The following is a 112933-nucleotide window of genomic DNA, read 5'->3' on the forward strand; positions in this document are numbered from 1 at the left end:
CTGGAACTGCGGGCCGGGCAGTCGGCCGCAGATGGCATTCGACAATTGGTGGGGGAGATCGACGGCGAGTTCGCGATCGTTCGACGCTTGTGCGAGCAGGAGCTGCAGCGCTTTCATTGTTGAGAAACAGCTTTTTATCTGCGGATTGATAAAACTGGCCCGGCCTTTGCAGTAAAGTCTTCCAACTGTACCTATGATCCCCGTGCAGCGGAGACTGTCCCATGGCTGTTACCCCTAATTCGCTTCTTCAGGCCACTGCCCAGGCCAGCGCTAAGTCCAAGACTCAAGCGGCACCTGTCAGCCCCCTGGCGAGCATTGCCGAGCCTGGGGACAAGGCTTCCAGCTTCGCGCAGCTCTACGCCAAGGAATCCCAGAACCAGCCGCAGGCCAAGCCTCCAAGCTTTGCCGACAACTCGCCCAAGCCGGTGCGCGACAAGGGAGCTGACAGTAGCCCGAAGAAGGATGTCAGCAAGGACTCTTCTGCCGCGCCGCAGCCAGCCGTTGCCGATAGCGGCAAATCCTTGCCTGCCGACAAGCCGGCCAGCAGCGACAGCAGCGACAGCAAAACAGCGCCCACTGATGCTGCCAAGCCGGCTGATACCGCACAAACCGACACCCCGCCCCCCAGCGATCCGATGCTGGATCCAAGCCTGGTACAGGTCGCGCCGCCACAGCCTGTGGTGCCGGCTGAACCGGCCCCGGCGACACCTGCGCCGCCTCAGGTCGAGGCGGCTCCCGTCGCCCCTGCGCCGGCCCTCGTTGCCGCAGTGGTGGCGCCACCCGTCGAGCCGGCCAAGCCTGAATTCGATCCCGAGGCTGATCCTCTGGATGCCTTGCCTGCGGTGCGCCTGGCCATGGAGCAGGGCGGCCATGTGTCGGCGTCCAGCCAGAGCCAGCCGAAGGCCACGCCAGGCAATGCCGGCAATGAAGGGCAGCTGGCCTCGGTGCAGAACTTCGCCAATGGCATGGCCGGCATGCTCGAGCAGCAGGCGGGCAAGAGCGGCACCGAGCAGGGCGGCGAAAAGGCCTTTAGCGGGTTGATCGCCGATGGCTTGAAGGACCTCAAGGGGGCTTCCAGTGATACCCGGGTGGATGATTTCGCCAATCGCCTGGCGGCCTTGACCCAGGCCGCGACGCCCAAGACGGCCAACGCGGTGCCGGTCAACCAGCCGCTGGCCATGCACCAGAATGGCTGGACCGAAGAGGTGGTCAACCGGGTGATGTACCTGTCCAGCACCAGCCTCAAGTCGGCAGACATCCAGTTGCAGCCGGCCGAGCTGGGGCGCCTGGACATTCGCGTGCACATGATTCCGGACCAGCAGACCCAGGTCACCTTCATGAGTGCCCATGCTGGCGTTCGCGAAGCCCTGGAAGGGCAGATGCACCGTATGCGCGACATGTTCAACCAGCAGGGCCTGGGGCAGGTGGACGTCAACGTCTCCGATCAGTCCCGTGGCTGGCAGGGCCAGGAGCAGGCGCAGCAGGAGCAGAATCGCCGCAGCGGTTCCAGCACCAGCGGCGGGCGCCTGGACAATGGCGATGATGAGTCGTCCCCGGCCGTGGCAGAAGTGCAGGCTCCGGTACAGACCGTGATCGGCAGCAGCGCCGTCGACTACTACGCCTGACCTGTGGCGGGGGCCGCTACCGGCCCCTGCATTGATCCTCGCGGTGTATCTGCAACAGCTTGCACCCCAGGTTTCCCTTCGCAGCGTTGCCCTTCGCTGTTGATCCCTGCCTTTCTGACAAATCTGGCATAACACTTGCTCTTGCCTTGCCGTGCGACTGTGAACCCCCGATTAGTGACGGATTATTGGCATGGCGAAGAGCGAAGCAGCAGAAAAACCCACCGCAGGGAAAAGCAAACTCAAGCTTATCCTCTTGATTGTCCTGGCGTTGTTGCTGGCCATCGGCCTGTCGGTCGGCGCCACCTGGTACTTCATGCACAGTGCTCAGAGCAAGCCGGCCCCGGCTGCAGAGACCGCCAGCAACGTCAAGCCTGCGGCGATCTACGAGCCCATGGCCCCAGCCTTTGTTGCCAACTTCACGCAGAACGGCCGGCAGCGCTACATGCAGGTGAGCATTACCCTGCTGGCGCGTAATCAGGCCGACCTGGATGCGCTGAAAGTGCACATGCCAGTGATCCGCAACAACCTGGTCATGCTCTTCTCCGGGCAGAGTTTCGACACCCTGGCCACTCCGGTCGGCCAGGAAATGCTCCGCCAGAAGGCCACCGCCAGCGTTCAGGAAGTGGCGCAGAAAGAGGTGGGCAAAGTGGTGGTCGAGCAGTTGCTCTTTACTAACTTCGTACTGCAGTAGGAACACGACATGGCCGTGCAGGACCTGCTGTCCCAGGATGAGATCGATGCGCTGTTGCATGGCGTCGACGACGGTCTGGTGCAGACCGAACACGCTGCCGAGCCCGGCAGTGTCAAAAGCTACGACCTGACCAGCCAGGATCGCATCGTCCGTGGACGCATGCCGACCCTGGAAATGATCAACGAGCGTTTCGCCCGCTATACCCGTATCAGCATGTTCAACATGCTGCGCCGTTCGGCTGACGTGGCAGTGGGTGGCGTGCAGGTAATGAAGTTCGGCGAGTATGTGCACTCGCTGTACGTACCCACCAGTCTGAACCTGGTGAAGATCAAGCCGCTGCGCGGCACCGCGCTGTTCATTCTTGACGCCAAGCTGGTGTTCAAGCTGGTGGACAACTTCTTCGGCGGCGATGGCCGCCACGCGAAGATCGAAGGGCGCGAATTCACCCCGACCGAACTGCGGGTGGTGCGCATGGTGCTGGAGCAGGCCTTCGTCGATCTCAAGGAGGCGTGGCAGGCGATCATGCCGGTCAACTTCGAGTACATAAACTCGGAAGTGAACCCGGCCATGGCCAACATCGTCGGTCCCAGCGAAGCCATCGTGGTGTCGACCTTCCACATCGAGCTCGATGGCGGTGGCGGCGATCTGCACGTGACCATGCCGTATTCGATGATCGAGCCGATCCGCGAAATGCTCGACGCCGGCTTCCAGTCCGACCTGGACGACCAGGATGAACGCTGGAGCAAGGCTCTGCGCGAGGACGTGCTGGATGTGGCCGTGCCGCTAAGCGCCACTGTCGCCCGTCGTCAGTTGCGCCTGCGGGACATCCTGCACATGCAGCCTGGCGATGTAATCCCGGTGGAACTGCCCGAAGACATGATCATGCGCGCCAATGGCGTGCCGTCGTTCAAGGTCAAGCTGGGTTCCCACAAGGGCAATCTGGCGCTGCAAGTGATCGAGCCGATCGAGCGCCGTTGAGCGGCGCTCCAACCTGTTTGCTGTTCAATGAATTTTTGCCCGTCGAGGACCCATGATGGCTGACGAAATTAACTCCCAGGACGACCAGGCGCTGGCCGACGAGTGGGCTGCTGCGCTGGAAGAAACCGGTGATGCCGGTCAGGCGGATATCGATGCCCTGCTGGCGGCGGACGCCGGCGCTGCGTCAAGTTCCGGGCGCTTGCAGATGGAAGAGTTCGGCAGCGTGCCGAAGAACCATGAGCCGGTCACATTGGACGGCCCTAACCTGGACGTGATTCTGGATATCCCGGTATCGATCTCCATGGAAGTGGGCAGCACCGATATCAACATTCGCAACCTGCTGCAGCTCAACCAGGGCTCGGTGATCGAGCTCGATCGCCTGGCCGGCGAGCCGCTGGACGTGCTGGTCAACGGCACCCTGATCGCCCATGGCGAGGTGGTTGTGGTCAACGAAAAGTTCGGCATTCGCCTGACTGACGTGATCAGCCCCAGCGAACGCATCAAGAAGCTGCGCTAAGTGAACAAGCTGCTTGGCATTGCATTCGCGCTGCCCCTGAGCGCCCTGGCCGCGGAGCCGGCGGCCACCGCCGCGGTGGCGGCGGCTGCGCCCGTGACCGGCAGTGTCAGCGGCCAGTTGACCCAGCTGGTACTGGGCCTGCTGCTGGTGATCGGCGTGATCTTCTTCCTGGCCTGGCTGTTGCGCCGGGTGCAGCAGGCCGGTCCTGCCGGCAAGGGGCAGGTGATCGAACTGATCGGCTCCCGGGCTCTGGGCCCGCGCGATCGCCTGGTGCTGGTGCAGGTTGGCAACGAGCAGATCCTGCTGGGCCTGACCCCGGGCACCATCACCCCGTTGCATGTACTCAAGGAGCCGGTGCAGGTGCCCAGTGCCGAGCAGGCGACGCCCGAGTTCGCCCAGCGCCTGATGGAGCTGTTGGGCAAGGATCAGAAGGATAAGAAGTAATGCCGTTGCGCATCATCTTGACGTTGGCACTGATGCTGGCGGCGCCGCTGGCGTTGGCGGCGGACCCGTTGTCGATCCCGGCGATCACCCTTGGCACCAATGCCAGCGGCCAGCAGGAGTATTCGGTCAGCCTGCAGATCCTGCTGATCATGACGGCGCTGAGCTTCATTCCAGCGTTCGTCATGCTGATGACCAGCTTCACCCGGATCATCATCGTCTTCTCGATCCTGCGTCAGGCCCTGGGCCTGCAGCAGACCCCGTCGAACCAGATCCTCACCGGCATGGCGCTGTTTCTTACCATGTTCATCATGGCGCCGGTGTTCGACCGGGTGAACCAGGACGCCTTGCAGCCTTACCTGGCGGAAAAACTCACCGCCCAGGACGCCGTGGCCAAGGCTCAGGTGCCGATCAAGGACTTCATGCTGGCGCAGACCCGCAGCAGCGACCTGGAGCTGTTCATGCGCCTGTCCAAGCGCACCGACATCGCCAGCCCTGACCAGGCGCCGCTGACCATCCTGGTCCCGGCCTTCGTCACCTCCGAGCTCAAGACTGCGTTCCAGATCGGCTTCATGATCTTCATTCCGTTCCTGATCATCGACCTGGTGGTGGCCAGTGTGCTGATGGCCATGGGCATGATGATGCTCTCGCCCCTGATCATTTCCCTGCCGTTCAAGATCATGCTGTTCGTCCTCGTGGACGGTTGGGCGTTGATCATCGGTACCCTGGCGGGCAGTTTCGGTGGTGTTTAAAACCTTGTTTGCGGGTGATCGATAATGACTCCGGAAGTCGCGGTAGACCTGTTTCGCGAAGCGCTCTGGCTGACCACCATGATGGTGGCGGTGCTGGTGGTGCCCAGCTTGTTGGTGGGCCTGATGGTGGCCATGTTCCAGGCTGCCACCCAGATCAACGAACAGACCCTGAGCTTCCTGCCGCGCCTGCTGGTGATGCTGGTGACCCTGATTGTCGCCGGGCCCTGGCTGGTGCAAACCTTCATGGAATACATCCGTCAGTTGTACGGCAGTATTCCGCAGTTGATCGGCTGAGCCCATGTCCCTGCTGGCGTTGACCGACACCCAGATCAGTACCTGGGTGGCGAGCTTCATGTTGCCGCTGTTCCGGGTCACCTCGCTGCTGATGGTGATGCCGGTCTTCGGGACCACCCTGGTGCCGCGGCGGGTACGCTTGTACTTTGCCCTGGCGATCACCGTGGTGATAGCGCCGGGGCTGCCGCCCATGCCCGAAGTGCACGCCCTGGATCTCAGCGGCCTGTTGCTGGTCGCCGAACAGATCCTGATCGGCGCGGTACTGGGGTTTTCCCTGCAGCTGTTCTTCCAGGCTTTCGTGGTTGCCGGACAGATCGTGGCGATCCAGATGGGCATGGGGTTCGCTTCCATGGTCGACCCCACCAACGGTGTGTCGGTGGCGGTGATCGGGCAGTTCTTCACCATGCTGGTGACCCTGTTGTTCCTGGCCATGAACGGCCACCTGGTGGTGTTCGAGGTGCTTACCGAGAGCTTTACCACCCTGCCGGTGGGTGGCGGCCTGATGGTCAACCACTACTGGGAGCTGGCAGGCAAGCTCGGTTGGGTGCTGGGGGCGGCGCTGCTGCTGGTATTGCCGGCGATCACCGCGCTGCTGGTGGTGAACATCGCCTTTGGCGTCATGACTCGCGCGGCGCCGCAATTGAACATCTTCTCCATCGGCTTTCCCCTGACCCTGGTGCTGGGCATGGGCATTGTCTGGATCAGCCTGGCCGACATTCTCAACCAGTATCAACCGCTGGCCTCCGAGGCCCTGCAGTTCTTGCGCGAACTGGCGAGGGCACGCTGAGCCATGGCAGAGAGCGAGAGCGGTCAGGACAAGACAGAAGAGCCCACGGAGAAACGCAAAAAGGACTCCCGGGAAAAGGGCGAGATTGCCCGCTCCAAGGAGCTCAATACCCTGGCCATCATGCTGGCGGGGGCGGGTGGTCTGCTGGTCTATGGTGGTGGCCTGGCCCTGGATCTGCTGGAAATCATGCGCCTGAACTTCTCCCTGCCCCGTGAAGTGCTGCTCAGCCCCGGGGCCATGGGCCTGTACCTGCTGCATTCGGGCAAGATCGCCATCCTGGCGGTGCAGCCGGTACTGCTGACCCTGCTGCTGGCGGCGGTCATCGGCCCCATTTCCCTGGGCGGCTGGTTGTTCGCCGGAAAGAGCCTGGCGCCCAAGTTCAGCCGGATGAACCCGGCCAACGGCCTCAAGCGGATGTTTTCCCCCACGGCGTTGATCGAGCTGCTCAAGGCCCTGGCCAAGTTTGCCCTGGTGCTGTTCGTGGCGCTCTCGGTGCTCTCGGCAGATATCGACGACCTCTTGCGTATCGCCCATGAGCCCCTGGAGAAGGCGATCATCCACAGCATCCAGGTGGTGGGCTGGAGCACCTTGTGGATGGCCTGCGGGCTGATCCTGATTGCCGCAGTGGATGTGCCGGTGCAGCTGTACCAGGCTCACAAGAAGTTGCTGATGACCAAGCAGGAAGTGCGCGACGAGCACAAGGACCAGGAGGGGCGGCCTGAGGTCAAGCAGCGGATTCGCCAGTTGCAGCGCGAGATGTCCCAGCGGCGGATGATGGCGGCGATCCCGGAGGCCGATGTGGTCATCACCAACCCGACCCACTACGCCGTGGCGCTCAAATACGATGCCGAGAAGGGCGGGGCGCCGGTGCTGCTGGCCAAGGGCAGCGACTTCCTGGCCTTGCAGATTCGCGAGATCGCCGTGGCCCACGAAGTCATGCTGCTGGAGTCGCCGGCCCTGGCGCGTTCGATCTTCTATTCCACCGAGCTTGAGGAAGAGATTCCTGCCGGGCTTTACCTGGCGGTGGCCCAGGTACTGGCCTACGTCTATCAGATCCGCCAGCACCGCGCGGGCAAGGGCAAGCGCCCGGATCCGCTCAAGGATCTGCCGATTCCGCCGGATCTGCAGCGCGATACTTCTGGCAAGCAGGCCCCGCCCGGGCCCGTCACGCCGGTATAAGCCTGGCCATAGCGGCGCTAAAAAACACTTCTCGCCAGAAAAGTGGCTTATTGCCATTATTTTTTTTGCTTGTGCATGCCCGGGCTTGCCGATGCGGCTGATAGAGGCTGCGTCCCTCTGCTTCCGGGGTCAGGGCAAAGTTGGAAGGTTTCTTGCAGTAGCAGCCCCGTGCCGCTTCAGGCGTCAAAAGTTTGCTTTACGGAACGGGGTAAATCGGTGGATCGCTCTCAGTTAATCAACACGGCTCGCAGCAACCTGGCTGACCTCGGTCGAGGCAATCTGGGTGTGCCGGTGCTGCTGTTGGTCATGCTGGCCATGATGATGTTGCCGGTCCCGGCGTTCCTGCTGGACGTGTTCTTCACGTTCAACATCGCTTTGTCGATCGTGGTTCTGCTGGTGTGCGTGTACGCCCTGCGGCCGCTGGACTTTGCCGTGTTCCCCACCATTCTGCTGGTGGCCACGCTGCTGCGCCTGGCGCTCAACGTGGCCTCGACCCGGGTGGTGATGCTCCATGGCCAGGAGGGCCACGCCGCTGCCGGTAAGGTGATCCAGGCCTTCGGTGAGGTGGTGATCGGCGGCAACTACGTGGTCGGTATCGTGGTCTTTGCGATCCTCATGATCATCAACTTCGTGGTGGTGACCAAGGGTGCCGGCCGTATTTCCGAGGTGAGCGCGCGCTTCACCCTGGACGCCATGCCCGGCAAGCAGATGGCCATCGATGCTGACTTGAACGCCGGCCTGATCGACCAGAACCAGGCCAAGCTGCGCCGTCTCGAAGTGGCCCAGGAGGCCGAGTTCTACGGTTCCATGGACGGTGCCAGCAAATTCGTGCGCGGTGACGCCATCGCCGGTTTGCTGATCCTGTTCATCAACCTGATCGGCGGCATGGCCGTCGGTATCTTCCAGCACAACATGAGCTTTGGCGATGCGGGCCGGGTATACGCCTTGCTGACCATTGGTGACGGTTTGGTGGCGCAATTGCCATCACTGTTGCTGTCCACTGCGGCGGCGATCATGGTGACCCGGGCTTCGGGTTCCGAAGACATGGGCAAGCAGATCAACCGCCAGATGTTCGCTTCGCCCAAGGCGCTGGCGGTGGCAGCCGGCCTGATGGCCGTGATGGGGCTGGTGCCGGGCATGCCGCACGTCTCCTTCCTCAGCCTGGCGGCCGTGGCCGGTGGCGCCGCTTACCTGGTCTGGAAAAAACAGAACCAGGTCAAGGTCAAGGCTCTGGAAGAGGTCCAGCGTCAACAGGACCTGCTGCCTTCCCCGGCCCGTGCCCTGGAAACCAAGGAGTTGGGTTGGGACGACGTGACGCCGATCGACATGATCGGCCTGGAAGTCGGTTACCGCCTGATTCCCCTGGTGGATCGCAACCAGGGCGGGCAATTGCTGGCGCGGATCAAGGGGGTGCGCAAGAAGCTCTCCCAGGACCTGGGCTTTCTCATGCCCACGGTGCATATCCGCGACAACCTGGACCTGGCGCCGAGCGCCTACCGCCTGACCCTGATGGGGGTGATCCTGGCCGAAGCGGAGATCTATCCGGATCGCGAGCTGGCGATCAACCCGGGGCAGGTCTATGGCACGCTCAACGGCATCTCCGCTCGGGACCCGGCCTTTGGTCTGGAAGCGGTGTGGATCGAAATCAGCCAGCGGCCGCAGGCGCAGTCCCTGGGCTACACCGTGGTGGACGCCAGTACCGTGGTCGCCACCCACTTGAACCAGATTCTGTACAAGCACTCCAGCGAACTGATCGGCCACGAAGAGGTCCAGCAGTTGCTGCAAGTGTTGTCCAAGAGTTCGCCGAAGCTGGCCGAGGAATTGGTACCGGGCGTGCTGTCGCTGTCGCAGTTGCTCAAGGTCCTGCAAGCGCTGCTGGCCGAGCAGGTGCCGGTACGCGACATCCGCAGCATTGCCGAAGCCATCGCCAACAATGCCGCCAAGAGTCAAGATACTGCCGCTTTGGTTGCCGCGGTACGCGTCGGATTGTCTCGTGCCATCGTTCAAAGCATTGTAGGCACTGAGTCTGAGCTGCCTGTGATCACCTTGGAGCCAAGGTTGGAACAAATTTTGCTCAGCAGTCTGCAGAAGGCAGGACAAGGCCAGGAAGAAGGCGTTCTGCTGGAGCCAAGCATGGCAGAGAAGCTGCAGCGTTCGCTGATCGATGCGGCGCAGCGTCAAGAGATGCAAGGTCAACCGGTGATTCTGTTGGTAGCGGGGCCGGTCCGCGCCATGCTCTCGCGGTTCGGCCGTCTCGCCGTCCCGGGTTTGCATGTGCTGGCGTACCAGGAAATTCCGGACAACAAGCAAGTGACCATCGTTGCGACAGTAGGGCCCAACGGCTGAGGTAGTGGGTTATGCAAGTTAAGCGTTTTTTCGCCGCCGATATGCGTCAGGCCATGAAACTGGTTCGTGATGAGTTGGGCGCTGAAGCCGCCATCATCGGCAACCGGCGGATCGCCGGCGGTGTCGAGCTGACGGCTGCGCTGGATTACAAGTTGTCGGCCTTGTCGCCACGGGTTCCGAACATGGAACTCGAGGACGAGCTGCGCAAGACCCAGTCGCGGATTGTCACCGCCCAGGCCGAACTGAGCCTGCGGGGCGAGGGCGACAGTGCCTCGATCACCAATCGCCAGCTGTTCGCCGGCCTGCCGTTGACCGCGGCCGAGCCCCTGATCGAGCCGACCCTGACCGAGCGTCCGCGCCCGGCGCCGGCTCCTGCAGCGCCACCTGCCGATACGCGGGCGCTGGACTCGATGCGTTTCGAGCTCAACGGTCTGCGCGAACTGCTGGAAGTGCAGCTCGGCTCCCTGGCCTGGAGCCAATTGCAGGGCAGTCGTCCGGAGCAGGCCAATCTCTGGCGTCGCCTGCAGCGCATCGGCCTGTCGGGCCCGCTGGCCCGCGACCTGCTGGCACTGATTACCGAAATCAACGAACCCCGTCAGGCCTGGCGCATGTTGCTGGCGCACCTGGCGCGAATGATCCAGACCCCGGAAGTCGAGCCTCTGGAAGAGGGCGGTGTGATCGCCATGGTCGGCCCGGCCGGCATGGGCAAGACCACCACCCTGGCCAAGCTGGCGGCGCGCTACGTGCTCAAGTACGGGGCGCAGAACATTGCCCTGGTGAGCATGGACAGCTACCGCATCGGCGCCCAGGAGCAGCTCAAGACCCTGGGGCGCATCCTGAATGTGTCGGTGACCCATGTGGACCCGGGCCAGTCCCTGGCCCAGGCACTGGATCCGCTGCTGCGCAAGCGCGTGGTGCTGATCGATACCGCCGGCCTGCAGGCCAGCGATCCGGCGTTGCGCATGCAACTGGAGAGCCTGGCCGGTCGTGGCATTCGTGCGAAGAACTATCTGGTACTGGCTACCACCAGCCAGAAACAGGTGCTGACCGCCGCCTACCACAGCTACAAACGCTGCGGCCTGGCCGGTTGCATCCTGACTAAACTTGATGAAACAGCCAGTCTTGGCGAAGTGTTGAGCCTGGCTATCAGTCATGAACTGCCGGTTGCCTATCTCACTGATGGTCCGCGGATTCCTGACGATCTGCACCTGCCTCGCCGGCATCAGCTGGTGAGTCGCGCGGTAAGCGTACAGATGCAGGAAGAACCCAGCGAGGAAGCCATGGCCGACATGTTCGCTGACCTTTACCACAGCCCGTCCAAACGGGTTGGCTGAGGTAATCATGAATAGATTGCAGTGTATCTACATCGATGGTCTGCCATGCATTGTTCCAATGGTGAACGCGCAGCCAGTTATGTGGCCCCGTCTAAGTAAGACAAGGTAAAGAAAGAACATGGGCAGCATGCATCCCGTACAGGTGATTGCGGTGACCGGCGGCAAAGGTGGCGTCGGCAAGACTAATGTGTCAGTGAACTTGTCCCTGGCTCTGGCTGAGCTCGGCCGGCGGGTCTTGCTGCTGGATGCCGACCTGGGACTGGCCAATGTCGATGTCCTGCTGGGCCTGACTCCCAAACATACCCTGGCCGACGTCATCGAGGGTCGTTGCGAACTGCGCGATGTGCTGCTCCAGGGCCCTGGAGGCATCCGCATCGTACCGGCCGCCTCGGGCACCCAGAGCATGGTGCACCTGAGCCCCGCGCAGCACGCTGGCCTGATCCAGGCCTTCAGCGATATCGGCGACAATCTCGATGTGCTGGTGATCGACACCGCTGCGGGTATTGGTGACTCGGTAGTCAGCTTTGTCCGCGCGGCCCAGGAAGTACTGCTGGTGGTGTGCGACGAGCCGACCTCGATCACGGACGCCTACGCGCTGATCAAGCTGCTCAACCGCGACTACGGCATGAACCGTTTCCGGGTCCTGGCCAACATGGCTCAGAGCCCTCAGGAAGGTCGCAACCTGTTTGCAAAATTGACCAAGGTCACGGATCGCTTCCTGGACGTGGCCTTACAATACGTCGGCGCAGTTCCCTACGACGAAAGCGTACGCAAGGCCGTGCAAAAGCAGCGTGCGGTCTATGAAGCCTTTCCTCGTTCGAAGTGTGCATTGGCGTTCAAGGCCATCGCGCAAAAAGTCGATACCTGGCCGTTGCCGGCGAACCCACGCGGGCATCTGGAGTTTTTTGTCGAGCGGCTAGTGCATCAAACAGCGGGACCGGTGCTATGACTGCCAGTGGCTACAACCTCTACAAGAAGTCGGCGCGTGACAGCCAGTACGAATTGATCGAGCGCTACGCGCCTCTGGTCAAGCGTATTGCCTATCACCTGCTGGCGCGGTTGCCGGCCAGTGTTCAGGTAGAAGACCTGATTCAGGCCGGGATGATCGGTTTGCTTGAAGTGTCGACCAAATACGACGCGAGCAAGGGGGCGAGTTTCGAAACCTACGCGGGTATCCGTATCCGTGGGGCGATGCTCGACGAGGTTCGTAAAGGCGACTGGGCACCGCGTTCGGTGCACCGTAATACGCGCATGGTCAGTGATGCGATTCGCGCAATTGAAGCTAAAACCGGTCGTGACGCTAAAGATCATGAAGTTGCGGCCGAACTTCAATTGAGTCTCGACGATTATTACGGGATTTTGAACGACACCTTGGGCAGCCGCCTGTTCAGTTTCGACGACCTGTTGCAGGACGGCGAGCATGAAGGGCTGCATGAGGATGGCGCCAGTGCTCATCTCGAGCCGTCACGGGACCTGGAGGATGAACGCTTCCAGGCCGCGTTGGCGGATGCGATTGCCAATTTGCCGGAGCGCGAGCGACTGGTGTTGGCGCTGTACTACGACGAAGAGCTGAACCTCAAGGAAATCGGTGAGGTCCTGGGGGTCAGCGAATCGCGGGTCAGCCAGTTACACAGCCAGTGCGCAGCCCGTTTGCGGGGGCGTTTGGGGGAGTGGCGAGCGCGCTGACAGGCAGTGTGGGGACACTGCGTTCAGGACCGGTGAAGCAAGCGCTGCACCGGTCTTGCAGTATGTGCTCCATGCAGTCGTTGTGTGTTATGCCGGATTGATTGAATGGCGCGTTCAGGTGCTGGATGCGTTTAAGACTGCTTGGAGGTCGAATTGGACAAGAACATGAAAATCCTCATCGTTGATGACTTTTCAACGATGCGGCGGATCATTAAGAACCTGTTGCGTGATCTGGGATTCACCAACACGGTCGAGGCCGACGATGGCACTACCGCCATTCCGGTACTCAACAGCGGGAGCATCGACTTTCTGGTAACGGACTGGAACATGCCGGGCATGACCGGTATCGACCTGCTGCGCCACGTGCGCGCCGATGAAAAACTCAAGCACCTGCCGGTATTGATGGTGACTGCTGAAGCCAAGCGCGAGCAGATCATCGAAGCTGCCCAGGCCGGCGTAAACGGCTATGTCGTCAAACCATTCACGGCTCAGGCGTTGAAAGAGAAGATCGAAAAAATCTTCGAACGCATCGGTTGAGACGCGTAGCCATTCCGCCACGGGGGAGCTATGGAGCATAACGAATCTTCACTGGGCGACTTTGAGTCGACCCTGAAAAAACATGCGCTGGAACTGGTCGAGAGCCTTGAAAAGGGCAAGTTCGGCGAAGCGGTGCAATTGATCCATGAGCTCAATCAGACCCGTGACCGCGGCCTGTACCAGGAAGTGGGCAAGCTCACCCGCGAGCTGCATAGCGCGATCGTCAATTTCCAGATTGACCCGCACATGCCGCAAGCCGAGGAAGTTTCACAGATCACGGATGCCACTGAGCGCCTGTCCTATGTGGTCCGGCTGACGGAAGCCGCAGCCAACCGCACCATGGACCTGGTGGAGAGCAGCACCCCGCTGGTCAACGGCCTGAGCACTGAAGCCCAGGCCTTGAGCGCAGACTGGGGGCGCTTCATGCGGCGCGAGGTCGGCGCTGAAGAGTTTCGCGAACTGGCGCGCCGGGTCGACAGTTTCCTGACGCGCAGCGAGCAGGAAACCCGCACCGTTTCGGGCCACCTCAACGACATTCTGCTGGCGCAGGATTACCAGGACCTGACCGGTCAGGTGATCAAGCGTGTGACCCAGTTGGTCACGGAAGTCGAAAGCAATCTGCTCAAACTCGTCTTGATGGCCAGCCAGGTCGATCGTTTCGCCGGTATCGAACATGACCGTGAATCGATCCTCGCTGAAAAAGATCCGCAAAAACATCTCGCCAAGGGTGAAGGTCCGCAGATTCATGCCGATAAACGGGAAGACGTTATGTCCGGTCAGGACGATGTAGACGATTTGCTTTCCAGCCTTGGATTCTAGGAGCACCCATTAATGAGCTTCGGCGCCGATGAAGAGATCCTTCAGGATTTCCTGGTTGAGGCCGGCGAGATTCTAGAGCAACTGTCCGAACAACTGGTCGAGCTGGAAAGCCGGCCGGATGATGCGGATTTGCTCAATGCAATTTTTCGCGGTTTTCACACTGTTAAAGGGGGCGCCGGCTTCCTCCAGCTCAATGAGCTGGTGGAGTGCTGCCACATCGCCGAGAACGTCTTCGACATCCTGCGCAAGGGTGAGCGGCGAGTCGACTCGGAACTGATGGACGTGGTGCTTGAAGCTCTGGACGCGGTGAACGGCATGTTCAGCCAGGTCCGTGAGCGCACCGAAATCACCGCTGCCACACCGGAGTTGCTGGCGGCCCTGGCGCGCCTGGCCGAACCTGCCGGTGCCGAGCCTGCAGCACCTGCTGTGGAAGAGGTGGTTGAGCCGGTTGCCGAGCCTGTGGCTGAAGAAAGCCCGGCAGGGGACATCACCGATAACGAATTCGAGCTGTTGCTCGACTCGCTGAATGCCGCCAAGGCCGAAGCCGAAGCAGCGCCTGCCGCCGCACCTGCGGCCCAGGGCGAGCCGGCCAGCGATGAAATCACCGACGCCGAGTTCGAATCCCTGCTCGATCAGTTGCACGGCAAGGGCCAGTTCGCCCCGGATGCCGTGGCACCGGCCGCGGCCAGTGCCACCAGTGGTGCGGCTGGCGCAGGTGATGAGATCACCGACGATGAATTCGAAGCATTGCTGGACCAGTTGCATGGCAAGGGCAACTTCGCCGTGGAGGCCCTGGATTCGGCCGTGGCGGCGGCGCCTGCCGCTCCTGCCGCAGCCGCACCAAGCGCAGCCGCAGCCGGCAGCGACCTGATCACCGATCACGAATTCGAATCCCTGCTGGATGAGTTGCACGGCAAGGGCAAATTCTCCGAAACCCCGGGTGCGGCCAAGCCAGCCGCGGCCACTGCGGCTCCGGCTGCGGCGGCCACTGCTGCCGTCGCCAAGCCGGCGGCGAAGAAGCCCGAGCCCAAGGCCGAGGCGCCGAAAGCTGCCGCTGCTCCTGCTGCGGCCCCGGCCCCGGCCCCGGCTCGCGCCGCCGCTGCGGCCCCGCCGGCGGAAAAGCCTGCCAGCGAAGCGGAAACCACGGTGCGTGTCGATACCGCGCGCCTGGACGAAATCATGAACATGGTGGGCGAGCTGGTGCTGGTGCGTAACCGCCTGGTGCGCCTGGGCCTCAACAGCGGCGACGAAGCCATGTCCAAGGCCGTGTCGAACCTCGACGTGGTGACTGCCGACCTGCAGACCGCGGTGATGAAGACCCGCATGCAGCCGATCAAGAAGGTCTTCGGGCGCTTCCCGCGCCTGGTTCGCGACCTGGCCCGGCAGCTCAAGAAAGAGATCAACCTGGAGCTGGTGGGGGAAGAAACCGACCTCGACAAGAACCTGGTAGAAGCCCTGGCCGACCCGCTGGTGCACTTGGTGCGCAACGCGGTGGACCACGGCATCGAATCGCCGGAAGAGCGCGAAGCCTCGGGCAAGTCCCGTGGCGGCAAGGTGGTACTGGCGGCGGAACAGGAAGGCGACCACATCCTGCTGTCGATCTCCGATGACGGCAAGGGCATGGACCCGAACGTGTTGCGCGCCATCGCCGTCAAGCGCGGCGTGATGGACAAGGATGCCGCCGACCGCCTGAGCGATACCGAGTGCTACAACCTGATCTTTGCCCCGGGCTTCTCCACCAAGACCGAGATTTCCGATGTGTCCGGTCGCGGTGTGGGCATGGACGTGGTGAAGACCAAGATTTCCCAGCTCAATGGTTCGATCAACATCTATTCGACCAAGGGCCAGGGCTCGAAGATCGTCATCAAGGTGCCGTTGACCCTGGCGATCATGCCGACACTGATGGTCATGCTCGGCAACCAGGCATTCGCTTTCCCGCTGGTCAACGTCAACGAGATCTTCCACCTCGACCTGTCGCGCACCAACGTGGTGGACGGCCAGGAAGTGGTGATCGTGCGCGACAAGGCGTTGCCCCTGTTCTACCTCAAACGCTGGCTGGTCAGTTCCGCCGCTCATGAAGAGCAGCGCGAGGGCCACGTAGTGATCCTTTCGGTGGGTACCCAGCGGATCGGCTTTGTCGTCGATCAACTGGTGGGCCAGGAAGAAGTGGTCATCAAGCCCTTGGGCAAAATGCTTCAGGGAACCCCGGGCATGTCCGGCGCCACCATTACCGGTGACGGCCGCATTGCTCTGATCCTCGATGTTCCGAGCATGCTCAAGCGTTACGCCGCACGGCGTATTTGATTCGGCGGGGAGGGGCGGTTGGCCTCGCCCCACCTAACGGAGTGTTTATGGCAGTCAAAGTCCTGGTGGTGGACGATTCGGGTTTTTTCCGCCGCCGCGTCTCGGAAATTCTTTCAGCGGATTCGAATATCCAGGTCGTCGGCACGGCGACCAATGGTAAAGAGGCGATCGATCAGGCCCTGGCGCTCAAGCCGGACGTGATCACCATGGACTACGAGATGCCGATGATGGATGGCATCACCGCAGTGCGGCACATCATGCAGCGCTGCCCGACGCCGGTCCTGATGTTCTCCTCCCTGACCCACGAAGGCGCCCGAGTGACTCTCGATGCGCTGGATGCCGGGGCGGTGGACTTTCTGCCGAAGAACTTCGAGGACATCTCGCGCAATCCCGAGAAGGTCAAGCAGTTGCTGTGCGAGAAGGTCCACAGTATTTCGCGCAGCAATCGGCGCTTCAGCAGCTACAGTGCTCCGGCACCGCAGCCGGCGAGTGCTCCGGCACCTGCTCCTTCGAGCTTCGCCAGTTCGCGCTCGCCAGCTCCCGCACCGGCTCCGGCCCGCGCAGCGGCGCCGGCGGCCAGTGCGAATTCGCCGGCACCCAAGCGCAAGGCCTACAAGCTGGTGGCCATTGGTACGTCCACAGGCGGCCCGGTGGCGCTGCAGCGGGTCCTGACCCAGCTGCCGGCCAACTTCCCGGCACCTATCGTGCTAATCCAGCATATGCCGGCGGCCTTCACCAAGGCCTTTGCCGAGCGTCTGGACAAGCTCTGCCGCATCAGCGTCAAGGAAGCCGAGGATGGCGACATCCTGCGTCCGGGCCTGGCGCTGCTGGCGCCTGGCGGCAAGCAGATGATGGTCGACGGTCGTGGTGCGGTGAAGATTCTCCCGGGCGATGAGCGCTTGAACTACAAGCCGTGCGTGGATATCACCTTCGGCTCTGCGGCCAAGTCCTACAGCGACAAAGTTCTGGCGGTGGTGCTCACCGGCATGGGCGCCGACGGTCGCGAAGGCGCGCGTCTGCTCAAGCAGGGCGGCAGTGCGGTATGGGCCCAGGACGAGGCCAGCTGTGTGATCTATGGCATGCCAATGGCCATCGTCAAGGCCAACCTGGCGGATGCGGTGTACAGCCTGGACGACATCGGCCGGCACCTGGTCGAGGCCTGTCTCTGATGGATGTGCTCAGCCTTATCGGGATCATCATGGCGTTTGTCGCCATCATCGGTGGCAACTACCTGGAGGGGGGGCACCTGTCGGCCCTGGCCAACGGTCCGGCGGCACTGATCGTGCTCGGCGGGACCATCGGCGCGGCACTGCTGCAGTCGCCGCTGAGCGCCTTCAAACGGGCCATGCAGATCCTTGCCTGGATCCTGTTCCCGCCCCGGGTCGATCTGCCGGGCGGCATCGACCGGGTGGTCAACTGGAGCCTCACCGCGCGCAAGGAAGGCCTGCTGGGCCTGGAAGGCGTGGCGGATGCCGAGCCTGACAGTTATGCGCGCAAGGGCTTGCAGTTGCTGGTGGACGGTGCCGAACCCGAAGCCATCCGCAGCATTCTCGAAGTGGATTTCTATACCCAGGAAAGTCGTGATATCGAGGCCGCCAAGGTGTTCGAGAGCATGGGCGGCTATGCGCCGACCATCGGCATCATCGGCGCGGTAATGGGGCTGATCCACGTGATGGGCAACCTGGCCGATCCATCCCAGCTGGGTAGCGGCATCGCCGTGGCCTTCGTCGCCACTATCTATGGGGTGGCCAGTGCCAACCTGGTGCTGCTGCCGATCGCCGCCAAGCTGAAATCCGTTGCCTTGCGCCAGTCGCGTTACCGGGAAATGCTCCTCGAAGGCATCCTGTCGATCGCCGAAGGCGAAAACCCCCGCTCCATCGAGCTGAAGCTGCAAGGCTTCATGGACTGATTATGGCCCGTCGTCGCCAGCAAGAAGAACACGTCAACCATGAGCGCTGGTTGGTTTCCTACGCCGACTTCATTACCTTGCTGTTCGCGTTTTTCGTGGTCATGTACTCGATTTCCTCGATCAACGAGGGCAAGTACAAGGTCATTTCCGAAGCCTTGATCGGGGTCTTCACCGACTCCGATCGTAGCCTCAAGCCGATTCCCATCGGTGACGAGCGTCCCAAGACCGTGACCCCGGCCAAACCCCTGGTCAAGGACAGCGACCAGACCGACGCCGGCATCGCCGGGGCCAGCGACCCGCTGAAAAGCATCGCCGATGACATCAGCGCAGCCTTCGGCGACCTGATCAGCTCCAACCAGATGACCGTGCGCGGCAATGAACTGTGGGTGGAGATCGAACTCAACTCCAGCCTGCTGTTCGGCAGTGGCGATGCCATGCCCAGCGACCAGGCGTTCACCATCATCGACAAGGTGGCGAAGATCCTCAAACCCTTCGACAATCCGATCCATGTCGAGGGCTTCACCGACAACCTGCCGATCCAGACCGCGCAATACCCGACCAACTGGGAACTGTCCTCGGCCCGTTCGGCGAGCATCGTGCGCATGCTGGCGATGCAGGGGGTGAACCCGGCGCGCATGGCCTCGGTGGGCTACGGTGAGTTCCAGCCAGTGGCCAACAACGCCACCGCCGAAGGCCGGGCGCGCAATCGCCGGGTGGTGCTGGTGGTGTCGCGCAACCTGGATGTGCGCCGCAGCCTGACCGGTACCGGCACCGCCCATGCAACACCGGATGCGGCACTCAAGCGTGCTGGCACACAAACTGCACCAACCCCGGTCAAAACGCCGGTACAGGGAAGCGCCGTCAATTCTCCGTCACCTGCTTTATAACTTAGCGCTATGTCTCGCCCCGCTGTGGCCGGGCGGGAGGAACCAACCGAATGAGAGTCTGGGCAGTTGCCAATCAAAAGGGTGGTGTCGGTAAAACCACCAGTTCCATCGCTTTAGCCGGCTTGCTGGCCGAGGCGGGCAAGCGTGTGGTCGTGGTCGATCTCGACCCCCACGGCTCCATGACCAGCTACTTCGGCTATGACCCGGACAGCCTGGAGCACAGCAGCTACGACCTGTTCCTGCACAAGGGCAATGTGCCCCAGGACCTGCCGGGCCAGTTGTTGCTGGGTACCAGCCACGAGCGTATTTCGCTGTTGCCGTCCAGCACCGCGCTGGCCACCCTGGAGCGCCAGTCGCCGGGGCAGAGCGGCCTGGGCCTGGTAATCGCCAAGAGCCTGGCGCAGCTGTGGCAGGATTTCGACTATGCGGTGATCGACAGCCCCCCGTTGCTCGGGGTGCTGATGGTCAATGCCCTGGCGGCCAGCCAGCAGTTGGTGATCCCGGTGCAGACCGAGCACCTGGCGGTCAAGGGCCTGGAGCGCATGGTCAATACCCTGGCCATGGTCAATCGCTCGCGCAAGCAACCCTTGCCGTTCACTATCGTGCCGACCCTGTTCGACCGCCGTACCCAGGCCTCCCTGGGCACCCTGCGGGTACTGCGGGACAAGTTTCCCGAGGAGATCTGGCAAGGCTACATTCCGGTGGATACCCGCCTGCGCGACGCCAGCCGGGCCGGGGTCACCCCTTCGCAATTCGATGGCAAGAGCCGCGGCGTACTGGCCTACAAGGCCTTGCTCAAGCACTTGCTGGCCCAGCAGCTCGTGGCGCAGGTGGCTTGACGTGAAGCGTTATTCAAGTCGCCACGCCGCCCGGCCGATAACCCCTACAGGTCACTGTATCGGGGTTTTAGCGTGGGCATCCTCATGAACCGTCCTCTGGATGTAAAGAGCCGGCCGCAGTTGGCGCTGCAGTCGTACCTGGACGCTTTGCTGCAGGACGCCACCGACGAGGAGTTGCTGCCAGAGCCGCCGATCCCGGTGCCCGCCCCGGTAGTGGTCGAAGCCTCCAGTGAAGTGCTGGATGAATTCCAGGCCGCGGTACTGGAAGAGCAGGCCCGTGACGCCGAGCTCCAGCAGCACTCGGCGCCTGCGGTTGCTGCGCCAGAGCCCGTTGCCACCCCGGTGCTGGAAGCGCCGGAGCCCATGCCAAGCACTCTCTCGCCCGTGGTGCCGATGCTCCAGGCCCTGGTGCCGCCCGTGGTGGAAGTGCACTTGCCGCCGAGCAATACGCCGCCTCCGGTCACCGGCAGCGATCGTCCCGCCTGGGCGGCAGAGCCGTTCGAGTGCCTGTTGTTCGATGTCGCGGGCCTGACCCTGGCGGTGCCCCTGGTATGCCTGGGCTCGATCTATTCCCTGGCCGGGCAGGAGCTGACGCCGCTGTTCGGCCAGCCGGAATGGTTCCTCGGTATCCTGCCGAGCCAGGCTGGCAACCTGAAGGTGCTGGATACCGCACGCTGGGTCATGCCGGATCGCTACCGCGACGATTTCCGCCAGGGCCTGCAGTACGTGATCTCGGTCCAGGGCTATGAGTGGGGGCTGGCGGTGCACCAGGTCAGCCGCTCGCTGCGCCTGGACCCCAATGAAATCAAGTGGCGCAGTCACCGTGGCCAACGCCCGTGGCTGGCCGGCACGGTGATTGAACATATGTGCGCCTTGCTCGATGTTGCCGAACTGGCGGAATTGATCGCCACCGGTGGCGCCAAGCAGATGGCGATCAGTCAAGCGGCCCACAAGCCGAAGTAAACCAACAACAGGCCGCGTCCGTCGGGCGTGGCCACACAGAACACACGCCGTTTTCAACGGTTATTTGAGGGGTCAGGGTATGAATAAGTCGTCGTCTGCACAGGGTTCCGAAGATCCGATCCTGCAATGGGTCACCTTCAAGCTGGATAACGAGTCCTACGGCATCAACGTGATGCGGGTCCAGGAAGTGCTGCGCTACACCGAGATCGCTCCGGTGCCGGGCGCACCCAGCTACGTGCTGGGGATCATCAACCTGCGCGGCAACGTGGTGACCGTGATCGATACCCGCCAGCGCTTCGGCCTGGTGCCGACCGAAGTCAACGACAACACCCGGATCGTCATCATCGAAGCCGACAAGCAAGTGGTCGGGATCATGGTGGACAGCGTCGCCGAAGTGGTTTACCTGCGCCAGTCGGAAGTCGAGACCGCGCCGAACGTCGGCAACGAAGAGTCGGCCAAGTTCATCCAGGGCGTGTGCAACAAGAACGGCGAACTGCTGATTCTGGTTGAGCTGGACAAGATGATGAGCGAAGAGGAATGGTCGGAACTGGAGAGTATCTGATTGATCCTCGAGGTAGCGGTAATTGTCCTGGCGATCCTCTGGGTGGCCACTCTGGCTCTGTTCCTGTCCTACACCCGCAACCAGCGGCAGATTGCTGCCCAGCAGGCTGAGGGTGACGCCGTGCGCGACCAGCGGATCAAGGAGCTGGCCAAGCGCGTCGACCATTACCAGAGCGGTACGGTGCGCATGGGCGAGGACCTGCACGAGTTGCGCGCTGTGGTAGCGCCTTTGCCGGACAAGCTGGCCCAGCTGGAGCAGCGTGACCCTTCCAGCCTGTCGTTCGCCCAGGCCGCGCGCCTGGTGGGCATGGGCGCCAGCGTCGACGAGCTGACCCAGTCCTGCGGCCTCACCCAGGCTGAAGCGGAGCTGGTCAGCAAGCTGCACAAAGGCTGATGTAACCGCGAACGCCCGCTGCAAAAAGGCCCCTGGGGCCCTCATGCGGCCGGGCTGTATCAGTAATCGTCGCCGCGTTCGGTGATGTCCTTCTCCAGTTCCGCCCGTTGCGGATCATGCCCCGCCGGGAACTTGCCCTTGAGGTTCCAGGCGAAGGCGATGATCTCGGCGATGGTCCGGTACAGCTCCGGCGGAATGCTCTCGCCCAGTTCCAGTCGCGCCAGCAGCTTCACCAGCTCGGGGTTCTCGTAGATCGGGACTTCATAGTCTCGGGCAATCTTCAGGATGGCTTCGGCCAGTTCGTCATCGCCCTTGGCGGTGAGGGTCGGAGCTTGCTGGCCATCGTATTTGAGGGCGATGGCCTGGCGTGGTGGCGGAGAGTGCTTCATGCGGTTTCGTCCACCCAGCGTTGTTCCAATCGGGTTTGCGGGCCCTGGGGCGGAGTGCCGAGGTGGCAATCCAGGTCGCCGACATTCAGTCCCGAGGCCAGCAGGCGTTCGCGCAGGTTGCCCAGGTGGCTTTCAATCAGGCTCGCCGTATAGGGGCGCTCGGCCCAGAGCTGGCTGGACAGCCGGCCCTGGATCAGCTGTGCCTGGACTTGCAGCGGGCCCAGAGGCTCCAGGTCGAAGGCCAGGTCGACCCGCCACAGGGCCTGCTTGGGCTCACGTTCCTCGCGTTTGTGTTCCGGCTCCGGTTCCGGCGCCTCTTCGCGCTGCAGCTTGACCTGCAAGGGCACGATGTCCTGCAGGTTGCGCATGGGGATTTCCAACTGCCAGGTACTCAACAGCCTGCCATCGTCGGTCAGGCCGCTTTGCTCCAGGCTCGACAGTTGATGGCTCTGCAAACGCGATACGGCCGCGGCGGCCAGGCGCAGCAGTTGTTCCAGGTCACCTTCGCCTTCCAGGCTCTGCAGCAACCGTTCCGGCAATGGAAAGCCGGTGGGCGAAGCCTTGGCGCTGACCTGGCCGAGGGTACCCAGGGCGCTGCGCACGAAGCTGGGCAGCGACTGGGCCAGGGTGTTGGCGGCCAGGATGGCGTTGAAGCTGGTGGAGGAGGGCAGGCCCGGGGTCAGCTGGGCGATCAGGCGCAACAGGTCGGCCTTCATGTCCGGCACCTGCCCCGGGTTGGCCCCGGCCAGCAGCCGGGCTTCCAGGAACAGGCCGCTGCCCAGCAAGGCCTGGGCCACGCCGCGCGGGTTGCTCAGTTGCTGCACGTCGGGCAGGCCGGCCAGCAGACGCTCGACGGCGGCGCGCAGGTCAGTGGAGGTGGTCGAGGGGTCACTGTCGGCGGGCAGGTTCTGCAGGGCGTTGATCAAGCTACTGAGGGAACCCTGGCGGCTTTGCTGGCTGGCCAGTTGGGCGGCGATGGCCAATTGCTCCTGACGGCTGCTCAGGGGGACGAAATTCAGGGTCTGGGCATCCGAGACCAGGGCGCTGAGCAGGCTGCCGATGCGCAGCGGCTGCGGGCTTTCGATGCTCAGGGTGGCGCCGCTCTGTGCGGTGTTGAGCAGGCTCACCAGGGAGCGATAGATCGCCGGCTGGCTGGTGCCCTGGGGCAGCATCTGGGTGGTCAGCACCTTGGCCTGGATCAGGGTGCCGGGAGGCAGTTGGCTGGTGTCCAGGCGGGTCAGGGCGGCGACACTGGAGGCGATGGCCTGTTGCACGGTGATCGCCAGGTTGCCCGCCGAGGGTTGGGTGACCGCCAGGCTGGTGCCCTGGGGCAGGGGTTGATTGCTGGTGGCCTGCAAAGTGGTTTGCCGGCCGTTGTCCAGGGTCACTTTGAGCAGCAACTGGAACGTCTGGTCGGTCTGCTTGAGCGACAGCACTTCGGCCTTGGCGCTCTGGCCGGCGGCAATCAGGCCTTCCAGGGGCGGCACCAGCTTCAGCAGTTCCCCGCTGATCGCCTGGGGGCGCGAGGCGCCGGGCGCGGGCACCTGGGGCGCAGGCAGGATGTTCATTTCGCCTGTCATTCGGACACAACCTGTGGAAATTAGCCCTCATAAGCGTAGGGCTTCGCATGTATAATGCCGCCCGTCTTTGGGGGAGTGGTGAAAACATTGCAATTGTTTGACGCAGCTCTCTAGAACAGGCCGCCAATGCATTTATCCTGCATCTCTTTAACGGCCGCTCCGTTGCCGACTTGAACCTGTAAAGGCCCGCTATCCCTTGACCAGCCCTCTTCTCGAAGCCGTAGCACTCGCCTGTGAGCGCGATTGGCGGATGCTATTTGAACACCTCGAGTTGCGTCTGACGGGCGGCGACATGGTGCAGATCAGCGGCCCCAACGGCAGCGGCAAGACCAGCCTGCTGCGCCTGCTGGCCGGGTTGATGCAGCCCACCAGCGGCCAGGTGCTGCTCAATGGCCAGCCATTGCACGCCCAGCGCGCGGAACTGGCCCGCAACCTGTTGTGGATCGGCCATGCCGCCGGCATCAAGGAGCTGTTGAGCCCCGAGGAGAACCTCAGCTGGCTCTGTGCCCTGCACCAGCCTGCCCGGCGCGAGGCGATCTGGCAGGCCCTGGCGGCGGTCGGCCTGCGCGGTTTCGAGGATGTGCCGTGCCATACCCTTTCCGCCGGCCAGCAGCGCCGCGTGGCCTTGGCGCGCCTGTACCTGGACAGCCCGCCGTTGTGGATACTCGACGAACCCTTCACCGCCCTCGACAAGCAAGGCGTGGCCCAGCTCGAAGAACACCTGGCGGGCCATTGCGAGCGCGGCGGCATGGTGGTCCTGACCACCCACCACAGCCTGGCCCGCATGCCTTCCGGCTACCGTGACATTGACCTGGGACGGTGGGCCGCATGAGTGTGTTTGCCCTGTTGGTGGCCCGTGAAGCGCGCCTGTTGTGCCGGCGCCCGGCGGAACTGGCCAACCCCTTGGTATTTTTCGCAATCGTTGTCGCACTGTTCCCCCTGGCCGTGGGACCTGAGACACAATTGTTGCAAACCTTGTCTCCGGGGCTGGTCTGGGTAGCGGCCCTATTGTCCGTCCTGCTCTCGCTGGACGGGCTTTTTCGCAGTGATTTCGAGGATGGATCCCTGGAGCAGTGGGTCCTTTCGCCGCACCCCCTGGCTCTTCTGGTTCTGGCCAAGGTACTGGCACACTGGGTGTTTTCCGGGTTGGCACTGGTCTTGCTCGCGCCCTTGCTGGCGGTGATGCTGGGGCTGCCTGCCGCCTGTCTGCCGGTGCTGCTGATGTCCCTGCTGCTGGGGACCCCGGTGCTCAGCCTGCTGGGCGCAGTAGGCGCGGCATTGACGGTAGGGCTCAAGCGTGGCGGCCTGCTGCTGGCGCTGCTGATCCTGCCGTTGTACATCCCGGTACTGATTCTCGGCAGTGGCGCCCTGCAGGCGGCATTGCAGGGCATGCCGGCAACCGGTTACCTGCTCTGGCTTGGGAGCCTGACCGCCCTGGCAGTAACCTTGACACCCTTTGCAATAGCGGCTGGCCTGAAGATCAGCGTCGGCGAATAATAATGAGGTCTGATCATTTTTTGATCACTTCTTTCTGAGAAAAGACCCAGGCTTTTCGACCACGAAAAGCACCCGTGATGGAAATAGTGAATGAACTGGACTTGGTTTCATAAGCTCGGCTCGCCTAAATGGTTTTACGGCATCAGTGGCAAGCTGCTGCCCTGGCTGAGTGTTGCCGCCGTGTTGCTGATCGGCATCGGCGTGGTCTGGGGCCTGGCCTTTGCGCCACCGGATTACCAGCAAGGCAACAGTTTCCGCATCATCTACATCCATGTGCCGATGGCGATGCTGGCCCAGTCCTGCTACGTCATGCTGGCCGTGTGCGGTGTGGTCGGGCTGGTGTGGAAAATGAAACTGGCCGATGTCGCCCTGCAATGCGCGGCGCCCATCGGGCACTCGATCACTTTCCTGGCCCTGGTGACCGGGGCTATCTGGGGCAAGCCGACCTGGGGTTCCTGGTGGGTCTGGGATGCCCGACTAACGTCGATGCTGATCCTGCTGTTTCTGTACGCAGGTCTGATTGCGCTCAATGCCGCCATCAGCAATCGTGACAGCGCCGCCAAGGCCTGTGCGGTGCTGGCGATTGTCGGGGTGGTGAATATCCCGATCATCAAATACTCGGTGGAATGGTGGAACACCCTCCACCAGGGCGCGACCTTCACCCTGACCGAAAAGCCTGCCATGCCGGTGGAAATGTGGCTGCCGCTGCTGCTGACCTCGTTGGGTTTCTACTGTTTCTTTGGTGTGCTGCTGTTGCTGCGCATGCGCCTTGAGGTGCTCAAGCGTGAAGCCCGGACCAGCTGGGTCAAGGCCGAAGTCCAACGCAGCCTGGAGGCCGCCCGATGAGCTTTGCATCCTTCAGCGATTTTCTCGCCATGGGCCATCACGGCCTCTACGTCTGGTCGGCCTATGGCATTTGCCTGGTGGTCCTGGCTCGTGAGCTGGTGGCGCCGATCCTGGCGCGCAAGCGCTATCTGCAACAAGAGGCGCGTCGTCTGCGCCGGGAGAACGGTAAGTGAATCCGCTGCGTAAAAAGCGTCTTTTGATCATCCTGGCGATTCTGGTCGGTGTCGGCATTGCCGTTGGCCTGGCCCTCAGCGCGCTGAAGGAAAACATCAACCTGTTCTACACCCCGACCCAGATCGCCAATGGCGAAGCCCCGCTGGACACGCGGATCCGCGCCGGCGGCATGGTCCAGGCCGGTTCCCTGCAGCGTTCCGCCGACTCCCTGGACGTGAAATTCGTGGTCACCGACTTCAACAAGTCGGTGACCATCACCTACCGCGGCATCCTTCCGGACCTGTTCCGCGAAGGGCAGGGCATCGTTGCCCTGGGCAAGCTCAACGCCGATGGCGTGGTGGTGGCCGATGAAGTGCTGGCCAAGCACGACGAGAAGTACATGCCGCCGGAAGTCACCAAGGCCCTGAAAGACAGCGGCCAATCGGCACCGACACCAGCGAAAGAGGGTTAAGCCATGAGTTCCGCACTGTTCGTTCCCGAACTCGGTCACCTGGCGATGATCCTCGCCCTGTGCTTCGCCCTGGTCCAGGCCGTGGTGCCGCTGCTGGGGGCCTGGCGCGGTGATCGCCTGTGGATGAGCCTGGCCCAGCCGGCTGCCTGGGGCCAGTTCGCCTTCCTGGCGTTCGCCTTCGGCTGCCTGACCTACGCTTTCATGAGCGACGATTTCTCGGTGGCCTATGTCGCCAGCAACTCCAACAGCGCCTTGCCCTGGTACTACAAGTTCAGCGCCGTGTGGGGGGCTCACGAAGGCTCGCTGCTGCTCTGGGCACTGATCCTCGGTGGCTGGACCTTCGCCGTGTCGGTGTTCTCGCGCCAGTTGCCCCAGGTGATGCTGGCCCGGGTGCTGGCGGTGATGGGCATGATCAGCACCGGCTTCCTGCTGTTCCTGATCATGACCTCCAACCCGTTTTCGCGGATCCTGCCCCAGGTGCCGGCCGATGGTCGCGACCTCAACCCGCTGTTGCAGGACATTGGCCTGATCGTTCACCCGCCGATGCTCTATATGGGCTATGTGGGTTTTTCGGTGGCCTTCGCCTTCGCCATCGCCGCCTTGCTCGGCGGTCGCCTGGACGCCGCCTGGGCTCGCTGGTCGCGGCCCTGGACCATCGTGGCCTGGGCCTTCCTCGGCATCGGCATCACCCTGGGCTCCTGGTGGGCCTACTACGAACTGGGCTGGGGTGGCTGGTGGTTCTGGGACCCGGTGGAAAACGCCTCGTTCATGCCCTGGCTGGTGGGCACGGCGCTGATCCACTCCCTGGCGGTCACCGAAAAGCGCGGGGTGTTCAAGAGCTGGACCGTGCTGCTGGCGATTGCCGCCTTTTCCCTGAGCCTGCTGGGGACTTTCCTGGTGCGTTCCGGCGTCCTGACTTCGGTGCATGCCTTCGCCTCCGACCCTGAGCGCGGCGTGTTCATCCTGATTTTCCTGCTGTTCGTGGTGGGTGGTTCGCTGACCCTGTTCGCCCTGCGCGCGCCGGTGGTCAAGAGCCAGGTGGGCTTCAACCTCTGGTCGCGGGAAACCCTGCTGCTGGGCAACAACCTGGTGCTGGTGGTGGCGGCCTCGATGATTCTCCTCGGCACCCTGTACCCGCTGGTGCTGGACGCCCTGACCGGCGCCAAGCTGTCGGTGGGCCCGCCGTACTTCAACGCGCTGTTCATTCCGCTGATGGCCCTGCTGATGGTGGTGATGGCGGTGGGCGTGCTGGTGCGCTGGAAAGACACCCCGGTGAAATGGCTGGTGGGCATGCTCGGCCCGGTACTGCTGGGCAGCGTGGCCCTGGCCGTGGTTGCGGGCATCGCCTATGGCGACTTCAACTGGGCCGTGCTGGCGACCTTCCTGCTGGCGGCCTGGGTGCTGCTGGCCGGGGCTCGCGACATCGTCGACAAGACCCGGCACAAGGGCCTGATCAAGGGCCTGCCGAGCCTGACCCGCAGCTACTGGGGCATGCAGCTGGCGCACCTGGGCATCGCGGTCTGCGCCCTGGGCGTGGTGCTGTCGAGCCAGAACAGCGCCGAGCGCGATCTGCGCCTGGCGCCGGGCGAATCCATGGAACTGGCCGGCTATCACTTCATCTTCGAGGGCGCCAAGCACTTCGAAGGGCCGAACTTCACTTCCGACAAGGGCACCGTCCGCGTGGTGCGCAACGGCAAGGAAGTGGCGGTGCTGCATCCGGAGAAGCGCCTGTATACCGTGCAGAGTTCGATGATGACCGAGGCCGGGATCGATGCCGGCTTCACCCGCGACCTGTATGTGGCCCTTGGCGAGCCCCTGGGCGATGGCGCCTGGGCGGTGCGGGTACACGTCAAGCCGTTCGTGCGCTGGATCTGGTTCGGCGGCCTGCTCACCGGTTTCGGTGGCTTGCTGGCGGCCCTGGACCGGCGCTACCGGGTCAAGGTTAAAAGCCGCGTGCGCGAAGCGCTGGGCATGACAGGAGCTACGGCATGAGACGCTGGATGATGATGCTGCCCCTGGCGGTGTTCCTGGTGGTGGCGGTGTTCCTCTATCGCGGGTTGTACCTGGACCCGGCCGAACTGCCGTCGGCGATGATCGGCAAGCCGTTCCCGGAGTTCTCCCTGCCGTCGGTGCAGGGCGACAAGACCCTGACCCGCGCCGACCTGCTGGGCAAGCCGGCGCTGGTCAACGTCTGGGGCACCTGGTGCATTTCCTGCCGGGTCGAGCACCCGGTACTGAACAAGCTGGCCGAGAAGGGCGTGGTGATCTACGGCATCAACTACAAGGACGTCAACGCCGATGCCCTGAAGTGGCTGGCCGAATTCCACAATCCCTACCTGCTGGACGTGCGTGACGAGGAGGGCTCCCTGGGCCTGAACCTGGGCGTCTACGGCGCTCCGGAAACCTTTTTCATCGACGCCAAGGGCATCATCCGCGACAAGTACGTCGGGGTGATCGACGAAGTGGTGTGGCGCGAGCAACTGGCCGCCAAGTACCAGGCCCTGGTCGACGAGGCCAAGCCATGAAGCGCTGGTTAGCCGCCGCCATCCTGGGCCTGGGCATCGCCGGCATGGCCCATGCCGCCATCGACACCTACCAGTTCGCCAACGACACCGATCGCGAACGGTTCCACGAGCTGACCAAGGAACTGCGCTGCCCCAAGTGCCAGAACCAGGACATCGCCGATTCCAACGCGCCGATTGCTGCCGACCTGCGCAAAGAGATTTTCCGCATGCTCGGCGAGGGCAAGGACAACCAGCAGATCATCGACTTCATGGTCGATCGCTACGGTGACTTCGTGCGCTACCGGCCGGCCCTGACCGGCAAGACTGCCTTGCTCTGGTTCGGCCCCGCCGGGTTGCTGCTGGGCGGGCTGGTGATCATTGTCGTGATTGTCCGGCGTCGGCGCGTGCAGCGCAGCGACAGCCCGAACACGCTTTCCGTCGAAGAGCGTCAGCGCCTCGACCAACTGCTGGATAAAAACCACCCATGATTGATTTCTGGCTTGCGGCAGGCCTGCTGCTCCTGATTGCCCTGAGTTTCCTGTTGATCCCGGTATTGCGTGAGCGTCGCGCTCAGCGTGAAGAGGATCGTACCGCGCTGAACGTGGCGCTTTATGAAGAGCGCGTGGCCGAACTGCACAGCCAGCAGCAGGAAGGCGTGCTCAGTGCCGAACAGATGGACAGTGGCCGTGCCGAAGCCGCGCGCGAACTGCTGGCCGATACCGAAGGCAGCGCTAACGTGCGCACTTCGCGCCTGGGCAAGCCGCTGCCGTTGCTGGCCGCGCTGCTGGTGCCGGTACTGGGCCTGGGCCTGTACCTGCATTTTGGTGCCAGCGACAAGGTCGAGCTGACCCGGGAGTTCGCCCAGGCGCCACAGTCCATGGAGGAAATGACCCGGCGCCTGGAGCGTGCGGTAGCGGCCCAGCCGGATTCCGCCGAAGGCCTGTACTTCCTCGGCCGAACCTACATGGCCCAGGACCGGCCGGCGGACGCGGCGAAGATCTTCGAACGCACCGTGGCCCTGGCCGGGCGTCAGCCCGAGCTGCTGGGGCAATGGGCCCAGGCGCAGTACTTTGCCGACAACAAGCAATGGTCGGACAAGGTCCAGGGCCTGACCGACGAAGCCCTGAAAGCCGACCCCAATGAAGTCACCAGCCTCGGGCTGCTGGGGATCGCCGCCTTCGAAGGCGGGCGTTTCCAGGAAGCCATCGACTACTGGAAGCGCCTGCAGGCGCAACTGCCGCCGGACGACAACTCCCGCGCCGCGTTGCAGGGCGGTATCGACCGCGCCAGCGAGAAGCTGGTGGCCAGTGGCGGCAAGGTTGCCAGCGAACCTGCGGCCAAGGCTCAGGCCAAGGGCGCGGTGCTCAAGGTCAGGGTCGACCTGGCGGCCGAGCTCAAGGCCAAGGTCCAGCCGGGCGACAGCGTGTTCATCTTTGCTCGCGCCACCCAGGGGCCACCCGCGCCGCTGGCGGCCAAGCGCCTGACCGTGGCCGACTTGCCGGCCACCGTCGAGCTGGCGGATGCCGACGCGATGATGCCGCAGTTGAAACTGTCGAACTTCCCTGAAGTCCAACTGGTTGCGCGCGTGTCCCGCGCCGGCCAGCCGACGGCCGGCGAGTGGGTCGGGCGCAGCCAGCCTCTGGCCAGCAGCACCACCGCTGCCCAGCAGCTGACCATCGACAGTCCGGATCAATAATCAGAGAAGCCGCCATGACCGCCATCGCTCGTATCACCCTGTTATCACTGGTCCTGGGGTTGAGCGCATGTACGGTCCATCGGCCGGTGCCCACCAGCTCCGAGCCGATCCCGCCGGCTGGGCCGAGCACACGCCCGGCCCCGTCCACGGCGCCGGGTACGCCCAGCGCGCCGATCCCCGCCGCCAAGCCCCTGCCACGCACCTCCGCCAGCTTCGCGCCGCCACCGGGCGGGCACAGCCATTGGGATGCGCGGTTGGGGGTCTATGTGCTGGATGACCAGAGCAACACCTTCTACCGCCAGCGCACCTACTACCGCTGGAACAATGGCTGGAGCCGCTCCATCAGCCCTGACGGGCCCTGGGAAGACACCGATATCCATGGTGTGCCCGCCGGGCTTGGTCGCCAGTTCCAGTAACCCTGTCCGATAAGCGCAGAGGCGCAGGCCAGAGCCTGCGCCCGGGCTGGATTATTTAAGCCTCGGGATGCCTGGCCGATACAGCGGGGTGTTCCCGAGTATCAGCCGTTGAGCGCCCGATGAAGAATGACCTGAACAAACCCTATTTCACGCCGATGGTGTTCTGGCTTGCGCTGATCTGTGTGCTGTTGCTGGTGTATGGCTTTGGCCCGGCCGAGGTGCCGGAGCTGATCTACCTGTCGCTGGAGCCGGTGTGCCTGCTGCTGGCATTCGTCTTCATGTACTACTTCTTCTGCTGGAGCCTGATCTCGGTCTTTCGTTTGGGCGAGATCGGCTGGAAGCGCGTGGACTACGCCTGGCTGCTGCTGGCGTCCCTGGCCCTGATCAGCGCCACCCAGGCGGTGCGCGTGGACTGGTTCCAGACCGACTACCAATTGGCGCAGCAGGCCCAGGCCGGGCTGCAGCGGCGCGTGGCCACGGAGATCGAGGACATGCTGGGCGTGGAGCACTGCAAGGCGGCCATCGCTCGCTACGAGCCCCAGGATGCGGCCCAGGTCAGCAGCCTGTGCGAGCGTTTTGCAGCGCTGGAGCGCACCGCGGACGGGCGCCTTTCGGTCTTGGCAGAGGTCAAGGTACAGCAGGCGCTGGAGGATATCCGCGGCGAATACACGGCGGCTCCCATCCGCCAATGGCTGCAGGGCTTGAGTGAAAGCCTCAAGGAACTGGAGCAGCAGCGGGCCGAGGTGCGGCGCCTGTACGGGTTGGTAACGGTCAGCGCTACCGAGAGGCTCTACAGCTACTTCGTGCCCTTGCTGCTGGTGATCGCCCTGGCATTGCGCGCCTCCAAGGTCACCGGCGAAGTGCTGCTCAAGGCACCACGGCGGCGCAAGCTGTGGCTGATCATCAACCGCCGCGTGGTCATCGATGGCCTGGGTTTTGCCCGTGGCGCCCGGGCTCGGCTGGATGAAGCCCTGGGCAATTGGCGGGTAGCCCGTTGGGGTGTGGTGCACCTGGGCTGCGACTTCATCGGCGCGCCCGGCCCCCAGGACACCCCGGTCCCGGTCACCCCGGGCTTCTATGAAAGTGAATTCCAGCTGGCCAGCCTGGCCGACTTCGACAGCAGCGAGTTCGTCGAATGGGCCGCGACCCAGACCATCGACACTCTGTACCTGGTGGGGGAAACCGATGCCGGCCTGATCGGGCGCCTGCGGCTCTGGGGGGCGGCGGCCAATATCGAAGTCCTGGTGCGCGAACGCATCTGAGGCCCCGCCCCGGTGCAGCTTGCCTGCCCGGGCAACTCCGGGCAGGGGCAAGGGCGCCGCGCCTTTTCCTCAGGCCCGGGCCGGGCGGCGGTTGTCCCGCACCAGCAGGAAACGCATCAAGGCCAGCAGCGGGAAGGCGCTGCCCACCAGCACGATGCCCAGCCAGCCGCCATGCTCGTACACCGCACTGGCAATCGAGGAGCCAAAGGCCCCGCCGATGAAGATGCTGGTCATGTACAGCGCATTCAGGCGGCTGCGGCTGTGGGCGTCGAGGGCGTACACGGCGCGCTGGCCGAGCACCATGTTCATCTGCACGCAGAAATCCAGGACCACCCCGGTCACGGCCATGCCGATCACGCTGTAGGCCGGATGCACCAGGCTGGGGATGAAGCTCAGGGCCGCCAGCAGCATGGCCAGCAGTGAGGCGATGCGGGTATGGCCGGCATCTGCCAGGCGCCCGCTGATGGGCGCGGCGATGGCGCCGATGGCGCCCACCAGGGCAAAGATCGCGATCTGGCTTTGGCTCAGGCCATGCTGGCGCGCCAGCTCCAGCGGTGCGGCGGTCCAGAACAGGCTGAAGGTGGCGAACAGGCAACCCTGGTAGAAGGCGCGCTGGCGCAGTACCGGTTGCTGGCGCAGCAAGTTGCCCAGGGAATGCAGCAGTTGGCCATAGGTGGCGCTGTGGGCCGGCTGGCGCTTGGGAATGGTGAGCATCAGCACCAGGCTGATGGCCGCCATCAGCAGCGCCGCGGCGATGAACATCGCCCGCCAGCCGAAGTGGTCGGCCACCACGCTGGACACCGGCCGGGCCAGGAGAATCCCCAGCAGCAGGCCGCCCATGATCCCACCCACCACCCGGCCCCGGGTTTCCTCGGGGGCCAGGTGCGCGGCCAGGGGAATCAGGATCTGCACCGACACCGAACTGAAGCCGATCAACAGCGACACCAGGAGAAAGGCATTGGGCTGCTGGATAAAGGCCGCGCCCAGCAGGCTGGCAATCGCCACCAGGGTGGTGCAGATCATCAGCCGGCGGTTTTCCAGCAAATCGCCCAGGGGCACCAGGAAGAACAGGCCCAGGGCGTAGCCGATCTGGGTCAGCGACACGATCAGGCTGGCCAGGGCGCTGGACAGGCCGAGATCCGGGGCAATCAGCTCGATGATCGGTTGTGCGTAGTAGATGTTGGCGACTATGGCCCCGCAGCAGAAGGCGAACAGCAGCACCATGCCTCGGGTCATTGTCGCGCTGGCGGTGGGCAGAGCCTGGGTCGTGGAATTCATTGGCGATCTCTGGGGCAAGCGCAAGGAGCGAGGTCGGCAAGACCCCGTGGCAAAGCGATGGAGCGGGCCGGGTGGCAAAGGTCAGCGATCGAATGATGAAGGCCCGTTGAGTACCGGGGCGTGTCGCTGTCGAGGGGCGATGATACATTTACTTACATCCTGTTCGATAGCATGCTCATGCTCCCCCGGGGCCTTGCAGTCGACTGACGGGCTCTGTGCACCCATTGCCTTGAGGAATCCGTTCCATGAATCGGTCTTTGCCTGGTTTGTTGTGCAACCTTCAATGCCTGGCCCTGGCGTTCCTGCTGGGCAGCACCACGGCCCTGGCCCAGGATGCGCCGGGCATGCGCATTGGCGTACGCGGGGAAATCACCGGGGTCGGCGGCGACGTGGTGCGGGTGCACGTCAACAGTGGGGAGAATGTCAGCGTCGAGCTGACGCCCCAGACCCAGGTGCGTGCCGTGACCCTGGCCAATATCGAGGACATCAAGCCCGGCAGCTATATCGGCTCGGCGGCCATGCCCATGGCCGACGGCACCCTCAAGGCGCTGGAAGTGCATGTGTTTCCACCGCAGTTGGCCGGTACGGGTGATGGCCACCGGCCTTTCGACCTGGCCAAGGGCAGCAGCATGACCAACGGCAGCGTCGGCGACCTGGTGGTGAGCAACGGCCGCACCCTGACCGTCAACTACAAGGGCGGCCAGCAGAAGATCCTGGTGCCGGACGATGTGCCCATCGTCAACCTGACTCCCGGCGACCGCAGCCTGCTCAAGGTCGGGGTCAAGGTGGTGATGTTCGTTACCCAGAGCGATGACGGCAAACTCACCGCGCAGTCGATCTCCGCCGGCAAGGATGGGGTCGCGCCGCCGATGTAGGCCGCTGCTGCACGGGTTTGCCACCAGGCGGGTGGGGGCTTGCATTGCCAAATGTTGCTGCGCGCGGGTTGCAGTGGAAGTCGGCAAAGGCTTGGTTTACGGTTTCCGGTCGTTCAATGCGCCGGGAGTGCCTTATGGAAAAGTCGACGTTCAACCCAGCCAGTGTGTTCAATTCCCTGCAATACGGTTTCAGCCAGGCGGTGGAGGTGCGCGGTGGGCGGCGCCTGCTGCTTTCCGGCCAGGTGGGTGTGGATGAGCAGGAGCGCACCGTGGGCCCGGGCCTGCGGGAGCAGACCGAGCAGGCCTTCGACAATATCGCCCGGGTCCTGGCCGAGGCGGGTGGCCGGCTGGCGGATGTGGTGATGCTGCGGATCTACATCGCCGAAGCGGCCCGCAACCAGCAGGAGCACATCAGCGCCGTCTTGCTCGAACGCTTTGCCAGCCAGCCGCCGGCGTCTTCGTGGATCATCGTCAGCGGGCTGTCGCTGCCAGAGTGGCTGATCGAAGTCGAGGCGGAGGCGGTGCTGGAGGAGCGCCATCAGGCCGCCGAAGCGGCGCTGTTCACTCCGGCGCGAGCCCTCTGAGCGCCATGCCTGGGGCATAAAAAAAGCGACCCCGGAGGTCGCTTTTTTCATTCACCCGTTAGGGGTCACTTGGCGTTGGTGTAGATCTGGTCGAAGATCCCGCCGTCGTTGAAGTGGGTCTTCTGCACGCTGCGCCAGTCGCCGAAGGTCTTCTCCACCGAGAGGAAGTCGACTTTCGGGAAGCGATCGGTGTACTTGGCCAGCACTTTCGGGTCCCGTGGGCGCAGGTAGTTGTTGGCGGCGATTTCCTGGCCTTCCGGCGACCACAGGTACTTGAGGTACTCCTCGGCGGCGGCGCGGGTACCTTTCTTCTCTACCACCTTGTCCACCACCGATACCGGCGGCTCGGCTTCGGCGGACACGCTCGGGTAGATCACCTCGAACTGGTCGCGACCGAATTCGCGGGCGATCATCTCCGCCTCGTTCTCGAAGGTCACCAGCACGTCGCCGATCTGGTTGGTCATGAAGGTGGTGGTGGCGGCGCGGCCACCGGTGTCGAGCACCGGCGCCTGCTTGAACAGCTTGCCGACGAAGTCCTTGGCCTTGTTCTCATCGCCGCCGTTCTTGAGCACATAGCCCCAGGCCGAGAGGTAGGTGTAGCGGCCGTTACCCGAGGTCTTGGGGTTGGGCACTATCACCTGCACACCGTCCTTGAGCAGGTCCGGCCAGTCCTTCAGGGCCTTGGGGTTGCCCTTGCGGACGATGAACACGGTGGCCGAGGTGAACGGCGCGCTGTTGTTCGGCAGGCGGGTCACCCAGTTGTCCGGCACCAGCTTGCCGTTGTCCGCCAGGGCGTTGATGTCGGTGGCCATGTTCATGGTGATGACATCCGCCGGCAGGCCGTCGATGACCGAGCGCGCCTGTTTGCTGGAGCCGCCGAAGGACATCTGCAGGGTGATGTTCTCGTTGTGCTCGGCTTTCCAGTGTTTCTGGAAGGCGGCGTTGTAGTCCTTGTAGAAGTCGCGCATCACGTCGTAGGAAACGTTGAGCAGGGTCGGTGCGGCCTGGGCGACGCTGCCCAGGGCCAGGCCGGCGGCCAGTAGCGAGGCGCTGAAGAGTTTTTTCACTGCACATTCCTTTTGTTCGAGAGTGAAGGCAATTTGCCGCCGACTATAGCCGGGGCGCTATATCTCTTTAAAGATTAAAAAGTACTTTGCTTATTCCAGTTTCCTGAATAGCGCATTGCCGCAGCGGGAACAGAAGGCCGCGGCGGGTTCGTGGGTATTCTTGCGGCACACCGGGCAGTCGTGCTTGAGCTGCTCGCCGCGCATGGCGCTGGCCAGTTCCGCGGTGAAGATCCCGGTGGGCACGGCGATGATCGAGTAACCGGTGATCATCACCATGGACGAGATTACCTGGCCGATCACGGTCTTGGGCACGATGTCGCCGTAGCCCACCGTGGTCAGGGTGACGATGGCCCAGTAGATGCCCTTGGGAATGCTGGTGAAACCGTGCTCCGGGCCTTCGACCACGTACATCAGGGTGCCGAACACCGTGACCAGGGTGCAGACGCTGAGCAGGAACACCAGGATCTTCTGCTTGCTGCCGCGCAGGGCGTCCAGCAGGTAGTGGGCCTGCTTGAGGTAGGGCGCCAGCTTGAGCACGCGAAAGATCCGCAGCATGCGGATGATGCGGATGATCAGCAGGTATTGGGCGTCGCTGTAATACAGGGCGAGGATCCCCGGAACGATCGCCAGCAGGTCCACCAGGCCATAGAAGCTGAACGCATAGCGCAGCGGCCGGGGAGAGCAGTACAGGCGCAGCCCGTACTCGAAGGCGAAGATCAGGGTAAAACCCCATTCGATGTAGGCCAGGACGTTGGCGTAGTTGCGATGCACCTCGTCGATGCTGTCGAGGATCACGATCACCAGGCTGGCGAGGATGATCAGCAGCAGGGTGCTGTCAAAGCGCCTCCCCGCCACCGTATCGGTCTGGAAGATCATTACGTAGAGGCGCTGCCGCCAGTTGTCGCTGTTGCCCATGGAAATCGCCTGAATCGAAAGTCAGCGAAGCCTAGGGGGATTTGCCGGGGGAGCGCAAGGCGCGTCGCCCCGCACGTTGCGGCCCAGCACCCGGTCGACGGTGTGCACCAGCCAGCAGGCCAGGACAAAGGGTGCGGTCAGGGGCGCAAGACCCAGGGCGACCAGCCCCGGGCTGATCAGCAGTGCCAGCAGCATCCCCAGCAGCGGCCGCCAGGGGTGCCGGGCCTGCTGGCCCAGGGCCAGGGCGACCAGGGCGCAGTTGTAGCCGCCCAGGCCCTGCAGGGCCTGGGCATGCTCTTGCTGCAGCAGGGCAAAGAGCAGGCCGCAGGCGGAGCCGAACAGGGCCCAGGCTGCCGCGCGGCGGCTGGCCAGCAGCAGGCCGAGCAGAATCAGCAGGCCGGCCAGGGGCTGGCCGAGGAACATGATCTGTCCCAGGCCCTGGAACAGCCCACCCAGCAGGTTCGCCAGGGACAGCCCGGGCACGCCCTGGGTGGCCGCGGGCAGCGGCTCGATCAGGCTCAGCAGCAGCCAGCCGAGGCCGACGAAGGGCGCGGTGTAGGCCGGCAGGCTGGCGGGGTTGCGGGCACGTTTGAGCCATTGCTGGGTAATGATCGCGCTGAGGCCGCCGGCGGCGATGATCAGCGGCGGCAGCAATACCGACCAGGGCAGGTACAGGCCCAGCAGCAGGCCCAGCAATACGCCGTTGTAGCTGAACAGCCCGGCCTGGCGGTCGGCCTTGGCGTACCCCCGGCGTTGCGCGGTCAGCAGCCCGGCCAGGGCACCCAGCAGGGCAGCGCCGAGCAGTGCCGGGGCACTGACCAGGATCGCCAGCAGGCACAGCAGGCCGCACAGCGGATGGCGCTGGAGAAAGATCTGACTGAAGCCGTTAAGCAGGGCAGTGGCCCAGTCGGGGCAGAAGGCATTGAAAGACTGTGAAGGCATGATGCAAATCAGTGGGGCGGCCCCTGGGCGAGGGTTGCGCCGACCGCCCAGGCCTCCTCTGCGGGAGGCTCTGGCCGGTCAGCGGCGCCATGGGCTGCGGGTCAGAGAAGGGTTTCGACGCGCAACGAATTGGTGGTGCCCGGCTGGCCGAACGGCACACCGGTGGTGATCACCACGGTGTCGCCGCGCTTGGCCAGGCCCTGGGCCTGGGCGATTTCCAGGGCCGTGGCACACACCTCGTCGACCTGGCGCAGCCGGTCGTTGACCACCGAATGCACGCCCCAGGCCACTGTCAGGCGGCGAGCAGTGGCAAGGTTCGGCGTCAGGTTGAGGATCGGCACCGAAGGCCGCTCGCGGGCGGCGCGCAGGGTCGAACTGCCGGATTCGCTGTAGTTCACCAGCACTGCCACCGGCAGGATGCTGCACACCCGGCGGATCGCACAGCTGATGGCGTCCGAGACCGTGGCCTCGGCCTGGGGCCGGCTGACGTCCAGCTGGGCCTGGTAGTCCGGGCCGGTTTCCACCTGGCGGATGATCTTGCTCATCATCTGCACGGCCTCCAGAGGGTATTCGCCGGAAGCGGTTTCCGCCGACAGCATCACGGCGTCCGCACCCTCGGCCACTGCGTTGGCGACGTCGGTGACCTCGGCCCGGGTCGGCGCAGGGGAGAAACGCATGGATTCGAGCATTTGGGTGGCCACCACCACCGGCTTGCCCAGCTGGCGGCAGGTGCTGATGATGTTTTTCTGGATCTGCGGCACGCTTTCTGCGGGCACTTCCACCCCCAGGTCGCCCCTGGCCACCATGATCGCGTCGCTCAGCTCGGCGATTTCCCGCAGTTGGGTGACGGCCGAAGGCTTCTCGATCTTGGCCATCAGGTAGGCCTTGTCGCCGATCAGCGCACGGGCTTCACGGATGTCTTCCGGGCGCTGCACGAAGGACAGGGCCACCCAGTCCACCCCCAGTTCCAGGCCGAAGCTCAGGTCGCGACGGTCCTTGGCCGTCAGCGGGCTGAGGTCGAGCACCGCCTGGGGCACGTTGACGCCCTTGCGGTCCGACAGCTCACCGCCATTGAGCACGGTGGTCTCGATGGCGTCGGCGTGCTTGGCGATCACCCGCAGGCGCAGCTTGCCGTCGTCCAGCAGCAGGTCCATGCCCGGCTCCAGGGCGGCGATGATCTCCGGGTGCGGCAGGCTGACCCGCTGGGCGTTGCCCGGGGTCGCGTCGAGGTCCAGGCGCAGGGCCTGGCCGCGCACCAGTTGCACCTTGCCCTCGGCGAAGGTGCCGACCCGCAGCTTCGGCCCTTGCAGGTCCATGAGGATGCCCAGGGGGTAGTTCAGTTCGCGCTCTACCTGGCGGATCCACTCGTAGCGCTGGGCGTGGTCGGCATGGGCGCCGTGGCTGAAGTTGAGCCGGAAGATGTTCACCCCGGCTTGCACCAGCTCACGGATGTCCTTGATGCCGTCGATGGCCGGGCCCAGGGTGGCGAGGATTTTGACCTTCTTGTCAGGCGTCATGTTTGGGGTTCTCGAGAATCAGGATGGCGCGGAAGTCGTTGACGTTGGTGCGGGTCGGCTCGGTGACGATCAGGTCCCCCAGCGCCGCGAAGTAGCCATAGCCGTTGTTGTTGTCCAGCTCGTCGCTGGCGCTCAGGCCCAGGGCCGCGGCGCGGGCGTAGCTGTCCGGGGTCATGATGGCCCCGGCATTGTCCTCGGAACCGTCGATGCCGTCAGTGTCGCCGGCCAGGGCATAGATGCCCGGGTAGCCCTTGAGGCTGTCGGTGAGGCTCAGGAGGAACTCCGCGTTGCGCCCGCCACGGCCATTGCCGCGCACGGTGACCGTGGTTTCACCGCCGGAGAGGATCACGCAGGGCGCCGCCAGGGGCTGGCCGTGCAGGGCGACCTGGCGGGCGATGCCGGCGTGGACCTTGGCCACCTCCCGGGATTCGCCCTCCAGGTCGCCGAGGATCAGTGGGCTGAAGCCGGCCTGGCGAGCCTTCACGGCCGCCGCCTCAAGGGACTGCTGGGGCCGGGCGATCAGTTGGAAGTGGCTGCGCGCCAGGCACGGGTCACCGGGCTTGACGGTTTCCGACTCGGGGCTCTGCAGCCAACTGCGGACCGCGGCCGGTACGTCGATGCCATAGCGCTTGAGAATCGCCAGGGCCTCGGCCGAGGTGCTGGGGTCGGCCACGGTGGGGCCGGAGGCGATGACCGTGGCCAGGTCGCCGGGTACATCGGAAATCGCATAGGTGTAGACCGTGGCCGGCCAGCAGGCCTTGGCCAGGCGTCCACCCTTGATCGCCGAGAGGTGCTTGCGCACGCAGTTCATCTCGCCGATGGTGGCGCCGGATTTGAGCAGGGCCTTGTTGATGGCCTGCTTGTCCGCCAGGGTGATGCCGGCGGCTGGCAGGGCCAGCAGCGCCGAACCGCCACCGGACAGCAGAAAGATCACCCGATCCTGTTCCGACAGGTTGCTGACCAGTTCCAGCACGCGCTTGGCCACGGCCAGGCCGGCGGCGTCGGGCACCGGGTGGGCGGCTTCGACCACTTCGATCTTGGTGCAGGGGGCGCCGTGGCCGTAGCGGGTGACCACCAGCCCGGAGACTTCGCCCTGCCAGCTGCGCTCGACCACCTGGGCCATGGCCGCGGCGGCCTTGCCGGCGCCGATGACGATGACGCGGCCGCTGCGGTCGCTGGGGAGATGGGCTTGCAGAACCTGTTGCGGGTGGGCGGCGTCGATGGCTGTGGCGAACAGCTCACGGAGGAATTTTTGCGGATCGACCGACATGGCGGGCTCCCGGATTTCTTGTTATGGGGGGCTTGAAACGGGTGTAGCCGCCACCTCAGGCGGCGGCAAGGTCAGCAGGGCCTGTCCCTGGCCCGCCGTGAGGCGTTTCCTGCGAACCTTGGCGCAGCCTGCGGCAGCGGCTACGGATGCTGCTTATTTCTTCTCGCGGATCGAGAAGTTGGCCATGTGTTCCAGGCCCTTGATCAGGGCGGAGTGGTCCCAGTTGGCGCCACCGATGGCGGTGCAGGTGCTGAACACTTGCTGGGTGTTGGCGGTGTTGGGCAGGTTGATGCCCAGCTCGCGGGCACCGCTCAGGGCCAGGTTCAGGTCCTTCTGGTGCAGGTTGATGCGGAAGCCCGGGTCGAAGGTGCCCTTGATCATCCGCTCGCCGTGCACTTCGAGGATCTTCGAGGAAGCGAAGCCACCCATCAGTGCTTCACGCACCTTGGCCGGGTCGGCGCCGTTCTTCGAGGCGAACAGCAGGGCTTCGGCCACGGCCTGGATGTTCAGGGCGACGATGATCTGGTTGGCCACCTTGGCAGTCTGGCCGTCACCGTTGCCACCCACCAGGGTGATGTTCTTGCCCATGCTCTGGAACAGCGGCAGGGCACGTTCGAAGGCCTGGCTGTCGCCACCGACCATGATGCTCAGGGTGGCGGCCTTGGCCCCGACTTCACCGCCGGACACCGGGGCGTCCAGGTACTGGGCGCCGGTTTCGTTGATCTTGGCGGCGAAGGCCTTGGTAGCGGTGGGCGAGATCGAGCTCATGTCGATGACGATCTTGCCCTTGCCGATCCCGGCGGCCACGCCGTCGGCGCGCAGCAGCACGTCTTCGACCTGGGGAGTATCGGGGACCATGATGATGACGAACTCGGCTTCCTGGGCTACGTCCCGGGGCGAGGCCAGGGCGATGGCGCCGGCGGCGATCAGGTCGGCCGGAGCCTTGCCGTGGTGTTCCGAGAGCAGCAGGCTGTGACCGGCCTTCTGCAGGTTGGCGGCCATTGGGTGGCCCATGATGCCGGTGCCGATAAATCCGATTTTAGCCATGATAAAAATCCTCTATTCAACGGGACCTTGTGGGCGCTGGCTGGCCAGCGAAGGCGGTCTTGCGGGCCTCTTCGCCGGCAAGCCGGCTCCTACGCAGGTACAGGTTCAGATTGCGTTGTGGGTTTTCAGCCAGCCAAGGCCGGCTTCAGTGGTGGTCAGCGGCTTGTACTCGCAACCGACCCAGCCCTGGTAGCCGATGCGGTCCAGGTGCTCGAAGAGGAAGCGGTAGTTGATCTCGCCGGTGCCCGGCTCGTTGCGCCCGGGGTTGTCCGCCAGCTGGATGTGGTTGATCTGGCCCAGGTGGTTGGCCATGGTCCGCGCCAGGTCTCCCTCCATGATCTGCATGTGGTAGATGTCGTACTGCAGGTACAGGTTGTCGCTGCCCACCTGCTCGCGAATCGACAGTGCCTGGGCGGTATTGTTGAGGTAGAAGCCGGGAATGTCGCGGGTGTTGATGGCTTCCATCACCAGCTTGATGCCCACGGCCTGGAGCTTGTCGGCGGCGTACTTGAGGTTGGCGACCAAGGTCTTTTCCGCCAGGGCTTCATCGGCGCCCTGTGGGCGGATGCCTGCCAGGCAGTTGATCTGGGTATTGCCCAGGACCTGGGCGTAGGCAATGGCCAGGTCGACCCCGGCGCGGAACTCCTCGACCCGGTCGGGCAGGCAGGCGATACCGCGTTCACCCTTGGCCCAGTCGCCGGCCGGCAGGTTGAACAGCACCTGGCTCAGGCCGTGGGCGTCAAGTTGCGCCTTGATTTCGGCAGAGCTGAATTCGTAGGGGAACAGATATTCGACGCCGCTGAAGCCGGCATCGGCGGCCGCCTTGAAGCGGGCGAGGAAGTCCTGTTCGGTGAACAGCATGGACAGGTTGGCAGCAAATCGCGGCATGGTGGTCTCCTGTGGTTCGGTCAAGCCTGGGGCTGGCGCCAGGGGGCGGGCGGCCCGGGCGCCACCTCTGGCGGGAGGTGGCGCGCGGGGCCCGGCCGGTGCCAGCGGCCAGGGGTATCAGTCGAGCAGGGAAATCGCGGTAGGGGCGTCGTTGCCCACCAGCGCCAGGTCTTCGAACTCGTTGACCGCGTTGATTTCGGTGCCCATGGAAATGTTGGTCACGCGCTCCAGGATGATTTCCACCACCACCGGCACCTTGAAGGTCTGGAGCATTTCCTGGGCCTGGCGCAGGGCCGGCTGGATGTCCTTGGGTTCGAACACCCGCAGGGCCTTGCAACCCAGGCCTTCGGCAACGGCCACGTGGTCGACGCCATAGCCGTTGAGTTCCGGCGCGTTGAGGTTGTCGAAGGACAGCTGCACGCAGTAGTCCATGTCGAAACCGCGCTGGGCCTGGCGGATCAGCCCCAGGTAGGAGTTGTTCACCACCACGTGGATGTACGGCAGGTTGAACTGCGCGCCCACCGCCAGTTCTTCGATCATGAACTGGAAGTCGTAGTCGCCGGACAGCGCCACCACCTGGCGGTTCGGGTCGGCCTTGACCACGCCCAGGGCAGCGGGGATGGTCCAGCCCAGCGGGCCGGCCTGGCCGCAGTTGATCCAGTGGCGTGGCTTGTAGACGTGGAGGAACTGCGCGCCGGCAATCTGCGACAGGCCTATGGTGCTGACGTAGCAGGTGTCCTTGCCGAATACCTGGTTCATTTCTTCGTACACGCGCTGCGGCTTGACCGGCACGTTGTCGAAGTGGGTCTTGCGGTGCAGGCTGGCCTTGCGCTGCTGGCAATCATGCAGCCAGGCGCTGCGATCCTTGAGCTTGCCGGCGGTCTGCCATTCGCGGGCCACCTCCAGCAATACGGTCAGGGCGCTGCCGGCATCGGAAACGATGCCCAGGTCCGGGGTGAAGACACGGCCGATCTGGGTCGGTTCGATGTCCACGTGGATGAACTTGCGGCCTTCGGTGTAGACGTCCACCGAACCGGTGTGGCGGTTGGCCCAGCGGTTGCCGATGCCCAGCACGGTGTCGGACTTGAGCAGGGTGGCATTGCCGTAGCGATGGGAGGTCTGCAGGCCGACCATGCCCACCATCTGTGGGTGATCGTCAGGGATGGTGCCCCAGCCCATCAGGGTCGGGATCACCGGAATGCCGGTCAGTTCGGCGAACTCCACCAGCAACTCGCTGGCGTCGGCGTTGATCACGCCGCCACCGGCCACCAGCAATGGACGTTCGGCCTGGTCCAGCAGGGCCAGGACCTTCTCCGCCTGCAGGCGGGTCGCCGCCGGCTTGGCCAGGGGCAGGGGCTGGTAGGCGTCGATGTCGAATTCGATTTCCGCCATCTGCACGTCGAACGGCAGGTCGATCAGCACCGGGCCGGGACGGCCGGAGCGCATTTCATAAAAGGCTTTCTGGAAGGCGTAGGGCACCTGGCCCGGTTCCAGCACGGTGGTGGCCCATTTGGTCACCGGCTTGACGATGCTGGTGATGTCCACGGCCTGGAAGTCTTCCTTGTGCAGGCGGGCGCGGGGAGCCTGACCGGTGATGCAGAGGATCGGAATGGAGTCGGCCGAGGCGCTGTACAGGCCGGTGACCATGTCGGTGCCGGCGGGGCCCGAAGTACCGATGCACACGCCGATGTTTCCGGCCTTGGTGCGGGTGTAGCCCTCGGCCATGTGCGAGGCGCCTTCGACGTGGCGAGCGAGCACGTGATCGATGCCACCGACCTTCTGCAGCGCGGAATACAGCGGGTTGATGGCGGCACCCGGGATGCCAAAAGCGGTATCGACCCCTTCGCGGCGCATCACCAGAACGGCGGCTTCGATTGCTCTCATTTTGCTCATGGTTTTGTGCCTCTTGCGTTTTGTAATTGTATACAAGTGGTTTTGCGCAAAGTGTATTCACGGCGGATGGCGCAGGTCAATCCATTTTCTTGAGCGGCAGCGGCTTTCATCAAAGCCTCGATAAACCGGCGTCCTTTTGTCGCAGGGGCTGCCTTTCGCGAATTATTGTATACAAAAAATAAATTCATTGTGTTCTATTTGTTGTATCGGACTTCTCCTACAAGAAGCTTCCCCAGGCTCTCTCAATAACAAGATAAGGACGGCACCCATGAGCGCTTTAACCTTGAAAGTCGCAGTCAACCTGGCCAACCAGGCCATCAACGCGGGGCGCAAGATCAATGCGGCGCCGCTGACCATCGCGGTGCTGGATGCCGGCGGGCACCTGGTGACCCTGCAACGGGAGGACGGCGCCAGCCTGCTGCGCCCGCAGATCGCCATCGGCAAGGCCTGGGGGGCGGTGGCCCTGGGCAAGGGCTCGCGCCTGCTGGCCCTGGACGCGCAGCAGCGCCCGGCCTTCATCGGCGCATTGAACGGTCTGGGGCAGGGCAGCGTGGTGCCTGCGCCGGGCGGGGTGTTGATTCGGGATCAGGCGGGGGCAGTGATTGGGGCGATCGGCATCAGTGGCGATACCTCGGACATCGATGAGCAGTGCGCCATCAGCGCGATCGAAGCCCAGGGCCTGGCGGCGGACGCTGGCGTCAGCGCATAGCCCTCGACCTAGCGGGCCCGGCCTGTAGCCACTGCCGAGCCCGCGAGGCTGCGAAAAGCCGCGCAGGATCTTGATTGAAACTATTGCGCCCTTGCGGGCCGGGAAACAAACCAGAAAGTGCCGAAACGCTATCAGCGATCCAGTTCACAGCCCTTGAGCACCAACCGGATGATGGTCTGCGCCGCAGCTTCGTAGTCGTCTTCGTCGAGCTTGGTCTTGCCGGTGACCACCGAGATCTGCCAGTCGAAGTCGGCGTAGGTCTGGGTCGCGGCCCAGATGCTGAACATCAGGTGGTTGGGGTCGAGCGGGGCGATCAGGCCGCGATCGATCCAGGTCTGGATGCACTCGATGTTGTGCTTGGCCTGGGCGTTGAGCTGTTCCACCTGCTCCGGGCTCAGGTGCGGCGCGCCATGCATGATCTCGCTGGCAAAGACCTTGGAAGCGAAGGGCAGGTCGCGGGAGATGCGGATCTTCGAGCGGATGTAGCCGCTGAGCACTTCGCTGGGCACGCCATCGGCATTGAACGGGGTGGAGGCCTGGAGGATGGGTTCGATGATGCTTTCCAGCACCTCGCGATAGAGGTTTTCCTTGGACTTGAAGTAGTAGTAGACGTTGGGTTTGGGCAACCCGGCCTTCGCGGCGATGTCGCTGGTCTTGGTCGCCGCAAAGCCCTTGTCGGCAAACTCTTCACTGGCGGCCCGCAGGATCAGTTCTTTATTGCGCTCGCGGATGGTGCTCATAAACCAGGGGATTCCTTGCCTGTTCGGGCGGTTGCGCATGGTAGCACCGGCCTTGTACGAGGCTCAAGAATGCCGGCTCGGGCCCGGTTTTCCTGCACTTGGGCGGATTTGCCTGTCCCGTGGCTGAACGAAAATACGCATCGGCGGGCGCCCCAGAGGGCGGCTGCTAGAGTTCAGGGCAGTGCTTGGCTCGCCGGCCTGTGATCAGCCTGTGGTGGGGCGTTCATCGCGCTGCGCAACCGGGTCCGGACCCGCCTGAATCGGATGCTCGCTCGTGGACAAAGGCAGACGCGGCAAAGTTTCTCTGTGGCTCATCCTGTTGGCACTGGCAGCTCTGGCCCTGGGGCTGTGGTTCTACCTGTCCGGCCCGCGGCACCCGGTCAAGCCGGCACCCGTGGGGGAGCCGGTGGTGGCGGTGGCGGTGCAGTTGCAGGATGTGCCGGTCTACATCGACGCCCTGGGCACGGTGACGCCGACCCGCAGCGTGACGGTGATCACCCAGGTGGACGGGATTCTTTCCAGCGTCGAGTTCAAGGAAGGCCAGCCTGTGCGCAAGGGCCAGGTCATCGCGCGGATCAATGATCGCGCGCTCAAGGCGCAGCTGGCCCAGGCCCGGGGCGTGCTGGCCCATGATCAGGCGGTGCTGGACAACGCCCGGCGCGACCTGGCCCGCTACCGCGAACTGATCAAGGCCGGTTCGGTCAGCCAGCAGACCCTCGACACCCAGGTTTCCACGGTGCAGCAACAGGCCGGCGCCGTGGCTGCCGACCAGGGCAGCGTGCAGAACCTGGAAGTGCAGTTGAGCTACTGCACCATCATCTCGCCGGTGGACGGCGTGGCCGGGCTGCGCCTGGTGGACCCGGGCAACTACGTGACCACCGCCAGCACCACCGGGATCGTGGTGATCACCCAGATGGAGCCGGCCGAGGTGGTGTTCGCGGTGCCCGAGGATGACCTGGGGGCGATCAGCCAGGCCATGGCCAAGGGGCCAGTGCCGGTACTCGCCTATGACCGCAACAAGCACAACCTGCTGGCCAGCGGCAGCCTGCTGGCGCTGGACAACCAGGTCAACACCAGTACCGGGACCATCAACGTCAAGGCTCGCTTCGAGGGGTCGGGCAAGGCCCTGTTTCCCAATCAGTTCGTCAACGCCAGGCTCAGGGCCGACACCCTGACGCAGGTGCCGGTGGTGCCCACCCGGGCCATTCAGCATGGCAGCAAGGGCGACTTCGTGTTCGTCGTTGACGGCAGCACCAAGGCCAGCCTGCGCAACATCAAGAGCGGGCCGGCCAGCGGCGAGGTCACGGCGGTGCTGGACGCCGGGGTCAAGGCTGGCGAGCAGGTGATTACCGAGGGCGCGGACAAGCTGGACAACGGCTCGGCCATCAAAGTCGTGGCTCAATAGGCCGGCGCCGATGAACGTCTCGCGCCCCTTTATCGAACGGCCGGTGGCCACCACCTTGTTGATGGTGGCGGTGCTGTTGCTGGGCCTGCTGGGCTATCACCTGCTGTCGGTCTCGGCCCTGCCGGAAGTCGATTACCCCACCATCCAGGTCTACACCCAGTACCCGGGGGCCAGCCCGGAGGTGATCAGTTCGTCGATCACCGCACCCCTGGAGCGCCAGCTGGGGGAGATGCCGGGGCTCAAGTCCATGAGTTCCACCAGCTCCAACGGTGCTTCGGTGGTCACCTTGCAATTCGACCTGGCGCTGTCCCTGGATGTGGCCGAGCAGGAGGTGCAGGCGTCGATCAACGCCGCGGGCACCTTCCTGCCGAGCAACCTGCCTTACCCGCCGGTGTACAGCAAGGTCAACCCGGCGGACGCGCCGGTGCTGACCCTGTCCCTGACCTCCGACGTGCTGCCCCTGACCAAGGTCGAGGACCTGGCCGACACCCGCCTGGCGCAGAAGATCTCGCAGATCTCCGGGGTCGGCCTGGTGACTATCAGCGGCGGCCAGCGCCCGGCGGTGCGGGTCGAGGCCAATACCTCGGCGCTGAACAACCTGGGCCTGTCCCTGGATGACCTGCGCACGGCCCTGGGTACCGCCAACGTCAACCAGGCCAAGGGCAATATCGACGGGCGCTACCAGGCCTATTCCATCGGTGCCAACGACCAGTTGCAGTCGGCGCAGGAGTACCGCGACCTGGTGATCGCCTACAAGAACGGCGCGCCGATTCGCCTGGCGCAGATCGCCAGTTCCGTGCAGGGCCCGGAAAACCCGCATCAGGCCGCCTGGACCAACAGCACGCCATCCATCGTTCTGAACATCCAGCGCCAGCCCGGGGCCAACGTCATCGACGTGGTGGACCGGGTCCAGCAACTCTTGCCCAAGCTGCGGGCCAGCCTGCCGGGCACCCTCAAGGTCGAGGTGCTCACCGACCGGACCCAGACCATCCGCGCTTCGGTCACCGACGTGCAGTTCGAACTGGCGGTGGCGGTGCTGCTGGTGGTGCTGGTGATCTTCCTGTTCCTGCGCAACGTCGCGGCCACCCTGATTCCTGCGGTGACCGTGCCCCTGACCCTGGTGGGCACCCTGGCGGTGGCCTATGCGCTGGGCTTTTCCCTGAACAACCTGACCCTGATGGCCCTGACCATCGCCATCGGTTTCGTGGTGGACGATGCCATCGTCATGATCGAGAACATCACCCGCTACATCGAGGCGGGCGAGCCACCGTTGCAGGCAGCGCTCAAGGGCGCGGAGCAGATCGGCTTCACCATCATCTCGCTGTCGGTGGCGCTGATCGCGGTGATGATCCCGCTGCTGTTCATGGGCGATGTGGTGGGCCGGCTGTTTCGCGAGTTCGCCATGACCGTGGCGGTGACCATCGTGATCTCGGCGCTGATCTCCCTGACCCTGACGCCAATGATGTGCGCGCGCATGCTCAAGAGTCGCCACCAGGAGCGCCGCGCGGATTTCTTCGACCGTATCAACCGGCATTATGTGCGCGGCCTGGACTGGGTGCTGGCCCACCGCACCCTGACCCTGCTGTCGCTGATGCTCACGGCGGTGCTGACCCTGGCGACCCTGATGATCATGCCCAAGGGCTTTTTCCCCGAGCAGGACACCGGGCTGATCCAGGGCATCTCCCAGGCGGCGCCGAGTATTTCCTTCCAGCAGATGCAGGAACAGCAGCAACGCCTGGCGGCGCGTATTCTCAAGGATCCGGCGGTAGAGAGCCTGTCGTCCTTCGTCGGCATCGACCAGACCAACCCCACCCTCAACCAGGGCAACCTGCTGATCAACCTCAAGCCCCACGGGCAGCGCGACAGCAGCGCGGTGGTGATCCGCCGGCTGGCCGATGCCAACGCCGATGACGCCGGGATACGCCTGTACCTGCACGGGGTCCAGGACCTGACCCTGGATGCCACGGTGTCTACCACCAGCTACCGCCTGGGCCTGCAGGCCACCGACCCGGACCTGCTGGAGCTGTGGACCGGCAAGATGCTGGCGGCGCTGAAGCAGGATCCGATGTTCACCGATGTGCAGAGTCAGGCGATGCAGTTCGGCAACCAGATCCAGCTGAACTTCGACCGCGCCACCGCCTCGCGCCTGGGCATCACTCCCCAGGCCATCGACGATGTGCTCTACGACGCCTTTGGCCAGCGCCAGGTGTCGACCATCTATACCCAGCTCAACCAGTATCACGTGGTCATGGCCACCGACCGGCCACCGCGTAATCTGGCGGACCTGCTCACCGGGCTCTACGTGAACATCCCCGGCGGCGGGGTGGCGCCGCTGTCCAGCATGGCCACCCAGCAGGTGCAGCGGGCGCCGCTGACCATCAACCGCCTGGGGCAGTTTCCCTATGCCGATGTCTCGTTCAACCTCGCCCCCGGGCAGAGCCTGGGAGCGGCGGTGACCCGGCTGCAACAGATCGAGGCCCGGGTCGGCCTGCCGGCCTCGGTGCAGGCGTCGCTGGAAGGGGCGGCGGCGACCTTCGAGGCTTCGCTGTCGAACCAGGTGTTCCTGGTGCTGGCGGCGATCGTGGTGGTGTACCTGATGCTGGGGGTTCTCTACGAGAGTTTCGTGCACCCGGTGACCATTCTCTCGACCCTGCTCTCGGCGGCCCTGGGCGCCTTGCTGGCGCTGCTGATCACCGGGACCCAGTTCGACATCATCGGCCTGATCGGCATCGTGCTGCTGATCGGCATCGTCATGAAGAACGGCATCATGATGGTGGACTTCGCCCTTGAGCTGGCGCGCAAGGGCGGCCTGACGCCACTGGCGGCGATCCGCCAGGCGGCGGAGCTGCGTTTTCGGCCGATCCTGATGACCAGCATGGCCTCGCTGTTCGGCGCGGTGCCCCTGGCCCTGGGCACCGGCATCGGCTCGGAACTGCGCCACCCGCTGGGTATCGCGATCATCGGCGGCCTGTTGCTCAGCCAGTTGCTGACGCTGTTTTCCACCCCGGTGATCTTCCTCGCCATGCACGGCCTGGGCGAGCGGCTGGCAGGGCGCCGCAGTGGCAGGGAGGGCGACGGGGAAGGGCCGCAGGGGATCGGCGATGAACCTTAGCGCGCCGTTCATCCAGCGCCCCATCGCCACCACGTTGCTCGCCGCCGGGCTGGCGCTGTTCGGCGTCCTGGCCTTCAAACTGCTGCCGGTGGCGCCACTGCCGGAGGTGGACTTTCCCACCATCAGCGTGCGTGCCTCCCTGCCGGGGGCCGACCCGCACACCGTCGCCAGCTCGGTGGCCACGCCCCTGGAACGGCAGTTCGGGCAAATCGCCGGGGTTACCCAGATGACCTCGTCGAGCACCCTGGGGGCGACCCGGATCAACCTGCAATTGGACCTCAACCGTGACATCGACGGTGCCGCCCGGGACGTGCAGGCAGCGATCAACGCTGCGCGTACCAACCTGCCCAGTGACCTCTCCGGCAACCCCACTTACCGCAAGGTCAACCCGGCCGACTCGCCGATCCTGATCATCAGCCTGACCTCCGATAGCGCCTCGCCGGGGCAGATGTACGACGTGGCCTCGACCTTGCTGGAGCAGCGGCTGTTGCAGACCACCGGAGTCGGCGATGTGACTGTCGGCGGAGGCGCCCTGCCGGCGGTGCGGGTCGAGCTCAACCCGGACCGGCTCAATCACTACGGGGTCAGCCTGGAGCAGGTGCGCCAGGTGATCGCCGCAGCCAACGTCAACCTGCCCAAGGGCTCGATCATCCTCGGCCAGCAGAACCATGTGCTCGGCGCCAACGACCAGCTGTACCAGAGCGCCGACTACGCCGACCTGGTGGTCAAGCAGAACAACGGCAGCCTGGTGCGCATCGCCGACCTGGGCTACGTCCACGAGGACGTCGAGGACCTGCGCAACTTCGGTCTGTTCAACGGCAAGCCGGCGGTGCTGCTGGTGATCTTCAAGCAGCCGGGGGCCAACGTCATCGACACCGTGGATGCGGTGAAGGCCGAGCTGCCGTTTCTCCAGGAGTCGATCCCGGCCTCGATCCGCCTGAATATCCTGATGGACCGCACCACCACCATCCGTGCCTCGCTGCGGGACGTGGAACTGAGCCTGATCGCCTCGATCGTGCTGGTGACCCTGGTGACCTTCGCTTTCTTCCGCGACTGGCGCAGCACCCTGGTGCCGGCCATCGTCGTGCCGCTGTCGCTGTTGGGCACCTTTGGCGCCATGTATTTTCTGGGCTACAGCCTGAACAACCTGTCACTGATGGCCCTGACCATTTCCACCGGGTTCGTGGTGGATGACGCCATCGTCGTGGTGGAAAACATCATGCGCCACCTGGAGCGGGGCGAATCGCGGCTGCAGGCAGCGCTGGCCGGGGCCCGGGAAGTGGGCTTCACCGTGCTCAGCATCAGCGTGTCGCTGGTGGCGGTGTTCATTCCGCTGCTGTTGATGGGGGGCATCGTCGGCCGTCTGTTCCGCGAGTTCTCGGTGTCGCTGTCGGTGTCCATCGGCATCTCGATGCTGATCTCGCTGACGGTGACGCCGATGCTCTCCAGCGTGCTGCTGCGCACCCGGCAGAAGGCACCCGAAGGCGCCGAGACCGTGGATTCGCCGGTGCACCGCTTCTATGACCGGACCCTGGGCTGGGTCATCGGCCATTCACGGCTGATGGGCCTGGTGACGGTGCTGGTGATCCTGCTCGCCGGTGTGCTCTACGTGCTGGTGCCCAAGGGTTTCTTTCCCCAGGAGGACACCGGACGCTTGTCCGGCAGCATCCTGGCGGCCCAGAGCATTTCCTACGACGCCATGCAGAAGGATTTCATGGAGATCAACCGCAAGGTCATGCAGAACCCCAATATCGACACGGTCGGCGGCTTTGTCGGGGGTGGGGGCGGCGGTGGCGGGGCGATCAACAGTGCGCAACTGTTCATTGCCCTCAAGCCCCTGAACCAGCGCCACGACAGCGCCGACCAGGTGATCGCGCAGATCCGTCGGACCCTGGGCGACATGCCCGGTACCCGGCTGTACCTGCAATCGGTACAGGACATCACCGTGGGCGGACGCCAGAGCGGCGCGCAGTACCAATACACCCTGACCGCCGATGACCAGGCCGACCTCGATGAATGGGTGCCCAAGGTGGTAGCGGTGCTGCGCGGCTTGCCCCAGCTCAAGGATCTGAATACCGACCAGCAGGACAACAGCCTGCTGGCCAATGTCCAGGTCAACCGCGACACCGCGGCGCGCCTGGGCGTAAGCATGGCGGCCATCGACCAGACGCTGTACGACGCCTTCGGCCAGCGCCAGGTATCGACCCTGTACCGGGCAGCCAACCAATACCATGTGGTGATGGAGATCGCTCCGCAGTACTGGACCGATCCTTCGACCCTGAACTCGATCTACTTGCCCACCGGGGCGGTGGCCAGCGGCAAGGGCGGCGCGGCAAGCCCGGATCTGGCGGCCAAGGCGCAACAGACCTTGATTCCGCTGTCGTCGGTGGCCCAGCTGTCGGTGCAGCGCACGGCCATCGCCATCAGCCACCAGGGCACATTTCCGGCTGTGACCGCTTCGTTCAACCTGGCGCCGGGGGTGTCCATCGGCCAGGCCACGGCCCTGGTGGACCAGGCCGTGGCGCAGTTGCGCATGCCGGCCAGCGTGGTCGGGCAGTTTGCCGGCACGGCCCAGGTGTTCCAGTCCTCGGTAGCCAGCGAGCCCTTGCTGATCATTGCCGCACTGGTCTCGGTGTACCTCGTGCTGGGCATTCTCTACGAGAACCTGATGCACCCGCTGACCATCCTCTCGACCCTGCCTTCGGCCGGGGTCGGGGCACTGATCGCCTTGCTGCTGACCGGCACCGAGCTGTCGATCATCGCCCTGGTGGGGGTGATCCTGCTGATCGGTATCGTCAAGAAAAACGCCATCATGATGATCGACTTCGCCATCACCGAGGCCAGGGAGCAGGGGCTCAGTGCCCAGGACGCGATCCGCCGGGCCTGCTTGATCCGCTTCCGGCCGATCATGATGACCACCCTGGCGGCGATACTCGGCGCCTTGCCATTGGTGCTCGGCAGTGGTTACGGCTCGGAGCTGCGCCGCCCATTGGGGATCTCGATCATCGGCGGCCTGCTGCTCAGCCAGGTGCTGACGCTGTATACCACCCCCGTTATCTACCTGTGGCTCGACCGGGCGTCCCAACGCCTGCGCCGGGTGGTCAAGGAGGCATGACTATGCGTGGCCAACCTGTACCGGGGCGTCTGGCCGTGGCACTGCTGTGTGTGTTGCTTGGCGGCTGCATGGTCGGGCCGGACTACCAGAAGCCCGAGATGCCGTTGCCCATGGCCTTCAAGGAAGGCGGGCAGTGGCAGCGCGCCGTAGCCAACCCCCAGGGTGCCCTGGACAGCCAGTGGTGGCTGGCGTATCAGGACCCGGTGCTCAACGATCTGGTCCGGCGCTCGGCCAGCGCCAACCAGTCGATCGTCGCTGCCGAGGCGGCCTATCGCCAGGCACAGGCCCAGGTGGCGTCGAGCCGCTCGGGGCTGTTTCCCACGGTTAGCGCCGGGCTTTCCGGTTCGCGGGGTGTGGGCGGCACCAGCGCCGGTAGCGGTTCGAGTACCGGCACCAGCAGTTCCGGCGGCGTCGAGCAGAGTGTCAGCGCGACCCTGGGGGCCAGCTGGGAACCGGACCTGTGGGGCCAGGTGCGCCGCGGCATCGAGTCGAGCCAGGCCCTGGCCCAGTCTTCCGATGCGCTGCTGGCTGGGGTACGGCTGTCCATCAGCGCCAGTGTGGCGAGCAACTACCTGAGCCTGCGTCAGCTGGATATGGACATCCGCCTGCTCCAGGAGCAGCAGCGGATCACCCAGCGCCTGCAGGACATGACCCAGGCCGCCTACGTCCAGGGCACGGCCTCCAACGATCAGTTGCTGCTGATCCAGGATCAGTTGAGCAGTGTAGTGGCGGCCCTGCAGACGGCGCAGATCTCCCGCGAGCAGTTCGAGCATGCCCTGGCGGTGCTGCTGGGCGTGGCTCCGGCCCAGTTCAGCCTGGCGCCGCAGGCCGACTACCGCTTCAATGCGCCGCAGCCGCCGCTGAGCCTGCCTTCGACCCTGCTGCTGCGCCGCCCCGACGTGGTCTCGGCGGAGCGCACCGCGGCGGCGGCCAATGCGCGGATCGGCGTGGCCGAGGCGGCCTTCTTCCCGACCCTGGACCTGACCGCCGAAGTGGGCTTTCGCGGTAGCGCCCTGGGCGGGCTGTTCTCGGTACCGAACCGGATCTGGACCCTGGGCCCGGCGCTGGCCGGAACCCTGTTCGACGGCGGCGCCCGGGAAGCGGCGGTGCAGCAGGCCCGGGCCAGCTATGACCAGGACGTGGCCAACTACCGCGGCACGGTGCTTGGCGCCCTGCAGAACGTCGAGGACCAGTTGTCCTCGGTCAATCACCTGCAGCGCCAGGTGCAGACCTACCAGCAGATGTACCAGCGCAACCAGCAACTGTTCGGCAGCCAGCAAGCCCAACTGCGGGCCGGCACCGTCAGCGAGCAGAACGTGCTGACCCAGCAACTGGTGCTGCTGCAGGCCGAGCAGAGCCTGCGCGATTCCCAGGGCCAGCTGAGCCTGAGCAGCGTGGCCCTGTTCCAGAGCCTGGGCGGCGGCTGGCACGAGCCGGCCGCGAGCCTGCCCTGACACGCGGGATCTCGCGTGGCACAAGCCCGGCACGCTATGCTGCGCGCCTTATTTCCATGCAGGGAAGCCAGGTTCATGGCCGGAAGCAGTTTGCTGGTATTGATCGATGACATCGCCGCGGTACTCGATGACGTGGCCTTGATGACCAAGATGGCGGCGAAGAAGACCGCCGGTGTGCTGGGCGACGACCTCGCGCTCAATGCCCAGCAGGTCTCCGGGGTCCGCGCCGAGCGGGAAATTCCGGTGGTCTGGGCGGTGGCCAAGGGGTCGTTTCGCAACAAGCTGATCCTGGTGCCGGCGGCGCTGGCCATCAGCGCCCTGGCGCCGTGGCTGGTGACCCCGCTGCTGATGCTGGGTGGCGCCTACCTGTGTTTCGAGGGCTTCGAGAAGCTGGCGCACAAATACCTGCACCACGCCGAAGTGGCGGCCGAACATACCCAGACCCTGCAAGCCCTGGCCGACCCCCAGGTGGATCTGGTGGCTTTCGAGAAGGACAAGATCAAGGGTGCGGTGCGCACCGATTTCATCCTTTCCGCGGAAATCATCGCCATCACCCTGGGCACCGTGGCCGGGGCCTCCCTGACCCAGCAGGTGGTGGTGCTCTCGGGTATCGCCATTGTCATGACCGTCGGCGTCTACGGCCTGGTGGCCGGCATCGTCAAGCTCGATGACCTGGGGCTGTGGCTGGTGCACAAGCCCGCCGCCCTGGCCAAACGCATCGGTGGGGCGATCCTGCGGGCAGCGCCGCTGATGATGAAGAGCCTGTCGGTGATCGGTACGGCGGCGATGTTCATGGTCGGCGGCGGCATCCTGACCCACGGTGTGCCCGCCGTGCACCACCTGATAGAAGGGCTGGCCGAGCGCAGCGCCGGGGTCATAGGCCCGGTATCGGCGTTGATGCCGACCCTACTCAATGCCGTGGCCGGGATCATTGCCGGTGCCGTGGTGCTGCTGGCGGTCACCCTGGCGGGCAAGGCCTGGCGCGCACTGCGCGGCTGACGGGCGCTCAGCCCGCTGCCGGCACCGGGGTCGGCAGCGCGGCCGCTTGTTGCTGCCGGCACCAGCGGCGCCAGGTGAACTGCAGTTGCAGGATCGCCGCCCGGGCCATCTCCCGGGCTTGCAGGGGCAGGTCGCGGTCGCCATCCAGGGCCTTGAGCAGGGCCGCCGAGACCGCATCCAGCTGTTCGCTGCGGTTGGCGCTGGGGCCGCCGTGCCTGAGCAGCGTCGCCAGGTGCGCGAGATAATGCTCGCGTTCCGTGGCCAGGGTGCCCCGGGCCGGGTCCAGGCAACTGCGCAATTGCAGCAGCTCATCTCCCAGGTCCAGCCCCAGCAGGCCGTTGTCCCAGTGACTGCGGCGGTTCTCGGGCTGCATCTGCCAATACCGCGACACCCGGATCAGCCGATCGGCCATGCGCCCGCCGAACCAGCTTTCGGCCTGCTCCGGCGGGCGTGAGGTGAGCTGCGCCAGATCGAACAGCGAAGCCTTGAACATCCGTCGGTAGTGCTGCTCGCCCGGGTTGAGGCTGACCAGGCGCAGCACCACCACGGCGATGCCGACACCGATCAGGGTGGCCATGGCCTTGTTCAGGAACGCCCCGAGGTCGTAGCTCATCAGGTTGCTGGGGCCGACGTTGTTGACGAAAAAGATGCAGAACGCCGAGGCGACGGGCGCGAGCTTCGGTCGGCTCATGCACAGCGAAGCGCAGAACAGCGGCACTGCCAGCCCCAGGCACAGCAGGGGAAAACCGTCCCAGCCCGGCAGCAGGCCAAGGCCGACGAAGGCCGCCACGGGAATGGACAGGGCAATGCCCTTGAAGAAATTCAGGCAGGACGCGGCAGGGTTCTCACGCCCGGCGAACAGGCTCAGCACCACGCCACAGATGGAGACGGCCCCCAGCCCCGAGGGCCAGGCGGACAGCAGCCAGAAGCCGGCGACGGCGAGAAAGGCCAGGGCGCTGCGCAAGCCTCCCAGCACCCCTTGCTGGATATCCCGGTGCCAGGACAGGGCGCCGGGAGCGCCGGGCGGGACCCGGCCCTGTTCCACGGCGCTGACACTCAGGGCGCTCTGTTCCACCCGCTCCAGTACCTGGGCCAGTTGCACCAGGTACAGATGGCCTGCGGCGGACAGCGAAGGGTCCTGCAGTGCCTGTTGCAGGCGCTGGAGCAAGGGCGGCAGGGCGGCGTCATGTTCGGCCTGCAGGGCCTGGATGGTCTCGCCGAGCAAGGGTTGGAGTTGCTGCGCGGTGGCGGCGTCGAGCATCTGCCGTTGCCGCGCCACGCCGCGGGCGGACCGGAGCAAGCCCAGCAGGTCGCGGCTCAGCACCCGCAGCGCCTGGGAGCGACGGCGCCCCTGCGGGCCTTCGAACCAGGCGTGATCGCGTTGGGCATCCACGGTGACGATACGCCCCAGGGCTTCCAGCAGCCCCTTGCGCTGGTCTTCCCCCAGCAGCTCCGAGGCTGCGGCCTGGCGCCCGGCCAGCCAGGCGGCGCGGCCCTGGACCGCCAGCGCCTGTTCCACCCGGCGCGGCCAGAGCAGTTGGCTGGCCACGGCGGCGCAGATGATCCCCAGGCCGATTTCCGAACAGCGCGCCACTGCCTGGTCGAACACCTGCAAGGGCGCTGCGGTGGCGGGCAGGGCGATGATGGCAGTGGTGTAGCCCGCCAGTACGAAACCGTAGGCTGCGTGGTTGCGCAGCAGCGAGGCGCCGGTGGTGCAGAAGGCCAGCCACAGGGCCATGGCCAGCAGGAACAGCAGGGGCGCCTGGCCCAGGGTAGCGATCAGCAATATCGACACCACGGCCCCCACCAGGGTGCCCAGCAGGCGGTAGGCGCCCTTGGCCAGCACCATGCCGCTGCTGGACTGGCTGACGATGAACACCGTGGTCAGGGCCCATTGCGGTTGTTCGAAATCCAGGCGGAACGCCAGGTACAGGGCCAGGCCGCCGGCAATCAGGTTGCGCGCGGCGAACAGCAGGTCGGCAGGGGCAGGGGCGAAGAGGGCTTGCCAGATATCGGCGCGGAAAAAGGTCGGCAGTTTCATCTTTCAGACACATCGATAGCTAGCTAATGATTAGCATCGTATCGATTTTGCCAGGGTGTGCCAATCGGCTTTTCAACGAGCGGGGAGGAAGGGGCTTTGACGGGGAGCGGACGCCCCGCCGGATGGCGGGGCGAGGCAGGGTTACTCGGCGATCTGCAGCTTGCGCGACTCGGTGTAGACGTAGCGCACTTTCTCGTATTCGAACGGCGAGTTCAGCTGGCCATAGCGGAAGCTGGTCTGGTAGCGCTTGTCGACCCCGCGCAGGACCCAGATTTCCGGGTGGTTGCTGCTGGCTTCCGAAACATTGAGGAAGTTGATCGCCGATTCGGCGGTGTAGTCCACCGCCAGCCCGGCGGTATCACGCAGGTTCGACGGGCCGAGGATCGGCAGCACCAGGTACGCGCCGCCGGGTACGCCGTAGAAGCCCAGGGTCTGGCCGAAGTCTTCGCTCTGGCGCGGCAGGCCCATCTTGGTAGCCGGGTCCCACAGGCCGGCCACGCCGATGGTGGTGTTGAGCAGCAGGCGCGCGGTGGTTTCCATGGAGCGCTGGCCCTTGAACTGCAGCAGGCTGTTGAACAGGTTGGGCACATCGCCCAGGTTGTTGAAGAAGTTGCTGACCCCGGTGCGCAGGAAGCTCGGCGTCACGTAGCGGTACCCGTCCACCACCGGCAGGAACACCCATTGGTCGAAGCGGTAGTTGAAGTGGTAGACCCGGCGGTTCCACGACTCCAGCGGGTCATAGATGTTCAGGGCGTTCAAGGTCGAGCGCTCGAACTCGCGCTGGTCCAGCCCCGGGTTGAACTTGAGCTTCTTCAACGGCTCGGTGAAGCCATCGGGGTCGGGGGTGACGGGAATGTTGGCCTTGCTGTTGTCGGCTTGGGCATAGCCTGCGCAGAGCAACGCAGCGATAAGCAGGAGATGTTTAGCCACGGAAGAACTCCAGCATGGCGTCGCTGTTGACGCGGTAGTTGAGGTTGCCGCAGTGGCCGCCATGGGGGTAGACGGTCAGGCGGTCACCAAAGGTTTTACGCAGGAAACCCAGGTCGCCGGGGCCCAGGATCACGTCGTCGGCGTTGTGCATCACGGCGATCTTCGGGCTGGCCTTGAGGTAGTCCTGCAGGGCGTAGAGGCTGACCTGGTCGATCAGTTGCAGCAGGCTGCCACCATCGGTGCGGGCGCGCCACATGGGGATCACCTGCTCGGTCAGGTAGCAGTCGAAGTCGCATTGCAGGGCACGCTTGAGAAACGGCGTGAGGCTGGTGCCTTCGCGGATCGGGTATTTGGGCGGGGTGATCAGGCCACGGCGGTTGATCAGGTCCGAGGTGAAGGCAATGTCCGCCGCAGAGAAACGGAAGGAGGTGCCGATCAGCATCGCCATCTGCTCGTTGGTCAGGTGCTGCTTGGATTGCTGGAAGTCGTAGAGCAGGGCGTCGTTGAGGTCGATATAGCCCTTCTGCTGGAAGTAGCGGGTCAGCTTGCCCAGCACCAGTTCGTAGAAGGTAGTGCTGTTGTTGATGCCCTTGACCTCGGTCTGCACCAGCTTGTCGAGGTTGGTGATCGAGGTATAGAGATTGACCGGCGGGTTGAGCAGCAGGACCTTCTTGAAATTGAAGCTGCGCCGGGTTTCATCCAGCTTGCTGACGAAGGCCGCATCCAGCGCGCCAAGACTGTAGCCGGTGAGGTAGAACTCGGTGATCGGCAGCTTGGGATTCTGCGCCCGTACGGCCTGCATCACCCGGTACATGTCCTCGGCGTCTTCCTGGGTCACGCCCGGGGTGGCAAAGCGCGAAGCGGCGCTGATGAAGTCGAAGCTGGTGGGCGAGGACAGCTGCACCACGTGGTAGCCGGCTTTGTAGTAGAGCTTCTTCAGGTACTCGTTGAGGCTGCTGTCATAGCGCGCCCCGGTGCCGGCGATCAGGAAGATCAGCGGCGCGGCGTGGTCCTGGGTGGCAATGCGGTAGGTGAGTTTCTTCACCGCCCAGAAGTTGTCCGGGAGGATGAATTCCCGTTCCGGACGCAGCGTCAGGCTGTGGTCAGACTGGCGGATGTCATCGTTGGAGGGCAGTTCCGGGCGCAACTCCGGAGGCGTGGTGGCGATGGTGGCTTCGAAGGGGTTGGTCAACGGGTAGCCATAGGTGGCCGGGTCGACGTCGACCGCCAGCGCGGACGCACTCAGGATAAGGCCGCCAAACAGGGCAGCGAAGCGCAAGGAACGAAGCATGACTGTATCCCTAGAAGAAGGTACCGAATGAGGTTCGCAGGCTATGACCACCGCGCTGCTGCCGAAGTGCCATGGTTGGGCACAAATAACGCCTGCGACAGGCTTATTGGGAAGTGATAGTAGCCGGACGATACACTTTGCCGCCATTTGCATGACAGATATCTGCGCCTGGCGCTTGCCAAGCGTTCGCGGGGGATTATGCTGGGCGCCGTTTTGACTGTTCGGAGTGTTTCATGTCCCGCCGCCTTCCCCTGATTCTGCTGCTCGTGGTCCTGCCGCTGTGGCTGGCCGCCAGTTATGGCCTGCGCTACGGCTTCATGGAGGACGCGCGCTGGGTGGGTGCCTGTGTCGAGGCTGCCAGCCGCTGGGAGTGCGGGCTGCGCTCCAGCCTGGGTTGGATGATTCACTTCAAGGTGCTGGGCTGGAGCGCGGTGGCCGTGGCGCTCCTGGGTTTTGTCATGCCCGGGCGTGCCGGTTGGGGGCTGGGCGTACTGGCGTTGCTGATCGGCATCCCGGCCCTGGCCCTGTACAACACCACCCTGGCGGTATTTGCCGTGGTGATTGCCGGCTTGCGCCTGGTACGCGCCAGCAAGCCATAGCCGCAGCAGCGGCCATGGCCTATGGCCTCAGGCCCGGCGGGCCCGCAGGTTGCGCCAAAGCGCCGCTACCATCAGCAGGCTGACCAGGGCCCAGGCCCAGGCCTGCTGGTTGGCCAGACCTTCCTGATACAACTGCGGGGCAATGCCGGCACCGACGATAAAGGTCAGCAGGGCAATCTCCCGGCGCGGCACTCGCACCGGGCGGCACAGGTAGACCAGTGCCGGCAGTAGCAGGGCCGCGCTGGGGAAGCTGCGGTAGCGCGGATCGAACACCAGCTCCAGCATCATCACCGCCGCGGCGAAGCCTGCGGCCGTCAGCAGCCAGCCGGCCCGTTTCTCCAGTGCATTGAAGGCCCCCAGGCGCCAGCCCTGGCGAGGGCTCAGGGCCAGGGCGGCGTGGGCCAGCACCAGCAGGTTGAGCCCCAGCAGCAACGCGGCCCAGCACCATTCACCGGCGAAACGGCTGGTTGCCCGCGCCAGTTCTCCCCAGGTTCCGATGCTGCAAGCGGCCACTGCGCCCAACAGCGGCAGCAGCAGGGCGGCGCGGTGGTCGCGGGGCCGGCCGCCGAGCACCAGGGTGCCGAGCAGTATCAGGCCGCCGACGCCCAGCCACAGCGGCCAGTACGGCAGGTTGGACACCGGGCCGGCGAGGATGCCCTTGTCCTGGCGATCAGCATCGAACAGCCCCCAGTAGCCACCGACGGCACCTTCGCTGGCGCGCTTCCAGGGCTGGTCGAAGGCTTCGATCAGGTTGTAGTGCCAGCCATTGTGTTCCGCCAGGGCGACGAAGCCGCGGATGAACTTGGCCTCGTTGACCCGGCTGGGCAGCGCGGTTTCTCGCTGCCGGCCTTCACTGGGCCAGCCGGTCTCGCCAATCAGTACGTCCTTGGGGGCGAAGCGGTTGCCGAACACCTGGCGCACCTCGGCCACGTGGTTCAAGGCAGCGTCGATGTTCGACGGATCATCTTCCCAGTACGGCAGCAGGTGGATGGTGAGGAAATCCACCGCCGGGGCGATTTCCGGGTGCTTGAGCCAGAACTCCCAGACATCGGCGTAGGTCACCGGCTGCTTGACCCCGGCCTTGACCTTGAGGATCAGCCGCGCCAATTGCGCGCCGGTGACCTCCTTGCGCAGCAGTGCTTCGTTACCGACGATCACCGCACTGACCACGTCCGGGTTGGCGTTGGCCGAGGCGATCAGCAGGTCGACTTCCTTTTCGGTGTCCACCGGGTTGCTGTTGACCCAGGCGCCGATCATCAGCTTCAGGCCGTGCTTGCGCGCCAGGTCCGGCAGGGCTTCCAGGCCGGTCATGGAATAGGTACGGATGCATTCGAAACGGGTCGCCAGCAGGGCCAGGTCGGCGTCCATGCGCTGCGGGCGCAGCTTGAACGGCTGGTCGAAGGGCGACTGGTCCTTGTCGAACGGAGTGTAGGAAGCGCACTGCAGCTTGTGGCTGGCGCTGGCGACATCCGGCAGGTGCACCGGCCGGCCAAGGCCGTACCAATAACCGCAGAGGGCCAGCAGCCCGAGCAGGCAGGCGAACAGATAGGGCAGGGCGGGGAAACGAGGGGTGGCGGGCATGATCGGGCCGTCGTGGAACAAAGCCGGGCATCTTACCCGCATTTGTCCGCAGCTTGGTGGGCTGCATGATTTTGACATGCAAAGTTCGGGCGGACCCACTGCCCGGGTGAGGTCGGCCGTTGGTTACTGGCTATCTGATGTCGCTGCTGGCTGCCTTGAGGTCGTAGACAGAGCAGGTCGCGGAACAGGGCGGGTTGATGATCCAGGCATCAGTACTCCGCTGATGATCGAACGCGTTCGCGGTGAGGCGTGATGGGGGCGCTGAGCACCATAACCATACGTTGACGTGCCTGGCAGCCGCCCGGCACTGCACTTTTCGGGGAAGTAACGATGAAGATGCGACGACTCTTAGGCGCAGGTGCCGCACTGGTACTTGCCATCAGCTCCACTCTGGCCAGTGCCGACAGCAAGACCCTGAGCATCGGCTATGTCGACGGCTGGTCCGACAGCGTGGCGACGACCCATGTGGCGGCGGAAGTGATCAAGCAGAAGCTCGGTTATGACGTCAAGCTGCAGGCGGTGGCGACCGGGATCATGTGGCAGGGCGTAGCCACCGGCAAGCTCGACGCCATGCTTTCGGCCTGGCTGCCGGTGACCCATGGCGAGTACTGGGCCAAGAACAAGGACAAGGTGGTGGACTACGGCCCCAACTTCAAGGACGCCAAGATCGGCCTGATCGTGCCGGAGTACGTCAAGGCCAAGTCCATCGAGGACCTCAAGACCGATACCACGTTCAAGAACAAGATCGTCGGCATCGACGCCGGCTCGGGGGTGATGCTCAAGACCGACCAGGCGATCAAGGACTACGGCCTGGACTACAAGCTGCAGGCCAGTTCCGGGGCGGCAATGATCGCCGAGCTGACCCGCGCCGAAGAAAAACAGGATTCCATCGCCGTGACCGGCTGGGTGCCGCACTGGATGTTCGCCAAGTGGAAACTGCGCTTCCTCGAAGACCCGAAGGGCGTGTACGGCGCTGCTGAAACCGTCAACAGCATCGGCAGCAAGGGCCTGGAGAAGAAGGCGCCGGAAGTGGCGGCCTTCCTGAAGAAATTCCAGTGGGCCTCGAAAGATGAAATCGGTGAGGTCATGCTGGCCATTCAAGAGGGTGCAAAACCCGATGTGGCGGCCAAGGATTGGGTGAGCAAGCACCCGGAAAGGGTTGCCGAGTGGACTGCTAAATAAGCACAACGCGTCTAGATCAGGGGTCTTGAGGCCGCGCACTGGAAACAGTGGGCGGCCTTGTCATTTATTGAAGAAAAAACCGGCGCCAACGCTAATGTCGTTCTAATACTAAGGTCGTCTGGAACCTGCTCCATAGCCGCATAGAGTGGATTAGGTTCCACCTAAAATCTGTGCTGCGAGGATAAAAACAATGAACGACAGCATTTACCTCTCGATTCAAAACAGCCCGCGTTTCAAGGAGCTGGTCAGCAAACGAGAGCGGTTCGCCTGGATTCTCTCGGCGATCATGCTTGGGCTTTACTCGGCTTTCATCCTGTTGATCGCCTATGGTCCCCAGATCCTGGGCGCCAAACTCAGTCCTACCTCATCCATCACCTGGGGCATTCCCATCGGTGTCGGCTTGATTCTCTCGGCCTTCATCCTGACGGCCATCTATGTGCGACGCGCCAACGGCGAATTCGACGAGTTGAACAATGCGATCCTGAAGGAGGCTCAGCAATGATCCGACGTCTATTCGCAGCACTCGGTCTTGCCGCCTTCGCTCCCGCCCTCTGGGCTGCAGACGCCTTGACGGGCGAAGTCCACAAGCAACCACTCAACGTATCGGCGATCGTGATGTTCGTGGTCTTCGTCGGTGCCACCCTGTGCATCACCTACTGGGCCTCCAAGCGCAACAAGTCGGCTGCCGACTATTACGCGGCGGGCGGCAAGATCACCGGCTTCCAGAACGGCCTGGCGATCGCTGGCGACTACATGTCCGCGGCGTCCTTCCTGGGGATTTCCGCCCTGGTGTTCACTTCCGGCTATGACGGCCTGATCTACTCCATCGGCTTCCTGGTGGGCTGGCCGATCATTCTGTTCCTGATCGCCGAGCGCCTGCGCAACCTGGGCAAGTACACCTTTGCCGACGTGGCGTCCTACCGCCTCGGGCAGACCCAGATCCGCACCCTGTCGGCCTGTGGCTCGCTGGTGGTAGTGGCGTTCTACCTGATCGCGCAGATGGTGGGTGCCGGCAAGCTGATCCAGCTGCTGTTCGGCCTCGACTACCATGTGGCGGTGATCCTGGTGGGCATCCTGATGTGCCTGTACGTGCTGTTCGGCGGCATGCTGGCCACGACCTGGGTGCAGATCATCAAGGCGGTGCTGTTGCTCTCCGGCGCGTCCTTCATGGCACTGATGGTGATGAAGCACGTCAACTTCGACTTCAACACCCTGTTCTCCGAAGCGATCAAGGTTCACCCCAAGGGTGAAGCGATCATGAGCCCCGGCGGCCTGGTGAAAGACCCGATCTCGGCGTTCTCCTTAGGCCTCGCGCTGATGTTCGGTACCGCTGGCCTGCCCCACATCCTGATGCGCTTCTTTACCGTCAGCGATGCCAAGGAAGCTCGCAAGAGCGTGCTCTATGCCACTGGCTTCATCGGCTACTTCTACATCCTGACCTTCATCATCGGCTTCGGCGCGATCCTGCTGGTAAGCACCAACCCGGACTTCAAGGATGCCGCAGGCGCCTTGCTGGGCGGCAACAACATGGCGGCGGTGCACCTGGCCAACGCAGTGGGCGGCAGCGTGTTCCTCGGCTTCATTTCGGCCGTGGCCTTCGCCACCATCCTGGCGGTCGTTGCAGGCCTGACCCTGGCTGGCGCCTCGGCGGTGTCCCATGACCTGTATGCCAGCGTGATCAAGAAGGGCAAGGCCAACGAGAAGGATGAGATTCGCGTTTCCAAGATCACCACCGTGGCATTGGGCGTACTGGCCATCGGCCTGGGCATTCTCTTTGAAAGCCAGAACATCGCGTTCATGGTCGGCCTGGCGTTCTCCATTGCCGCCAGCTGCAACTTCCCGGTACTGCTGCTTTCCATGTACTGGAAGAAGCTCACCACCCGTGGCGCCATGATTGGCGGCTGGATGGGCCTGGTGAGTGCCGTGGCGCTGATGATCCTCGGCCCGACCATCTGGGTGCAGATCCTGCATCACGAGAAGGCGATCTTCCCGTACGAGTACCCGGCGCTGTTCTCGATGATCATCGCCTTCATCGGTATCTGGTTCTTCTCCATCACCGACAAGTCGACCGCGGCGGTCAACGAGCGGGCGCTGTTCTTCCCGCAGTTCGTGCGTTCGCAGACCGGCCTGGGTGCCAGTGGGGCGGTGTCGCACTAAGCGGGATGAATGTATCGGCTTCTATATAGAAGCTGCGTAATGGCGAAATGCCCCGATCGAGAGACCGGGGCATTTTTCTGTCCGCTCGCCCTACCCGGAGCCCCCCGACTGCAGGTGCAGGAGCATAGGAGCTGGCTTGCCAGCGCAAGCGTATGTGAGGAGCAGGGCTCTTCGCCGGCAGGCCGGATCCTGCGGGTTGGGGGGGGGGGGGGCGAGGGGAGGGCAGAAACAAATACGACCTCTGTTAGAGGCCGTATCCGGTGCAGCTAAGACGTTTGCGCAAGGCAGGTCTTATTTGCGGTCTTCCAGTTTGGTGATGTCACGCGACTCGTAGCCGGTGTACAGCTGGCGTGGACGGCCGATCTTGTACGGGCTGGAGAGCATTTCCTTCCAGTGCGAGATCCAGCCGACGGTCCGCGCCAGGGCGAAGATCACGGTGAACATGCTGGTTGGAATGCCGATCGCCTTGAGGATGATCCCCGAGTAGAAGTCGACGTTCGGGTACAGCGAGCGCTCGATGAAGTACGGGTCGGTCAGGGCGATCTCTTCCAGGCGCATGGCCAGTTCGAGTTGCGGATCGTTGTTGATGCCCAGTTCCTTGAGTACTTCGTCGCAGGTCTGCTTCATTACGGTGGCGCGCGGGTCGCGGTTCTTGTACACGCGGTGACCGAAGCCCATGAGCTTGAACGGATCGTTCTTGTCCTTGGCCTTGGCGATGAACTTGTCGATGTTCGAGACATCGCCAATTTCGTCGAGCATGGTCAGTACCGCTTCGTTGGCACCGCCGTGGGCCGGGCCCCAGAGTGCAGCGATACCGGCAGCGATACAGGCGAACGGGTTGGCACCCGAGGAGCCCGCCAGGCGCACGGTGGACGTCGAGGCGTTCTGTTCGTGGTCGGCATGGAGGATGAAGATCCGGTCCATTGCCTTGGCCAGTACCGGGCTGATCGGTTTGATCTCGCACGGGGTGTTGAACATCATGTGCAGGAAGTTTTCCGCGTACGACAGGTCGTTGCGCGGGTACATCATCGGCTGGCCCATGGAGTACTTGTAGACCATCGCTGCCAGGGTCGGCATCTTGGCCACCAGGCGCACGGCGGAGATTTCGCGGTGCTGCGGGTTATTGATGTCCAGGGAGTCGTGGTAGAACGCCGACAGGGCACCGACTACGCCGCACATCACCGCCATCGGGTGGGCGTCGCGACGGAAACCGTTGAAGAAGCTCTTGAGCTGTTCGTGAACCATGGTGTGGTTCTTCACGGTGCTGACGAACTGGGCCTTCTGTTCGGCGGTGGGCAATTCACCGTTGAGCAGCAGGTAGCAGGTTTCCAGGTAGTCCGATTTCTCGGCCAGCTGTTCGATCGGGTAGCCGCGATGCAGCAGAATGCCGTTGTCGCCGTCGATGTAGGTGATTTTCGACTCGCAGGAGGCGGTCGACATGAAACCCGGGTCAAAAGTGAAGCGGCCCGTGGCCGTCAGACCCCGAACATCGATTACATCGGGACCAACGGTGCCGGTTAAAATGGGCAGCTCGACGGGGGCTGCGCCCTCGATGATCAACTGCGCTTTTTTGTCAGCCATGTGGCCTCCTATTTATGCTTGAAATCATCAGACAGACCCCCCACGCAGGGCCCGCACCACTATAGTGAGATAAATCCGAATGTCAATTTGCCTAAAGTCTTGTCCCAGAAGGCTTTGGGAGGGATTTTTTCGCGAAATTCAGCGCCATTTACGCCTTTTATAACGCTAACGCAATCAGCTATTAGGGGAAGGTCTTTGCGTTGTCATTAGTAGCCTAACTGTCTATACTCGGCCACCGACCTCCGTAGGCTTCTGGGCCCGCTTTGCTGGGGGTCGCACTCCCTGGGTAGTGGTTGCCTGACCAGTGCACTCCCCAACAACTTTGCCCTGATTGTTAGGGGCTCTTCAGTGTGAAAAAAGCCGTGAATAGCCAACGACCTGTAAACCTAGACCTAAGGACCATCAAACTCCCCATCACCGGCGTTACGTCGTTTCTCCACCGTGTTTCCGGCATCATCCTCTTCCTGGGCATCGGCATCATGCTTTATGCATTGAGCAAATCCCTGGGCTCCGAGGAAGGCTATGCCGAGGTGAAGGCGTGCTTGACCAGTCCGCTGGCCAAATTCGTTGCATGGGGCCTCCTGTCCGCCTTGCTGTATCACTTGGTGGCCGGTGTACGCCATCTGATTATGGACATGGGCATCGGTGAGACGCTGGAAGGCGGCAAGCTGGGCTCGAAAATCGTTATCGCCGTATCCGTGGTGGTAATCGTTCTGGCGGGAGTTTGGATATGGTAACCAGCGTTACGAACCTGTCGCGTTCGGGCCTTTATGACTGGATGGCACAGCGTGTGTCTGCGGTCGTTCTCGCGGCTTATTTCATTTTCCTGATCGGATACCTCGTAGCGAATCCGGGCATTGACTACACCCAGTGGCATGGCCTGTTCGCAAACAACTGGATGCGTATCTTCAGTCTGCTGGCCATGGTGGCCCTGGGCGCTCACGCCTGGGTCGGCATGTGGACCATCTCGACTGACTACCTGACGCCGATGGCGCTGGGCAAGTCGGCCACAGCAGTACGTTTCCTTTTCCAGGCAGTATGCGGCGTCGCGATGTTCGCTTACTTCGTCTGGGGTGTGCAGATTCTCTGGGGTATCTGATTCATGGCTAACATTCCAACCATTTCATTCGACGCCATCATCATTGGCGGCGGCGGCGCCGGCATGCGTGCCGCACTGCAGCTGGCCCAGGGCGGCCACAAGACTGCGGTGATCACCAAGGTGTTCCCGACCCGTTCGCACACTGTGTCTGCCCAGGGCGGCATCACTTGCGCGATTGCCTCGGCGGACCCGAACGATGACTGGCGCTGGCACATGTACGATACCGTCAAGGGTTCCGACTACATCGGTGACCAGGACGCCATCGAATACATGTGTCAGGAAGGCCCGGCTGCGGTCTTCGAACTGGACCACATGGGTCTGCCGTTCTCCCGTACCGAAACCGGTCGTATCTACCAGCGTCCCTTCGGCGGTCAGTCCAAGGACTACGGCAAGGGCGGCCAGGCTGCTCGTACCTGCGCAGCGTCCGACCGTACCGGTCACGCACTGCTGCACACACTTTATCAGGGCAACCTGAAAGCCGGCACCACCTTCCTCAACGAGTGGTACGCGGTCGATCTGGTGAAGAACCAGGACGGCGCCTTTGTCGGCGTGATCGCTATCTGCATCGAAACCGGCGAAACCACCTACATCCGCTCCAAGGCCACCGTTCTGGCCACCGGCGGTGCAGGTCGTATCTACGCCTCCACCACCAATGCCCTGATCAACACCGGTGACGGCGTTGGTATGGCGCTGCGTGCTGGCGTTCCGGTGCAAGACATCGAAATGTGGCAGTTCCACCCGACCGGCATTGCCGGCGCCGGTGTACTGGTAACCGAAGGTTGCCGTGGTGAGGGTGGTTACCTGATCAACAAGCATGGCGAGCGTTTCATGGAGCGTTATGCTCCGAACGCCAAAGACCTGGCTGGCCGCGACGTTGTTGCGCGCTCCATGGTCAAGGAAATCATCGCCGGCAACGGCTGTGGCCCGAACGGCGACCACGTGATGCTCAAGCTCGACCACCTGGGCGAGGAAGTGCTGCACAGCCGCCTGCCAGGTATCTGCGAGCTGTCCAAGACGTTTGCGCACGTTGACCCGGTGGTTGCTCCGGTTCCGGTCGTTCCAACCTGCCACTACATGATGGGCGGCGTTGCCACCAACATTCATGGCCAGGCCATCACGCAGAACGCCGCTGGCGAAGACACCATCATCCCTGGCCTGTTCGCAGTGGGTGAAGTGGCTTGCGTATCGGTACACGGCGCCAACCGTCTGGGCGGCAACTCGCTGCTGGACCTGGTGGTGTTCGGCCGTGCAGCCGGTCTGCACCTGGAAAAAGCGCTGACCGACGGTATCGAATACCGCGACGCCAGCGACACCGACGTCGACGTTGCCCTGAACCGCCTGGCCAAGCTCAACGAGCGCACCACCGGTGAAGACGTTGCAACCCTGCGTCGCGAACTGCAGAACTGCATGCAGAACTACTTCGGTGTATTCCGTACCGGCGAATACATGCAGAAGGGTATCGCCCAGCTGGCTGACCTGCGCGAGCGTATCGCCAACGTCAAGATCAACGACAAGTCTCAAGCTTTCAACACTGCGCGTATCGAAGCACTTGAGCTGCAGAACCTGCTGGAAGTGGCCGAAGCCACTGCCATCGCTGCCGAAGTGCGCAAAGAGTCCCGCGGCGCTCACGCCCGTGAAGACTTCGAAGACCGTGACGACGAAAACTGGCTGTGCCACACCCTGTACTTCCCGGGTGAGAAGCGCGTTGCCAAGCGTGCGGTCAACTTCTCGCCGAAGACTGTTCCGACTTTCGAACCAAAAGTCCGGACTTACTAAAGGGTGATCGATATGTTGCAAGTTGAAGTTTATCGTTACAACCCTGACACCGACTCGGCTCCGAAAACCCAGGTTTTCCAGGTAGACACCGGTGGCAAGGACTTGATGGTGCTGGACGTGCTGGCCCTGATCAAAGAGCAGGACGAAGGTTTTTCCTACCGTCGTTCCTGCCGTGAAGGCGTTTGCGGTTCCGATGGCATGAACATCAACGGCAAGAACGGTCTGGCGTGCATCACGCCGCTGTCTGCCGTGGTCAAGAAGAACAAGCTGGTTGTTCGCCCGCTGCCAGGTCTGCCGGTTATCCGTGACCTGGTCGTCGATATGAGCATCTTCTACAAGCAATACGAGAAGGTGAAGCCATTCCTGCAGAACGATACGCCGGCTCCGGCCATCGAACGTCTGCAGTCCCCGGAAGAGCGCGAGAAGCTCGACGGTCTGTACGAGTGCATCCTGTGCGCTTGCTGCTCGACCTCTTGCCCGTCCTTCTGGTGGAACCCGGACAAGTTCCTGGGTCCAGCTGCCCTGCTGCAAGCCTACCGCTTCCTGGCAGACAGCCGTGACACCAAGACGTCCGAGCGTCTGGCTTCCCTGGACGACCCGTTCAGCGTATTCCGCTGCCGGGGCATCATGAACTGCGTCAACGTTTGTCCGAAGGGCCTGAACCCGACTAAGGCCATCGGTCACATTCGTAACATGCTGCTGCAGAGTGGCGTGTGATTCAGCTGTTGTACCCGTAGGACCGCTGTACCCGTAAAAGCCACGGCGCGGGCTTCAACCCGCGTCATGGCTCTAACCTGAGCAGCAGCTCACAAAGTGGCTGCTCTATATTTTGAAGAAATGAGACAAGCAGGGGCATCCGGGCTGGTACCCGGACTATCAGCGTGATCCTAAGTGGCTTGTTTTGGTCGCTGCATTCGGACTTCTGCAAGCTTGCTCGGTGTCGTCGCCGGTGGTGTTCCCCTAACCGAGGGTGACCAAGCATGCAAGAAAGCGTGATGCAGCGCATGTGGAACAGCGCCTACCTATCCGGTAGTAACGCTGCCTATGTGGAAGAGCTCTACGAGCTCTACCTGCACGACCCTAACGCTGTGCCAGAAGAGTGGCGCACTTACTTTCAGAAGTTGCCTACCGACGGCAGCACTGCCATCGATGTTTCGCACTCGACAATCCGCGATCATTTCGTCTTGCTGGCAAAGAACCAGCGCCGCGCCCAACCGGTATCCGCCGGTAGCGTGAGCAGTGAGCACGAGAAGAAGCAAGTTGAAGTGCTGCGATTGATCCAGGCCTATCGGATGCGTGGCCACCAGGCAGCCCAGCTGGACCCGCTGGGGCTGTGGCAGCGTCCTGCACCTGCAGACCTGTCGATCAATCATTACGGCTTGACCAATGCCGATCTTGATACGACCTTCCGTGCCGGCGACCTGTTCATCGGCAAAGAGGAAGCGAGCCTACGCGAAATTCACGAAGCGTTGCAGCAGACATATTGCCGCACCATTGGCGCTGAATTCACGCACATCACCGATTCCGAGCAGCGTCAGTGGTTCCAGCAGCGTCTGGAAAGCGTACGCGGCCGTCCGACCTATTCCGCCGACATCAAGAGCCACCTGCTCGAGCGCGTCACTGCGGCTGAAGGCCTGGAAAAATACCTGGGTACCAAATACCCGGGCACCAAGCGTTTCGGTCTGGAAGGCGGCGAGAGCCTGATTCCGATGCTCGACGAGCTGATCCAGCGTTCCGGTTCCTACGGCACCAAGGAAGTGGTTATCGGCATGGCCCACCGTGGCCGTCTGAACGTGCTGGTCAACACCTTCGGCAAGAACCCGCGCGAGCTGTTCGACGAGTTCGAAGGCAAGAAGAAGGTCGAGCTGGGTTCCGGTGACGTTAAATACCACCAGGGCTTCTCGTCCAACGTCATGACCACCGGTGGCGAAGTTCACCTGGCGATGGCGTTCAACCCGTCCCACCTGGAAATCGTTTCTCCAGTGGTCGAAGGTTCGGTGCGCGCTCGTCAGGACCGTCGCAACGACCAGACCGGCGACAAGGTTCTGCCGATCTCGATCCACGGTGACGCGGCGTTCGCCGGCCAGGGCGTGGTGATGGAAACCTTCCAGATGTCCCAGACCCGCGGTTTCCGTACCGGCGGCACTGTGCACATCGTGATCAACAACCAGGTCGGTTTCACCATCAGCAACCCGCTGGACTCGCGCTCCACCGAGTACGCCACCGACGTTGCGAAGATGATCCAGGCACCGATCCTCCATGTGAATGGTGATGATCCGGAAGCCGTGTTGTTCGTGACCCAGCTGGCCATCGACTACCGCATGCAGTACAAGCGCGACGTGGTGATCGACCTGGTCTGCTACCGTCGTCGCGGCCACAACGAGGCCGACGAGCCAAGCGGCACCCAGCCACTGATGTATCAGCAGATCGCCAAGCAGCGCACCACCCGTGAACTGTATGCCGATCGCCTGACCCAGGGCGGTGTGCTCGACGCAGAGCGTGTTCAGGCGAAAGTCGACGAATACCGCAACGCGCTGGACAACGGTCTGCACGTGGTCAAGAGCCTGGTCAAGGAGCCGAACAAAGAGCTGTTCGTGGACTGGCGTCCGTACCTGGGCCATACCTGGACCGCGCGTCACGACACCACCTTCGACCTCAAGACTCTTCAGGAACTGTCCGCCAAGCTGCTGGAGCTGCCGGAAGGCTTCGTGGTTCAGCGTCAGGTCGCGAAGATCTACGAAGACCGTCAGAAGATGCAAGCCGGCGGCCTGCCGATCAACTGGGGTTACGCTGAAACCATGGCGTACGCGACCCTGGCGTTCGAAGGTCACCCGATTCGCATGACCGGCCAGGACATCGGCCGCGGCACCTTCTCGCACCGCCATGCGGTGTTGCACAACCAGAAGGACGCCGGCACCTACATCCCGTTGCAGCACCTGTACGAAGGCCAGCCACGTTTCGACCTGTACGATTCGTTCCTGTCCGAAGAAGCCGTACTGGCGTTCGAATACGGCTACTCCACCACCACGCCTAACGCGCTGGTGATCTGGGAAGCCCAGTTCGGCGACTTCGCCAACGGTGCACAAGTAGTGATCGACCAGTTCATCACCAGCGGCGAGCACAAGTGGGGCCGTCTCTGCGGTCTGACCATGCTGCTGCCACACGGTTATGAAGGTCAGGGTCCCGAGCACTCCTCGGCTCGTCTGGAGCGTTACCTGCAGCTGTGCGCCGAGCACAACATCCAGGTATGCGTACCGACCACGCCGGCTCAGATCTACCACTTGCTGCGTCGCCAGGTGATTCGTCCGCTGCGCAAGCCGCTGGTCGTGCTGACACCGAAATCCCTGCTGCGTCATAAACTGGCCATCTCGACCCTGGAAGATCTGGCGGAAGGTTCGTTCCAGACCGTTATCCCGGAAATCGATGCCCAGGATCCAAAAGACGTGGGTCGCATCATTCTGTGTAGCGGCAAGGTCTACTACGACCTGTTGGAAAAACGCCGTGCCGAAGGTCGTGACGACATCGCCATCGTGCGTATCGAGCAGCTGTACCCATTCCCTGAGGACGACCTGATCGAAGTCCTGGCTCCGTACAAAAACGTCAAACACATCGTTTGGTGTCAGGAAGAGCCGATGAACCAGGGTGCCTGGTACTGCAGCCAGCATCACATGCGTCGCATCATCAGCGGTCACAACAAGTCGCTCGTACTCGAGTACGCGGGCCGTGACGCTTCTGCTGCTCCAGCTTGTGGTTATGCATCGATGCACGCTGAGCAGCAGGAAAAACTGCTGCAAGATGCCTTTACTGTTTAACGCCTTCGCGCACCTGAAACCGAATTTAAGGAACCACAGATAATGGCTATCGAGATCAAAGCCCCCACTTTCCCGGAATCGGTTGCCGATGGCACCGTTGCCACCTGGCACAAGCAACCGGGCGACGCCGTCAAGCGTGACGAGCTGATCGTTGACATCGAGACCGACAAGGTCGTGCTGGAAGTTCTGGCCACCGCTGACGGCGTGCTGGGCGCTATCGTCAAGAACGAAGGCGACACCGTTCTGTCCGACGAAGTCCTGGGCTCCATCGTTGAAGGCGGCGCTGCTGCCGCTGCTCCTGCTGCCGCCGCCGCTCCGGCCGCCGCCGCTGCTGCCCCGGCTGCTGCCGATGGCGAAGACGATCCAATCGCTGCTCCTGCCGCGCGCAAGCTGGCTGAAGAAAACGGTATCAACATCGCTTCCGTTGCCGGTACCGGCAAAGGCGGCCGTGTGACCAAGGAAGACGTGGTCGCTGCTGTTGCCGCGAAGAAAGCCGCTCCGGCTGCCGCGCCTGCCAAGGCTCCGGCTCCTGCCGCTGCTGCTCCGGTCTTCGCTGCCGGTGATCGCGTCGAGAAGCGCGTGCCTATGACCCGCCTGCGTGCCAAGGTTGCCGAGCGTCTGGTTGAAGCCCAGTCGAACATGGCGATGCTGACCACCTTCAACGAAGTCGACATGACTGAAGTCATGGCCCTGCGTTCGAAGTACAAGGATCTGTTCGAGAAGTCCCACAATGGCGTACGCCTGGGCTTCATGTCGTTCTTCGTCAAGGCCGCCACCGAAGCCCTGAAGCGCTTCCCGGCTGTCAACGCCTCGATCGACGGTTCCGACATCGTCTACCACGGCTATGCCGACATCGGTGTTGCGGTCTCCAGCGACCGTGGCCTGGTGGTTCCGGTTCTGCGTAACGCCGAACTGATGAGCCTGGCCGAAATCGAAGGCGGCATCGCCACCTTCGGCAAGAAGGCCCGTGACGGCAAGCTGTCGATGGAAGAGATGACCGGTGGTACTTTCACCATCACCAACGGTGGTACTTTCGGTTCGATGATGTCGACCCCGATCGTCAACCCGCCACAAGCCGCGATCCTGGGCATGCACAACATTCTGCAGCGTCCTATGGCGATCAACGGTCAAGTGGTCATCCGTCCGATGATGTACCTGGCGCTGTCCTACGATCACCGCCTGATCGACGGTAAAGAAGCCGTGACGTTCCTGGTGACCATCAAGAACCTGCTGGAAGACCCGGCTCGTCTGCTCCTGGACATCTAAAAAGCAGCTGCATGCTGCAAGCGGGAAGCTTCGCGCCCCAGGGCAAGAGGCTTCAAGCTTGCGGCTGCAGCTTCTAGCTTGCCGTTAAAAGGAACCTTTTATGACTCAGAAATTCGACGTGGTAGTGATTGGCGCGGGCCCAGGCGGTTATGTCGCCGCAATCAAGGCCGCACAACTCGGTTTCACCACCGCTTGCATCGAGAAGTACACCGATAAAGAGGGCAAGCTGGCCCTCGGTGGTACTTGCCTGAACGTCGGTTGCATTCCTTCCAAGGCGCTGCTGGACAGCTCCTGGAAATTCCACGAAGCCCAGGACGGTTTTGCCATCCACGGTATCAACCACGCTGGCGTGACCATGGACGTACCAGCCATGGTGGGTCGCAAGGCCAACATCGTCAAAGGCCTGACCAGTGGTGTTGCCACCCTGTTCAAAGCCAATGGCGTCACTTCGATCCAGGGCCACGGCAAACTGCTGGCCGGCAAGAAAGTCGAAGTCACCAAGCCTGACGGTTCGGTTGAAGTGATCGAAGCCGAAAACGTGATCCTGGCTCCAGGCTCGCGTCCGATCGACATTCCACCGGCTCCGGTCGACCAGAATGTGATCGTCGATTCCACCGGCGCTCTGGAATTCCAATCCGTACCAAAACGCCTGGGCGTGATCGGCGCTGGCGTCATCGGCCTGGAACTGGGTTCGGTATGGTCGCGCCTGGGTGCGCAAGTGACTGTCCTGGAAGCCCTGGACACCTTCCTGATGGCAGCCGACACCGCTGTTTCCAAGGAAGCGCTGAAAACCCTGACCAAGCAAGGCCTGGACATCAAGTTGGGCGCTCGCGTGACCGGCTCCAAGGTCAACGGCGAAGAAGTCGTGGTCACCTACACCGATGCCAATGGCGAGCAGACCATCACTTTCGACAAGCTGATCGTTGCCGTTGGTCGCCGCCCGGTGACCACCGACCTGCTGGCCGCCGATTGCGGCGTGACCCTCGACGAGCGCGGTTTCGTGCACGTTGACGATCATTGCGCTACCACCGTACCGGGCGTCTACGCCATCGGTGACGTGGTGCGCGGCATGATGCTGGCTCACAAGGCCTCGGAAGAGGGCATCATGGTTGCCGAGCGCATCAAGGGCCACAAAGCCCAGATGAACTATGACCTGATCCCTTCGGTTATCTATACTCACCCGGAAATTGCATGGGTCGGTAAAACCGAGCAGGCCTTGAAAGCTGAAGGCGTTGAAGTTAACGTCGGCACCTTCCCGTTTGCCGCCAGCGGCCGTGCCATGGCAGCCAACGACACCGGTGGTTTCGTCAAAGTCATCGCCGATGCCAAGACTGACCGCGTATTGGGCGTCCACGTGATTGGCCCAAGCGCTGCGGAACTGGTTCAGCAAGGTGCGATCGGCATGGAATTCGGCACCAGCGCCGAAGACCTGGGCATGATGGTTTTCTCCCATCCGACCCTGTCCGAAGCCCTGCACGAAGCAGCTCTGGCTGTGAATGGCACTGCCATCCACATTGCCAACCGCAAGAAACGCTAAGCAATAATAAGAAACCACGGCGGTTGGCCCGTCGTGAGCCTTGTGCGCAAGACTCACCGCGGAATATCCGCTGGACTCGACCTCTCGAGGTAGCGCCACACACTGGACCGGGGCCCAGGCTCCGGGTTCAGGTGTGGCGCTGGTTTTGAGAGTAGCGGTCACAGGTGGTGCGGCACTCAATCTTGAGCGCAGCGCCGAATGCGCAGTACCTAACGAAGACGGTAAAAAGCATGAATCTTCACGAGTATCAGGGTAAGCAGCTGTTCGCTGAATACGGCCTGCCAGTATCCAAAGGCTACGCGGTAGACACCCCGGAAGAAGCAGCAGAAGCTTGCGACAAAATCGGCGGCTCCGAGTGGGTTGTCAAAGCCCAGGTTCACGCCGGTGGTCGCGGTAAAGCGGGCGGCGTTAAGCTGGTTCGCAGCAAAGAAGACGCTAAGGCATTCGCTCAGCAGTGGTTGGGCAAGCGTCTGGTGACCTATCAGACTGACGCCAATGGCCAGCCTGTCACCAAGATCCTGGTTGAATCGTGCACTGATATCGCTAAAGAGCTGTACCTGGGCGCTGTCGTTGACCGTTCGAGCCGTCGCATCGTGTTCATGGCTTCCACCGAAGGTGGCGTGGACATCGAGAAAATCGCTCACGACACTCCAGAAAAAATTCTCAAGGCCACTATCGATCCACTGGTTGGCGCTCAGCCATTCCAGGGGCGCGAGCTGGCTTTCCAACTGGGTCTGGAAGGCAAGCAAGTTGCCCAGTTCGCCAAGATCTTCGTAGGTCTGGCCAAACTGTTCCAGGATCACGATCTGGCCCTGCTGGAAGTGAACCCGCTGGTGATCAAGGCCGACGGCGATCTGCACTGCCTGGACGCGAAGATCAACATCGACGCCAACGCCATGTACCGTCAGCCTAAGCTGAAAACCTTCCACGATCCGTCCCAGGACGATCCGCGCGAAGCCCACGCTGCCAAGTTCGAACTGAACTACGTAGCTCTGGAAGGCAACATCGGCTGCATGGTCAACGGTGCCGGCCTGGCCATGGGTACCATGGACATCGTCAACCTGCACGGCGGCAAGCCAGCCAACTTCCTCGACGTAGGTGGTGGTGCTACCAAAGAGCGCGTGACCGAAGCCTTCAAGATCATCCTGTCCGACACCAACGTCGCTGCAGTACTGGTCAACATCTTCGGCGGCATCGTTCGCTGCGACATGATTGCCGAAGGCATCATCGGCGCCGTGAAAGAAGTCGGCGTGAAAATCCCGGTTGTTGTTCGCCTTGAAGGCAACAACGCTGAACTGGGCGCTAAAGTACTGGCAGAAAGCGGCTTGAACATCATCGCTGCTACCAGCCTGACCGACGCTGCTCAACAAGTTGTCAAAGCTGCGGAGGGCAAATAATGAGCGTCCTGATCAATAAAGACACCAAAGTTATCTGCCAGGGTATTACCGGTTCGCAAGGTAGTTTCCACACCCAGCAAGCCATCGAATACGGCACCAAGATGGTTGGCGGCGTAACTCCTGGCAAAGGCGGCACCGAGCACCTGGGCCTGCCAGTGTTCAACACCGTGAAAGACGCTGTAGCTGCCACTGGCGCCACCGCCAGCGTGATCTACGTTCCAGCTCCTTTCTGCAAGGACTCGATCCTGGAAGCTGCTTTCGGCGGCATTAAGCTGATCGTCTGCATCACCGAAGGCATTCCTACCCTGGACATGCTGGACGCCAAGGTTAAGTGCGACGAGCTGGGTGTCACCCTGATCGGCCCTAACTGCCCAGGCGTGATCACCCCAGGCGAATGCAAGATCGGCATCATGCCAGGTCACATTCACTTGCCAGGCAAGGTCGGTATCGTTTCCCGTTCCGGCACCCTGACCTACGAAGCTGTTAAGCAGACTACTGACGCCGGTTTCGGTCAGTCCACCTGTGTCGGCATCGGTGGTGACCCGATCCCGGGTTCGAACTTCATCGACATCCTGAAGCTGTTCCAGGAAGACCCGAAGACCGAAGCGATCGTGATGATCGGTGAGATCGGCGGTTCGGCTGAAGAAGAAGCGGCTGCCTACATCAAGGCTCACGTGACCAAGCCGGTTGTTTCCTACATCGCTGGTGTGACTGCTCCTCCGGGCAAGCGCATGGGCCATGCTGGCGCAATCATCTCTGGCGGCAAAGGCACTGCAGACGAGAAATTCGCTGCTCTGCAAGACGCAGGCGTGAAAACCGTGCGTTCGCTGGCAGACATCGGCAAGGCCCTGGCCGAGCTGACCGGTTGGGCTGTCAAGTAAGCCTCGCGCTTAGCTGACGCTTCAACCACAAAGGCCACCTTCGGGTGGCCTTTGTGCTTTCTGCCGTAGGAGACCTGCATCCTGCACAGAGCCTGGGGGAAATATAATTTCAAAAATGCGACATCATTCTGTCGCATATCGGATAGTTCGCCCTGGAACAGTGCGCTTGTCTTACCGATTCTGTAATCTAGCCGCCTCTTTTTGCGTCTGCTGCCCACAAGGTCGCTGCGCGCTAAACGGGTCAGTCTTATACGGACTGACAGCATTTCCCTCACCCATAAGGGAAATCCCTCTCTAAATTCCGATTCAGTAGTGTGGTATTTCCTTAATGAAAGTGTTGAAAGGCCAGGACATCCTGGCACTCGGCTTTATGACTTTTGCCCTGTTCGTCGGGGCCGGCAACATCATTTTCCCGCCTATCGTCGGCCTGCAGTCCGGACCCCATGTCTGGATGGCGGCGCTGGGCTTCCTGATCACCGCGGTCGGTCTGCCGGTGATCACCGTGGTTGCCCTGGCCAAGGTCGGCGGTGCCATGGACGCGCTGAGCACGCCTATCGGCAAGCTGGCCGGTGGCCTGCTGGCTGCGGTCTGCTACCTGGCGGTAGGCCCGCTGTTCGCCACGCCACGTACCGCTACCGTGTCCTTTGAAGTGGGCCTGGCGCCGTTGACCGGCGAAAGCCCGCTGGCCCTGTTCCTCTACAGTTCGGTGTACTTCCTGCTGGTGTTCTTCATCTCCCTGTACCCGGGCCGGCTGCTGGACACCGTCGGACGCTTCCTGGCGCCGCTGAAGATCATCGCCCTGGCTGTGCTGGGCATTGCGGCCTTTGCCTTGCCCGCCGGCGACATCGGCACTGCCACTCCCGAGTACGTTGCAGCACCGTTCTCCCAGGGCTTCATCAATGGTTACCTGACCATGGATACCCTGGGCGCGCTGGTGTTCGGCATCGTCATCGTCAATGCCATCCGTTCCCGCGGGGTCGAGTCGCCTCGGCTCATTACCCGTTATGCCGTGATCGCCGGCCTGATCGCCGGGGTCGGCCTGGCGCTGGTCTACGTCAGCCTGTTCCGCCTGGGCTCGGGCAGCCATGAAGTGGCCGCCGGTGCCAGCAACGGCGCCGCGGTATTGCACGCCTATGTGCAGCACACCTTCGGTTCCCTGGGCAGCGGTTTCCTCGCGGTGCTGATCTCCCTGGCCTGCCTGGTGACCGCCGTGGGCCTGACCTGCGCCTGCGCCGAGTACTTCAGCCGTGTCCTGCCGCTGTCCTACAAGACGCTGGTGGTGATCCTCGCGGCGTTCTCGCTGCTGGTATCGAACCTGGGCCTGACCAAGCTGATCGCGTTCTCGATCCCGGTGCTGACCGCGATTTACCCGCCGTGCATCGCCCTGGTGGCCCTGAGCTTCTGCAAGGACTTCTGGCAGGACCAGCGCCGTATCGTCGGCCCGGTGATGCTGGTGTCCTTCGTGTTCGGCCTGATCGATGCCCTCAAGGGCGCGGGCCTGGCCGGCTGGATGCCAACCCAGCTGTCGCACTTGCCGCTGAGCGAGCAGGGCCTGGCGTGGCTGGTGCCGTCGGTGATCGTGCTGGTGGTGGCAGTGATCTGCGATCGCCTGCTGGGCAAGCGCAGCGAAGCCCTGGCCTGACCTGAAGTTGATGGCCCGGGGTCGCCACAAGCGGCCCCCGAGCCCCTTAAAAAATGCCCCGCATCGATGGATGCGGGGCATTTTTTATGGGCGTACAGCGGTGTCTTTTTCCCCTGCGGGGCGTCGAAGCAGTGCCCTTTGCTTTTGTCTTCTGCCAACGCCTTACAGGAATTTGCATGTCGTTCGTTCAAGCCAACCTGATCCACCTACTGGCCGCCCTGTGGTTCGTCGTCTGCTGGGGTGGCTATACCCGCTACGCCAGTTGGAAGGGAAGGGACACCGCGTGCCTGGCCAGCGTCCTGCACCTGTATCGCGAGGACTGGATGCGCCGCATGCTGCTGCGGGACAACCGCATCGCCGATGCCAGCGTGATCGGCAACCTGGAGCGCAATGCCTCGTTCTTCGCCTCCAGCACCCTGATCATCCTGGCGGGCATTCTCACCGTGCTGGGCGCCTCGGAGCGTGCAGTGTCGCTGTTGGCGGACATTCCCATGGTCCAGCAGGCGTCCCAGGGCATGTCGGAAATCAAGCTGCTGTGCCTGGCGCTGGTGTTCGTCTATGCCTTCTTTACCTTCAGCTGGTGCATGCGCCAGTACAACTTCGCCGCAGTGCTGGTGGGGTCGGCGCCAATGATCGGCGAGCGTCATGTTTCCGAGCAGGAGCGCAAGGCTTTTGCATCGCGAGCGGCTCGGGTAATTTCCATGGCGGCCAACCAGTTCAACTTCGGATTGCGTTCCTATTACTTCGGCATGACCATGCTGGCCTGGTTCGTCAGCCCCTGGTTATTCATGCTGATGAGCGCGGGTGTGGTGTTTGTCCTGTATCGGCGGGAGTTCCACTCCGATGTACTTGAAGTCATGGTCTATACACCGACAGAACAACCTGTGGTCGATAGCCTCAAAGATGCAGCCTGAGCGTTGATGGCTGATCGATTGAACGGTTGAAAGGAGTTGGCCAATGAGCAGTTCGCGTGCCCTGAAGTACTTGTGCCTGGGGTTCTTCCTGTTGTCGGGCTGCAGGGCGCAAACCCTGTATCTGAATGGCGAAGCCCGGGGCAGGGTGGTAGATGCATTGAGCGGCATGCCGATCGCCGGGGCCAAGGGCGCCTTGTGTGGCGCACAGTTCCTGACGGCCGATGACGGGAGCTTCAAGGTCGAAGCGGCAACTGACTGGGAATGGGTCATGTTGCTGGCCGGGCGTTCGCCGCAGGACATCCCGCACCCTTGTTTCATGAGTATCGCGGCAGCGGATTACCAGACCCGCCAATGGCTGGCGCCTTTTACCGCCCACTACGACTTTCCCATCATGTTGCTGCCCATTTCCAGCCCCTTGCACTATGCACTGGAGTCCCCGGGCAATGAGTCGGTGCCAATGCAGCCGTTGCAGGCAGAGCCCCACCAGGACGAATTGTTCCTGGGGGCAGGCGGCTGATCTTCAACGCTTAGTTGCTTGCCCGGCAACTAAGCACTGTTGTATTGAGCGACTGTTTTACGAGCAAGAAAAAGCCCGCACTTGGCGGGCTTTGTTCTTTGTTGCGCTAAAACCGACTTAGTTGGTTTTAGGAGCTGCTTCCTTGGCGCTTTCTTCAGCAGCAGCCTTGTTGGATTCAGCCTGATCTTTGGCTGCTTCGGCGTTTTCTTTTGCCGCGTCGTTCACTTTATCCTGAGCTTCGTTCATTTTCTGTTGGGCTTGCTCAGCATGTTGATTGGCATCTTGAGCTTTGTCCTCGGATTTTTTGTCGCAGGCAGCCAGACCGAGGGAAGCGGTCAGCATCAGGGCAATAGCTAAAGTCTTACGCATGGGGTGTTTCTCCTTAGTGAAGATATCTACTGGCCTTTCGATCATGGCCTTGTGATTTAAGTTCCTTGAGACTCACAGATATATTAAGTAGTCATTTCATGGAACTTTTGCCTGCTTCATTCACGCACATTCCCGACAATAAAAAGAGATAAATCCCATGGCGCAAAACCCTATTTCTGAGCGTGCGGCGCGCTTTCTTTCCGCCTTGCGCCACTGCCAGGTGCTGGGCATCCGGGTACATAGCGCCTCTGAAGAGGGCCTGACCCTGACCTTGCCCTACAGTCCGCAGATTGTCGGCGACCCGCAAACCGGGATCATTCACGGAGGTGCCCTTACCACGCTGATGGACAGCGCCTGTGGCATGGCCACGCTTTGCGTGCTGCCGGAGTTCGAGGTGTGTCCGACCCTGGACCTGCGCATAGACTATATGCATCCGGCGGTCCCTCATCATGACGTGCACGGCTTTGCCCAGTGTTACCGGGTCACCACCGATGTGATCTTTACCCGCGGCTTTGCCTATCAGGATGATCCCGAGCGTCCCGTGGCTCATGTCGTCGGCACTTTCATGCGCATGGGCCGGGGGCTCAAGGGCAGCCGCGGGCTGGCCAGCTCGATCAAGGGGGAGCGGGCATGAGCACGGACCTTCGAGCACTCCTGGAGCAGGCTCGCCAGCAGGGCGATTACACCGCGTTGCTGGAGCAGATCCCCTACGCGAAGCTGATTGGCATCGAGTGCACGCAACTGGGAGATGAACTGCTGTTTCGCCTGCCGGCCAACAAGGACAATATCGGCAACCCTCTGCTTCCAGCCCTGCACGGTGGAGTGATCGCCGGTTTCATGGAACTGGCGGCCGCCTTGCATTTGCTGATTCTCACCGGCTCGCCCGGGGTGCCGAAAATCATCGACTTTTCCCTCGACTACCTGCGCGCCGGGCAGTTTCGCGACACCTTTGCCCGCTGCCAGGTATGCCGGCAGGGCAGGAGGGTGGCCAATGTCGCCATCACCGCCTGGCAGAGCACTGCCGAGGAGTCGATTGCCACCGCTCGCGCACATTTCAAGATCGAAGAGAGCACCGGCCCTTGAAATCCAGCGAGCGACCCCCACTTTCATGTCATCCCGCCGCCCTCCGCTCCCGGAACGCGGCCAATGCCATCTGATTGGAGTTTGATGACCATGAGTGTGGAAACTCAAAAGGAAACCCTGGGCTTCCAGACCGAGGTGAAGCAACTGCTGCACCTCATGATCCATTCGCTGTATTCCAACAAGGAAATCTTCCTTCGCGAATTGATCTCGAACGCCTCTGACGCCGTCGACAAATTGCGCTTCGAAGCCCTGTCCAAGCCCGAGTTGCTGGAAGGTGGCGCCGAACTGAAAATCCGTGTGAGCTTCGACAAGGACGCGAAAACCGTCACCCTCGAAGACAACGGTATCGGCATGAGCCGAGAAGATGTGATCACCCACCTGGGGACCATCGCCAAGTCCGGCACTGCCGATTTCATGAAGAACCTCACCGGCGACCAGAAGAAGGACTCGCACCTGATCGGTCAGTTCGGTGTCGGTTTCTACTCCGCCTTTATCGTGGCCGACCAGGTTGAAGTGTTCAGCCGTCGTGCCGGTCTGCCCGCCAGCGAAGGCGTGCACTGGTCGTCCAAGGGCGAAGGCGAGTTCGAAGTTGCGACCATCGACAAGGCCGAGCGCGGCACCCGCATCGTCCTGCACCTGAAATCCGGTGAAGACGAGTTCGCCGATGGCTGGCGCCTGCGCAACATCATCAAGAAGTATTCCGACCACATCGCGCTGCCGATCGAGCTGCCCAAAGAAGCCGCTGCCGCTGAAGGCGAAGAGAAACCTGCGCTGGAGTGGGAAACCGTCAACCGCGCCAGTGCCCTGTGGACCCGTCCGCGTACCGAGATCAAGGACGAGGAATACCAGGAGTTCTACAAGCACATCGCCCATGACTTCGAGAACCCGCTGAGCTGGAGCCACAACAAGGTCGAAGGCAAGCTGGAGTACAGCTCGCTGCTCTACGTACCGGCTCGCGCGCCGTTCGACCTGTACCAGCGTGAAGCGCCCAAGGGCCTCAAACTCTACGTGCAGCGCGTGTTCGTCATGGATCAGGCCGAGTCGTTCCTGCCGCTGTACCTGCGCTTCATCAAGGGCGTGGTGGACTCCAACGACCTGTCGCTGAACGTCTCGCGGGAAATCCTGCAGAAAGACCCGATCATCGACTCGATGAAGTCGGCGCTGACCAAGCGTGTCCTCGACATGCTGGAGAAACTGGCGAAGAACGAACCCGAGCAATACAAGGGCTTCTGGAAGAACTTCGGCCAGGTGATGAAGGAAGGCCCGGCCGAGGACTTCGCCAACAAGGAGAAGATCGCCGGCCTGCTGCGCTTCGCCTCCACCCAGGGCGACGACGGCGAGCAGAATGTCTCCTTGGCCGACTACCTGGCTCGCGCCAAGGAAGGCCAGGACAAGATCTACTTCCTCACCGGCGAATCCTACGCCCAGGTGAAGAACAGCCCGCATCTGGAAGTCTTCCGCAAGAAAGGCATCGAAGTGCTGCTGCTCACCGACCGTATCGACGAGTGGCTGATGAGCTACCTCAACGAGTTCGACGGCAAGAGCTTTGTCGACGTGGCGCGCGGCGACCTGGACCTGGGCAACCTCGACTCCGAAGAGGACAAGAAGGCTGCCGAGGAAGTCGCCAAGACCAAGGAAGGCCTGGTGGAGCGGATCAAGACCGCCCTGGGCGAGAGTGTCAGCGAAGTGCGGGTTTCCCACCGCCTGACCGACTCGCCGGCGATCCTGGCCATTGGCGAGCAGGACCTGGGGCTGCAAATGCGTCAGATCCTTGAAGCCAGCGGGCAGAAGGTTCCGGATTCCAAGCCGATCTTCGAGTTCAACCCGACTCACCCGCTGATCGAGAAACTCGACGGCGAGCAGAGCGAAGAGCGCTTTGGCGACCTGTCGCACATTCTCTTCGATCAGGCGGCCCTGGCGGCCGGTGACAGCTTGAAGGATCCGGCGGCCTATGTGCGCCGGCTGAACAAGCTGCTGGTGGAGCTGTCGGTTTAACCACGTTGCAAGAAAAACCCGCTTCGGCGGGTTTTTTCATTCTGGTGTCCCCCTACTGGAGAAGCTGAGTCATGAGTCAAATCACAGTGCGTTCCGTGGTCTATCAGATCGATGGCCAGCCCTATGAAGGCCGCCTGGCCTTCGATGCCGCCCATAAAGCTGCGCGTCCGGGGTTGCTGATGGCGCCGAACTGGATGGGTGTCAGCGCCGGCGCGGAGAAGATCGCCGAGGCGGTGGCGGCCAAGGGTTATGTGGTGCTGATCGCCGATCTGTATGGCCAGTCGCTGCGCCCCGGCGATGCGAGCCAGGCCGGTGCCGCGATGATGCCGCTCAAGGATGATCGGGCGTTGTTGCGCAAGCGCATGCAGGCGGCCTTTGCGGCCTTGCAGAGCCAGGGCGAAGCCGCGGTGGACACCTCCAGGCTGGCCACCTTCGGCTTCTGCTTTGGCGGCTGCTGCGCCCTGGAACTGGCCCGCAGTGGCGCGCCGGTGAAGGCGGCGGTGTCCTTCCACGGCACCCTGGACACCCCCAACCCTGCCGATGCCAACAACATCAAGGGCTCGGTACTGGTACTGCACGGCGCGGCGGATCCGTTCGTGTCCAAGGAGCAACTGCCGGCCTTCGAAGCGGAAATGGACGCCGCGGGAGTGGACTGGCAACTGGTCAGCTACGGTGGCGCGGTGCATTCCTTCACCGACACCCACGCCAACCTGCCGGGCAAGATGATGTACGACGCCAAGACCTCGGCCCGGGCCTTCGCCACCATGCATTACCTGCTGGACGAAGTCTTTAGCGGCTGACCCACCGACCCTGATTCCGTAGGAGCTGGCTTGCCAGCGAAGGCGTCAGTGAGAGCAACGCCAGACTCACGGGCCTGTTCGCCGGCAAACCGGCCCCTACCGATCAGTGGCGGGCGGGTGGCAATTCGATGCGCTCGCTTTCTCCCGGCACCTGCGGCCAGTCCCCGGCGGCCCAGCGTCTGCGAGCTTCATCGATCAACAGTGGATCGCTGGCGACGAAGTTCCAGTTGATCCGCCGCGGGCCGTCCAGGGCGGCGCCGCCGATCAGCACCGCGTGGCAATCGCTCTCGGCGAACAGCGTGGCGTTCTCCCCCTCTGGCAATACCACCAGCGAGTGCACGGGTAATGGCTCGCCGTCCAGTTGTGCCTCGCCCTCCAGTACATACAGCGCACGCTGTTGATGCTCGGTGGGAATCAGCAGGCTGGTGGCGGTCTGCAGCCGCAGCTCGGCATACAGGGTGGGGGAGAGCACCGGCACTGGCGACTCCAGGCAGAAACCGCTGCCGGCAATCATCCGAATGCTCACCCCCAGGTTGTCGCTCACCGGCAGGCTGCTGGCCGGGTGATGGCTGTAGTGCCCCGGGCCCTGCTCCTGTTCTTTGGGCGAGGCCAGCCAGACCTGCAGGCCGTGCATGGCAAACCCCTGGGCCTGCAAGGGCGCTGGCGTGCGCTCGACATGGGCGATGGCGCTGCCGGCGGTCATCCAGCTGACGTCCCCGGCGCCCACGATCTGGTCGGAGCCCAGGCTGTCCTTGTGCTGGATCTGCCCGGCGAACAGGTAGGTCAGGGTGGAGAGGCCGATATGCGGATGCTGGCGGATATTCATGCCCTTGCCCGGCGGGTAGCGGGTTTCCAGCATGTGGTCAAAGAACACGAAAGGCCCGACACTGCGGCACTGGGCCGAAGGCAGGGGGCGCAGGATGGGTTGGCCTTCAACGTCCTCGGCACGGGGACGGATCACGAGGGGGGAGTTCATGGCGGATTCCAGGCTGATCGGGTTATGCCCGGGAGCATAACCCGCTTGTGCCCGCCTTGCCGCTACTGGCTGAAGGCACCTTCGGAGAGGTGGGTCTCGATGCTGACTTCGCTGGTGGTCATCAGCTTGTGGATCGGGCAACGGTCGGCCACCCGGTGCAGCTCATCACGCTGGGCGTCGGTGAGCACGCCCTTGAGGGTCAGTTTCACATGCAGGGCGTACTTGCCCTTCTGCTCTTCGCTGTTGTCGTGCTTGATCTCCACGGTGACCCCGGTCAGCGGGATGTTCTTCTTCTGCGCGTAGAGCTTGAGGGTCAGGGCCTTGCAGGCGCCCAGGGCGGCATCGAAGTAGTCATGGGGCTCGGGGGCGGTGCCTTCGCCACCGGCGGACTTGGGCAGGTCGGTGAACAACTGGTGGTCGTCGACCTGGATGCTGTGGCGGAAACCTTCGCTGGACTCGGTATTGACGGTGATGGTCATGGCAAACCTCAGGCAGTGATGAATAAGGATCAGGCTGTAAGGGTGCTGAAGTTATAGAGCATATCGAAGCGCGGGCGTTCCCCTTTTTCTGAACCTGCGGCTCGGCGTCGCGGTCTATCCTGCTTCGATCCATGGGAGGCGGCGCGGTGCACTGGAACCCTGTTCAAGCAAGCTGTTTGTGGGCGCTGCTGATGCTGCCGCTGGCGGTGGCCCAGGCGCGTGACTATGTGTACAGCGACGCGCACCTGCATTACGTGGACTTCTTCCAGGAAACCGCGGGCATGGAAGCCTTGCTCAAGGCCATGGATGACAACCGCATTGAGCAGGTGATGATTGCCGGGATTCCGGTGGCCAAGAAATGGCACGAGGATGAGCCCAAGCGCCCGCGCTACTACGCCGGGGACGATGCCGCGGCCTACTGGTACAGCGCCACCGACGTGCTGGTGGCCGCCGCGGTGAAAAAGCTGCCGGCCGAGCAGCGCCGGCGCTTTCATCCGTTCCTTTCGGGGTTCAACCCCAACGACAAGAACTCCGCGGCGCATATCCAGCGCATGCTCGATCTCGACCCGGGGCTGTGGCAGGGCATCGGCGAGGTCTTCACCCGGCACGACGATCTCACCGCGCTGACCGCCGGCGACACGCCGCGGGCCAATAACGAGGCGATGACCAAGGTCTATCACCTGGCGGCCGAGAACGACCTGCCGGTCATGCTGCACTCCAACATCACCTCCAAGCGCGAGCGCAATCCACTGTACCTGGCGGAAATCGAAGAGCCGCTGCGCAATCACCCCCATACGCGTTTTATCTGGGCCCATGCTGGCACCAGTGCCGAGATCCATCGTCACCAGACCCGGCTGGAGTTCCTGCTGCCGACCCTGACGCGGCTGCTGGAGAGCTATCCCAACCTCTACATCGACCTGTCCTGGAGCCTGCTCACACCCTATCTGCTGGATAAGCAGGGCAACCCCGACCCGGCCTGGCTGCAGCTGGTGGAGCGCTTCCCGGAGCGCTTCATGCTGGGTTCGGACGTGGTCGGGCGCTTCAACAAACTGGGGAGCGAGCTGCGGGGGTTCGATGGCTTTCTTGACGCCTTGCCGCAGGAGGTGGCACGCAAGGTGGCCCATGACAATTTCCTCGCCATCCTTCCCGCCAACCATCGTCCCTAGCAGGCGCCAGACTGTCATCAGCCTGTCATGCCTGCTTCATAAGCTCGCGCCATCTCAATCAAGGAGCGCGATATGCACCTCACTCGTTTAAGCGCACTGGCGGCGCTGATGATCTTCAGTGGCCTGGCCAGCGCCGAAGTCCGTGTCGAAGGGCCGGTGGAATACGGCGTGTTCGAAGGTCCCAAGGCCGAGCTGCAATCGGGGGAGCGGGTGCTGCGCCGCAGCAACGAGAAGATCCAGCAGACCTCCGTGGTGCCCGCCAGGCTGGGGACCAAGTTCGGCATGCGTTACCAGTTGCTGGGCAAGGTGGCCGAAGATCAGCCCCTGACTCTTCTTTACCTGACGCCGGGCATCCGTACGCCGGACGGGGTACGCCATGACAAGTTCGAAATCACTCAGAAACTGGTGCCCAACGCTCCCCAGGACGTGATGGCCTATGAGTTCACCGAAAGCCATGAGGTGGTCCCGGGCGAGTGGCGTTTCATGGTCTTCCAGGGCGACCGATTGTTGGCAGAACAGCGATTTTCTGTGCGCTGAATCGTTTTACGCCCAAGTATTGGAGTGCTAGGGCGTTTTGATATCACGTTTTTGTCTTACGCAATTTTCCAATGGCCCGATACCGTCTAAGAGCACCCTGCTGCAAGTTCTTGCAGCGCTCTAGGAAGGAGCCAGAGGAATGAGTCTTAGAAGTCTGAACATTGCGCTACGGGCGAGCCTGGGTTTCGGCTTGCTGGCGCTGATGGTGTTTGCCCTGGGGGCATTCGCCTTGATGCAGATGGGCAATATGCGCCAGCAGTCCGATGAAGTGGAAAGCAATTGGCTGCCCAGCGTGATGTCCGTAGGGGAAATGAACCAGGACCTGCTGCGCATTCGCGCCCTGACCCTGCGGTTGTTGATCAATCGCGACCCGCAGGCGATCACCCAGAACGAAAACAAGATCAACGAGATCAAGAGTGTCCTGGGGGTTGCCCAGAGCCGCTACGAATCCTTGATCCTCCTGCCCCAGGAGCGGGTCCTGTTCGATCGCTTCAAGACCATCGAAAAACAGTACCTGCAACGCCAGGAACGGGTCATGCAGCTCTCCAGCCAGAACCAGCTGGAGGAAGCGGTCAAGGTGGTCAATGGCGAAATGAACCAGCTGGCCGATGAGATGGCCGCGACCCTGCACGAGCTGGTGGAGCTGAACAAGCAAAGCGCGACCCATGCCACCGATATGGCCCAGGCGGTGTTCAGCAAGTCGCGGGTATGGGTGATCGGCATGATTGCCCTGGCGGCGCTGGTGACCATCGGCCTGGCCCTGTTGTTGACCCGCAGTATCGTCCTGCCTCTGGCGCAGTCGGTGAATGTGGCCGAAGTGGTGGCCGGCGGCGATCTGACCGGCACTATCACGGTGACCGGCAGGGACGAGCCGGCGCGCCTGCTGCACGCGCTCAAGGCCATGCAGCACAGCCTGCGGGAAACCATCCGGCGCATCTCCGATTCATCCAGCCAGCTGGCCTCGGCCTCGGAAGAGCTCAGTTGTGTCACCGAGGATGCGACCCGTGGCCTGCATCAGCAGAGCCTGGAGATCGAACAGGCGGCCACGGCGGTAAACCAGATGACCGCAGCGGTGGAGGAGGTGGCCAGTAACGCAGTGGCCACGTCCGAGGCCTCGCGGGAGTCCGACCGCATCGCCCAGCACGGGCGCGAGCAGGTGCACCAGACGGTGCTCTCGATTGAGTCGCTGGCGCAGGACGTGACGGCCAATGCCAGCCAGGTGGAGGATCTGGCGCAGAAGGTCTATGGCATCAGCAAGGTACTGGAGGTGATCCGTTCCATTGCCGAGCAGACCAACCTGCTGGCGTTGAACGCGGCCATCGAGGCGGCACGGGCCGGGGATGCGGGACGCGGGTTCGCAGTGGTGGCCGATGAAGTCCGGGCCCTGGCTCATCGGACCCAGCAGTCGACCCAGGAAATCGAGCAGATGATCGGCGGTATCCAGCAGGGCACCGACCAGGCCGTCAGTTCCATGCAGCAGAGCAACAACCGCGCCCATTCGACCCTGGAGGTGGCCAAGGCGGCAGGGCAGGCGCTGGAGGAAATCGCATCGGCCTTCACCCAGATCAATGAGCGCAACATCGTCATTGCCAGCGCCTCGGAGCAGCAGGCGGCGGTGGCGCGGGAGGTGGACCGCAACCTGATGAACATCCGCGACCTGGCCTTGCAGACCTCCGCCGGGGCCAATCAGACCAGTGCGGCCAGCCAGGAGTTGTCGCGCCTGGCGGTGGACCTGAACAGCATGGTGGCGCGTTTCTCGGTCTGAGCCTTCTGGCAGGCGAAAAAAAGCCCCGAACCGGTCGGGGCTTTTTCATTCGGCGAAGCGGCGGGGCTTACTTGCCCTGCCAGCGCTTCAGGACCAGGGTGGCGTTGGTGCCACCGAAGCCGAAGCTGTTGCTCATCACGGTGTTGATGGTGGCGTCTTCGCGGGTCTTGGTCAGGATCGGCATATCGGCCACTTCCGGATCCAGCTCGTCGATGTTGGCCGAACCGGCCATGAAGTTGCCTTCCATCATCAGCATGCAGTAGATCGCTTCGTGAACGCCGGCAGCGCCCAGGGAGTGACCCGACAGGCTCTTGGTGGAGCTGATGGCCGGGGCCTTGTCGCCGAACACTTCACGCACGCCCTTCATTTCCGCGACGTCGCCGACCGGGGTCGAAGTGCCGTGGGTGTTCAGGTAGTCGATAGGGGTGTCGACAGTGGACATGGCCATTTCCATGCAGCGGATTGCACCTTCGCCGCTTGGAGCCACCATGTCGTAGCCATCGGAAGTGGCGCCGTAGCCGACGATTTCCGCGTAGATCTTGGCGCCACGGGCCAGAGCGTGTTCCAGCTCCTCGACCACCACCATGCCGCCACCGCCGGCGATGACGAAACCGTCACGCTTGGCGTCGTAGGCGCGGGAGGCCTTTTCCGGGGTTTCGTTGTACTGGGTGGACAGGGCACCCATGGCGTCGAACAGGAACGACTGGGTCCAATGCTCTTCTTCACCGCCACCGGCGAAGACGATGTCCTGCTTGCCCATCTGGATCTGTTCCATGGCGGTACCGATGCAGTGAGCACTGGTGGCGCAGGCAGAGGCGATGGAGTAGTTCAGGCCCTTGATCTTGAACGGGGTGGCCAGGCAGGCGGAAACGGTGCTGCTCATGGTCCGCGTAACGCGGTATGGGCCAACGCGCTTGACGCCTTTCTCGCGCAGGATGTCCAGCGCTTCCATCTGGTTCAGGGTCGAGGCGCCGCCGGAGCCGGCGATCAGGCCGGTGCGCGGGTTGGACACTTGTTCTTCGCTCAGGCCGGAGTCGGCGATGGCGTCTTTCATGGCCAGGTAGGCGTAAGCCGCCGCGTGGCCGACGAAGCGATAGATCTTGCGGTCGATCAGCTCTTCGAGGTTCAGGTCAATGGAGCCGGAAACCTGGCTACGCAGACCCATTTCGGCATATTCCGGGTTGAAGCGGATGCCAGGGCGACTTGCACGCAGGTTAGCGGAGACGGTCTCTTTGTCATTGCCCAGGCACGAAACAATGCCAAGACCTGTGATAACGACGCGGCGCATGCGGATAACCCTTAGAAGTTGTCAGTTGAAGTAAACACGCCGACCCGGAGGCCTTCGGCGGTATAGATTTCGCGGCCGTCAACGCTGACCGAACCATCGGCGATGGCCATGTTCAGCTTGCCCTTGAGCACGCGCTTGATGTGAATGTTATAGGTGACTTTCTTGGCGGTCGGCAGGACCTGGCCGAAGAATTTCACTTCCCCCGAACCCAGGGCGCGACCGCGGCCCGGCAAGCCCTGCCAGCCGAGGAAGAAGCCCACCAGTTGCCACATGGCATCCAGGCCCAGGCAGCCTGGCATCACCGGGTCGCCTTCGAAGTGGCAAGCGAAGAACCACAGGTCTGGAGTGATATCCAGCTCAGCGACCAACTCACCTTTACCGTACTTGCCACCCTCTTCGCTGATATGGGTGATGCGATCCACCATCAGCATGTTGGGGGCGGGCAGTTGCGCGTTACCTGGGCCGAACAGCTCACCGCGACTGCAGCGCAGCAGGTCTTCCCGAGTAAAGGCGTTTTGTTTGGTCATGCGAGCTCCTCAATAGTCCCGTGCGGCAGGGTTGGGCAAATCTTCCCGGCCGATCGAAGCGTTCATGCCTCGAGCCGGCAGCCTACTCATAGACTATTGCGTTGTAGTGAAAGTCACAGCGCAAAGGGCATGAATGTACACTTGTGCACTGAAATTTTTTTTGAGGGCCTTTTCAGGGCCCCGTCGGGTGCCTAAGACTGCCGCACTTTCGCCCATGACGCCAGTCGTAGCTGTTGGAAAATAGCCGGTTATTGCACCCAACGTTGGAGAATTTGCTGCAGATCCGCGCGCTTGAAAGGCTTGGCCAGGTAGTCGTTCATGCCCGCTGCAAGGCAGGCTTCACGGTCGCCCTGCAAGGCGTTGGCGGTCAGGGCGATGATCGGTAAATCGGCACAACCGGGCAGTTGGCGGATCTGCCGGGTGGCTTCATAGCCGTCGACCAGCGGCAGTCGGCAATCCATCAGAATCGCCTCGAAGATCAGGCTTTCGGCACTGCGTACCGCCTGGGCGCCGTCGGTGACGATGCTCACGGTGAACCCCAGGCTGCGCAGCATGGCCTGGATCACGGTCTGGTTCACCGGGTTGTCTTCCACCAGCAGCACGTTGCGGCCTTCACCGGAGTGCTGATTGCTGCTCACCCGCGGGGCCAGTACCGGCAGGCTCTGCTGGAACAGCGCCAGGGGGATTTCCAGGGTGAACACCGAGCCTCGGCCTTCCTCGCTCTGGGCCCGCAGGGTGCCACCCATGCGCTCGGCCAGGGTGCGGGCGATGGGCAGGCCCAGGCCGGTGCCGCCATAGCGACGGGAAATCGAACTGTCGGCCTGCTGGAAGGCGTCGAACATCAGCTCCAGGCTGGCCGGGCTGATGCCGATACCGCTGTCGCGCACTGCGCAGGTGAACCACAGCAGTTCGTGATCCAGGGCCTGCCACTGGGGCTCGATGGTGATGCTGCCCTGCTCGGTGAATTTCAGGGCGTTGCCGATCAGGTTGACCAGGATCTGCCGGATTCGCGTCGGGTCGCCCTTGACCTGCAGCGACTCCATGCCCGGCGGCAGCCGCAGTTGCAAGTCCAGGCCGCGTTGCAGGGCGCTGTGCTGGAAGGCCTGGGCCGAGCTGGTGATCAGTTCGGCAAGGTTGAATGGGATGTGCTCCAGTTCCAGGGCCGAGCGTTCGATGCGGGAGAAGTCGAGGATGTCGTTGATCACCTTCAGCAGGTGTTCGGTGGATTCCGACGCCAGCGCCGCGTACTCGCTCTGTTCCTGGGTCATCTGGGTGGTTTCCAGCAGTTGCAGCATGCCCAGCACACCGTTCATCGGTGTGCGCAGCTCGTGGCTCATCATCGCCAGGAAATCCGACTTGGCCTTGTTCGCCCGTTCCGCCTCTTCCCGGGTCTGGATCAACTGGGACATGGCCTGGTGCTGCTCGCGGCTGGCCAGTTCCAGGCCGGCGGCGAGGTTGTTGATGTGCCGGGCCAGGTTGCCCAGCTCGCCATCGTCGACGATCGGCAGCGGGGTCTTGAAATCCCCTTCCTGGATTGCCTTCACCGCATCGCCCATGGCGCGGATCGGCTGTGCCAGGCCGGCCGCCAGGCGCCGGGCCAGGAGGAAGGTGAAGAGCAGGGCGAACAGCGCGAGGATGGCGGCCTTGAGGAGGATTTCCTGCTGGCGCTGGCTGAAGGCGTCGTTGGACATGCCGACGATCACCCGGCCCAGGTAACCATCGCCCTGGGCGGCCATGCTGGCCGGGTCGTTCTGCAGAAAGTCGTTGTGCACCTGGATGCGCTGCAGGCGTACCGGGGCCTGGAATACCTTGATCTGTTGCGCGTGGTTGTGGCTGGCCGAGGGCTGTTCCACGTACACCAGGATGTTGTTGGCGCTGTCCTGTACCTCCAGGAAGTGCACATGAGGTGTGGCCAGGGTTGCCTGCAGGAGGCTCTCCAGGCCCTCGTTGTTGCCGGAGATCACCCCGTACTCGGTGGCTGGCGCCAGTTGATTGGCGATCAGTTGCCCGGTGTGGTTGAGCTCCTGGCGCAAGTCCTGGATACGCACGAAGGTAAAGAAGCTGATCAGTAGCAGGGTCAGGAGCAGGGCCGGGCCCAGGCTGATGAGCTGAGTGCGGGTCTGGATATCCCATCGGCGACGCAATGTCATGGGTGCTTCTCTCCTTCACTCAACTGGCGCGCAACGGCCTGCGGGTCGATTTCCTCGATGCCCAGCGAGCGTGCCACCTGTGGGTTGCTCAGTACTTTGAAAGCCGTCGGGTATAGCGCACGGGGCCAGCGGGCCGGCGGTTGGTCGAGCAGGCTGTCCAGGGTCTGCAACCAGTCCTGCTGGTCGCTGTAGGTGCTGGCCAGGCTGCCGGCCCGGACGAAGCCGGCATTGGGGCCGATCAGCGCCTGTTGCCGGGCGTAGCTGCTCAGTAGCAGGTTCTTCACGGTTTTCGGGTTGTACAGCTTCGGATCATCCAGGCCCAGCAGCACTTCGCTGTTGCGCAGCAGGTTCTGCAGCGGGCGGCTGTCGCTGGTGCTGTCCCAGGGTTCGGCGATGATTTCCATGTTCAGGGTTTGCGCGGCCAGGTGCAGCTCCTTGAGCAGGAACCGGCTGTCGGCGCTGTACAGCACCCCCACCCGGCGCACCTGCGGCAGAACACTGCGGATCAGGCGTAACTGGCGCTCCAGGGGCGGATCGCTCCACAGCAGGCTCAACCGTGGATGAGGGCTTTGCGCCAGGCGCTGTTGGGCCTGCAGGCGGCTGATGCGCAGGACCAGGGTCGGCGGGCCCAAGGGATCTTGCAGGCGCCAGTCGAGGCTTTGCGGGTCCAGCAGGATCAGGCGCGTGCTGCCGGGCAACTGGCCCGGCGGCGGCAGTTGGGCCAGGGGGACGAAGCGCACCTGGTCCCGGGGGCGCTGGGCGGCCAGTTCTTCGGTGAAGGTGCGCACGCTGCTGTTGTCGTCGCTGGCGGTGAGCAGCACATCGGCCGCCCACAACGGGTTGCCCAGCAGCATGCCCAGTACCAGCAGGCACAGGCACAGGCGACGATGTATGCGCAGGGCCTTCCAGGGCCGACAGTGGCCCATGTCAGAACTCGAGCTCCGCGCTGAAGTAGACCACGTGGCGCGAGTCGTAGAGATTGTCGGCGAAGGTGGTGGGCTGGTGGTCGAGCCGTTGCTGCAGGGTGCCGGCCAGTTCCAGGCTGGTCTTGCTGCCCAGGGCCAGGCGCTTGGCGATGCGGGTGTCGACCCGTTCGAATCGGTAGCCGTTGAGGGCGCTGTCGCCATAGTAGAAGAGCGCGCTGGACCAGCCCTGGCCCCAATTGCGCAGCCAGCCGGCGGAGCCGCTGTTGCTGGCGGTCAGGCGCTGGTCCAGGCGGTTGCTGGCCTGGGCATGGACGTAGGCGTAGGTCAGGCGCAGGCGGTCGGCGCGGCTCAGTTGCCAGTCCAGTTGGCTCTCGGTACCGGCGAAGCGCGAGGCGTTGCTGTTGCTGGCGATGTACTGGTTGTTGCGCAGCGGCTCGCTGATCATCCCGGTGATTTCGTCATAGAACAGCTTGATGTCGAGGTTCAGCGCTTGGTCGACGAAGTAACCGTTGTAGCCCAGTTCCCGGGAACGCATGTGCTCCTGGTCGAGGTTGCCGGGGCCACGGGTCTTGACGAAGTACTGGGCGCTGTTCTGGCCGTAGACCGGGGTACTCAGGCCGGTGACCCGGTAGCTCCAGTTGACGTTGTTCTCGAACATGTCCGGGGAGCGGATGGCTTCCGAATACACCGCCCGCAAGCCGTGGCGCGGGTTGATCAGGTAGTTGACCGCGATCCTCGGGGTCAGGGAGTTGCCGGTCAGCTGGGTGTCTTCGTACATAGCCCCGCCCTGGATCAGCCAATGTTCGCTGGCCCGCCACTCCAGCTGGCCGAACAGGCGCCAGGTGGTGTCGTCGAGGGTGCCGTTGAAGTAGGTTTCGGAGTCGGCCCGGTCGTAACGATAGTTCATGCCGCTGACCAGCCGCAGGTTGTCGCTGAGGCTCAGGGTGTCCTGCAGCTCCAGGTCGTAGCGGGTTTCCCGAGAGCTCTGGTCGATGTTGCCGCAGACGGTATTCTTGCCGCCGCCGGTTTTCCACTGGTCGATGACCTGGTTGGCCAATGCCTGTTCCGTCGGGGTTCCACCGGGCGCCGCGCTTAAATAATCGGGCATGTGGCGCGCCAGGCGCTCGGCGTAGTTCGGGTTGAGTTGCCACAGGCGTGTCAGCTCGGGGCTGAAGGAAATTGCCGCGTCGCAGGCACGCCAGGTCTGCTGGCGGTCCCAGTGCTGGGCCGAGCCCTGGATATAAAGGCTGTGCTGTGGATTGAGCTCCAGGTTCCAGCGCAGTGACCCGGCGTAATCCTTGGCCACTACATCGGAGTTGTTGCCTTGCTGGGTTACCCCGTGGAACACCGGCTGATAGGTATAGGGCCGCTGGTTGGTGCCTTCCTTGGCATTCAACTGCCAGTCGATGCTCTGCTGTTCATTGAGCATCTGGCTCACGGACAGACTGAAGCGGTTCAAGCGCTTGCTGTCGCGGTAGTCGGCCCCCAGGCGATTCTTGTCGAAGCCATCATCTTCCTGCCCCGACAGCGACAGGCGCAGGTCGCCGGTTTCCCAGCCGGTACCCTGGCTGGCGTACCAGTCGCTGATGCCGCGCTGGCCCCGGGTCAGCTTGACCCGCGTGCCATGGCTGTTGGCCGGGGCGCGGGTGATGATGTTGACCACCGCCATCAGCGCGTTGGCGCCGTAGCTGACGGTATTGGGGCCGCGAAACACCTCGATGCGCTCGATGTCTTCCATGGCCACCGGGATATCGCTCCAGTCCACTGTCGCCAGGCCGGCGCGATACACCGAACGCCCGTCGATCAGCACTTGCATGCGCCGGGCTTCGCTGGCGTTGGTGCCGTGGTAGTTGACCGTGGCCTGGTTGCCGCTGATGGCGCCGACCATCATCCCCGGCACCAGGTGCAGCAGTTCGCTGATGTCCCGGGCGCCGCTGGCCTTGATCAACTCGTTGTCGAGCACCGTCATGCTGCCGGGAACCGCGGCAGGTGACTGTTTCAGGCGGGTGGCGGTGAGGACCTCGGGCAGGGCGGTGCCGTCCAGGAACAGATCGTCGGCCAGCACCGAGTGGCCGAACAGCATGCCCAGCAGCAGCGACAGACGAAGAGGTGAGGGGCCAGCGGACACGACACAGCCTTGAATCTTGATGGAAGGCGCGCATGTTAACCGAGATAGTCGAGTTTTCCAGTCGATAAGCCCGACATTCCCCGAATGACTCCACGTGTTCCCGACAGGTTGCCTGAATGGCCCCTGGGGCTGGTGGTGAGAAAACCGCCCCGTATAATGCCGCCATCGCCACTGCTATGGATTAACGGATTGCATATGACACAACAGCGCCCTATTGCGGTCCTGGGAGGCGGAAGTTTTGGTACCGCCGTGGCCAATCTGCTGGCCGAGAACGGTCACCGGGTGCGGCAGTGGATGCGCGACCCCGAGCAGGCCGAGGCCATTCGGGTCAACCGCGAGAATCCGCGCTATCTCAAGGGCATCAAGATTCATCCGGCGGTGGAGCCGGTCACCGACCTGCTGGCCACCCTCAATGACAGTGACCTGTGCTTTGTCGCCTTGCCCTCCAGCGCCCTGCGCTCGGTGCTGGCGCCCCACGCCGAGCTGCTCCGCGGCAAGCTGCTGGTCAGCCTGACCAAGGGCATCGAGGCCCAGACCTTCAAGCTGATGAGCGAGATCCTCCAGGACATCGCCCCGCAAGCGCGCATCGGCGTACTTTCCGGCCCCAACCTGGCTCGGGAAGTGGCCGAGCACGCCCTGACCGCCACCGTGGTCGCCAGTGAAGACGAAGAGCTCTGTCAGCGGGTCCAGGCCGCGCTGCATGGCCGCACCTTCCGTGTGTATGCCAGTGCCGACCGCTTCGGCGTGGAACTGGGCGGGGCGCTGAAGAACGTCTACGCGATCATCGCCGGCATGGCGGTGGCCCTGGGCATGGGGGAAAACACCAAGAGCATGCTGATTACCCGGGCGCTGGCGGAAATGACCCGCTTTGCCGTGAGCCAGGGCGCCAACCCCATGACCTTCCTCGGCCTGGCCGGGGTCGGCGACCTGATCGTCACCTGTTCCTCGCCCAAGAGCCGCAACTACCAGGTGGGCTTTGCCCTGGGCCAGGGCCTGAGCCTGGAAGAGGCGGTGACCCGCCTGGGTGAGGTGGCGGAGGGCGTCAACACCCTCAAGGTGCTCAAGGTCAAGGCTCAGGAGCTGGGGGTCTACATGCCGCTGGTGGCCGGCCTGCACGCGATCCTGTTCGAAGGGCGTACGCTGAACCAGGTAATCGAGCTCTTGATGCGCGGCGAGCCGAAAACCGACGTCGACTTTATCTCCACCAGCGGATTCAACTGAGCAGCACAGGAGCCAGACATGAACGATACGAATTCCGAAGCCAAATACGAGTCCATCCTCCTGCGGGTGCTGTGGATGCTGATATTCGTGCTGGTGTGGCAGGTGGCGCAGTTTCTCCTGGGCGCGCTGGTGCTGGTGCAGTTGATCTATCGCCTGATCTACGGCGCGCCGAATGCCGGCCTGATGAACTTCGGCGATAGCCTGAGCCAGTTCCTGGCGCAGATCGGCCGTTTCGGCAGCTTCCATACCGAACAGAAACCCTGGCCGTTCGCCGATTGGCCCGCTCCCCGGGCGCCTGAAGGCGAAGCTCCCCATAGCGTGCCGCCAGCGCCTCACCCGGTGCGTGACGAGGAGCCCAAGCTGTGAAGCTGTGGGTGCTGCGTCACGGCCAGGCCGAGTCCCATGCGCCGACCGATGCCCAGCGCAACCTCACGGCCCACGGTCGCGAGGAAGTGCTGGGCAGCGCCGCGCACCTGATCGGCCAGCCCATCGCCGCGATCCTCGCCAGCCCTTATGTACGTGCCCAGCAGACTGCACAGCTGGTGCGCGAGGCCCTGGGGTTCGAAGGCGAGATCCGCACCGTGCCCTGGCTCACCCCCGAGGCCAACCCGCTGCAGGTGCTGGAGCAACTGGACAGTGCCGACAACCTGCTGCTGGTCAGCCATCAACCCCTGGTGGGCAACCTGATCGGCCTGTTGCAGCACGGCCACCTGCGTGATCCGCAGCCGATGAACACCGCCAGCCTGGCGGAGCTCGAAGGCGACTGGCCCCTGGCGGGGCTGATGACCTTGAATGCCGTGACACACCCTTGATGGACGCGGCGGCAGGGCATGCCCGGGCCGCCGTTGTTGTCTCGAACCCACCGATCCCCGGTTGCGATCCGCTACATTTCTTAACTTGCAGCGCTCCTTTGTGCGTGGAATAGTCCACCAAGCAAGTGCTTGGTTGGTGTCGCGAACAGAATAAGAACAAAGGAGCGAGTCATGTCTGCTGCTTTTCGTTTGCCCCTGCAAGTGTTCTACGAGCGCGAGGCTCGTCATCCCCAGCAGCGCTTTCTGGTCCAGCCCAGTGCCGGCGGGCAGGTGCAGGAGCTGAACTGGTTCGAGGTGGGCCAGCAGGCCCGGCGTGCCGCCCAATGGCTGCGCGAGCGCCAGCTGCCTTCCGGCAGCCACATCGCAATCATTGGCAAGAACTCCGCGCACTGGGTCATTGCCGACCTGGCGATCTGGATCGCCGGGCATGTCTCGGTGCCGTTGTATCCCAATCTCACGGCCGAGTCGGTAGCCCAGGTGCTGGAGCATTCCGAGTCGGCCCTGGCCTTTATCGGCAAGCTTGACGACTGGCCGCAAATGGCGCTCGGGATCAAGGCCGGGTTGCCCACCATCCGCTTGCCCCTGGCCCCCGAAGGCCCTTTCGATTTCAGTTGGGAAGACCTGCAACGCTGTCCGCCGCTCGAGGATAGCCCGAGCCCTGCGGCCGATCAGCTGGCCACCATCATCTATACCTCCGGCACCACCGGGCTGCCCAAGGGTGTGATGCACAGTTTCGGCAACCTGGGCTTTGCCGCCAGCCATGGTGTGCAGATGTTCGGCCTGGGCCCCGAGGACCGGCTGCTGTCCTACCTGCCCCTGTGCCACGTGGCCGAGCGCATGTTTGTCGAGATGGCGGCGATCTATACCGGGCAGACGGTGTTCTTTGCCGAAAGCCTGGATACCTTCCTCGCCGACCTGCAGCGAGCCCGGCCCACCGCGCTGTTTGGCGTGCCGCGGATCTGGACCAAGTTCCAGATGGGGGTCTACAGCAAGGTGCCGGCCAAGCGCCTGGATTTTCTCCTGGGCCTGCCCTTTATCGGCAAGCGTGTCGGCCACAAGGTGCTGAGCGGGCTCGGGCTGGACGCGTTGCGGGTGGCGCTGTCGGGAGCGGCACCGGTGCCCCAGACCCTGTTGCACTGGTATCGACGCCTCGGGCTGGACGTGCTGGAGGTGTACGGCATGACCGAGAGCTGCGGCTACTCCCATATCGGCCGCTCCGGTGAGCATGTGCCCGGCTGGATTGGCCGGCCCTGCCCGGAAGTCGAGGTGCGCATCGACGAGGCGGGGGAGGTTCAGGTACGCAGCGGAGCCACTATGCTGGGCTATTTCAAGGACCCGCAGAAGACCGCCGAAACCGTTACCGAGGATGGTTTCCTGCGCACCGGCGACAAGGGGGAGCAGGATGCCGCCGGCAATCTGCGCCTGACCGGCCGGCTCAAGGAGATCTTCAAGACCAGCAAGGGCAAGTACGTGGCCCCGGCGCCCATCGAGAACCGCCTGGCGGTGCATGCCCATATCGAGCAGGTGTGCGTGGTGGGCGACGGGCTGATTGCCCCCCTGGGCCTGTGCGTGCTTTCGGCAGCGGGCGTGCAGGCCGCCGCCGGCAGTGCACGGGAAGGCTTGCACAGCAGCCTGGAAAGCCTGCTGGCCCAGGTCAATGGCAGCCTGGACAAGCACGAGCGGCTGCATCGGCTGGTGGTGGTCAAGGACAGTTGGGCGGTGGAAAACGGCTTTCTCACTCCAACCCTGAAGATCAAGCGCAATGTGATCGAAGCCACCTATGGCGGCAGTTTTCAAGCCTGGAGCGAGCGCAGCGAAGCCGTGCTGTGGCAGGATTGACCGACAATAACCACCCATAAGGGAAGCGGCGATGAGTCTATGGCGTACCACTCCGAACATCGAGCAACTGAACGCGATCCAGAAGAACACCATCGGCGAAGTGCTGGATATTCGCTTCGAGTCCTATGACGAGCAGTCACTGACCGCGAGCATGGTCATCGACCATCGCACCCACCAGCCCTACGGGCTGCTGCACGGCGGGGCCTCGGTGGTGCTGGCGGAAACCGTCGGCTCCATGGCCAGCTACCTGTGCATCGACGCCAGCAAGTTCTACTGCGTGGGGCTGGAGATCAATGCCAATCACCTGCGGGGCTTGCGCACCGGGCGGGTCACGGCGGTGGCCAAGGCCATTCATATCGGGCGCACCACCCATGTCTGGGACATCCGCCTGAGCAGTGATGAAGGCAAGGCCAGTTGCGTCTCGCGCCTGACCATGGCGGTGGTGCCCCTCGGGCAGAACCCGCCGGCGCAATGAGGCAACGCGCCATAGGCTGAGCCTGGGTGTCAGCATTCCTGTCCGTTACGGTCATTGCCCTGGTGCAAGGGCCTGCGGACAATCGGTGTTCGTTTGGTGGATGGATAGGTCGGTATGTCGCAACAGGTGTTTTTCGCTCACGCCAATGGGTTTCCCTCCGGCACGTACGGCAAGTTGTTTGCTGCCCTGGCGCCGGAATTCGAGGTGGCTCATCTGCAGCAGCATGCCCACGACCCGCGCTTTCCGGTGGACGACAACTGGCGCAGCCTGGTGGATGAACTGATCCATCACCTGCAACAGCAGGCCCAGCCGGTCTGGGGCGTGGGGCATTCGCTGGGTGGTGTGCTGCATCTGCACGCGGCCCTGCGCTGCCCGGAGCTGTATCGGGGGGTGGTGATGCTCGATTCGCCGGTGCTGACCCGGGCCGACCAATGGGTGATCCGCGCCGCCAAGCGCCTGGGCTTCATCGACCGGCTGACTCCGGCCGGGCGCACCCTGGGGCGCCGCGAAGAGTTTGCCGACATCGAGGCCGCCCGCAGTTACTTCTCCCGCAAGACGCTGTTCCGGGCCTTCGATCCCGATTGCCTGGATGCTTACCTGCAGCACGGCCTGCAGCAGGTGGGGGATCGCTTGCGCCTGCGTTTTGACCCGGCCACGGAAATCAGCATCTACCGCGGCGTGCCTCATACCAGCCCGGGCAGTGCGCGCCAGCTCAAGGTACCGCTGGCGGTGGTGCGCGGACAGCAGAGCCGGGTGGTGATGCGCCATCACACCAGTGCGGTCGGGCGCATGCCCCTGGGCGAGTCGCTGACCATGCCCGGTGGCCACATGTTTCCCCTTGAGCGCCCCCAGGACACCGCGGCGCTGCTCAAGGAGCTGTTCACACGCTGGCAACGGAGCCCTGCATGAGCCACGCCGTCGAAGAAGTCCGCCTGAACCTGCCGCACATCGAACTGGCGGCCCATCTGTTCGGGCCCGAGGACGGTCTGCCGGTCATCGCCCTGCATGGCTGGCTGGATAACGCCAACAGCTTCGCCCGGCTGGCGCCCAAGCTCGCCGGCCTGCGCATTGTTGCCCTGGACCTGGCCGGCCACGGTCATTCCGGGCATCGCCCGGCGGGGGCCGGCTATGCCCTGTGGGACTACGTCTATGACGTGCTGCAAGCCGCCGAGCAACTGGGCTGGAAGCGCTTTGCCCTGATCGGTCATTCCCTGGGGGCGATCGTCTCGCTGGTGCTGTCGGCGGCGATGCCGGAGCGGGTCAGCCACCTGGCCCTGATCGATGGGGTGATCCCGCCGACGGCCAATGGCGAGGACGCCGCCGAGCGCCTGGGCATGGCGTTGCAGGTACAGCTGAATCTGCAGAACAAGAGCAAGCCGGTGTACGCCACCCTGGAGCGGGCCATCGAGGCGCGCATGAAGGGGCTGGTGGCGGTTAGCCGCGAGGCGGCCGAACTGCTGGCCCAGCGCGGCCTGATGCCGGTGCCCGGGGGCTATACCTGGCGCAGCGACAGCCGCCTGACCCTGGCTTCGCCGCTGCGCCTGACAGAGGAGCAGGCCATGTCCTTTGTTCAGCGGGTCGCCTGCCCGACGCAACTGGTGGTGGCCGCCGATGGCATGCTGGCAAAGCACCAGGCCTTGTTGCAGCGTCTACCCTTCAGCGTTGAGCAGTTGCCCGGCGGGCATCACCTGCACCTCAATGACGAGGCGGGTGCCAGCTTTGTCGCAGACTGTTTCAATCGGTTTTTCGCCGTTCCTTGACTTGACGGGATCAACTGTCGAGGCTGGGCGGGTTGAAATGGGAGACAACCATGATAGATCTGTACACCGCTGCGACCCCCAATGGTCACAAGGTTTCCATCCTGCTTGAGGAACTCGGCCTGCCCTATGAGGTGCACGCCTTGAGTTTCGACAAGAAGGAGCAAAAGGCCCCAGCGTTCCTGAAGATCAATCCCAATGGGCGTATTCCGGCCATCGTCGATCGCGACAATGGCGATTTTCCGGTGTTCGAGTCCGGCGCGATCCTGGTGTACCTGGCCGAACGCACTGGCCAGTTGTTGCCGGCCGATCCCAAGGGCCGTTCGCTGGTCATGCAATGGCTGATGTTCCAGATGGGCGGGGTCGGGCCCATGCAGGGCCAGGCCAACGTGTTCTTCCGCTATTTCCCGGAGAAGCTGCAGGGCGCCATCGACCGTTATCAGCACGAGACCCGGCGCCTGTACGAAGTGCTCGACAGCCGCCTGCAACAGGCCGAGTACCTGGCCGGCGACTACAGCATTGCCGACATCGCCACCTTCCCCTGGGTACGCGGCCATGAATGGTCCGGGGTTTCGGTGCAGGGCCTGCCGGCGTTGCAACGCTGGATGGCGGCCCTGGAGGCCCGTCCTGCGGTGCAGCGAGGCTTGCAGGTTCCACAACGCAGCGACGATGCCAGCGTCGTCAAGGGCGCCCAGGCCATGCTTATCCGATGAGAGTTTCCATGCGTTCAATCAGTGTTCTGGGCCTGTCCCTGGCAAGTACCCTGGTGCTTGCCGCCGATCTGCCGGGCAGCCACGACCTGCCCCTGGTCCCCCGTCTGGCCGATGCACAGATCGTCGACTACCGCCCCGAAGTGGAGCAGGAGCGCGTCTACCCCCTGGGTTCGATCCGCCGTATCAGCGGCCAGTTGCGTTTCGATGGCCAGGTCAATGCCCGCGGCAAGCTCACCGCCATCACTTACCAGTTGCCCGCCGAGCGCACATCCAACGAAGCCTTCACCCTGGCCAGGGAGGCGCTGCAAAAGCAGGGCGCCGAGCTGCTGTTCTGGTGCCAGGCCCGCGATTGCGGTGAAAGCAGCCTGTGGGCCAACGAAGTATTCGGCAACGCCAAGCTGTTTGGCGCCGATGAACAGCAGGCCTACCTGCTGCTGCGGCTGGCGGCGCCCCAGGACAACTCCCTGGTAGCCCTGTACAGCATCACCCGGGGTAACCGACGGGCCTACCTGCATGTGGAGCAGTTCGACGCCAGCGCGCCGCTGGGGGATCTGCTACCCACTTCGGCTACCCTGCTGCGCCAGCTCAAGGACACCGGCAAGCTGGACCTGCCGAAACTCGCCGAGCCCCAGCCCACCTGGCTCAACCTGCTGTCCCGCGGGCTGAACCTGGACACCACCATGCGCATCAGCCTGTCCGGCAAGCAGGCCGAAGCCTGGCGCCAGGCGCTGATTGGCCAGGGCGTGCTGGCCTCGCGGATGGAAACCGGTAACACCGACGCAGCAGGCCTGCATTTCGAACTACTGCGTTAAGCTGTTTCAGGCAGCCCGCGCTCGCGGGTTCGCCTACTCTTCACTGGTTCTTCTTGCGCGAGACATTTCATGCCCAATAACGATCGCCTGCTGGTGCAGATCCTGCTCCTGGTGTTGTTCGGTGCCAGCTTCTGGGTCATGGCGCCTTTCTGGTCAGCGCTGTTCTGGGGCGCCGTGCTGGCGTTTGCCAGCTGGCCGCTGATGCGCCTGCTGACCCGCTGGCTCAATGGCCGAGAATCCCTGGCAGCGGCCCTGCTGACCCTGGGCTGGATGGTGCTGGTGGCCGCGCCGCTGGTCTGGCTCGGCCTCAACCTGGCGGACCATGTGCGCGATGCCACGGCCTTCATCAAGGACGTGCAGGTCGACGGCCTGCCCGCCGCTCCAGAGTGGCTCGGCAACCTGCCATTGGTGGGCGAGCGCCTGGTGGGCTTGTGGAACAGCATCGACCAGCAGGGCGCGGCCCTGATGCTGGCGGTCAAACCCTATCTGGGGCAGGTGGGCAACTGGCTGCTGGCTCGCAGCGCGCAGATCGGCGGCGGCATTCTGGAACTGACCCTGAGCATCGTCTTCGTGTTTTTCTTTTACCGCGATGGTCCGCGCCTGGCGCTGTTCGTGCACAAGTTGCTGGAGCGCCTGATCGGCGAGCGCGCCGGCTACTACATCGACCTGGTGGCTGGCACCGTGCAACGGGTAGTCAACGGGGTGATCGGCACCGCGGCGGCCCAGGGCCTGCTGGCGCTGATCGGCTTCCTGATTGCCGGAGTGCCCGGGGCGCTGGTGCTGGGGATCGTCACCTTCCTGCTCAGCCTGATTCCCATGGGCCCGCCCCTGGTATGGATTCCGGCTACCGCCTGGCTGGCCTGGAAAGGCGAATATGGCATGGCGGTGTTCCTGGGGATCTGGGGCACTTTCATCATCAGCGGCGTGGACAACGTGCTCAAACCGTACCTGATCAGCCGCGGCGGCAACCTGCCGCTGGTGATCGTGCTGCTGGGAGTGTTCGGTGGCCTGATCGCCTTCGGTTTTATCGGCCTGTTCATCGGCCCGACGCTGCTGGCGGTGGCCTACAGCCTGTTGCTGGACTGGAGCGCCAGCCAGGCCCGGGCCCAGGAGCCGCGTTGAACCACCGATTGCCGCTCCCCCTGGGAGCGGCAATGGACGTCAGGCAGCGACGTTGACGCTGCCGCCGAGGCTGCTGCTGGTGTCCAACTGATACTGCTTGCTCAAGCTGGCGATCATCTTGCCCAGAGCTTCGGCGAGGTTGGCCTGCGGGTCCTGGGGGGAGCTGTCCTGGTTGCTTCCGGCCTGCAACGCGGCCTTGAGCTCATCGCTACTGATGCCGCCACTGCTGTCGCTGTCGAGAATCTTCAGCAGAGCCGAGCTGGTGTCGCTGCTGGTGGAGCTGTTTCCCGAGGCTTGCAGGGCAGTGCTCAGTTCGTCACTGCTGATGACTCCGTCGCCATCGCTGTCCAGGGCGCCGAGCAGGGCATCCGCCAGTTGGGTATCGGGGGCGCGGTCCTTGGGCGGAGGAGGGGCCATGGCGGCCATTTCATCGCTGCTCAAGCTACCGCTGCCGTCACTGTCCAGGTCGCTGAAATTCTTGCTCAGGCTGACCAGGATGCCGTTGTCGCTTTTCTGCGATAGGGCGTTTTTCAGCTCGTCCTGATCCACCGCGCCATCACCGTTGCTGTCGAGCTTGGCGAACAGCTCCTTGTGCAATTGCTGGCCACGGTTGGTGGTGCTGGAGCTGTAATAGCTCGAATAGTTGCTGCTGAGGCTATCGATCATGGGGCTCACTCCCTGCGGATGAATAGAACCGGTGGGGGGACACCGGCCCAAGCAGCCTCAGGGGGGGAGTTGTCCTGGGTATTGGCGGTTTGTACCTGCCGCCACACAAGGCGCTCAAGGCCTGGGTAGACGCAATACCGCGGTCAGGCCGCCGCCGGGGGTTTCTTCGAGGATCAGTTGGCCGCCCAGGCGCTCCGCCGCTTCACGGGCGATGGTCATGCCCAGGCCGACGCCGCCGGAGTTGCGGTTGCGCGAGCCTTCCAGGCGAAAGAATGGCTCGAACACCGCTTCACGCTTGTCGGCGGCAATCCCCGGGCCGTGGTCGATGACCCGGATCAGCAGTTGCCCGCGGTCGTCCTCCAGGGTCAGGGTTGCCTGGCCGGCGTAGCGCAGGGCGTTGTCCAGCAGGTTGTTGAGGCATGACTGCAACGCCATGGGTTGCACCAGCAGCGGCGCGCAATGGCCTTGGGCCTGAGCGTCGGCGCCCTGGTCCTGGGCGTTCTCGCACAGCGACTCCACCAGGGCCTGCACGTCCATCCATTGCTCGGCCTCGCTGGTGCGTTGTTCGTGCAGGTAGCTGAGGGTGGCGTCGAGCATCTTGATCATGTCGTCCAGGTCCTGGCGCATCTGCCCTTGCAGCTTGCTGTCCTCGATCTGCTCCAGGCGCAGTTTCAGCCTTGATAACGGGGTGCGCAGGTCGTGGGAGACGGCACCGAGCATGCGCCCGCGTTGCTGCACCTGCTCGCGGATGCGCTTCTGCATCTGGTTGAAGGTGCTGGCCGCTTGCCGGGCTTCCCTTGGGCCCACCTCTTCCAGGGGCGGGCTGTCGAGGTCTTCGCTCAAACGCTCGGCGGCGGCGCTCAGGCGCTGGATCGGCCGCGACAACAGCTTGGCGCCGTACCAGGCAGCGATGATCAGGGAGATGAACTGGAACGTCAGGGGCACCAGCGGGCCGCCGAACCAGGGCCGTGGCGGGCGCCTTGGATAAGGGGGCGGCGGCTGGCCATTGATCAACTGCGCCGAATCGGGAGGGGGCGGCGGCGGGGGCGGGCCGTAGTGGTGAAACCAGAAGAACGCCAGCAGGTGGGCGAGGACGATCGCGATCAGCAAGACGCCGAACAGGCGGCCGAACAGCGTATCGAACCGCCCGCGCATCAGCCGATGTCCCGGGCGTCGAACAGGTAGCCTTCACCGCGCACGGTCTTGATCAGTTGCGGCGACTTCGGATCGTCGCCGAGCTTTTGCCGCAGGCGCGAGACCAGCAGGTCGATGCTGCGATCAAAGGCCTCGATGGATCGGCCGCGGGCGGCGTCCAGCAATTGTTCGCGGCTCAGTACCCGGCGCGGGCGCTCGATGAACACCCAGAGCAGGCGGAACTCGGCGTTGGACAGCGGCACCACCAGGCCATCGGCGGAAATCAGTTGGCGCAGCACGCTGTTCAGGCGCCAGTTGTCGAAGCGGATATTGGCCCGCTGCTCGCTGCGATCGTCGCGCACCCGGCGCAGGATGGTCTGGATCCGGGCCACCAGTTCCCGTGGCTCGAAAGGCTTGGCCATGTAGTCGTCGGCCCCCAGCTCCAGGCCGATGATGCGATCGGTGGGCTCGCAGCGGGCGGTGAGCATGAGGATCGGGATGTCCGATTCGGTACGCAGCCAGCGGCACAGGGACAGGCCGTCTTCGCCGGGCAGCATCAGGTCCAGTACCACCACGTCGAAGTGCTCGGCCTGCAGGGCCTGGCGCATCGCCGCGCCGTCGGTGACGCCGCTGGCGTGAATGTTGAAACGCGCCAGGTAGTCGATCAGCAACTCGCGGATCGGTACGTCGTCGTCGACGATCAGGGCCCGGGTGTTCCAGCGTTTGTCGTCGCCACTGACCAATGCTTTGGCGTCTTCGTTGAGAGGGGCTGAAGTGTTCTGCATGGGTGCGGTCGTCTGCCAGGTAGGCTGCCGGCGCCTGAGGGCGACGGCGGGGTTGTGGCTTCAGCATAGGCGTCCGGCCCGGGGGCTGGAAGTGCTGTTCGAAGGTGTTGCGGCTGGCGAGGGTAGCGCCGGGGATTGTTGCCCACGTGTCGTCAGTGTATCGAGGTTGATACAAATGCCGTGGCGTGGGGAAGCGATTGCCGGGGCAATCGGCCTTCTTGCGCACCGTTGAGGAGGATTTACCTCTGATCGGGTCCCGGAGCGGCGCGGCTTGCGCTACAATCCGCGCCGATTTCGACTTGCCTGAGAGCCCCTTCATGTCCGCCTGCCAGACTCCTATCATCGTCGCCCTGGATTTCCCCACCCGTGACGCCGCACTGAAACTGGCCGATCAACTGGACCCCAAACTGTGCCGGGTCAAGGTCGGCAAGGAGCTGTTCACCAGCTGCGCCGCCGAGATTGTCGGGACCCTGCGGGACAAGGGTTTCGAAGTGTTCCTGGACCTGAAGTTCCACGATATTCCCAACACCACCGCCATGGCGGTCAAGGCCGCCGCGGAAATGGGTGTGTGGATGGTCAATGTGCACTGCTCCGGCGGCCTGCGCATGATGGCTGCCTGCCGCGAAGTGCTGGACCAGCGCAGCGGTCCCAAGCCGCTGCTGATCGGCGTCACCGTGCTTACCAGCATGGAGCGTGAAGACCTTGCCGGTATCGGCCTGGACATCGAGCCCCAGGAGCAGGTGCTGCGCCTGGCTGCCCTGGCGCAGAAAGCCGGCATGGACGGCCTGGTGTGCTCGGCCCTGGAAGCCCAGGCCCTGAAGAGCGCCCATCCGTCCCTGCAACTGGTGACCCCGGGGATTCGCCCGGCGGGCAGCGCCCAAGACGACCAGCGGCGGATCCTCACCCCGCGCCAGGCCCTGGATGCCGGCTCCGATTACCTGGTGATCGGTCGCCCCATCAGCCAGGCGGCAGATCCGGCCAAGGCCCTGGCCGACGTCGTGGCCGAACTGGCCCTGTAACACGCTTCCTCTTGTAGGAGCCGGCTTGCCGGCGATAGCGGTTTTGCGGTTGGCGGCCCTTTCCGGCCGCCGTTGCGGATCGCCGACAAGCCGGCTCCTACGGATTCAGACTTTCAGTATCAGCTTGCCGAAGTTCTCGCCGCTGAACAGCTTGCCCAGGGTTTCCGGGAAGGTTTCCAGGCCCTCGACAATATCCTCCTTGCTCTTGAGCTGCCCCTTGGCCATCCAGCCGGCCATTTCCTGCCCGGCTTCGGCGAACTGCGCGGCATAGTCCATCACCACGAACCCCTCCATGCGCGCCCGGTTGACCAGCAGCGACAGGTAGTTGGCCGGCCCCTTGACCGCCTCCTTGTTGTTGTACTGGCTGATGGCGCCGCAGATCACCACCCGCGCCTTGACGTTCAGGCGGCTGAGCACGGCATCGAGGATGTCGCCACCGACGTTGTCGAAATACACATCGACGCCTTTGGGGCACTCGCGCTTGAGGCCGGCGTGGACGTCTTCGTTCTTGTAGTCGATGGCGCCGTCAAAACCCAGCTCGTCGATGAGGAACCGGCACTTGTCCTGGCCGCCGGCAATTCCCACCACGCGGCAGCCCTTGATCCTGGCGATCTGCCCGGCAATGCTGCCCACCGCGCCGGCGGCCCCGGACAGCACCACCGTGTCGCCGGCCTTGGGTGCGCCCACGTCCAGCAGGGCGAAGTAGGCGGTCATGCCCGTCATGCCCAGGGCTGACAGGTAGAGCGGCAGCGGGGCCAGCTTGGGGTCGACCTTGTAGAAGCCCCGGGGCTCGCCGAGGAAGTAGTCCTGCACGCCGAGTGCACCATTGACGTAGTCGCCCACCGCGAAACCGGGGTGGCTGGAGGCGATCACCTGGCCCACGCCCAGGGCGCGCATGACCTCGCCGATGGCCACCGGGGCAATGTAGGATTTGCCCTCGTTCATCCAGCCGCGCATGGCCGGGTCCAGGGACAGGTACTGGTTCTGCACCAGGATCTGCCCGGCGGCGGGCTCGCCAACTGCCACCTGCTGGTAGGTGAAGGTATCGCGGGTGGCCGGTCCGACGGGGCGTTTGGCGAGCAGGAACTGGCGATTGGTCAGGGCGGTCATGGCAGGCACTCGTGGGATGAATGAACCTTTAGTTGATAGCCCCTTGGCCTCGGTGCCGCAAGGTTTGCCGCTGCAGCGAATGGAGGCCAATCGATCGCCCTGATAAAGCCCCCGGCAGATTCATCACCAGAATGCATGAGCATCCAACCGGGCTTTTGATAGTGCTGACGCCACCAGCCCCGGCTGTGGCTAGATTGGGCCGGGTAGCTGACCCGCATTCGATCGAGGATTCCTGCAATGAGCATGACGTTTTCCGGCCAGGTGGCCCTGGTGACCGGCGCGGCCAATGGTATCGGCCGGGCCACCGCCCAGGCATTTGCCGCACAAGGCTTGAAGGTGGTGGTGGCGGACCTGGACACGGCGGGGGGCGAGGGCACCGTGGCGCTGATCCGCGAGGCCGGTGGCGAGGCGCTGTTCGTGCCGTGCAACGTTACCCTGGAGGCTGATGTGCAAAGCCTCATGGCCCGCACCATCGAAGCCTATGGGCGCCTGGATTACGCCTTCAACAATGCCGGTATCGAGATCGAAAAGGGCCGCCTTGCGGAGGGCTCCATGGATGAGTTCGACGCCATCATGGGGGTCAACGTCAAAGGGGTCTGGCTGTGCAT

At 63.4% G+C, this 112933-nt stretch carries 107 protein-coding genes and 1 pseudogene (2 of these 108 cut by a window edge); 79 read left to right on the forward strand and 29 right to left on the reverse strand.

Translation table 11 applies throughout. The features are described from left to right. The 24 genes from AC07R1_RS17675 to AC07R1_RS17790 all read left to right on the forward strand — a co-directional run. Positions 1-123, forward strand: partial view of an Hpt domain-containing protein gene (locus AC07R1_RS17675; RefSeq protein WP_011059981.1) — the end only. The gene continues 222 nt to the left of window position 1, outside the view; the window shows 123 of its 345 coding nt (coding positions 223-345); its start codon lies beyond the left edge, outside the window; it ends in the stop codon at positions 121-123. 98 nt (positions 124-221) lie between these two features. Next, entirely contained in the window at positions 222-1625 is a 1404-nt protein-coding gene (locus AC07R1_RS17680; RefSeq protein WP_342403547.1) for a flagellar hook-length control protein FliK, read from the forward strand. Between the two features lie 190 nt (positions 1626-1815). After that, entirely contained in the window at positions 1816-2316 is a 501-nt protein-coding gene (gene fliL, locus AC07R1_RS17685) for a flagellar basal body-associated protein FliL (protein WP_011059983.1), read from the forward strand. 9 nt (positions 2317-2325) lie between these two features. Beyond that, positions 2326-3294 (forward strand): flagellar motor switch protein FliM, encoded by a 969-nt coding sequence (fliM, locus tag AC07R1_RS17690; protein WP_011059984.1) that lies wholly within the window; start codon positions 2326-2328, stop codon positions 3292-3294. Between the two features lie 55 nt (positions 3295-3349). Further along, positions 3350-3811 (forward strand): flagellar motor switch protein FliN, encoded by a 462-nt coding sequence (gene fliN / locus AC07R1_RS17695; RefSeq protein ID WP_011059985.1) that lies wholly within the window; start codon positions 3350-3352, stop codon positions 3809-3811. Continuing rightward, on the forward strand, positions 3812-4255 hold the full coding sequence (gene fliO, locus AC07R1_RS17700; RefSeq protein WP_011059986.1) for a flagellar biosynthetic protein FliO: 444 nt from the start codon (positions 3812-3814) through the stop codon (positions 4253-4255). It begins immediately after the preceding gene. Then, on the forward strand, positions 4255-5004 hold the full coding sequence (fliP, locus tag AC07R1_RS17705) for a flagellar type III secretion system pore protein FliP (protein WP_011059987.1): 750 nt from the start codon (positions 4255-4257) through the stop codon (positions 5002-5004). The genes fliO and fliP overlap by 1 nt, the downstream gene beginning before the upstream one ends. Before the next feature lie 24 nt (positions 5005-5028). Beyond that, positions 5029-5298 carry a flagellar biosynthesis protein FliQ gene (gene fliQ / locus AC07R1_RS17710; RefSeq protein ID WP_011059988.1) on the forward strand — a complete coding sequence of 90 codons (270 nt, stop codon included), beginning with the start codon at positions 5029-5031 and terminating at the stop codon, positions 5296-5298. 4 nt (positions 5299-5302) lie between these two features. Then, positions 5303-6085: a flagellar biosynthetic protein FliR gene (gene fliR, locus AC07R1_RS17715; RefSeq protein ID WP_011059989.1), complete on the forward strand. Its 783-nt coding sequence runs from the start codon at positions 5303-5305 to the stop codon at positions 6083-6085. A 3-nt stretch (positions 6086-6088) separates the two neighbouring features. After that, positions 6089-7264: a flagellar biosynthesis protein FlhB gene (gene flhB, locus AC07R1_RS17720; protein ID WP_065363383.1), complete on the forward strand. Its 1176-nt coding sequence runs from the start codon at positions 6089-6091 to the stop codon at positions 7262-7264. A gap of 216 nt (positions 7265-7480) precedes the next feature. Further along, the gene (gene flhA, locus AC07R1_RS17725) at positions 7481-9610 is read left to right on the forward strand and encodes a flagellar biosynthesis protein FlhA (RefSeq protein WP_065363384.1); all 2130 of its coding nucleotides are present in this window, start codon (positions 7481-7483) and stop codon (positions 9608-9610) included. Positions 9611-9621: 11 nt separating this feature from the next. Then, on the forward strand, positions 9622-10944 hold the full coding sequence (gene flhF / locus AC07R1_RS17730; RefSeq protein WP_011060001.1) for a flagellar biosynthesis GTPase FlhF: 1323 nt from the start codon (positions 9622-9624) through the stop codon (positions 10942-10944). A gap of 118 nt (positions 10945-11062) precedes the next feature. Next, entirely contained in the window at positions 11063-11893 is an 831-nt protein-coding gene (gene fleN, locus AC07R1_RS17735; protein ID WP_011060002.1) for a flagellar synthesis regulator FleN, read from the forward strand. Next, complete coding sequence (gene fliA / locus AC07R1_RS17740) at positions 11890-12630, forward strand: RNA polymerase sigma factor FliA (protein WP_011060003.1); 741 nt, start codon at positions 11890-11892, stop codon at positions 12628-12630. Before fleN ends, fliA begins: the two co-directional genes overlap by 4 nt. Positions 12631-12795: 165 nt before the next feature. Continuing rightward, positions 12796-13167: a chemotaxis response regulator CheY gene (locus AC07R1_RS17745; RefSeq protein ID WP_003183998.1), complete on the forward strand. Its 372-nt coding sequence runs from the start codon at positions 12796-12798 to the stop codon at positions 13165-13167. 30 nt (positions 13168-13197) lie between these two features. Beyond that, on the forward strand, positions 13198-13986 hold the full coding sequence (locus AC07R1_RS17750; RefSeq protein ID WP_047284566.1) for a protein phosphatase CheZ: 789 nt from the start codon (positions 13198-13200) through the stop codon (positions 13984-13986). Positions 13987-13998: 12 nt separating this feature from the next. Then, positions 13999-16290: a chemotaxis protein CheA gene (locus AC07R1_RS17755; protein WP_053149762.1), complete on the forward strand. Its 2292-nt coding sequence runs from the start codon at positions 13999-14001 to the stop codon at positions 16288-16290. 47 nt (positions 16291-16337) lie between these two features. Beyond that, positions 16338-17459, forward strand: a complete 1122-nt coding sequence (locus AC07R1_RS17760) for a protein-glutamate methylesterase/protein-glutamine glutaminase (protein ID WP_011060006.1) — start codon at positions 16338-16340, stop codon at positions 17457-17459. Beyond that, positions 17459-18199 (forward strand): flagellar motor protein, encoded by a 741-nt coding sequence (locus tag AC07R1_RS17765; protein WP_011060007.1) that lies wholly within the window; start codon positions 17459-17461, stop codon positions 18197-18199. The genes AC07R1_RS17760 and AC07R1_RS17765 overlap by 1 nt, the downstream gene beginning before the upstream one ends. 2 nt (positions 18200-18201) lie before the next feature. Beyond that, the gene (motD, locus tag AC07R1_RS17770) at positions 18202-19086 is read left to right on the forward strand and encodes a flagellar motor protein MotD (protein WP_011060008.1); all 885 of its coding nucleotides are present in this window, start codon (positions 18202-18204) and stop codon (positions 19084-19086) included. Positions 19087-19136: 50 nt separating this feature from the next. After that, positions 19137-19925, forward strand: coding sequence for a ParA family protein (locus tag AC07R1_RS17775; protein ID WP_011060009.1), 789 nt, complete (start codon positions 19137-19139; stop codon positions 19923-19925). An 84-nt stretch (positions 19926-20009) separates the two neighbouring features. Beyond that, complete coding sequence (locus AC07R1_RS17780; protein ID WP_011060010.1) at positions 20010-20888, forward strand: chemotaxis protein CheW; 879 nt, start codon at positions 20010-20012, stop codon at positions 20886-20888. Positions 20889-20967: 79 nt separating this feature from the next. Next, entirely contained in the window at positions 20968-21450 is a 483-nt protein-coding gene (locus tag AC07R1_RS17785) for a chemotaxis protein CheW (RefSeq protein ID WP_011060011.1), read from the forward strand. Then, positions 21451-21843, forward strand: coding sequence for a DUF2802 domain-containing protein (locus AC07R1_RS17790; RefSeq protein WP_011060012.1), 393 nt, complete (start codon positions 21451-21453; stop codon positions 21841-21843). Positions 21844-21902: 59 nt separating this feature from the next. Here AC07R1_RS17790 and AC07R1_RS17795 read toward each other — a convergent pair whose 3' ends face one another. Both AC07R1_RS17795 and fliK read right to left on the reverse strand, forming a co-directional pair. Next, the gene (locus AC07R1_RS17795) at positions 21903-22232 is read right to left on the reverse strand and encodes an EscU/YscU/HrcU family type III secretion system export apparatus switch protein (protein ID WP_495110792.1); all 330 of its coding nucleotides are present in this window, start codon (positions 22230-22232) and stop codon (positions 21903-21905) included. After that, positions 22229-23812: a flagellar hook-length control protein FliK gene (fliK, locus tag AC07R1_RS17800; protein ID WP_026020030.1), complete on the reverse strand. Its 1584-nt coding sequence runs from the start codon at positions 23810-23812 to the stop codon at positions 22229-22231. The genes AC07R1_RS17795 and fliK overlap by 4 nt, the downstream gene beginning before the upstream one ends. Positions 23813-24008: 196 nt before the next feature. On the opposite strand from fliK, the gene ccmA reads away from it, so the two are divergent. The 11 genes from ccmA to AC07R1_RS17855 all read left to right on the forward strand — a co-directional run bounded on the left by ccmA (position 24009) and on the right by AC07R1_RS17855 (position 32658). Continuing rightward, complete coding sequence (ccmA, locus tag AC07R1_RS17805) at positions 24009-24644, forward strand: cytochrome c biogenesis heme-transporting ATPase CcmA (protein WP_011060015.1); 636 nt, start codon at positions 24009-24011, stop codon at positions 24642-24644. Then, entirely contained in the window at positions 24641-25309 is a 669-nt protein-coding gene (gene ccmB / locus AC07R1_RS17810) for a heme exporter protein CcmB (protein ID WP_011060016.1), read from the forward strand. The genes ccmA and ccmB overlap by 4 nt, the downstream gene beginning before the upstream one ends. A 90-nt stretch (positions 25310-25399) precedes the next feature. Then, positions 25400-26155: a heme ABC transporter permease gene (locus AC07R1_RS17815; protein WP_011060017.1), complete on the forward strand. Its 756-nt coding sequence runs from the start codon at positions 25400-25402 to the stop codon at positions 26153-26155. Further along, positions 26152-26328, forward strand: coding sequence for a heme exporter protein CcmD (gene ccmD / locus AC07R1_RS17820; protein WP_011060018.1), 177 nt, complete (start codon positions 26152-26154; stop codon positions 26326-26328). Before AC07R1_RS17815 ends, ccmD begins: the two co-directional genes overlap by 4 nt. Beyond that, positions 26325-26780 carry a cytochrome c maturation protein CcmE gene (ccmE, locus tag AC07R1_RS17825; protein WP_011060019.1) on the forward strand — a complete coding sequence of 152 codons (456 nt, stop codon included), beginning with the start codon at positions 26325-26327 and terminating at the stop codon, positions 26778-26780. Before ccmD ends, ccmE begins: the two co-directional genes overlap by 4 nt. A 3-nt stretch (positions 26781-26783) precedes the next feature. Further along, a complete protein-coding gene (locus tag AC07R1_RS17830; RefSeq protein WP_011060020.1) occupies positions 26784-28772 on the forward strand; it encodes a heme lyase CcmF/NrfE family subunit in 1989 nt (662 codons plus the stop codon). Continuing rightward, positions 28769-29305, forward strand: a complete 537-nt coding sequence (locus AC07R1_RS17835) for a DsbE family thiol:disulfide interchange protein (RefSeq protein ID WP_011060021.1) — start codon at positions 28769-28771, stop codon at positions 29303-29305. The genes AC07R1_RS17830 and AC07R1_RS17835 overlap by 4 nt, the downstream gene beginning before the upstream one ends. Next, positions 29302-29772 (forward strand): cytochrome c-type biogenesis protein, encoded by a 471-nt coding sequence (locus tag AC07R1_RS17840; RefSeq protein ID WP_011060022.1) that lies wholly within the window; start codon positions 29302-29304, stop codon positions 29770-29772. Before AC07R1_RS17835 ends, AC07R1_RS17840 begins: the two co-directional genes overlap by 4 nt. Beyond that, entirely contained in the window at positions 29769-30980 is a 1212-nt protein-coding gene (ccmI, locus tag AC07R1_RS17845) for a c-type cytochrome biogenesis protein CcmI (RefSeq protein ID WP_015634649.1), read from the forward strand. Before AC07R1_RS17840 ends, ccmI begins: the two co-directional genes overlap by 4 nt. 14 nt (positions 30981-30994) lie before the next feature. Continuing rightward, complete coding sequence (locus AC07R1_RS17850; RefSeq protein ID WP_011060023.1) at positions 30995-31396, forward strand: hypothetical protein; 402 nt, start codon at positions 30995-30997, stop codon at positions 31394-31396. 119 nt (positions 31397-31515) lie between these two features. Beyond that, positions 31516-32658, forward strand: coding sequence for a hypothetical protein (locus tag AC07R1_RS17855; protein WP_015634650.1), 1143 nt, complete (start codon positions 31516-31518; stop codon positions 32656-32658). 69 nt (positions 32659-32727) lie between these two features. Here AC07R1_RS17855 and AC07R1_RS17860 read toward each other — a convergent pair whose 3' ends face one another. Next, positions 32728-33936 carry an MFS transporter gene (locus tag AC07R1_RS17860; protein ID WP_011060025.1) on the reverse strand — a complete coding sequence of 403 codons (1209 nt, stop codon included), beginning with the start codon at positions 33934-33936 and terminating at the stop codon, positions 32728-32730. 245 nt (positions 33937-34181) lie between these two features. Here AC07R1_RS17860 and AC07R1_RS17865 point away from each other — a divergent pair, with 245 nt between their 5' ends. Then, a complete protein-coding gene (locus AC07R1_RS17865) occupies positions 34182-34811 on the forward strand; it encodes a hypothetical protein (RefSeq protein ID WP_011060026.1) in 630 nt (209 codons plus the stop codon). A gap of 134 nt (positions 34812-34945) precedes the next feature. Further along, the gene (locus AC07R1_RS17870) at positions 34946-35395 is read left to right on the forward strand and encodes a RidA family protein (RefSeq protein ID WP_015634653.1); all 450 of its coding nucleotides are present in this window, start codon (positions 34946-34948) and stop codon (positions 35393-35395) included. Between the two features lie 65 nt (positions 35396-35460). On the opposite strand, the gene AC07R1_RS17875 is transcribed toward AC07R1_RS17870, so the two are convergent. The 8 genes from AC07R1_RS17875 to gcl all read right to left on the reverse strand — a co-directional run bounded on the left by AC07R1_RS17875 (position 35461) and on the right by gcl (position 44934). Further along, a complete protein-coding gene (locus AC07R1_RS17875; protein ID WP_011060028.1) occupies positions 35461-36462 on the reverse strand; it encodes a sulfate ABC transporter substrate-binding protein in 1002 nt (333 codons plus the stop codon). A 90-nt stretch (positions 36463-36552) separates the two neighbouring features. After that, positions 36553-37377, reverse strand: a complete 825-nt coding sequence (locus AC07R1_RS17880; protein WP_495110793.1) for an ion transporter — start codon at positions 37375-37377, stop codon at positions 36553-36555. A 21-nt stretch (positions 37378-37398) separates the two neighbouring features. Continuing rightward, positions 37399-38319, reverse strand: a complete 921-nt coding sequence (locus AC07R1_RS17885; RefSeq protein ID WP_015634656.1) for an urea transporter — start codon at positions 38317-38319, stop codon at positions 37399-37401. Positions 38320-38420: 101 nt separating this feature from the next. Continuing rightward, complete coding sequence (gene pyk, locus AC07R1_RS17890; protein ID WP_346624509.1) at positions 38421-39836, reverse strand: pyruvate kinase; 1416 nt, start codon at positions 39834-39836, stop codon at positions 38421-38423. After that, the gene (locus tag AC07R1_RS17895; protein ID WP_011060032.1) at positions 39826-41106 is read right to left on the reverse strand and encodes a glycerate kinase type-2 family protein; all 1281 of its coding nucleotides are present in this window, start codon (positions 41104-41106) and stop codon (positions 39826-39828) included. The genes pyk and AC07R1_RS17895 overlap by 11 nt, the downstream gene beginning before the upstream one ends. Positions 41107-41259: 153 nt before the next feature. Further along, positions 41260-42153 carry a 2-hydroxy-3-oxopropionate reductase gene (locus AC07R1_RS17900; protein ID WP_011060033.1) on the reverse strand — a complete coding sequence of 298 codons (894 nt, stop codon included), beginning with the start codon at positions 42151-42153 and terminating at the stop codon, positions 41260-41262. Positions 42154-42258: 105 nt separating this feature from the next. Next, positions 42259-43041, reverse strand: coding sequence for a hydroxypyruvate isomerase (gene hyi / locus AC07R1_RS17905; RefSeq protein WP_346624507.1), 783 nt, complete (start codon positions 43039-43041; stop codon positions 42259-42261). 117 nt (positions 43042-43158) lie between these two features. Then, complete coding sequence (gene gcl / locus AC07R1_RS17910) at positions 43159-44934, reverse strand: glyoxylate carboligase (protein ID WP_015634658.1); 1776 nt, start codon at positions 44932-44934, stop codon at positions 43159-43161. Between the two features lie 268 nt (positions 44935-45202). Here gcl and AC07R1_RS17915 point away from each other — a divergent pair, with 268 nt between their 5' ends. Continuing rightward, positions 45203-45643 (forward strand): GlcG/HbpS family heme-binding protein, encoded by a 441-nt coding sequence (locus tag AC07R1_RS17915; RefSeq protein WP_011060036.1) that lies wholly within the window; start codon positions 45203-45205, stop codon positions 45641-45643. A 131-nt stretch (positions 45644-45774) separates the two neighbouring features. On the opposite strand, the gene AC07R1_RS17920 is transcribed toward AC07R1_RS17915, so the two are convergent. Then, positions 45775-46383: a TetR/AcrR family transcriptional regulator gene (locus tag AC07R1_RS17920; protein WP_011060037.1), complete on the reverse strand. Its 609-nt coding sequence runs from the start codon at positions 46381-46383 to the stop codon at positions 45775-45777. A gap of 274 nt (positions 46384-46657) precedes the next feature. On the opposite strand from AC07R1_RS17920, the gene AC07R1_RS17925 reads away from it, so the two are divergent. The 5 genes from AC07R1_RS17925 to AC07R1_RS17945 all read left to right on the forward strand — a co-directional run bounded on the left by AC07R1_RS17925 (position 46658) and on the right by AC07R1_RS17945 (position 56468). Continuing rightward, positions 46658-47788, forward strand: a complete 1131-nt coding sequence (locus tag AC07R1_RS17925; RefSeq protein WP_495110794.1) for an efflux RND transporter periplasmic adaptor subunit — start codon at positions 46658-46660, stop codon at positions 47786-47788. Between the two features lie 10 nt (positions 47789-47798). Beyond that, positions 47799-50900, forward strand: a complete 3102-nt coding sequence (locus AC07R1_RS17930) for an efflux RND transporter permease subunit (protein WP_495110795.1) — start codon at positions 47799-47801, stop codon at positions 50898-50900. Continuing rightward, a complete protein-coding gene (locus AC07R1_RS17935; protein WP_262213452.1) occupies positions 50890-54015 on the forward strand; it encodes an efflux RND transporter permease subunit in 3126 nt (1041 codons plus the stop codon). Before AC07R1_RS17930 ends, AC07R1_RS17935 begins: the two co-directional genes overlap by 11 nt. Positions 54016-54017: 2 nt before the next feature. After that, complete coding sequence (locus AC07R1_RS17940) at positions 54018-55469, forward strand: efflux transporter outer membrane subunit (protein WP_495110796.1); 1452 nt, start codon at positions 54018-54020, stop codon at positions 55467-55469. Between the two features lie 75 nt (positions 55470-55544). Further along, a complete protein-coding gene (locus AC07R1_RS17945) occupies positions 55545-56468 on the forward strand; it encodes a DUF808 domain-containing protein (protein WP_011060038.1) in 924 nt (307 codons plus the stop codon). Between the two features lie 7 nt (positions 56469-56475). Here AC07R1_RS17945 and AC07R1_RS17950 read toward each other — a convergent pair whose 3' ends face one another. The 3 genes from AC07R1_RS17950 to AC07R1_RS17960 form a co-directional block, all read right to left on the reverse strand. Next, entirely contained in the window at positions 56476-58509 is a 2034-nt protein-coding gene (locus AC07R1_RS17950) for an FUSC family protein (protein WP_495110797.1), read from the reverse strand. A gap of 141 nt (positions 58510-58650) precedes the next feature. Next, entirely contained in the window at positions 58651-59439 is a 789-nt protein-coding gene (locus AC07R1_RS17955) for an MlaA family lipoprotein (protein WP_011060040.1), read from the reverse strand. Beyond that, positions 59432-60730, reverse strand: coding sequence for a serine/threonine protein kinase (locus AC07R1_RS17960; protein WP_026020029.1), 1299 nt, complete (start codon positions 60728-60730; stop codon positions 59432-59434). The genes AC07R1_RS17955 and AC07R1_RS17960 overlap by 8 nt, the downstream gene beginning before the upstream one ends. A gap of 233 nt (positions 60731-60963) precedes the next feature. Between AC07R1_RS17960 and AC07R1_RS17965 the strand changes: the two genes are divergently transcribed. Further along, positions 60964-61329 (forward strand): hypothetical protein, encoded by a 366-nt coding sequence (locus AC07R1_RS17965; protein ID WP_011060042.1) that lies wholly within the window; start codon positions 60964-60966, stop codon positions 61327-61329. A 27-nt stretch (positions 61330-61356) separates the two neighbouring features. Here the strand turns inward: AC07R1_RS17965 and AC07R1_RS17970 are convergent, their stop codons facing one another. Further along, a complete protein-coding gene (locus AC07R1_RS17970; protein WP_495110798.1) occupies positions 61357-62910 on the reverse strand; it encodes a glycoside hydrolase family 17 protein in 1554 nt (517 codons plus the stop codon). 330 nt (positions 62911-63240) lie between these two features. Between AC07R1_RS17970 and AC07R1_RS17975 the strand changes: the two genes are divergently transcribed. From AC07R1_RS17975 to AC07R1_RS17985, 3 genes are all read left to right on the forward strand, one after another. Next, positions 63241-64092 (forward strand): glycine betaine ABC transporter substrate-binding protein, encoded by an 852-nt coding sequence (locus AC07R1_RS17975; protein WP_011060044.1) that lies wholly within the window; start codon positions 63241-63243, stop codon positions 64090-64092. 190 nt (positions 64093-64282) lie between these two features. After that, positions 64283-64594, forward strand: a complete 312-nt coding sequence (locus AC07R1_RS17980; protein WP_011060045.1) for a DUF485 domain-containing protein — start codon at positions 64283-64285, stop codon at positions 64592-64594. Continuing rightward, complete coding sequence (locus tag AC07R1_RS17985) at positions 64591-66249, forward strand: cation acetate symporter (RefSeq protein ID WP_011060046.1); 1659 nt, start codon at positions 64591-64593, stop codon at positions 66247-66249. The genes AC07R1_RS17980 and AC07R1_RS17985 overlap by 4 nt, the downstream gene beginning before the upstream one ends. A gap of 291 nt (positions 66250-66540) precedes the next feature. On the opposite strand, the gene gltA is transcribed toward AC07R1_RS17985, so the two are convergent. Next, positions 66541-67830 (reverse strand): citrate synthase, encoded by a 1290-nt coding sequence (gene gltA / locus AC07R1_RS17990; protein WP_011060047.1) that lies wholly within the window; start codon positions 67828-67830, stop codon positions 66541-66543. Positions 67831-68180: 350 nt separating this feature from the next. Here gltA and sdhC point away from each other — a divergent pair, with 350 nt between their 5' ends. The 12 genes from sdhC (at position 68181) to AC07R1_RS18050 (ending at position 82671) form a co-directional block, all read left to right on the forward strand. Then, the gene (gene sdhC, locus AC07R1_RS17995; protein ID WP_015634665.1) at positions 68181-68567 is read left to right on the forward strand and encodes a succinate dehydrogenase, cytochrome b556 subunit; all 387 of its coding nucleotides are present in this window, start codon (positions 68181-68183) and stop codon (positions 68565-68567) included. Next, positions 68561-68929, forward strand: a complete 369-nt coding sequence (gene sdhD, locus AC07R1_RS18000; protein WP_011060049.1) for a succinate dehydrogenase, hydrophobic membrane anchor protein — start codon at positions 68561-68563, stop codon at positions 68927-68929. Before sdhC ends, sdhD begins: the two co-directional genes overlap by 7 nt. A 3-nt stretch (positions 68930-68932) precedes the next feature. Then, positions 68933-70705, forward strand: a complete 1773-nt coding sequence (gene sdhA / locus AC07R1_RS18005) for a succinate dehydrogenase flavoprotein subunit (protein ID WP_011060050.1) — start codon at positions 68933-68935, stop codon at positions 70703-70705. 12 nt (positions 70706-70717) lie between these two features. Then, positions 70718-71422, forward strand: coding sequence for a succinate dehydrogenase iron-sulfur subunit (locus tag AC07R1_RS18010; protein WP_011060051.1), 705 nt, complete (start codon positions 70718-70720; stop codon positions 71420-71422). Between the two features lie 263 nt (positions 71423-71685). After that, the gene (locus tag AC07R1_RS18015; RefSeq protein WP_011060052.1) at positions 71686-74517 is read left to right on the forward strand and encodes a 2-oxoglutarate dehydrogenase E1 component; all 2832 of its coding nucleotides are present in this window, start codon (positions 71686-71688) and stop codon (positions 74515-74517) included. A 42-nt stretch (positions 74518-74559) separates the two neighbouring features. Further along, positions 74560-75783 carry a 2-oxoglutarate dehydrogenase complex dihydrolipoyllysine-residue succinyltransferase gene (gene odhB, locus AC07R1_RS18020; RefSeq protein WP_025128636.1) on the forward strand — a complete coding sequence of 408 codons (1224 nt, stop codon included), beginning with the start codon at positions 74560-74562 and terminating at the stop codon, positions 75781-75783. A 100-nt stretch (positions 75784-75883) separates the two neighbouring features. Further along, complete coding sequence (gene lpdA / locus AC07R1_RS18025; RefSeq protein WP_011060054.1) at positions 75884-77320, forward strand: dihydrolipoyl dehydrogenase; 1437 nt, start codon at positions 75884-75886, stop codon at positions 77318-77320. 230 nt (positions 77321-77550) lie between these two features. After that, positions 77551-78717, forward strand: coding sequence for an ADP-forming succinate--CoA ligase subunit beta (gene sucC, locus AC07R1_RS18030; RefSeq protein WP_009047768.1), 1167 nt, complete (start codon positions 77551-77553; stop codon positions 78715-78717). Further along, entirely contained in the window at positions 78717-79598 is an 882-nt protein-coding gene (gene sucD, locus AC07R1_RS18035; protein WP_003223019.1) for a succinate--CoA ligase subunit alpha, read from the forward strand. The genes sucC and sucD overlap by 1 nt, the downstream gene beginning before the upstream one ends. 328 nt (positions 79599-79926) lie before the next feature. Next, positions 79927-81240, forward strand: a complete 1314-nt coding sequence (gene brnQ, locus AC07R1_RS18040) for a branched-chain amino acid transport system II carrier protein (RefSeq protein ID WP_011060055.1) — start codon at positions 79927-79929, stop codon at positions 81238-81240. A 176-nt stretch (positions 81241-81416) separates the two neighbouring features. Next, on the forward strand, positions 81417-82154 hold the full coding sequence (locus AC07R1_RS18045; protein WP_019093629.1) for a DUF599 domain-containing protein: 738 nt from the start codon (positions 81417-81419) through the stop codon (positions 82152-82154). Between the two features lie 43 nt (positions 82155-82197). Beyond that, the gene (locus AC07R1_RS18050) at positions 82198-82671 is read left to right on the forward strand and encodes a hypothetical protein (protein WP_495110799.1); all 474 of its coding nucleotides are present in this window, start codon (positions 82198-82200) and stop codon (positions 82669-82671) included. A gap of 117 nt (positions 82672-82788) precedes the next feature. Here AC07R1_RS18050 and AC07R1_RS18055 read toward each other — a convergent pair whose 3' ends face one another. Continuing rightward, positions 82789-83040, reverse strand: a complete 252-nt coding sequence (locus AC07R1_RS18055; protein WP_011060058.1) for a hypothetical protein — start codon at positions 83038-83040, stop codon at positions 82789-82791. 157 nt (positions 83041-83197) lie between these two features. On the opposite strand from AC07R1_RS18055, the gene AC07R1_RS18060 reads away from it, so the two are divergent. The 4 genes from AC07R1_RS18060 (at position 83198) to AC07R1_RS18075 (ending at position 86918) form a co-directional block, all read left to right on the forward strand. Next, complete coding sequence (locus tag AC07R1_RS18060) at positions 83198-83674, forward strand: PaaI family thioesterase (RefSeq protein ID WP_015634669.1); 477 nt, start codon at positions 83198-83200, stop codon at positions 83672-83674. After that, a complete protein-coding gene (locus tag AC07R1_RS18065) occupies positions 83671-84123 on the forward strand; it encodes a PaaI family thioesterase (protein WP_015634670.1) in 453 nt (150 codons plus the stop codon). Before AC07R1_RS18060 ends, AC07R1_RS18065 begins: the two co-directional genes overlap by 4 nt. 90 nt (positions 84124-84213) lie before the next feature. Further along, the gene (gene htpG / locus AC07R1_RS18070; RefSeq protein ID WP_011060059.1) at positions 84214-86118 is read left to right on the forward strand and encodes a molecular chaperone HtpG; all 1905 of its coding nucleotides are present in this window, start codon (positions 84214-84216) and stop codon (positions 86116-86118) included. A gap of 71 nt (positions 86119-86189) precedes the next feature. Then, positions 86190-86918 carry a dienelactone hydrolase family protein gene (locus AC07R1_RS18075; RefSeq protein ID WP_495110800.1) on the forward strand — a complete coding sequence of 243 codons (729 nt, stop codon included), beginning with the start codon at positions 86190-86192 and terminating at the stop codon, positions 86916-86918. 103 nt (positions 86919-87021) lie between these two features. On the opposite strand, the gene AC07R1_RS18080 is transcribed toward AC07R1_RS18075, so the two are convergent. After that, positions 87022-87894 carry a pirin family protein gene (locus tag AC07R1_RS18080; protein WP_065363403.1) on the reverse strand — a complete coding sequence of 291 codons (873 nt, stop codon included), beginning with the start codon at positions 87892-87894 and terminating at the stop codon, positions 87022-87024. A 62-nt stretch (positions 87895-87956) separates the two neighbouring features. Continuing rightward, complete coding sequence (locus AC07R1_RS18085; protein ID WP_011060062.1) at positions 87957-88373, reverse strand: OsmC family protein; 417 nt, start codon at positions 88371-88373, stop codon at positions 87957-87959. 191 nt (positions 88374-88564) lie between these two features. Here AC07R1_RS18085 and AC07R1_RS18090 point away from each other — a divergent pair, with 191 nt between their 5' ends. The 4 genes and pseudogenes from AC07R1_RS18090 to AC07R1_RS18105 all read left to right on the forward strand — a co-directional run bounded on the left by AC07R1_RS18090 (position 88565) and on the right by AC07R1_RS18105 (position 91841). After that, complete coding sequence (locus tag AC07R1_RS18090) at positions 88565-89539, forward strand: amidohydrolase family protein (RefSeq protein WP_370059477.1); 975 nt, start codon at positions 88565-88567, stop codon at positions 89537-89539. Positions 89540-89611: 72 nt separating this feature from the next. After that, positions 89612-90076, forward strand: a complete 465-nt coding sequence (locus AC07R1_RS18095) for a DUF3859 domain-containing protein (protein WP_015634675.1) — start codon at positions 89612-89614, stop codon at positions 90074-90076. A gap of 139 nt (positions 90077-90215) precedes the next feature. Then, positions 90216-90986 (forward strand): annotated as a pseudogene (locus AC07R1_RS18100) (MCP four helix bundle domain-containing protein); the annotation flags it as partial. After that, positions 90978-91841, forward strand: a complete 864-nt coding sequence (locus tag AC07R1_RS18105) for a methyl-accepting chemotaxis protein (RefSeq protein ID WP_404940410.1) — start codon at positions 90978-90980, stop codon at positions 91839-91841. The pseudogene AC07R1_RS18100 and the gene AC07R1_RS18105, both read left to right, overlap by 9 nt. Before the next feature lie 67 nt (positions 91842-91908). Here AC07R1_RS18105 and fabB read toward each other — a convergent pair whose 3' ends face one another. The 5 genes from fabB to AC07R1_RS18130 all read right to left on the reverse strand — a co-directional run bounded on the left by fabB (position 91909) and on the right by AC07R1_RS18130 (position 98860). Continuing rightward, positions 91909-93129 (reverse strand): beta-ketoacyl-ACP synthase I, encoded by a 1221-nt coding sequence (gene fabB, locus AC07R1_RS18110; RefSeq protein ID WP_011060066.1) that lies wholly within the window; start codon positions 93127-93129, stop codon positions 91909-91911. Between the two features lie 11 nt (positions 93130-93140). Beyond that, positions 93141-93656, reverse strand: coding sequence for a 3-hydroxyacyl-[acyl-carrier-protein] dehydratase FabA (gene fabA / locus AC07R1_RS18115; RefSeq protein WP_011060067.1), 516 nt, complete (start codon positions 93654-93656; stop codon positions 93141-93143). Positions 93657-93904: 248 nt separating this feature from the next. Next, positions 93905-95806 carry an ATP-binding protein gene (locus tag AC07R1_RS18120; RefSeq protein WP_011060068.1) on the reverse strand — a complete coding sequence of 634 codons (1902 nt, stop codon included), beginning with the start codon at positions 95804-95806 and terminating at the stop codon, positions 93905-93907. Beyond that, positions 95803-96732, reverse strand: coding sequence for an ABC transporter substrate-binding protein (locus AC07R1_RS18125; RefSeq protein WP_072451653.1), 930 nt, complete (start codon positions 96730-96732; stop codon positions 95803-95805). Before AC07R1_RS18125 ends, AC07R1_RS18120 begins: the two co-directional genes overlap by 4 nt. Position 96733: 1 nt before the next feature. Further along, on the reverse strand, positions 96734-98860 hold the full coding sequence (locus tag AC07R1_RS18130; RefSeq protein ID WP_495110801.1) for a TonB-dependent receptor plug domain-containing protein: 2127 nt from the start codon (positions 98858-98860) through the stop codon (positions 96734-96736). A 195-nt stretch (positions 98861-99055) separates the two neighbouring features. Here AC07R1_RS18130 and AC07R1_RS18135 point away from each other — a divergent pair, with 195 nt between their 5' ends. The 10 genes from AC07R1_RS18135 (at position 99056) to AC07R1_RS18180 (ending at position 107611) form a co-directional block, all read left to right on the forward strand. Further along, positions 99056-100081 (forward strand): NAD(P)H-dependent glycerol-3-phosphate dehydrogenase, encoded by a 1026-nt coding sequence (locus AC07R1_RS18135; protein WP_011060071.1) that lies wholly within the window; start codon positions 99056-99058, stop codon positions 100079-100081. Positions 100082-100099: 18 nt separating this feature from the next. After that, positions 100100-100447: a DUF4389 domain-containing protein gene (locus tag AC07R1_RS18140; protein WP_011060072.1), complete on the forward strand. Its 348-nt coding sequence runs from the start codon at positions 100100-100102 to the stop codon at positions 100445-100447. Next, positions 100444-100893 (forward strand): phosphohistidine phosphatase SixA, encoded by a 450-nt coding sequence (gene sixA, locus AC07R1_RS18145; protein ID WP_011060073.1) that lies wholly within the window; start codon positions 100444-100446, stop codon positions 100891-100893. Before AC07R1_RS18140 ends, sixA begins: the two co-directional genes overlap by 4 nt. 171 nt (positions 100894-101064) lie before the next feature. Further along, positions 101065-102732 carry an AMP-binding protein gene (locus AC07R1_RS18150; protein ID WP_065363408.1) on the forward strand — a complete coding sequence of 556 codons (1668 nt, stop codon included), beginning with the start codon at positions 101065-101067 and terminating at the stop codon, positions 102730-102732. A 31-nt stretch (positions 102733-102763) separates the two neighbouring features. Further along, positions 102764-103207 carry a hotdog fold thioesterase gene (locus AC07R1_RS18155; RefSeq protein WP_011060075.1) on the forward strand — a complete coding sequence of 148 codons (444 nt, stop codon included), beginning with the start codon at positions 102764-102766 and terminating at the stop codon, positions 103205-103207. A 114-nt stretch (positions 103208-103321) separates the two neighbouring features. Next, a complete protein-coding gene (locus AC07R1_RS18160) occupies positions 103322-104116 on the forward strand; it encodes an alpha/beta fold hydrolase (protein WP_011060076.1) in 795 nt (264 codons plus the stop codon). Next, positions 104113-104967, forward strand: a complete 855-nt coding sequence (locus AC07R1_RS18165) for an alpha/beta hydrolase (protein WP_495110802.1) — start codon at positions 104113-104115, stop codon at positions 104965-104967. Before AC07R1_RS18160 ends, AC07R1_RS18165 begins: the two co-directional genes overlap by 4 nt. A 50-nt stretch (positions 104968-105017) precedes the next feature. Next, positions 105018-105677 carry a glutathione S-transferase family protein gene (locus AC07R1_RS18170; RefSeq protein ID WP_011060078.1) on the forward strand — a complete coding sequence of 220 codons (660 nt, stop codon included), beginning with the start codon at positions 105018-105020 and terminating at the stop codon, positions 105675-105677. Positions 105678-105685: 8 nt separating this feature from the next. Then, complete coding sequence (locus tag AC07R1_RS18175) at positions 105686-106489, forward strand: DUF4892 domain-containing protein (RefSeq protein ID WP_026020223.1); 804 nt, start codon at positions 105686-105688, stop codon at positions 106487-106489. A gap of 69 nt (positions 106490-106558) precedes the next feature. Further along, a complete protein-coding gene (locus AC07R1_RS18180; RefSeq protein WP_011060080.1) occupies positions 106559-107611 on the forward strand; it encodes an AI-2E family transporter in 1053 nt (350 codons plus the stop codon). A gap of 39 nt (positions 107612-107650) precedes the next feature. Here AC07R1_RS18180 and xopAW read toward each other — a convergent pair whose 3' ends face one another. The 3 genes from xopAW to AC07R1_RS18195 all read right to left on the reverse strand — a co-directional run bounded on the left by xopAW (position 107651) and on the right by AC07R1_RS18195 (position 110196). Then, entirely contained in the window at positions 107651-108277 is a 627-nt protein-coding gene (gene xopAW, locus AC07R1_RS18185) for a XopAW family type III secretion system calcium-binding effector (RefSeq protein ID WP_495110803.1), read from the reverse strand. A gap of 114 nt (positions 108278-108391) precedes the next feature. Next, complete coding sequence (locus tag AC07R1_RS18190; protein WP_053149819.1) at positions 108392-109432, reverse strand: sensor histidine kinase; 1041 nt, start codon at positions 109430-109432, stop codon at positions 108392-108394. Further along, positions 109432-110196 carry a response regulator gene (locus AC07R1_RS18195; RefSeq protein WP_011060083.1) on the reverse strand — a complete coding sequence of 255 codons (765 nt, stop codon included), beginning with the start codon at positions 110194-110196 and terminating at the stop codon, positions 109432-109434. Before AC07R1_RS18195 ends, AC07R1_RS18190 begins: the two co-directional genes overlap by 1 nt. A gap of 317 nt (positions 110197-110513) precedes the next feature. Between AC07R1_RS18195 and pyrF the strand changes: the two genes are divergently transcribed. Beyond that, on the forward strand, positions 110514-111215 hold the full coding sequence (gene pyrF, locus AC07R1_RS18200; RefSeq protein ID WP_011060084.1) for an orotidine-5'-phosphate decarboxylase: 702 nt from the start codon (positions 110514-110516) through the stop codon (positions 111213-111215). 105 nt (positions 111216-111320) lie between these two features. On the opposite strand, the gene AC07R1_RS18205 is transcribed toward pyrF, so the two are convergent. Beyond that, entirely contained in the window at positions 111321-112325 is a 1005-nt protein-coding gene (locus tag AC07R1_RS18205) for an NADP-dependent oxidoreductase (protein ID WP_495110804.1), read from the reverse strand. 237 nt (positions 112326-112562) lie between these two features. Between AC07R1_RS18205 and AC07R1_RS18210 the strand changes: the two genes are divergently transcribed. Beyond that, positions 112563-112933: the 5' portion of an SDR family oxidoreductase gene (locus AC07R1_RS18210; RefSeq protein WP_011060086.1), read on the forward strand. 391 nt of this gene lie beyond the right edge of the window; the window shows 371 of its 762 coding nt (coding positions 1-371); the start codon lies at positions 112563-112565; its stop codon lies beyond the right edge, outside the window.

The sequence above is a fragment of the Pseudomonas sp. GW821-FHT07F01 genome (assembly GCF_059418825.1).

Coding starts and splice junctions, on each gene's coding strand:
- htpG (WP_011060059.1), top strand. CDS start 84,214: ATGAGTGTGGAAACTCAAAAGGAAACCCTGGGCTTCCAGACCGAGGTG.
- AC07R1_RS17960 (WP_026020029.1), bottom strand. CDS start 60,730: ATGCTTCGTTCCTTGCGCTTCGCTGCCCTGTTTGGCGGCCTTATCCTG.
- AC07R1_RS18045 (WP_019093629.1), top strand. CDS start 81,417: ATGTCGTTCGTTCAAGCCAACCTGATCCACCTACTGGCCGCCCTGTGG.
- AC07R1_RS17840 (WP_011060022.1), top strand. CDS start 29,302: ATGAAGCGCTGGTTAGCCGCCGCCATCCTGGGCCTGGGCATCGCCGGC.
- AC07R1_RS18060 (WP_015634669.1), top strand. CDS start 83,198: ATGGCGCAAAACCCTATTTCTGAGCGTGCGGCGCGCTTTCTTTCCGCC.
- sdhA (WP_011060050.1), top strand. CDS start 68,933: ATGGCTAACATTCCAACCATTTCATTCGACGCCATCATCATTGGCGGC.
- flhF (WP_011060001.1), top strand. CDS start 9,622: ATGCAAGTTAAGCGTTTTTTCGCCGCCGATATGCGTCAGGCCATGAAA.
- AC07R1_RS18135 (WP_011060071.1), top strand. CDS start 99,056: ATGACACAACAGCGCCCTATTGCGGTCCTGGGAGGCGGAAGTTTTGGT.
- AC07R1_RS18170 (WP_011060078.1), top strand. CDS start 105,018: ATGATAGATCTGTACACCGCTGCGACCCCCAATGGTCACAAGGTTTCC.
- lpdA (WP_011060054.1), top strand. CDS start 75,884: ATGACTCAGAAATTCGACGTGGTAGTGATTGGCGCGGGCCCAGGCGGT.
- AC07R1_RS17780 (WP_011060010.1), top strand. CDS start 20,010: ATGAACCGTCCTCTGGATGTAAAGAGCCGGCCGCAGTTGGCGCTGCAG.
- AC07R1_RS18190 (WP_053149819.1), bottom strand. CDS start 109,432: ATGCGCGGGCGGTTCGATACGCTGTTCGGCCGCCTGTTCGGCGTCTTG.
- AC07R1_RS18140 (WP_011060072.1), top strand. CDS start 100,100: ATGAACGATACGAATTCCGAAGCCAAATACGAGTCCATCCTCCTGCGG.
- AC07R1_RS17680 (WP_342403547.1), top strand. CDS start 222: ATGGCTGTTACCCCTAATTCGCTTCTTCAGGCCACTGCCCAGGCCAGC.
- AC07R1_RS17930 (WP_495110795.1), top strand. CDS start 47,799: ATGAACGTCTCGCGCCCCTTTATCGAACGGCCGGTGGCCACCACCTTG.
- fliN (WP_011059985.1), top strand. CDS start 3,350: ATGGCTGACGAAATTAACTCCCAGGACGACCAGGCGCTGGCCGACGAG.
- AC07R1_RS17980 (WP_011060045.1), top strand. CDS start 64,283: ATGAACGACAGCATTTACCTCTCGATTCAAAACAGCCCGCGTTTCAAG.
- AC07R1_RS17865 (WP_011060026.1), top strand. CDS start 34,182: ATGAATCGGTCTTTGCCTGGTTTGTTGTGCAACCTTCAATGCCTGGCC.
- fliM (WP_011059984.1), top strand. CDS start 2,326: ATGGCCGTGCAGGACCTGCTGTCCCAGGATGAGATCGATGCGCTGTTG.
- AC07R1_RS18160 (WP_011060076.1), top strand. CDS start 103,322: ATGTCGCAACAGGTGTTTTTCGCTCACGCCAATGGGTTTCCCTCCGGC.
- fliK (WP_026020030.1), bottom strand. CDS start 23,812: ATGACAGGCGAAATGAACATCCTGCCTGCGCCCCAGGTGCCCGCGCCC.
- AC07R1_RS17795 (WP_495110792.1), bottom strand. CDS start 22,232: ATGAAGCACTCTCCGCCACCACGCCAGGCCATCGCCCTCAAATACGAT.
- gltA (WP_011060047.1), bottom strand. CDS start 67,830: ATGGCTGACAAAAAAGCGCAGTTGATCATCGAGGGCGCAGCCCCCGTC.
- AC07R1_RS17870 (WP_015634653.1), top strand. CDS start 34,946: ATGGAAAAGTCGACGTTCAACCCAGCCAGTGTGTTCAATTCCCTGCAA.
- AC07R1_RS17940 (WP_495110796.1), top strand. CDS start 54,018: ATGCGTGGCCAACCTGTACCGGGGCGTCTGGCCGTGGCACTGCTGTGT.
- AC07R1_RS17755 (WP_053149762.1), top strand. CDS start 13,999: ATGAGCTTCGGCGCCGATGAAGAGATCCTTCAGGATTTCCTGGTTGAG.
- AC07R1_RS18055 (WP_011060058.1), bottom strand. CDS start 83,040: ATGCGTAAGACTTTAGCTATTGCCCTGATGCTGACCGCTTCCCTCGGT.
- AC07R1_RS18010 (WP_011060051.1), top strand. CDS start 70,718: ATGTTGCAAGTTGAAGTTTATCGTTACAACCCTGACACCGACTCGGCT.
- hyi (WP_346624507.1), bottom strand. CDS start 43,041: ATGCCGCGATTTGCTGCCAACCTGTCCATGCTGTTCACCGAACAGGAC.
- fleN (WP_011060002.1), top strand. CDS start 11,063: ATGGGCAGCATGCATCCCGTACAGGTGATTGCGGTGACCGGCGGCAAA.
- AC07R1_RS17915 (WP_011060036.1), top strand. CDS start 45,203: ATGAGCGCTTTAACCTTGAAAGTCGCAGTCAACCTGGCCAACCAGGCC.
- AC07R1_RS17920 (WP_011060037.1), bottom strand. CDS start 46,383: ATGAGCACCATCCGCGAGCGCAATAAAGAACTGATCCTGCGGGCCGCC.
- brnQ (WP_011060055.1), top strand. CDS start 79,927: ATGAAAGTGTTGAAAGGCCAGGACATCCTGGCACTCGGCTTTATGACT.
- AC07R1_RS17760 (WP_011060006.1), top strand. CDS start 16,338: ATGGCAGTCAAAGTCCTGGTGGTGGACGATTCGGGTTTTTTCCGCCGC.
- AC07R1_RS17745 (WP_003183998.1), top strand. CDS start 12,796: ATGAAAATCCTCATCGTTGATGACTTTTCAACGATGCGGCGGATCATT.
- AC07R1_RS18175 (WP_026020223.1), top strand. CDS start 105,686: ATGCGTTCAATCAGTGTTCTGGGCCTGTCCCTGGCAAGTACCCTGGTG.
- AC07R1_RS17985 (WP_011060046.1), top strand. CDS start 64,591: ATGATCCGACGTCTATTCGCAGCACTCGGTCTTGCCGCCTTCGCTCCC.
- AC07R1_RS17975 (WP_011060044.1), top strand. CDS start 63,241: ATGAAGATGCGACGACTCTTAGGCGCAGGTGCCGCACTGGTACTTGCC.
- AC07R1_RS18195 (WP_011060083.1), bottom strand. CDS start 110,196: ATGCAGAACACTTCAGCCCCTCTCAACGAAGACGCCAAAGCATTGGTC.
- AC07R1_RS18075 (WP_495110800.1), top strand. CDS start 86,190: ATGAGTCAAATCACAGTGCGTTCCGTGGTCTATCAGATCGATGGCCAG.
- sucD (WP_003223019.1), top strand. CDS start 78,717: ATGAGCGTCCTGATCAATAAAGACACCAAAGTTATCTGCCAGGGTATT.
- pyk (WP_346624509.1), bottom strand. CDS start 39,836: ATGACGCCTGACAAGAAGGTCAAAATCCTCGCCACCCTGGGCCCGGCC.
- gcl (WP_015634658.1), bottom strand. CDS start 44,934: ATGAGCAAAATGAGAGCAATCGAAGCCGCCGTTCTGGTGATGCGCCGC.
- AC07R1_RS17860 (WP_011060025.1), bottom strand. CDS start 33,936: ATGAATTCCACGACCCAGGCTCTGCCCACCGCCAGCGCGACAATGACC.
- AC07R1_RS18090 (WP_370059477.1), top strand. CDS start 88,565: ATGCTGCCGCTGGCGGTGGCCCAGGCGCGTGACTATGTGTACAGCGAC.
- fabB (WP_011060066.1), bottom strand. CDS start 93,129: ATGCGCCGCGTCGTTATCACAGGTCTTGGCATTGTTTCGTGCCTGGGC.
- ccmD (WP_011060018.1), top strand. CDS start 26,152: ATGAGCTTTGCATCCTTCAGCGATTTTCTCGCCATGGGCCATCACGGC.
- xopAW (WP_495110803.1), bottom strand. CDS start 108,277: ATGATCGATAGCCTCAGCAGCAACTATTCGAGCTATTACAGCTCCAGC.
- AC07R1_RS17885 (WP_015634656.1), bottom strand. CDS start 38,319: ATGCCTTCACAGTCTTTCAATGCCTTCTGCCCCGACTGGGCCACTGCC.
- AC07R1_RS17900 (WP_011060033.1), bottom strand. CDS start 42,153: ATGGCTAAAATCGGATTTATCGGCACCGGCATCATGGGCCACCCAATG.
- AC07R1_RS17835 (WP_011060021.1), top strand. CDS start 28,769: ATGAGACGCTGGATGATGATGCTGCCCCTGGCGGTGTTCCTGGTGGTG.
- AC07R1_RS17785 (WP_011060011.1), top strand. CDS start 20,968: ATGAATAAGTCGTCGTCTGCACAGGGTTCCGAAGATCCGATCCTGCAA.
- AC07R1_RS17970 (WP_495110798.1), bottom strand. CDS start 62,910: ATGCCCGCCACCCCTCGTTTCCCCGCCCTGCCCTATCTGTTCGCCTGC.
- AC07R1_RS17830 (WP_011060020.1), top strand. CDS start 26,784: ATGAGTTCCGCACTGTTCGTTCCCGAACTCGGTCACCTGGCGATGATC.
- AC07R1_RS17850 (WP_011060023.1), top strand. CDS start 30,995: ATGACCGCCATCGCTCGTATCACCCTGTTATCACTGGTCCTGGGGTTG.
- motD (WP_011060008.1), top strand. CDS start 18,202: ATGGCCCGTCGTCGCCAGCAAGAAGAACACGTCAACCATGAGCGCTGG.
- pyrF (WP_011060084.1), top strand. CDS start 110,514: ATGTCCGCCTGCCAGACTCCTATCATCGTCGCCCTGGATTTCCCCACC.
- AC07R1_RS18080 (WP_065363403.1), bottom strand. CDS start 87,894: ATGAACTCCCCCCTCGTGATCCGTCCCCGTGCCGAGGACGTTGAAGGC.
- odhB (WP_025128636.1), top strand. CDS start 74,560: ATGGCTATCGAGATCAAAGCCCCCACTTTCCCGGAATCGGTTGCCGAT.
- AC07R1_RS18120 (WP_011060068.1), bottom strand. CDS start 95,806: ATGACATTGCGTCGCCGATGGGATATCCAGACCCGCACTCAGCTCATC.
- AC07R1_RS18180 (WP_011060080.1), top strand. CDS start 106,559: ATGCCCAATAACGATCGCCTGCTGGTGCAGATCCTGCTCCTGGTGTTG.
- fabA (WP_011060067.1), bottom strand. CDS start 93,656: ATGACCAAACAAAACGCCTTTACTCGGGAAGACCTGCTGCGCTGCAGT.
- AC07R1_RS17855 (WP_015634650.1), top strand. CDS start 31,516: ATGAAGAATGACCTGAACAAACCCTATTTCACGCCGATGGTGTTCTGG.
- AC07R1_RS18085 (WP_011060062.1), bottom strand. CDS start 88,373: ATGACCATCACCGTCAATACCGAGTCCAGCGAAGGTTTCCGCCACAGC.
- AC07R1_RS17880 (WP_495110793.1), bottom strand. CDS start 37,377: ATGGGCAACAGCGACAACTGGCGGCAGCGCCTCTACGTAATGATCTTC.
- AC07R1_RS17750 (WP_047284566.1), top strand. CDS start 13,198: ATGGAGCATAACGAATCTTCACTGGGCGACTTTGAGTCGACCCTGAAA.
- sdhD (WP_011060049.1), top strand. CDS start 68,561: ATGGTAACCAGCGTTACGAACCTGTCGCGTTCGGGCCTTTATGACTGG.
- ccmI (WP_015634649.1), top strand. CDS start 29,769: ATGATTGATTTCTGGCTTGCGGCAGGCCTGCTGCTCCTGATTGCCCTG.
- flhB (WP_065363383.1), top strand. CDS start 6,089: ATGGCAGAGAGCGAGAGCGGTCAGGACAAGACAGAAGAGCCCACGGAG.
- fliR (WP_011059989.1), top strand. CDS start 5,303: ATGTCCCTGCTGGCGTTGACCGACACCCAGATCAGTACCTGGGTGGCG.
- AC07R1_RS18125 (WP_072451653.1), bottom strand. CDS start 96,732: ATGGGCCACTGTCGGCCCTGGAAGGCCCTGCGCATACATCGTCGCCTG.
- AC07R1_RS17815 (WP_011060017.1), top strand. CDS start 25,400: ATGAACTGGACTTGGTTTCATAAGCTCGGCTCGCCTAAATGGTTTTAC.
- sucC (WP_009047768.1), top strand. CDS start 77,551: ATGAATCTTCACGAGTATCAGGGTAAGCAGCTGTTCGCTGAATACGGC.
- AC07R1_RS18165 (WP_495110802.1), top strand. CDS start 104,113: ATGAGCCACGCCGTCGAAGAAGTCCGCCTGAACCTGCCGCACATCGAA.
- AC07R1_RS17945 (WP_011060038.1), top strand. CDS start 55,545: ATGGCCGGAAGCAGTTTGCTGGTATTGATCGATGACATCGCCGCGGTA.
- AC07R1_RS18065 (WP_015634670.1), top strand. CDS start 83,671: ATGAGCACGGACCTTCGAGCACTCCTGGAGCAGGCTCGCCAGCAGGGC.
- AC07R1_RS17775 (WP_011060009.1), top strand. CDS start 19,137: ATGAGAGTCTGGGCAGTTGCCAATCAAAAGGGTGGTGTCGGTAAAACC.
- AC07R1_RS17950 (WP_495110797.1), bottom strand. CDS start 58,509: ATGAAACTGCCGACCTTTTTCCGCGCCGATATCTGGCAAGCCCTCTTC.
- ccmB (WP_011060016.1), top strand. CDS start 24,641: ATGAGTGTGTTTGCCCTGTTGGTGGCCCGTGAAGCGCGCCTGTTGTGC.
- fliP (WP_011059987.1), top strand. CDS start 4,255: ATGCCGTTGCGCATCATCTTGACGTTGGCACTGATGCTGGCGGCGCCG.
- AC07R1_RS17895 (WP_011060032.1), bottom strand. CDS start 41,106: ATGTCGGTCGATCCGCAAAAATTCCTCCGTGAGCTGTTCGCCACAGCC.
- AC07R1_RS18095 (WP_015634675.1), top strand. CDS start 89,612: ATGCACCTCACTCGTTTAAGCGCACTGGCGGCGCTGATGATCTTCAGT.
- AC07R1_RS18155 (WP_011060075.1), top strand. CDS start 102,764: ATGAGTCTATGGCGTACCACTCCGAACATCGAGCAACTGAACGCGATC.
- AC07R1_RS17965 (WP_011060042.1), top strand. CDS start 60,964: ATGTCCCGCCGCCTTCCCCTGATTCTGCTGCTCGTGGTCCTGCCGCTG.
- AC07R1_RS17935 (WP_262213452.1), top strand. CDS start 50,890: ATGAACCTTAGCGCGCCGTTCATCCAGCGCCCCATCGCCACCACGTTG.
- fliL (WP_011059983.1), top strand. CDS start 1,816: ATGGCGAAGAGCGAAGCAGCAGAAAAACCCACCGCAGGGAAAAGCAAA.
- AC07R1_RS18050 (WP_495110799.1), top strand. CDS start 82,198: ATGAGCAGTTCGCGTGCCCTGAAGTACTTGTGCCTGGGGTTCTTCCTG.
- AC07R1_RS18105 (WP_404940410.1), top strand. CDS start 90,978: ATGCAGCACAGCCTGCGGGAAACCATCCGGCGCATCTCCGATTCATCC.
- fliA (WP_011060003.1), top strand. CDS start 11,890: ATGACTGCCAGTGGCTACAACCTCTACAAGAAGTCGGCGCGTGACAGC.
- AC07R1_RS17765 (WP_011060007.1), top strand. CDS start 17,459: ATGGATGTGCTCAGCCTTATCGGGATCATCATGGCGTTTGTCGCCATC.
- AC07R1_RS18015 (WP_011060052.1), top strand. CDS start 71,686: ATGCAAGAAAGCGTGATGCAGCGCATGTGGAACAGCGCCTACCTATCC.
- fliQ (WP_011059988.1), top strand. CDS start 5,029: ATGACTCCGGAAGTCGCGGTAGACCTGTTTCGCGAAGCGCTCTGGCTG.
- AC07R1_RS18205 (WP_495110804.1), bottom strand. CDS start 112,325: ATGACCGCCCTGACCAATCGCCAGTTCCTGCTCGCCAAACGCCCCGTC.
- AC07R1_RS18150 (WP_065363408.1), top strand. CDS start 101,065: ATGTCTGCTGCTTTTCGTTTGCCCCTGCAAGTGTTCTACGAGCGCGAG.